We start from the raw sequence: 115,343 nt of genomic DNA on the forward strand, positions 1-115,343 counted from the left end.
GTTTTAATTAAATTTACTAATTTAAGGGCAAATATTTTCCCAGTTTGTGATAGATTATAATTTTCTCCATCTTTAAAGATAAAATCGCGTTTTTCAAGCTTATTTGTACCATGGATGATGGTAGATGATTCTAAGTTAAGTTCCTGTTTTAGATCACTCAAATTTTTAGGACTTTCGTTTAGACTCAACAGTATGCTGGTACGAACATTAGAACTTGTTAAAAACTTCAAAAGGTCTGCTGCATTATCGTACTGTTCATAAATACCTTTTGAACTCATATTTTCTACGCCCTTATTGATATAAGTTGTTAGTCCTACCATTACGTAATATTTGAACTTTTAATAGTAATATATTTGTTTTTGTAATTAATTTTATATTAATCAATATAATATGCACATTGATAGAATAAATACTATATTATTTTTATTTCTTGAGCATTATTTTATCTAATAAGTATACGTATCCTATTTAATAAATTAAATTTAAAAATAAATTAAATTTGAATGTTATTAGTGAATTTATATACAAATAACTTTAAAAAATTAAGATTTAAATTAAAAAAATCAATAAACTCCTTTAATCATTCTATTAGATAAATTTATATGCTCTGAACCGTTATCAACTGAGGGGCCGTGCCCTGGAAGTAAATATTCAACATCGAGTTTAGAAAGCTTCTCTAAGGATTCCCTCAGCATAGTTATATCTCCACCAATATCGTACCTTCCAAATCCTCCACCCGCAAAAACTGTATCTCCAGATATCAGTGTTTTACCATTGTAAAGGCAGATGCCTCCTATTGTATGTCCTGGAGTGTGAATTACCTCAAAATCACGTATCTTATCTCCTTCTGTTAATTTAAAATCGATTTTTTGAGGTTTTAAACTTCTTCCAAACATCTGGGCAACAGTTGCAATAGGATCTCCATTTTCAAGTGCGGGGGCATCTTTTTCATGTATTGCAAGTTTAGAATTAAAATATCTGTTTCCACCTACGTGATCGTAGTGGCAATGGGTATTTACAATCAGTGATATGTCTGAAATATTTAAATTTGCTTTTTTCAGCGATTCACGCAAATATTCAATATTTTCGCCGGTTCCAGTATCAACTATAACATCATCAAAGACGTAAATATTAGAATCAGAACCAAACCCTTCAATCATGAGAATATCATTTATTTTCTTCAAATTCAATCACCTTTTGATGATCTTTAAAAATAGTAAAATTAGTGGGGTCACCGGGATTTGAACCCAGATCCTAGGATTTCTCTTGTCTCAGTACTCCAATTGATCATCATTGGGTACTAAACCTCAGAGCGCGCATTTCTTCAAAGACAACTGGAGTCCCAGATGATAGCCTGGTTACACTATGACCCCTAAATAATCATTAATTTTAATTGTTTAAAATTGAAAGCCAAGGGAGAGATTTGAACTCCCGTGTAATGGATCTGCAGTCCACCGCTTCGCCTCTAAGCTACCTTGGCATATCATAGCTCATTAGTTAAATTATGCTGTATTAGTATTTAAACCTTACGGAATGTGGGCTTATAAATTTAACAGAATAACTCAGTCAAATAAGATAAATAAATCATACTTAACTTCTTTTGAAGTTTTTTAGAAACATAATTACAATTAATTATAGATGTATTATAAATTATCTATAATAATACTTTCGTGTTGGCCCTGAAAAATATGAAAGTTGCTACTGTTCTTTATGAAGTTGTAGATAAGGGAATTGTTTAAACTTTTGGCACATAGAAAAGCTGCAGTTTTTTTAAAAATCATTTATGGATGAATGAAGAATAATTTAGGAGTTTAGGCTTTCTTGGGGTTATATTATTTAAAAAAATAAGGATATGTTTATATTTAAATTCTATTCACCAGAAGAATCAATATGTGGAGACATTGGTTAATATCTCACAGGAGGCGGCTGTATTGATTCTCATTTTCAAAAAAGTATATCCCACCCTCTCCAAATAGAATCTAAATAATAAACATGCAGGTTTTTAGAGTTTATTCATAATTAAAGTCTAAATTTACCTGATAATTGCTCTCATTTGATTTCTACTTTGAAGCTTTCCGCCCTGTCTACTTTTGGGGCTTCAACGGTTAAAACATCGTCTTGGAAGGTAGCTTTAGCTTCGTTAGGTATCACTTTTTGAGGGAATTGCACTTCTCGTTTGAAAACACCAGTTGTATTATCGTTTATAGTAATGCTTCCATTTTCGATTTCCTGCGTTATATCAAAGCATGCTTCAACTTTAAGATTTGAATCTGTAATTTTAAGTTTAATATCCTCTTTTTTAACGCCAGGCATGTCTAAATGCACGATTATATTTTCATCTGTTTCTGTAATATCTTTTTCCGGCGCAGATTTGTAGTCTGTAACTGATTTTCCGAAATTGTATTTAATATTATCAGCTGTTCTTGTTGTGGTTTTCAATATTTGTTTAACTAAACTTCTTTTAGTTAGAATGGTATTTTCGCTGTGTCTGTGACTTTTATCTGCTGAAATTGAATTAACAACATTAAAGAATTCTGAAGCTGTTTTTTTCATACCTTTATGTGATTTTTTAGCCATATGTTCTGAAAATTCGGCCATATCTTTTGAAATTGACATTTTTATTATCTCCCAGTATACTTATTAATTTAATTTTAATTTTTAATACTCATTTTTTGATAAATTATGAAACATATTTTGAGTCCTAAGGTTCATGACGTCGCTAAAATAAAGAACCTGCAGAAATTAAAGTTTCATTTTTCATTTGATTTCCAGGGTAAAACTTTCTGTTTTCTCCAATTTTGGAACTTCAACTGTTAAAATGCCATTTTCAAAGGTAGCTTCAGCTTCTTCCGGAACTACTTTCTTAGGGAATCTAACAGATCGCCTCATAACACCTGATTTTCTATCATGAAATGTTATGTAACTTCCTTGTTCGATTTCCTGTGTTATATCAAAATTAGCTACAATTTTAAGGTTGGTTTCGGTAAGTTTTAGTTCAATATCTTCTTTTTTGATGCCGGGTAAGTCCACATGTACTATTACGTCTTCATCTGTTTCAATAATATCCTTTCCAGGTACAAATGTGTAGTCAACCACTGATTTTTCGATATCGTACTTAATACTGTCGATTGTTCGTGCTGTATCTTCCAGCATCCTTTCAACTAAACCTTTCCTATCTAAAATAGTTTTTTTATTTCTATATCTTTTGTTCATATTTTCAGCCTCATTATTTGAGTCGCTTTCATTATATTTCAAAAACAATATATAAACTTTTCCATAAATTATTAAATTTAAAAGCTTATTAGTTGACTGAATATTATAAATATAGATTAATAATTATCATCTGTTGAAAATAGGGTTATAAAATTAATATTAAAGGAACAGAACAACATATAATTGGGTGATGTTAAAATTGGAAGGAGTATAACTAATTAAACAACTAAATTTTTAAAATTTTCAGTTAATATTACATTTTAAAAGAATTATTAAGTTCTTCTTGATTTGTTCTGTTTTTAAATAAGAGTTTATACATAATTAATATTTAGAGATAATGAATGAGGTGATAAAACATGGTACTTGTTCTAGATCCAGTAATAATCGTAAACTTGATTTTTTGTATTATAATAGTGGCCCTTGGTATTGTAGGATATGAAAAAGTTAAAAGTACAGTCCCTCTTTACATAGCTGCAGCATTTGGCCTTTTTGGAATTTCACATTTTGCAACTATTTTGGGTTATGCGAGTTCATTAACAGTCTTAGTGATAATAAGGAGCCTTGCATATATTGTAATTATATACGCGCTGTATAAAATGGCTTTCAGCAGATAAAGCTGTAATTAAAAATTGAAGATTTCGTTAATGGGCTATTGATGTAATTTTAGATATAACTTAAAGTAAAGTCCAATTAATCTATGATTATATCTTCAATTTTAAGCTTTTTTTTTGGTGCAGGATCTTCATCAGGGTAACCTACAGGCAGTAAAGCTACAGGGTAAATATTTTCATCCTATCTGAAGATGTCTCTGATTTTATCTTCTTCTAATGCTCTAATCCAGCAAGTTCCAAGATTAAAATCAAGGGCTCGTAAGACAATGTGTTCAATAGCTATTGCCACGTTAGCTGCTATTTTTGGACTAATCTCAGATATGCTCATTTTTTTCATTTCATCTACATTTCTGCAAATTATATTCACGATATTGTCTTCAACAGCACCTATTTTACCTAAATCCTGAATTCCAGAGGCTGAACCTTCAATATAATCTGAAACATCGGCACAGCAAACTAGTACAATTGGGGCCGGACCAATAAAAGTTTGATTGTGGGCTGTTCGACAAGTTTCATCTTTGTTTCCTTATCTTTAACAATCTTAAAACGCCATGGATGTGCATTGCAGCCGGAAGGCGCAAGTCTTGCAGCTTTTATTAATTCTGTTATATGATCCTCTGGAAGGGATTTGTCCTTGAATTTCATTATACTTTTCCGGTTTTCGATTGCGTTTTTAGTGGTTAAAATTTCTTTTTCTCATATTTAGAGAATCTTTATAAAGTAATGTATCTGCGAAAATATAAACATTAGTAGAATATTTAATTCCAATCATATTAAATAACAAAAGAATAATTATTATTAAGTGAAGCATGTCTGTCATTTATACAAATATAAAGTTATATTTAATTAAATTAGATATGGAAGATTTAATGGGATTAATTAGATTAATAATGTGATTATCATTTGGGAAAAAGATTATACTCTCAAATTTAAGTTTAGGTGATCTAATGAATATAAAACATTTTATTTCATTTGTTTTGTTATTTATAATTGTTATTTCTTTATTATCTGGCATTGCTACTGCTTCAGATCAAAAGGGAAGAAGTTATTCTATTCCTTCTGCGAGTATTGATCTTTTTGTGGAAGAAAATGGTATCTTCATGTAAAAGAAAAAATTCATTATTCATTTATAGGGACATATAATGGTGTTTATCGTGATATACCCATCAAATCTGGAGAAAAGTTAGCGAATCTAAAGGTATATGCTGAAGGTGCATATTGCTCTTATAATGTTACCAATCGTATGGACGAGAAGTCTATAAAGATTTTTCTTTACTCTGATCCTCAAAAGAGTGCTCCCATAAATGATAGGGATGTAGATGTTTTTATAGAATATGATTTTGTTAATGTAATAAAAATTTACAACGATGTTGCTGAACTCCAGTATAAACTATGGGGGGAAGGATGGGAACAGGATGTAGGCCAGTTAACGGCTAATATTCATTTAAAATCAAATAATGGAGTACAATACTGGTTAAATCCTCCATATCTCGTCCAAAATACTACGTGGCATAATCAAACCCTGAGTATCACTACTAAACCTATTTATTCAGCTAATTGGTTTGAGTTATTGATGGCCATACATTCTAATCAGTTTTTAAATAGTACTCCCTATGCGCTGCGGTTTAAATCAGATATACGTGGATACCTTGAAATTACCCAGAAAAATTATGAAAATGAATTAAATTTTAAAACAAAAGTATACTCTTTACTTACAATTCTAATAATTTTATGTGCACTTTTTCCATTATTCATCTATTTTAAATTTGGCAGGGAGCCAAAAATTGATTATCTAAATGAATATGAGAGAGATTTGCCTTCTAATGATCCTCCTGCAGTTATAAATGCTTTATATGGCAGTGAATTAGTTGGAGATCCAGATATAAATGGATTTAGGGCGACAATAATGGATTTAATAGATAGGGATTATTTAAGATTTAATGAGGATCCTTCAAATGATGAAAATTCTCTTGCCCTCAAAATAACATATAAAGATCCATCGAAACTTAAAAATTTTGAAAGAGATGTCTTTGAATTCTTTAAAAAATTTGAGGAAGATCGTATTGTAAATTTAAATAAATTAAAAGACGAATTAAAAAAGAAAGAAAATGCAAAAATTTTCATGCATTTTTATCTTAATTGGAAATATCATTTAAAAGAAGAATTATTAGATGATGAAACAGTTAAAAAAGTATTCCATAAAAAGGGAAATAGATATCTGAAGATATATGGATTGATAGGATTAGAGGCAGCTTTCTTCCTGGTATTTTTAATGGGGGATAATATCCCTGCAGCTATATATGCTAAATATGCTGCAATTATTCTGGGAATCGTTGCAATAATCTCTTTGATTACTCCTGCAAAAATCCCTGGACAATGGACAGATTACGGCAGGTTAAATTATGAGAAATGGAAAAAATTTAAAAGATATTTAAAAGAATTCAGTATGATAAAAAAACACACTCCGGAGTCTATTGAAGTATGGAATAAATATCTTGTTTATGCCACTGCATTTGGAATAGCATCGGAGGTTATAATGGACATGGAAGAGATTTTTCCTCTAGATCAACTAGCTAGGAGTGCCATGTATAATTTCCATTATTGGGGTGGTTTTAATGCTATTTATATTGGAACAAATAGTGGTATGAGCGTTGGTTACGCTAATGTTGGAGGCGGTGCGGGAGGTGGCTCTGGAGGCGGTGGAGGAGGAGCTTTTTAAACTAAGCTTCTTTGAAATAATTTTAATTAATCATTTGATTGTTTAACGCCTCTTTAATTTTCTTGTTCTTAGTTAAAGTAGTCTTTAAAAGCTCATCGAAGGTATTTGGCAGTTCTTTTTCCAGTATTTTAACACCTTCTTCTGTAATGCCTCCTTTTGTGGCTACTCGTGAAATTACCTCTTCAAAACCCATATTTCCTTCATAAAGAAGTTTTGCAGTCCCATAAAGGGTCTTTATAACCATGTCTTCTGTTTCTTGAGGAGTAAAGTTACTATTTTCAGCACCAGCTTCGGCGAATTTCATGAAGATTTCTGCAATGAATGCAGGAGCGCAGCTTGTTAAATCAGATCCTGCTTCAAAATTTTCTTCATCAATGATTTTTACATTACTAATTGATCTGAAGAGATTATTTACAAAATTTGCTTCTTTTTCAGTTACTTTTTCGTTGTGACAGATAAGAGAAACACCTTCATTAACCTTGGAGGTTAGACTAGGTATGACTTTGGTAATTTTCCCTGGAAATGCACCTTTCACATTCTCAATGGTTAAAGCTGCTGCAATGTAGGTAATATGAGAATCTTCTGAAAGTTCATCTTTCATTTCTTCAATTACTTCTTTTACTGCAGATGTACCTACAAAAATGAATATTTTACGGCATTTCCCCGCTAAATATGCATTGTTATCTGTAATTTCAATTTCAGGATATTTTTTTTTAATATCCTCCAGTTTGCTCTTTGTTCTATTTGAAACAATGATTTCATAAGGTTTTATAACATTGGAAGATAGAAAACCTTCTATGATCATGCTCCCCATGCTTCCGTAACCTATAAATCCAATTTTAGACATATTTTGCTCTCCTTTTTATTTCTGGCCGCCGTAAACAGAAAAAATCCCATATTTATAGTAACAGTCGACGTTACTGAAACCGACGGATTTCAGCAGTTTTAACTGGTTTTCCAGTGTATCAGGATTATTATCTGGATTGTTTTTATACTGATCAGGTATGTTCTTGAAACTTTCTGAATGTTCCATTTTTGCCTCATTTTCTATTATCCATTCTTTCCAGAGCTTGAGATACCAGTTCTCTAGACTTTCTGTTGGAGCACGTATAACATCCATATTTAAAAAGAATCCGCTTGGATTCAGATGATTATAAACATATTCAAATAGAGTTTTCTTTTCATCTTCCTGCAGGTGGTGTATGGCTAAAGATGAAACAACAAAATCAAAAGTTTCAGATAATAAATTACTATTAACTAGTTCCTGGAATGTATTTTGAATAAATTTTAAACCCTGATATGATTTAAATCTATTTTTTGCGTTTTCAACCATTTCTGCAGAGCCATCAATTAAAGTTCCTTCAAGGTTTGCATCAATTTGTAGAAGCTCATGAGTTACTCTACCATCACCACATCCAAGTTCTAGGATTTTTATGGTTTTATTGTTATCTGCTAAAAAGTGTTTATACAGTGATTTCATTATTGCAAATAATTTCTGTCTTTCCAGGATATACATATCTGCGTTTTCAATAAATTCTAATGCTGCTTGCTTATTTTTCCATTTAGATTCTTCAAACTCACTCATAGGAACCATCAAGTGTTTTAATTATTTTTATAAATTTATTTTCTCTAAATATGCTAAATTTAAGTTTTCAGTTAATTTTTCGGTTTTAAATTCTTTGTAACCAAGTTTTTCGTATAGTTTTAGATTTTTCGTACTCTTATGCCCTGTAATAAGCTCAAATCTTTCACAGCCATTAAAAATATTCTCTATTTCCATCATTAAATTTGTTCCAATTCCTTGATTCTGGAAATCAGGATGGACTATGAGTTTTCCAATGTAGCATGTTTTAGGATCGATTAGTAATGCTCTTACTGAGCCAATTATCTTCTCATTTTCCACTACCTTAAGGAATACGTGGTTTTCAAATTCTTCTTCTACTTCTTTTAATGTTTGAACTAGAGGGGGAATATTAAAATCATTATAAAGCTCAGCTTCGCTTTTATATGCCAGTTTCTGTAATTGAAGTATTTCTTCCAGATCTGAAAATTCAGCTTTTTTAGTTATCATTTTTAACCAACTTTACTAACTAATTTCAGGTTAATAATGTATTAAATGCATTGAAAAATTGATAAAAATTGGGCAATAAATTGACTTAACATTATTATTTAAAATGGAATATATGGAATTTCTTAAAGATCATCTAGATCCTTTAAATGATTTAGTTGGGTTTAGATTCTGCACATAATTTATACTTATTGTATAATTTCAGATTCGCAATTGTAAAATAATTAAAGCATAATTAAAATAAGTAGTATATTTTTTATTTGATCCATCTTTAGAATCTATACTTTTTGATTGTTATCATGCATAAATTACTATGATTTGTAGAACCCAATTTTAAGTTCCTATTTAATAATAAAATTGTAAAGTTAATATGGAGTTATACTTTATATTAAGTTTTATTCAGTATAAATAGACATTTTATGTCAATTTAATATTGTATAAATATAATTAAACTGTTAATTTTGTTTTATTTATAATTTGAATCTGTGATATGCCTCTAAATTTTGACATTTGGTAAAAGAAAAAATAGGTTAATATTCATTTTTATGCAATTTAGTCAATTTTTAATGTATTTTCACGCAAAATACGTTTTTTTAAGCAAATTGGGGCTTATATTGTAAAAATTATAACGTTTATATGTAACGAATAATAATATATTATAGTGTAGTAATACAAAATTTGGAAAATTTATTAAATGGAGTTAGTGACATATGTCGGATACAACAATTTTGATTGTTGAAGATGAAGCCATGACTGCAATGAATCTCCAAAATTGGTTTGAGTTTTGGGGATATAATGCCCCTCTCATAGCATGCTCCGAAAAAACAGCTCTTAAAAAAGTTCAGGAGATAAAAGTAGACTTAGTACTCATAAACATAGAACTTGGAAATATGAATGGCCGAATAAATTTTGCTAAAAAAGTAGCTGATAATTTTGATACGGCCATTGTATATATAACCCCTTATTTCAATAATGAAATTATGCAGCATATGAGGGCTACAAAACCCTATGGATGTATATTTAAACCTCTTGAAGAAAATCAATTAAAATATACAGTTGAAAACGCTCTTTACAAAAGGAAAATATATAAAAGGTTTATTGCAAGTAAATAAAAAAAAATAATTATTTTTTTCTTCTTTTTTCAACATTTTTATTTAAATGAATTAATCTTTTCCATAATCCGATTACTTAAAAATTCAGAGGATATAAAATCAGGATACACTGGAAGCCTTTCATCTAAAGATGATCCCATTTCTTCTGTCATTTTTCTAAGATCTTCTAATTCTGGCCATGGAGCTTCTGGATTTACGAAGTCCTTTGTAATCGGTGAAACTCCTCCCCAGTCATCAGCTCCCGCAAGGAGAAATACCTGAGCATTATGATTATTTAAGTTTGGAGGGACTTGAACTCCAGTATTTGGGAATAAAAGCCGTGTTACAGCAACCATTTTTATCATTTCAATTACAGAGGGTTCTTTCCATGATTCCATGGGGATCCCTTGTTTTGGCGTGAAATTTTGAATGATAATCTCCTGAATATGGCAGTATTTATCATTAATACGTTTTATTTCAAGGAGTGATTCCGCCCTTTCTTCTATTGTTTCCCCTATTCCGATAAGCAGTCCTGTTGTAAATGGAATGTTTAACTTTCCTGCATTTTCAATTGTTTTAATTCTCAGCTTGGGATCTTTTCCAGGGCTTTTCTCATGCACAATTGTTTTCATAAGTCTTTTACTTGTATTTTCAAGCATTAAACCCATAGATGCATTTACTTCCTTTAATACTTCCAGTTCTTTCTTTTTTAGCACTCCTGGATTGCTGTGAGGTAAAAGTCCTGTATTTTTTAGGGTTTCATCACAGATAAAATAAAGATAGTCTACCATATTTGAATACCCTTTATCTTCAAGTGCTGCTTTTACTTGCGAAGTTTCTTCAGGACGTTCTCCAAAGGTAAAAAGAGCTTCTCTGCAATTATATTTATCTGCTTCCTTTAAAGTATCAAAAATTTCCTGATAATTCATTAAAATTCGCGCTTCTTTATCATCTGGAGTTTTTTTGAATGTGCAGTATCCGCATTCATTTCTGCAGATATCTGTAAGTGGTAAAAAAACATTTTTAGAATATGTAATTGTGTCATTATCCCTTTTGGACTCTGCGGTAGAAATTAAAGATAGAATATCTTTACCTTTTGCATTTAAAAGGGATATTATTTCTTCTTTTGAGTAGTGGGGCATGCTATCTTCCGTTTAATTTGTAAAAATAGTAATTTAAAGTTTATAAAAAAGGAGGAAAAAAATTATTATTCCATATTTGCAGCAACCACTTCAACGAACTGTGGGCCTATTCCGCTTTTATCTTTCCATGTAACGATAAAAGTCCCAACATTATCAATGACGCCTAATGTATATGCTACATTACAATTCATGGCTTCTAAAGATTCTTTAAGCAGGTAAACTCCTGTAATATCAGTTTCACCGGGAATATCGACGCTTTCTCTTATTCGTTCATCCATTATGCCGATGATGTTCCCGCCTTCTTCGGAAAACATATCTATCTGGCGTGCACCAAGACTTTTTAAAAGATTTGAAAGAACTGCGTCCAGTTCTTCATTAAATCGTTTTCTTGACATTCCTCTTACAATGAGAATATTATCGGCATCTATGGCAGGTTTTGATCCATGGAATGCCTCTAAATCACCCATTACCTGACCCGCAATTTTGTGTATTGGCTTCACTTAGTATCCTCTCCAAAATGATCTCAGTTACAAATTGTTTTAGTAGACTGATTATTTTCTTCTATACCTTCAATTTCGTACTTTAGTTCACCTAACATCGCGACTTTTTCTGCAAATGCGTTATGTCTGTGTATACTTTCCTCATTTATCTGTCTTACAGTTACTAATGTATCATCTGGAAGGTGAGAATATTCATTCACGATTTTCTGTACCATATTTCTTACGCAGTCTTCAACAAACATTGGATGTTCATGCGCGTGGACCACAACTGCATTTTCATCGGACCTCTTAAGAAGTTCGCATACTGAAGAGCTCATTGAGTCTTCTATAATCCTTATAAGGTCTTCGCCGCGGATCATATGTTGTTCTGGGACTTCTATCATGATCATCCCTCTTCCCCTCTGGTTGTGTGATGCAAGAGATACTGTATTTAAGACTTTTTCAGTTGTTTCTTCATCTAAAAACTCCAGAAGTTTCTGTCGTGAACTTTCTTTTATAGATTCCTGTGCGCAAGGACATGCTGTCATTCCAACAACTTCAGCACCGATCATCCTTCTTATCACGACTTTATCTCCATCTCTGTAACCGCTGGCGTCTGCCATGATTTTGGTCATTTCCTGAGTTTTCATTTTTGTAACAGGAGATTTTTTTATGAACATGAAATCGCTTTTCATGCTTACTTCTGCCCTTCTTGCGTATTTGTGTTTTTTAAGAAGAAGACTTACTATTTCGGCACATACGTTTTCTATTTCAACTGCTGTGCTTTCCATAGCTTCTTGAAGAACTTCGCTAATGGCTTCTGGGTTCCTGGACATGTGGATCCCTCTTTGCGTACTTGGAAGATCCACAAAGGCGTCGAAGGTAGGTAGAAGTACTATGGGTCTTTTCCCTTCTCTTTCAATTTTTAAAAGTTTTTTAACCCCGCTAACTCCGACCCTTGTAAGATGTACAGGGATAGTGGGTACTTTATCTTGTGTGTCTGGAAAACATGTGATAGACAAAATTTTTCACCCCGATTGATAATCATTTAGTATTTTAGAACTTAAATGTTTAAGTAGATCATAAATTAACCATTTTTTTAGTATTACTAAACTGTCAATATTGAATATGCAGATAGTTTAGTATATCTAATTTGATAATCAATTTTTTATATCTTTAGTTTTTTAATTATTTATAATTTTAAATACGGATTAATGATTTATAAAGGTAAGTAAATAATCATTAAATCTTTATTAAAATCATTTTCAAAGTAAAATAAAAATAAATTTGGTACTGAAATACTTTAAATGGAAGAATATTAGTTGTATCACTTCCACTTAAATAAAGCTTAAATTTTGGTTATTATATCCTTAAATTCTTCTGGAGTTAAGTCCTTTAAATTGTCTAAGGTAACTACATTTGCATTGTAAATTTCTTCTGCTCTTTTACCCAGAAGTTCGCTAGCTTTATCTGATTCAATAATTACTAAAATCTTTTCTAAGCTAAGGCTGTTCATTTTTCTACTAATATCATTTTTTATGTGTTCTATTTTCTTTGAAATTGCCCCTAATGCAGCTTCAGGAATTTTAGGATTGATAATCTTCATATCTTCTACTTCAAGAGGTACGCCTGCAACAAGTATCTGCTGAGCGTCAACTCCGAACTTGGATATCATTTTTCTAAAGTTTCCTTTACTTGTTAAAATTAAAAGACCCTCAGATAATTTTTTAATCTCTTCTTCAATGCTTTCTTTTTCAATGACTCCAAAATTCGCAAGCATGCTGTCTATTTTATTTCTCACGTTTAAAATTTTCCCGCAAAATAAGTTCGCATTATTTTCATTGAGTTTGTGAGAAGGCCTGCTTGAATAAATAAATTCTTCTGCCTCAATCAGTTCATCTAAAATTTCTCCGAAGAGCTTAACGTCTATATTCCCTTCTTTGGGGGCTTTAAATTTTTCACCTGTAGTTTTAGATTTCCCTGCTTCTTTAATTAGTAACTGAGCTTGATGAAGTCTAAGTTTTTCCATAAATATCACCGTTAATTAAATTTTGTGGAGAAAATAATTCTTTGATGTGTTAATATTTATTTAACTTATTTATATTTCCTCGTTGATTAGTATAAGACCTAAAATTCATAAAATGGCGAAAATACATCTTTTATTTCATTAAACGTATTCTTTGTACTTTCTGAAACTTTCAGTTCATGTTTATAATTATCATGGCTTATATTATTTAGTGCATTTATCATTTTAACATTACACCTTGAAAGAATGTTTAAGTTGTATCCCCCTTCTAAAATCAGAGCTAATGAACCTGCAATACCCATCATTTTTCCTGCTATATATTCATAGAACTCATCAGTAAGAGATAGACTTGAAAGTGGATCATCTGCATGTCCATCAAACCCAACATCCATAAAATAAAAGTCTGCATTAAATTTAGATGATGCAGGTTCAAGAATTTTATCCAGAATGTAAATATAATCGTCTGTAGTTGATCCAGGGGCCATTGGAATATTTAAATTATAGCCTTCACCATTACCCTTACCAATTTCTTCTACAAATCCATCTCCTGGAAACAATGTTCTTGGATTTTGATGAATAGAGATATAAAAGACATCAGGATCCTCATAGAATATCTCTGATGTTCCATTTCCAAAGTGAACATCAAAATCAAATATAAAAAATTTCTTAATTTTGTGTTCATGCCTTAAATATTCTAAAGCTATAGCTATGTTATTAAATATACAAAATCCCATAGATTTATTTCTTGTCGCATGGTGTCCTGGAGGTCTCACAAGTGCATATGCACTGTTATGCCCATTTAAAACTAAATCTGCTGCTTTAATTGCACCGCCAGCTGCAAGTTTTGCAATTTCGTAAGTTTGTGGAGATGCATACGTGTCATAGTCTATATATCCACCTCCATTCTGGCAGAAAGATTTAATGTGTTCAACGTGAGCTTTGGAATGAACTCTTAAAATATCCTCTTTTGTTGCAGATGGGGGACAAATGCAATGAATTTTACTTAGAATACCTTCATTTTTTAGAGAATTAATTATGGCATTTAAACGTTCTTTATTTTCAGGATGGTTTCCAGTATCATGCTTTTTATAGTCTTTGCAGTAGACAAGTGCATTCAACTTAAACACCTATTTTTTATTTATTATATCTTTATTGTATACAGTTCATCACGTCTTTCTATTTCTTTATCTCTTGAGCAGTAAAAGGACAACTTTAGGTCATATTTTTGGTGTACACTGCAATCTTGGGGACATAGACATACTCTTTCATCCACTGGACAATTACTTTCACCTAAAATGCAGAAAAGGAGCTCTTTGCTTTTTCGTGTACAGTTATTGTAAGTTGGGCATTCATGGCAGATGCAGTCCTTCCTTAACTCTGCAATGAATTTATCTTTATCTGAACTGCTCATTTTATTCAATTCGTTTTTTAAATCCTCAAATTTCATAATGCTCTTAATTTATATTTTTGAAATTTGAATGTATTAAATGATGCTGTAAGTTTAATAAAAAAATTCGTATATTATAATAAAATTAAAATGTGTTAAATTCAGTATATTTTAATATAAACGCTAGGAATGGAATGGGTATGGAATGTAAGTATTTTGAAAAATTAAAGGATTACAATTATGGGGATTTAATAACTGAAACAGACTACTGGATTATTTTACTTGCACCTGATCAGAGGAACCTTGGAACATGTGTTATAGCTTTAAAAAGATTTGAAGGAGATCTGGCAGAGTTAGATGATAAAGAATGGCTGGAGTTTAGTAAAATTGTTAAAAAATTAGAATACGCGCTTAAAACAGCATTTAATTCCACAATGTTTAATTGGGGCTGCTTGATGAATTCTTCTTACCGTAAAGATCCTCCAGATCCACATGTGCACTGGCATATGATACCTCGATATAAAGAAAAAACGGAATTTAAAGGCCTTATTTTTGAAGACCCCTGTTTTGGATCCAGTACAATGAAAGCAAAAGGCGGCATCCGTAAAGTTGCAGAAGGTGTCCGGATAAAAATCATTAAAGAAATAAAAGATAATTTTGAGATATAGATTTTAATGGGATAATCTTAGTTATTTTAATTATTACCCATTGAATTCTTATTTTTACCCATTAAAATCAATCCAAATATTGCTGCAAAGCAAACTGCTGTATAAACAAGGAATGCAATATTTAAGCTTTTTAAAAATGTCATATAATACTGGAACGTTATCTGGACATTTCCAAGATACATTGCAAAAATTAGAAGTACAACTCCCATACTCAGCAGCTGCCCAGTAAATACCATGGTTGAAACAGTTGCCGAAGCAGTTCCATAAGTTTTTTTGCTTACAGAACTCATGCTTGCATTTGTGGCGGGGGACGAAAAAAGTGCCAGGCCAGTTCCAACAAGGATTAATCCTGAAATTATTATGTATAAGGGAGTATTTTCGTTTAAGAAAACGAACAAAGAAAGGCCAATAGTTGTAATACCCATTCCTATTGATGTAATTGTGCGGGTTTCAACTTTATCTGATATTCTCCCTGCAAAGGGGGATAAAACAGCTACAGACAGAGGTTGTAAAACAAGAATGATTCCTGCAGCATTGGGACTCAGCAGTTTTAGATATTGAAGATAAAGGCTTAACAGATAAGTCATTGCAGAAGTTCCAAGATTAATTATTAAAATTGAAATTATTGAAATAGTAAAAAATGTGTTTCTAAAGATAGAAATCCTTAAAAGAGGGTGTTTCAATCTAGTTTCATATTTTATAAAGATCAGAGTTCCTAAAATACCAATTAGTATCAGATACTTACCTGTGTTTCCATCGGGAAGTGTAGAAAATCCCTGCATTAATGTTATCATTATAAAAATAAAGAGTATAGCACCTACAAAATCGAAGTTTTCTCCTTTACATCCGGCCCATTCTGATTTGAACTTCAATAAAATAATTGAAATTATTAAAATACCGAATGGGATGTCGAAAATAAAAATAGTTCTCCATCCAAACTGCTGAATTAAAAACCCGCCCAGTATCAGGCCACTGAAAATTCCTGTGTAAACTGATGTAACATAAATTCCATATGCTCTTCCCCTTTCTTTTTCTTCAAAAACTGAAGAGATAAGGGCCACTCCAGTTCCAAAAATCATTGAACAACCCATGCCCTGTAAAAATACAAATACAATGAGCAAAATTTCAGAAGGAGTGATTGCAGCGAGAAATGATGCCAATGTAAAAAGTGCAACACCATAGCTAAAAATTTTTTTTCTTCCATATATGTCAGCTAATCTTCCAAAAGGAAGTATAAATGCTGCATTAGCTAAAATAAATACTGTTGGGATCCAGCTTAATAAAATAGCATTTAACGAGAAGTCTGCACCAATGGATGGGATGGCAATATTTAGAGAAGTTCCCATAAATGGTACGAGGAAAGAGCCAAGTGCCACAGTGATTAAAACAATATTTTTAATCTCATTGTTTTTCATTTTTATAGTTCCAAATTAACTAATTATAATTTAAATTTGTTTTCAGTTGAGGTTTAAAACTTTAAATTAGACTCTAATTTCATTTATATGCTATTTATTATTTGTATAATAAATTAATTAATATATTCTATCTATTTAATGAGATATAAAAAATAGAAGTTTGTTAAAGTTAAAAATATGGTTAAAGATATTAGATTTTTATTTATGAGATGTATTGCACTTTTTCTATTTTCTGTTCTTCTTAAATAGCTTAATATGGCAAGACTAAGTGGAATTATTGAGATGAGTGCAATAACTTTAAAATTTAAAATTGGGGGATACAAACTGGTAATTGAGATACTAAAAAAGGATAATGTGGCCAGTATTCCTGAGACCACAATTATTTTAAAGCCAAATTTACGTCCCTTGGATACAATCCATGTAATTTTACCTCCAAGTTTATCTCCTTCCATGTCTGGAATTTGAACTGCACAGATAAATAACATCTGGTAAAGCAGTAAAGGTATTGAAAAAATGATAAAAGGCATGTCTATTGTTCCCATTAATGTTAAGTAACCTATAGCAGGCATCACGAAACCTGCAGAGATGGTTGCAAGTTCTCCAAGTTTATTGTAGGATAATCTAATTGGAGGAGCAGCGTAAAACCATCCTAAAAGGTTTGCAAATACCATAAACAAAAAGAACCATAGGGGATAAGAAAATAATAACACAAATACTACGGCAATGATTAAAGATAAGCTTAAAAGCACAACTGAAAACCACTTTGAAAATTTCTTAAGTTCTGGATTTTTAACTAGAATTCCACTTCCACCTGCAAACTGGCTTGGCTTGCCATATTTATCTGTTTCTAAGTCAAAATAATCGTTGCTGTAATGCATAGAAAGCTGTGCAGTAAATAAAATAGCATAACCAAGTAAAAATTTACTTAAAGAAAATTCGGCATTCAATAAAACTGCAAGAAATGCTCCAGTACAAAAATATAGGAAGCTTCCAAGTAAAAATTGAAAACGGCCAAGTTTAACAACTTTAATGACGTTATCATAATTTAAATTCATGGCATATTCCTCTAGTTGATATGAATTAATTTTATTGGATGTCATATTACTTTTTTACTATCTTTGTAATAATTGAAATTTTAAGCCCTTAATTTATTTGCATGTAAGGGTCTTTATTTCATAAGCAATGGTAGTTTGGATGTTTATGGTGCAAATATCTTAGATTAATTGAGTTTCGTGTGCATACTTAACATTAAAATAGAATTAACTATCATGGTTGAGTTAATGGTTGTGAATTTATTTCTTAACTTGGCTTTTTTTATTCATGGGTATTAATTAAAAGATATTTTATGTATGATAGTATTACTAAATTATAAATAGTTATGATCACATATTAGAAATAGACTAATTTTGGAGGTTGAGAAAAATCAAAGTCTACAAAAATTGGATGTTTTTGTGGCGTTAAATCTGTGATTTTAGCGCAATAAAAACAGAATTTTTGTATATTTTGCATTTGAGAGCCTCAAAAATGAAATTTTTGGAGGTAGATGTTTTATGGCAGAAATGGAAGGAGATATGAAGGGAATAAGTGATGTAATTAAAACAACTATAGATGAGCTTTTGAAAGTTTTAGCCACTGATAATGTGATAGGAGAAACAATGGAAGTGGATGACAAAGTAATAATCCCATTAACTAAAATTGGCCTGGTGTTTGGAACAGGAGCTGGAATGGGAGGCATGCGCGACAATAAGGGAAGTGGTGCAGGTGCAGGTGGAGGCGCAGGAATAACTCCTTTATCTGTAATAGTAGCATTTAAAGATGTAAAAGGTCCAGAAGGTGTCCAAATATTATCTGTACACGGTATGGGCCCTCTAGCTAAGATGATGACAGACGTAGGGCACGCTGCAAAACAAATGGTAGAAGAAAGCGGAGGACCTGAAGGAATAATGAAAAAAGGAATGAAAATGGCCAAAAAAGGAAAAGAAGAAATGGGTAGTGGAGAATCTGGAGGTAAATCTGAAGGAGTTACACCTCGCGGGCCTGGTTCAGAACCTAAAATGTAATATTTTAAAAGAGAGTGGATCATAATTGGTAAACATCATTGCAGCCATCATAGTCCTTATTATTGTATTGATTATAATAGGGATTTTGGTGGTTCCTTTTCATATTTCTTTGGAATTATTCAGGCGAAATAAAGTTAATCAGGGCTATTTGAGAGTTAAGTGGTGGAAAATTAAAATTATAGGCCGAGAACTTATACAGCCCAAAAAAGAAAAAGAAGAAAAAAAGCATAAGCGCAAATTTGATGTTAAAAAACTTCTCGATGTACTTCCAGATATGCTTCCAAAGGTAATTCCTGATTTTATAGAATCTTTACCTTATTTTATTGATATAATGGAGTCATCTTTAAGATCTATTTCTATAGAAAGAATTACACTTAATCTTATTTTTGGATTGGGAGATTCTGCAGATACTGCCATGGTTGGGGGTCTTTTCTGTTCTGTAGCTGCAATTGTAAATGCAATTCCAAATACATACTTTTCAGTAGAACCTGATCTTAAAAATGAGAGGTTAGAAGGTTCATTTAATATTAAAATGAAATTAAGGTTACTTGGGATCGTTGCAACATCTTTAAAGGTTTTAACTAAGAAACCTGTTAGATCCCTTCTTTGGGAACTTAGAAAGTTAAGGGGAGTGTTTATTTAAATGAATCTTTTAAACATGTCATGTTTTAAAATATTCAACCGTGAAAATGAGGATGAAAAAGATATATCTTCAATGTTTAAAGAGTTCTGTGGGAATTGCAATATAGAAATGCCCATATGGGATAAGGTAGTTGCAAAACCGATTAAAGCAGCGGATAGAACTATCTATCCGATAATTGATGTTGTGACTGTAGGAAATAATATGCCTGCTTTTATGGGAGTAGAAATTTTTCCAGTTGCACTGGTTATTGAAGAGTCTGGAGAAAAATATGCTGTTTCAATTACTGGAGAAGAAATTAATTCTGATGAACTTGTAGATATGGTCTTTAAAGAGAATAAAAAACAGTAATTATAATCTATTTTATAATTTAAAAAAATAAATGGTTAATTTACCTTAAAAATTAAATTTCGTTATCTTCTTCTTCGATAATTTCGGAAGAGCCAAGATCTTCCTTTACTATATTTAAAACGGTTTGGGTATATGTTCTCTGTACATCTGGCTCTTTTAGGAGTTCTTTTATGAACGCATCAAGTTCGGTCGTATCTCTGAATTTAGCTATTAATATGGCATCATATTCGCCAGTAACATCGTATATACCAAGTACATTTTTGTTATAGGCTGTTTTATCTTCCCAATTTCGTAAAACTCCGCCTTTGACTTTAACGCCAATTACAGTAGTTAATTTATATCCAACTTTAGAGTGATCTAGAAGTGGAACAAATTTTTTAATGATTCCTGTTTTTGTAAATTTATCAACTCTGTTGTGAACTGTACCTACGGATATGTCTAATTCACGTGAGATCTTCCTGTAAGACATTCTTCCGTCTTCATTTAATAAGTTAAGAATTTTCCTGTCAATTTCATCTAGTTTGGTTGGTCCCTCGTCATCTCTCATTTTTATCACTGTATTTTTAATTAATGAAAATTATGAACAATGTTTACATGTTATCAATTTATAATTTAAATACGTTGCACATTCTTATAAAATTAACTGGTTTGATGAGAATATATAATTATTTAAAACAAAAATTATCGTTTTTAGGAAATCTGAATTTTAGGTTAAAATAAGATTTAAAAAATAAAAAAAATAAAAAAATATTGTTTATTTTGAAGGTTCTTGCACTGATTCGTTAGAATTATATCTCATCTCTTGGGATAAGAATAGTAGTGATAGGGATCTTGCATAGAACAGTGATATGTATGCTAGTACTAAGATGAAAAGCACTGGAATTAATATAATGCCAATAATTGTAATTGCGAGTACAAATGTGATAGCTACTGCAATTAAACCGATAATTAAAGATACTAATACCACTACAATATACCAAATTATATAATCTACCCATCCGATTTGGGATATATAATCAAGTATTTCACTGAATCTAAACGCTGCACTAAATTCTCCATCGTTATATGCTAAATTGGCTACTGCAATAATCTCTATAAAACCTATAATTATGGCTAATATTACATAAACTATGTATCCTGCAATTAATGCATAAAAAGCAGCTCCAGAAAGCATGCCTGCATTCATGGCTACATTTTGTCCTGCTCCTAAACCTGCAGATATTATCCAAACGGGAATGCTGTAAATTATCCCTACTATGAATAGTTTAAGACCATCGATAAATAATTCACCAATGTCATCAAAATTAGGGAGTTCTGATATTCCTGCTAAATTTGATTTCAGGGCTCTTAAAAAGTAGCCTATACCTATAAAATTTATTATGGGAATAATCATCAGTATGCCTAATATCAAAAGTTTCCCTAAATCGGATGTAGGGTATCTAATACTATCAGATATATTTTCTCCAATATCCATGGTTTAACCTCCTTTAATTTTATGTGGCATGTGCCAATTATTTCATATAGTGTTTCACATATATAAATAAAATAATGTTTAACAAAAATAACAAAATTTAATAATTAAAAAGTAAATATTTAGTTTGTATTGCTTTTATTTTCAATAAATAAGTGTTTTTTTCGGTTTTTTATAAGTATCTCCTTTTAATTAAGATCATTAATAGGGCAAAAATTTAACTACTATGATGAAAAATGATATTTAAAGATTATTAAACTTTAATTTAAAACGGAAAGAACAAAAATAATTAGCTTTAAGCAAATATTTACAATTATTACAAATTAAATTAATATTTATTGCACATATGCAAAGTGCAGGTGAACAAATGAAATGGGGAATAGTCGTTATAGTAATCTTATTGCTTATTGGGGGTTATATCTATGCTTCAAGTGCAAATGGAGATATAGAACCATTAGGAAGGCTAGGATTTGTTAAACTTGCTAATCCAGACATGTACCCTGGACATCCGCACTCTGAACTACTTGCAAAATATGCGGAAGAGAGAGGGTCAAAATGTGCTCTAGTTGTGCACTTTGCTGGAAGTTCGAACTATCGTAGCTATAAAGAAGGGGATGTATATATAATAGAACTGGCGTTCCATGATACTCAGGGTAACGGTGCTGCAGGTAATGTAAACTATTTTGATTCACTTAAAGTTGCCTTATTCGGTGTTCCTGATGGCAGATATACCTACAAATCCGATGGAAAAGTCTACAACACCTATGAAGAGGCGATGGATCATGTATATGAACTTGCAAAGGAACATGGTCAGGTAGGCCCTATTCCAATGGTATGGCACGGAACGGCAAGAAGCGGAAACCCTATGATAACTCAGGGCTGTGGATATCCACTATTTTTTGATATAGTGAGAAGAGAATATGGAATAATCCCGGCATATTATTATACGCTTAAAGGGATGCTATTGCCGTACTTAGGTGATCCTTACAGGAATTTCGAGCTGTCGCACGCTTCATCGCTCCAGTATTATTACACACACGGGATGCTTGATTATGAATAAATTCATTTTTAAGCATTAAAATTATTTTTTTAGTTTTTACTCATTTTATTTTTAGATTTAAAATATGAAAAGTTATTTTTTCAATTACATAAACATACTTCTCAAGACTTAGAGATTTCAAAGTCATATTTGGGTTATATATTTCAAGAGTATTAAACCGGGTCGCATGTTTTTAAGCGCGAGATTATTTCTTTTAGTTTATCCACAGGGGCGTCTGTCTTAATCCCTGTAGGTTTAAAATGAGTTCTTGATACGAAATATCCCTCTTCTTTAATTAATTCTAAAACAGCATCAAGACGAGGAGAGCTTGTTTTCATTTTTTTACAGATCTGGTGGAGGTCATAAAAAGTTGCAGGACCGTTTGCTTCTTGGTATGTCACATTCAAAAGTTTAGACGCTTTTTTTTCCTGATTTATCTTTGTATTTTCCATATTTTTTAGCATTGTTTCTATAAACTGCTGATCTAAAATACTGCTGCACCACAGGGGACCTACAGTCTTAAAATTTTTACCACATACTGGGCAGATAGAACTGGTTTTAGGAGTTATACCTTGAACTACAGTTCTATTAAGGCAGTTTTCACAGTGCAATACGTATCCTATGTCCTTTTTTAGGGATTCGTCTGTTATCTTTGCTCCTTTTTTGACCCTTGCATATATTCGCATGTAGTGCTCAGTACTGTGTGAGAATAATATTTCAATGCACTTTTTATATTTGGAAAATGTCCTTGCAATAAATCCTGCAAGAATTCTAACCCCTAGCTCATGACAGTATTCAGTTTTAAGGGGCATGGCGCCGTATTTTCTAACACATGGATCTTTATACGTCCCACATAGCCCTGAAGTGTCAGTAGCTGTTGCGCAGATCATTCCTCCTGCTTTTAAACTAATTCCTGCAGATTCCATGTAATAAGATGGGGTACCGAATGGATCTATATCCACAATGTCGAATTTTCCTTTGCATTTCCTAAGTAAAATGTTTGCATCCTCTTTGCATGTTTTTACGTTGTTTAAATCGTTTATTTCAATATTTTCATTTGCAAATTGGATTGCTAAGGGGTTTATATCAGTTACAACTACCCTGGAGACATTTTCTATCTCCTTTGCATATCTCACGCCTCTGATTCCACTTCCTCCAAAAGCATCACATATGTTGATTTCATGCTCTAATTCTTCTTTATAAGTCTTTATTGCAATTACAGATATGTCTCTGTTAAGTTCCATTACTGGATTGTAAAAAACGGGAGCTTTAGACGATATTTTATCAAATTCGGGGGTTTTAATCGTTACAAGCCCTTCATGAATGATTTTAGTGTCCATAATTTAACCATGCCCTTTTTATGATTGTTTTTAAATAAATTGAATAGGTAAATTTAATCAAATACAAATTTTTTAGAATTATTAAAATATAGTAAATTCATTTATTAATTTAATCTTTTATAACTTTAAATTCATTTCCCTGAAATTAAATTACTTAAAGTGTTGCAAATTAATTAAAAATTAGATTTTTAATGGGAACAAACTGAACTGCATTATAATTTAATTATTTTTATCAGGTTAAAATCATTTTTCTAATGGAAGTAAATATGATTTTATACAACTTATTTATGTTACAGTGAATAACATACTTTTTAAACTTAATAAATTTAGGTAATTAAATTTAGGTTTAGTTTTAAAGCATGTAAATACATTTTGTATAGATCAACTAATCCAGAACATTTGGTTATTCACTATAAATCAAATGAATGAATATTATTAATAATTAAATACAAATAGTTATACTCTAGTACTAGAACTAATGGGGGAATAATTATATCAAAAATTCCATTTTTATATAATGCAGAAGTGGGTAAAAATAGCTGGTGGAGATACATTGTCACGATTGTAGCGACATGGGGAATACAGGGAATAGTAGGAATTCTTGTGGCTGTGCTTTTTGTAGTATTCTTAATTATGCAAAATGGTATTTCTGCAGTGGGTTTAAATATTCAATCTATTCAATCGAATTCGCTGTTTCTGGTAGCGCTGGCATTAGTTGGTTTTGCAGCTTCATACTTTGTTTTTTATCTTTGCACACGTTTTATACATCGAAGGCCATTCATATCGTTATTTACTACTAAATCGCGAATTAATTGGGTTAGGATGATAAAAGGAGCAGTATTATGGTTTTTAATATTGGGAATGTTAACTTTAATCTTCTATTTGATTAATCCTGCAAGTTATAAGGTAACATTTAATCCCAGTACCTTTGGTTTGCTTTTGATTTTAAGTTTGATAACATTTCCAATACAGGCATCATTTGAAGAAGTATTTTTCAGGGGATATTTAATGCAGGGAGTAGGTTTATTAAGTAAAAAACCAATTGTACCCATTTTAGCTACTTCCTTTTTGTTTGGCCTTGGACATATTATGAATGGAACGGGTATGACCTTAAGCATATTTCCATTAATTGAAACAGTTATAATCGGTATAGCGCTGGGTATTATAACTTTGGGGGAAGGCGGTATAGAAACTGCAGTTGGAATACATGTCATTAATAATCTTTATGCGGTGCTTGTAGTTAGTACTCCTGATGGTATATTTGGTAATTTACCTTCTATCATAATGGCGTCATCTAGTCCTTTGGGCGATATTCTTACAACAACCGCAGTCGCTGTAATTGCAGTGGTAATTATATTCTGGAATAAAAAAGATAAATTAAGGGATATATTTAGATGGGAAGACGCAGAACTTAGTTAAATTTATTTAAATTACTTTTTATCTATTTTTAAGGGTTATGTAAAAATCAATTTTAGGGAATATAACTAAAAAAATGGTTAATTTAAAACCAATTAATTTTTAATTCAGCCTAATTTAGATTGAAAAAGTGCAGTCAAATAATAAACTATCATTTTAAAATAAAAATTTAGATAACTCAAGCCACTTTAAATATTTGAAAGTTGAAATAAATATTATAAAAATAAACGATGGGTGAGATAATAATTGTTGTTTGATGTTTATCGTTTATTTTTACTTTAAACTAATCTTGATTAATTAAAGGTGATACTTGATGATACCAATTGCTAAACCATTTATTGGTGATGAAGAAATTAAGGAAGTAGAGGCTGTTTTAAGATCTGGATTCATTGCACAAGGGCCAAAAGTTGCTGAATTCGAAGAAAAGTTTGCAGAATATATTGGCACTAGACATGCTGCTGCTACAAGTTCTGGGACCACAGCATTACATGTTGCCCTTCTTTGTGCTGGAATTGGTAAAGGTGATGAAGTAATAACCACTCCGTTTTCCTTTGCTGCAACAGCAAATTCTGTCCTTTATGCTGGTGGAAAACCTGTATTTGTGGATATAGACCCTAAAACATATAATATAAACCCTGAAAAAATCGAGGAAGCTATAACAGATAAAACAAAGGCTATATTACCGGTTCATTTGTACGGACAGCCTGCAGATATGGATCAGATATGCAAAATAGCGGAAGATCATGACTTAAAAGTAATAGAAGACGCTGCACAGGCTCATGGAGCTATTTACCATGGTAAAAAAGTAGGGTCCATTGGAGATATGGCTTGTTTCAGTTTTTATCCTACAAAAAATATTACCACGGGTGAAGGCGGTATAATAACCACTGATGATGATGCATTTGACAAAGATGCACGTGCTATACGGGCTCATGGTGAAAGTGAAAGATATGAACATGTTACATTGGGATATAACTTCAGAATGACTGATATCGCAGCAGCAATAGGTGTAGTTCAAATTAAACGGCTTGAAGAGTTCAATGAGAAAAGAATAGAAAATGCAGAATATTTAACTGAACATATAAATTCAATTGAAGGGATTGAATCACCATATGTGGCTGAAAATGTTAGGCATGTGTTCCATCAGTACACAGTAAAGGTAGAAGATGGTAAAAGAGATGAATTAAAGGAATTTTTAAACAATGAAGGAATTGGAACTGGAGTTCATTATCCTAGGACCATATACAACCAAAAACTTTATGAAGATTTAGGATACGCGGCCGACTGTCCTGAAGCGGAAAAAGCAGCGGCTGAAGTTTTATCTCTTCCTGTAAATCCTACCTTAACTGCTGAAGATTTTGGAAAAATAGTATCTGTACTTCAAGATGCTTCGGATAAAATTTTTAAATAATTTAAAAATTTTATTTTTTTAATAAATCTGGTTAATTATTTTTTAGTAAAATATAACCTTATTTTTACTTGTTTTTTTGAAAAATAGTTATTCATGATATTTATTTTTAATATTATCACTTTTTATGGTTTACTTTTTAAATAGGAATATGTCATAAATAATTATTAATACTTTTTATTAATTTAGTATTAATTTTTATAGAACATATTATATAATAATTGTATGGCGTGGAGGTTCTCAAAAATTCATGTAGAATTTTTGGAACTGTCAAAATCTTTGATTTTGACGTTCCAAATGTGAAACATTTGATGACCCAACAAATATTTTCAATATTTTGGGGTCTCAAAATTCGAAGCTTTCAAAAAACCATAGGTTTTTGATGTTTGCGAAGCTTCGCTTCGCAACCGCAAAACGAAGTTTTGCATGCCCAAAAAATCTTCGATTTTTTGAGGAATTTTGGAACTGTCGAAATTTTAATTTTGACGTTCTGAAATTCATAGAATTTCGAGAACCCCAAAATCAGAGCTTGCAAATCTTTGATTTGCGCCCCAAAAATTCACAGAATTTTTGAGGGATTTTGGAGGTTGATAACGTGGTTTTTGAAAATGTGCAACAAGGCATTACGAATTCTGCAAATATGATAATTCAGTTCCTGCCAGCTTTAATTGGTGCTATTATAATCCTGATAATTGGATGGATTGTAGGGCGTGTAGGTGGTAGGCTTTTATCTAAACTACTCCAGAAAACCAATATTGATGAAACGGTGGGCAAAACTGACTTTGGTACAACACTGGAAAAGTCGGGAATGACTATATCTGGGCTATTTGGTTCATTATTTAAATGGTTCATATATCTGATATTCATAATGGCCGCTGTAAACGTCTTAAACATACCAATTTTCGCGGATTTCCTGAATGCAGTAGTGTTATATATACCTAATCTTATCGCAGGTGTACTGGTACTTGTTATAGGATTAATAGCAGTTAATTTCCTCATGAAATGGGTAGGAGGCATGCTAAAAGGAGAAGATGTTCCATTTACTAACTGGATAATCGTCGGATTACAGGCACTGCTTTCTATAGTGGTAATTGTAATTGCATTAGACCAATGGCGTATTCAAACTGCAATTATCTATACTTTCCTGGTTCCGCTGGCATGGGGAATTTCTGCAGGTCTGGCGATTGCAATAGGAATTGCAGTAGGAGTAGGAGCCAAAGATGTTGTAGCAGACTATTTACGGAAAATGGCAGAGACTGGAGAAGCTAAAGAAAAGATGGAAGGAGAAAGCGAAAAAGAAGAGTTTAAAGAACCTGGGGAAGGAATGCCTCGGTAATTTAAGTACAATTTGCTATTTGAAAATTAAAATTTAGAACCCAAACAAAAAATGTTTGGGGATTTCTTTTTATTTATTGAAATAACTCATGTAGTAATAGTTTAAATAGTGTTTGGGGATTTCTTTTTATTTTAGAAATAACTCATGTAGTAATAGTTTATAAAAATAAGCACTACTTTTGACAGAATTAAAATGATAAGCAAGCTCAACATCAATTCAACCAATAATCTGTTTTTAGTTCGTTCGCCCTTTTCATACAGGGTTAAAAACAGCAAGGGCAATACTGGAATTAAATATCTGCCTTGAATTCCATGTATTACTGGTGCTCCAGTATATGTCCATGTAAGATATTCAAGGACGAAAATGGTTCCTGTAATTAACAAAAATACTCCTAAAATAGTATATCTTTGCTTGAGATTTATTTTAAAAGAACCCTTATCAAAAGCAGCTACTAAAAGTATTATAAAGAAATACATGTAGTAAATCAGATTTGGAATAGGTGAATTTGCGTAAGCCCAGTTACCGACCACTATAAATGGAAGTTCTCCTGCATACTGGGATGAAGTGTTTAACATGGTTTGAATGAAGTCTATGGGATAATGCAAAATATAAAGTAATTGATCTTGGAGGGATATGCCTGGATCGAGGGGCATATACAGTCCATTAACCATAAAGTTCCAGAATGCAATTACTAGAACCCCGAGTAAAAACGTAAGTCCAAATATCTTGAACATTTTGGTTCTGCCTTCAAATTTCTTGGAAGGGATTAAGAAGAACAGAAGAATCAGCATGATATATGGCATTTTAGCTAAACTTAATAGTAAACTAATTAGTATTATTATTGCGATGTGTTTTGACGTTATTTGTTTAATGCCGTCATCCAGGGCTAATTTAAGGAAAATTGCAATGGTAAGAAATGATAATGAAATGGCTATACCGTCTGCCGAAAGGGAAGCTGCCTGAAATAGCGTCATTGGCATTAAAGCTATGACTAAGAAGCCCCATTTAAACACAGGAGTTATCTTAATTGCTAAAAATATGATGAGTAACCATAGTAATAGATTTCCGAATCTCCCTAAATACAGCAATATTAAGGGGGATAAATCAAACAATTTTCCAAGAGCTATACTTAATGCAGAGGCTAAATATGGGAGTGGAGAATAAGTTACCACAGCATACTTTGAAATATCTACAAAAGTATTAGTACTGCTTTTAAGTGGAAGATTTAATAGGTATTCCATGTCCATTGATTGATTGTTTAAAATGTAGTATTTCCATTTTTGATAGACGCTGTCTGTCATGATTTTTACAGACTCTGGAACTGAAACCCCTGCTTTATTTCCTATTTTTTCCGGAATTATATGTCCATTGCTTATGTCCCATGACTTATAATAATGTTCATATTCATCAGGAACCTGAAAAGGAGGAATTAATACTAAAAAAGCTATTCCATAAATCAATCCCAGAACAATAAATACATACTGCGGATTTAAACTCTTAATTCTATTCATCACAAGAGATATAGATTTAATTATATAAAAAGTAAACCGGCAAAAGATTCCGTGTGCATTTAATTTTACTTACAATTCATCCAGTATCTGGATAATGTATTATTGGCTTCAACTATTAAATATGGCCATTGTTAGGTACAATAGTTGTGGTATCAATAAGTATTCAAAAAGTTTTTGCTTTATTTGTTAGTGAATTTATTTTTGATATATGATCAAGTTAACAAATTTAAACTTTCTTTAATGATATAATGTTGAATTGCTCAATTTAACATCTAAAAGTGAAATGCAGTTAAAAATTTATAAAAAACATTGACAATTATTCAAGCACTTTAAAAGTGCCTGTAATTGCTACAACGGCCCGAGTATCTGTAACTCCAACGCCTTTGTACTCAAACAGTATATTGTACCTTTTCCCATTTTTATCAAATGATATGGATTCATATTTAACGTAGGGAACTGTATAATGTGCATAAATTATATCTAATGCATCTACATTATCTATTGTTATGTTCTGAACTTCTTCAACTGTATAATTGGCTGTAGTAAGATTAGTCGTGTTTTTCAGATCGTTTAGACTTGTTCCATCAACTTTTCCGGCACTATCAAGGTATTCTTTGGATATTTTAAACGTGCAGTTATAGTCCCAGCCACTTACACCTTCTACAAATACTCCATTTGCACTATTAACTTCTTTAATTGTATATTCATGAGGATATTCAAAGTAGATTCCGCTCTTATTATATATATTGTTTACGCCGGGGCCCCTGTCTTCATAAGTACAACCAGATGCGGCAATTATGAAAATTAAAACTGGAACTATGAGTACAATCTTATTCAAATGATAACCTCTATATTTTTTAATTGGGATAATATGATTGAGTATAATTAGGATTATTTCCATTGAATATAAATTTTTTTAGATAGATCTTTAATATGGAAAGTGATGTGGAGTAACTTTATTAAACGAGTAGAGCCGTAAATTAGAAAATTTGTTTTTGTATTATCTTAATTAGAAAAAGAGGGAGCTTTGATATCAATCAGCACTCAAATTAGATTAAAAAATTAAATACTGCTATTACCTAAACTGGAAATGACTATTTTCCCATTTTTTGTTCAACTGAACCCACTTTTTCTTCCATTGTTTTGTCTGTATCCCTTCTGTCGTCTATTTTTACGTGGGTTTCAACTCTTTGTGCGCCTTCTCTAAATATAGATTCGTGAGCGGCTTTTATTGCGGTGAAAAGTTTGTCAGGATTATCTGTTTCAATTAAAGTGCCCATTCCTGTTAGTTTATAGTTAATGCCATTATCTTCTAATGCAGATGTAGCAGCAGCTATATATTTACTTATGCTTGTATCACATGTCCCAACTGGGACTATGGTTAATTCTGCAGATATCATAATAAATTATATGTTTAATTTAGTATATCAACATTTTTAAGTGAAATAAATAACAAAAATTAAGGGTTTTTAAGGCTTAAAATTTTAAATTATAAAAAGAAAGCATTAGATGTCTTGAAAATACTTTTTTTCATGAGTTTCCAATGATTTTAAGAAAATTCTCCAGGGGTTTTTAATTTAACATAAACTATTTCTCAAATAACCTGCAAACCTATTTTGATCTGTTATGGTTACTCAGGAAGAATTCAACAAAAACATTGAAAACAATGTGAAAGAAACAATAGAAACATATGGGCTGATTGCACATGATGAAAAAATTGCAGTGGCCCTTTCAGGTGGAAAAGACAGTATTTTAACATTGCACATGCTGAACAAATTTAAAGAGGAATATAATCTTGATTTGGTGGCCATAACTATTGATGAAGGAATTTCTGGATACCGAAATGAAGGTGTGGAAGCAGCAAGGAAAAATGCTGAAGAAATAGGGGTCAAATTAATTGAAAAATCATTTTTAGATGAATTTAATTTTAAACTTGATGATATTTTTAGTTTTTATAAGAGCGCATGTATACCATGCGGAGTTTTCAGGAGATACTTACTGAACAAAACAGCCTATGAAGTTGGAGCCTGTAAAATTGCAACAGGTCACAACCTTGACGATGAAATTCAATCATTTCTTATGACGTTTGCAAGGGCAGATTTTAGAAGATTTTCAAAGTTTGGACCGAAGCTGAATACCATTCATGAAAAACTCATTCCACGAATTAAACCTCTCTGGAATGTACCTGAAAAAGATGTAGGAACATGGGCAGTTTTAAATGATATGGACGTTCATTTTGCAGAATGTCCTTATTCTCATATGTCTGCAAGGTCTAAAATAAAGGGATTTTTAAACAAGATGGAATCAGAAAGAAAGGGAACCAAAGCGAATATACTTAGATCATTTGACAAAACATTCCAGTTTGAAAAGAAGCCAGCGAGTTTGTATGAGTGTAAAAAATGCGGTGAACCGTCTTCAATGGATGTTTGTAAAGCGTGCGAAATGCTTGAAGAGATTAATGGTTATTTGAATGGTTAGTTTGTGTGATTATTTGTGAATTGGAATGTTATGGATGTTTGTAATGTATTCGGTGATTGAAGGATAAATAATTATTTAGAGTAGATTCTGGTCCAAAAATTAAAAAATAAAAGATGAAGGTTATTTAAAATAAGGTATTGTCCACTGCATTTACAAACCTTCTTGCATCCTGTAGCTTTTTAGAAGCTGAATCGAAATGATATGTTTCGTAAATTATAACAGGTGTTCCCTTATTTGCAATTGGTACTGTGACATACTGAGGGCTTGTTGGGTTTGGTGGGGTGTAAATTACCAGTGAAGGCAGTCTGTAAGTTATAGATCTAGCAATTCCAAGTGTGTAAGAACCTTTTGATATTGGATATAAGAACCTGTAATATTTATATCCGCTTGAAGCGCCGTGGTTTTCATGAACATCAAATACAAATGTTGGTTTAATTTTAATTACATCTGGGACAACGAATTTCTGTGCCAGCAGTTGTCCGTTCATTCTTCCTTGTGTATAATTTGACGCTGATTTAGTTACATGGACTTTATAGACTATATACCTATAATTTAAGCTGCTTGATGTGTTTTTAACAATATTTGCTACATCGTAACTAAATTCAGTTTCCAATGGATGAACGCCAGTTATGTACACAATCTTTGTAGGAGAATATGGATTTCCATAGGTGAACTTTTCTACATAACCGTATGAAGTGCTGCCTATAACGGCTGCAGAACTAGTACTAACTGCTGAGAACATCATTAACAGGCATAACAAAATTCCTATAATTTTATTTATTTAATCACCTCCAGTTACCTTTTTAAGATATTATAACAGCTCGAGGGTGTGGATTAGTTTAATAATCATTTAATGTTTAAATGAAGCTAGCTTGGAAAAGTAAATTGAAGATGTGGTATTTACTGATCAAAAGTTAATGGGTAATATCATATTAGTAATATTCCTATTTCCAGTATTAATAACTTTTCAATTAAGCATTAAAATACGTTTTAATCAGTTTAAAATGATTAGTATGATATAATAAGCCTTTAAAACAATTTAAAATTTTAACAATAAAAAAATATTACATTAAAAAATGCAATGTTTTTAGGAATAAAAATTAGGTAGATATTAACTCATTTATTATAAAAGAATGATTAGATCTTATTTTTTAACTTAACTTAATTCTCATCCTATGATCCGGGTGATGGTGCCTATTCCCTTACTCCTGCCTTCTCTAAATATGATTTTCTGCCCTTCTTTAACAGAAAAAGGCCTATATTTAAACTGCATTCTAACTTTACCTGTATCTCCGGCAGACATATACTCTTTGTCGAGAGGTTCAAAGATAACAGTTTCTGCAATTGTTTCTATATGAGTTATACATTCATAACCTTCTTTAATTGTTGTTGGATGTACTAATATGGCAACATCTGCCTCAAATTCCTTAACAGATCGTTTTTCATAGTTAGGGTCGCATAAAATCATGCCTCTTTTAATATCATCGATATTTGATCCTTTTATTGAGATTCCAACGACATCTCCAGCTTCAGCATAATCTTTTTTGTAGTAGTGCATTTCAATGGATTTTGCCCTAACATCCATAAATTTTCCAGTTCCATCGGGGCCTAAAAGCAGCTTATCTCCATTTTTAATTCTCCCCTGTCGCACTGTTCCGCTTACAACTGCTCCAACACCTACAACGGAATATATCTTATCTATATACATCATAAATGGTTTCAGTGAATCTTCTTCCTTTGCCTCAACTTCGAGATTTAAAAATAATTCATCGAGAAGTTCCAGGCCATCTCCAGTTAATGAAGAAACATTTATCACTGGGACAAGATGTTGATTGGCATGTTCTGCCACAAATTTAGCGTCTTCACATGTTTTTATCATGTACGGAATTCTTCCAACGAGTTTTAAAAGATTAAACACTTCATCTTTCGTCTCTTTTATTTTTTCTGCACTTACCATGTCAATTTTGGTAATTACAACAATTAAAGGCAGATCCATGGCCATTATAATTCCGATATGTTCTCTTGTAATGTGAGTTGGTCCCTGATCTGCAGCTATTGTAACAAGTCCATAGTCCAGTTTTTGGCCTACAATTCCTCTTATAGTTGTTCTAAGCCATGGTTCATGGCCTACAGTATCTACAAAGCATATGAGCTTGTCACAATCTTCAACAGCCTTCGCTTTTTCTTTTTTATTTAATGGATTTTTAACCCTTACAGGTTCTCTATTACAGAATCCATAGATTGCAAAGGAAAGATCTGCTGAAAGCCCTCTTTCTATTTCATGTTTCTGCAGATCTAAAAATATCCGTGTCCTGCCGGAGCCATCATCTAGGCTGCCGGTGGTTAACGTCCCAATGAGTGTGCTTTTTCCATGGTCTACATGTCCTGCAACACCTACAAGCATATGGTCTCGCTTAGAAAGGTCTTTTTTACCAATAAAAACTCGAGCTATATCGCCGTTGTTTCCAGGATACTTCTCAACTTTTAAAATAGTGAAATTTATCTCTTCTGCGATACTTTTTAAAACAAATAGTGATTCTTCCATTTTCTCATCTGAGAGTCCCAGAAGGTTTCCATCATCATCTACACCTATAAAATAAATAGCTTCTCCGCTACCCCGTTCCATCCGGTATTTCATCTGGGATGCAAGGCGCTGTTTTCTATCTTTTTGAAGATGATAATCTTTTTTAAGGCTTTCTTTAAATTCTATATTTCTTCTTTCACCTTTTTTTGTAATATTATAGATGCTGCTTGTCATGAGATTGAGCTATTTATAATTTATTAAATAAGGTAATATCAGATTTTATCGGCGGTTGTAAAAACCGCGCCGCCGTATTTCTCTTCCTGTAATTCTTTAACTTTCTGGATGGCTAACTGCACATCTTCAGTTTTTGCAAGGATACGTCGACTTTTAACCTTAAATACTTTACCGCAAACACATTTTTTTTGAATTACTCCTTCTTTGGAGTACATTGCGCGTCCACAGTTGCATCTAAATATGAGATACATGAAATCACGTGTTAACTTATTGAATATTATTTTTGTGTTAATTTTTAAATTTACTGAATTGTATTAATAATGTAACTTCACTTTATTTAAAATTTTTTAAAAAAAAGAATTTAAAAATATCTAATTTAGCCAGAAAGTTGGCTTTCGGTCTGCAATCATCCCCATCCAAAAATTTTACTTAATATTGGGTTGAATGTGTTAAAAATTGTAATAAGTATTGGATTAATGATTGCAGAAATTTTGAGAATTAATGGATAAAATACATTGGGTATCGTAAGGAAGGCCCCTATGGATGCGCCAATATTGGTCCCAACTACAACTATTAAAACTCTAAAGAGGTTGTTATCCCAGAAGTCCCTTAAACTTTCACAGTCTTTAAAACCTGCCAGGTCATCCATTCCTACTTTTCTTCCTTTGGCTTCTACAATTCCTGAAAACCATCCTGCAGCAAGAAGAGGATGTAAAACTGTTAATGGCGCCACGATAAATGCAGTTACTGCAGAATAAATTTTTGATCCAGATAAAATACAACCTGCAAAGGATAATCCGCTTGTTAGCAGCACGTATTGGAGAATACTGGTCTGTATATTAATTCCACTTAAAAATGCCATTGCAAATACTGCAATAAAAACAACGGGTATTAAAAATAGTAGAATCTGCATAAATGAAAATCTGGATTTTTTAATACCTAAAAGGTCGTAAAGTGGAGGGATATCTTCAGGATTATTAATGTATCTTGTAATTCCTTCTTTATGTCCGGCACCTACCACGGCAACTACACTTTCATCTGGAATATCTGTAAGCATTCTTGCCATGTACTGGTCCCTTTCATTTACCAGAACATCATATGCTTTGGGTGACATTTCCTTAAAATATCCCATAACCTCCTCGAGAGCATCCCCTTCAGTTATACTTTCAATATCTTCAATTTCTTCATCTTTGCTGAAGAAAGATGCTATTAAGCCGTATATGAACTTCATTTTTTCAATGATGCTCATTTTGTTTAATGCACGGTTCAGGGTTATTGAAATGTCACGATCTATTAATGCAATTTTTGCACCTATTTCGTTTGCCGCTTCTATTGCAGCCATCATCTCTGATCCAGGTTTAACACCTACATCATCACCTATTCTGCGCTGCATATATGATAAAAATCCGCTAACTAAGAACAAAGTCAGGTTGTCACCTTTAATCAGTTTTTTAATTTGAAATTCCTCTTTGGGAGTTTCAACCCCTTCTTTTTCATTTAATAGATTAGTATAACGATTAATATCCAGTTCAATAGCGACAACGTCTGGTTTTTTCTCTAAAATGGTATTTCGAACTTTTTCAACACTTTTTTCTGATACATGCGCTGTTCCGATTATTTCAAGTGATTCTGGTGCCATAGAAATCTCACGTTTTAATTTGTATAATTCTTAATGATCCCTTTTTCATATATGGGGATAATATCATATATATTTTTTTTAATACTAAACTTTATGTCTTCCAAAAATCCGAGTTTTTGGAGGGTCAAAGAAGACTTTGAATTCATGATTGCTTTTTTAACCATTTCTTCGTCTCTCGATGCCATGTATGCTGCCATGGCCATTTCATCAAGTTCGTAATTTTTAAGGTAAGATATTATTTCTCCAGCTCCAAGGAAATCTTCAATTGCAAATCTTCCTCTAACTCCTGCCATTACTATTTCTATATGATCTTCAGCAATTTCAGAAGCTTTTTGGGCTACAGATTTTGCATTTACAAATGATCCAACCAGTGCTGCTGCTTTTATTCCTTCAAGAATTCTGGTACCATTTGTAGTGGTAAGTACAAGGGTATCTCCGCTGAAATTTTGCATTTCAACCGGTGAATTTCCAGTATCAAATCCTGGAATGGGAGCTCCATCTCTTTCACCTGCAAGGACTGCATTGTACTTTTTGGCAAGTTCTACTGCGTTATCTTTATCTTTCACTGCTATAACTTTATTAAAATTATTTAGAGCAACATTTATAGTAGCGCTAGCTCTTAAAACATCTACCATAATTGCAACATCTCTAGAGATTGATTTATCTAAACTTAAAGAAACTAACATTAAAAACACCAAAAATAGGGAAATTTAACAAATAAAAAACGAAATTAGGGGGTATCTCATTAATTTTTTTTCAGTACCCAAATGTCTTTACAGAACAATTTTAACTAACTTTTTCAGCAAAACCAAAACGTCTTCTTACAGAAACAATTTTAACTTTAACTTCCTCTCCAGCTTTTGTACCTGGTACAAATACCACAAAACCATTTATACGGGTAATTCCATCGCCTTCTTTACCCACATCTTCTATCTTAACATCATATTCTTCCCCTTCTGAAATAGGGGCAGTTTTTGGACCTTGATCTGTTCCGAACAATTCATTCACTTCCTTCGACCAAAACTAAGTTGGTCTTATTTAAATATACGGTTAAGTTATTATATAAATGTTTTCATAACATTATTAACAACTGCTTATTTACAGAATTTAAGGAATTTCATTGATTTAAAATAGTATTTAAGTGTTTTGATCATGCATATAAAACTAATGATATATTAAACCAAACTAAAATTTGAATAAAAGGATGAAAATTTAAGAGGATGATGGGCTTGAATGACGATGATAAAACAATAGAATCAATGGTAGAAGAGTACAAAATGAGTATGGGCGGGTCATTTTTCAACAATTTCACTAAAGAACCTGAAAAAGATATTGAACTGGAAGAATTAATAATTAAAAAGGGGATAGATAATCATCTTTTTGATACCCATGAACTGTTATCAATTTATGATAATCTATCTGAGTATAATAAAAGGGAATTTTTCCAGAGAGTAGTCGTGGCATTTATTAAATTTAAATTTCAGGAAGATACTGTGGAATGATCTAAGTATGTCTAATATTGTTTTATTTAAATAATTATTTTATTTTCTATTATTTTTAGATTTAATTATTCTCCACCAGTTATAACGTCTAAATCTTCTTGTGTAAGTGGTTTTCCTTTTAGAAGTACTTTTTCTCCAATTGTATCGACCATATTGCATGGGATAACTTTGGTTTCTCCACGTCCTATTTTGCCAGTGATGCTTGCTTCTCGAAGTACAAGGCCTTCAATTCTGCGGTTTCTAAAATCTAAATCGATATCTTCTACTTCTCCAACTACATTTCCTTTTCCATCTATTACTTCTTTACCTTTGATATCATCTATTTTCATATTAATCACTCTTTTAATTAATCATAAATATTTTTAATTTAAATTACATTTTTTAAGCCAATTTGAACCTTTTTAAGATGTGCTGTTTAATAAATAGGATACACTTTTGTTTGTAATAATTATTATATTACTTTTATTATATTAAAAATTCGGTGAATTTCTAACGCCTAAAAAATTGAAAATTTTTTGATGATTTTAGCTGTGTTTGGTTTATTTTAACTGATAAAAACATCAAATTTAAATATTTTAAAACCAAGGGTAGACTATGAAATTTTCCTTAAAAGTTGTAACAACTCCTATGTGTGAAGAAATCGTAAAACTTGCAGGTATTTCAAACTATGTAGTAAATAAAACTCCAGATTCAGTTGGAGCAGATATAGCTGTTGTTTTATCTGAAACTAAATTAGCCACTAAATCTATTAAAATTAAACTGAATACGTTCTCACAGATTAAAGAAAGTATAGAAATGCTTTCTGAGAAGTTTGAAACTTCCCCTTTAGATTACGAAATTAAAGAAATTGTGGGATCCAAAAAAAATCGAAAGATAAAAGTAAAAGTTTATTCAAATTTTTTAAAGGAGATAGTAAAAGATATGGGTTTTAGCGTGGCTGATAAAGATTATAATTTTGTGGTTTATCCGGATTATATGAAAGATAACGTGGTAAATGAAGATGTAGAAACTGTTGAAATACCCTCCCACAAAAATGTGCCTTTATCTGCAATAGAAAGAGCTGAAATGAGGTATAACATTCTGGAGAAAAGATTATGTATGAAACCTTAACTTACACTGGAGGAGTTCACAAGCATGAAGAGATTACAGAGCTTATAGAAGATCTGGGAGGATTTGTACTTCAGGAAAACCTGAGTCAAATGGATCTCGTTATAACACTTGCTGTTCCAATAGAAGACGTGGATAAGGTCCAGGAAAAGGCAAAAGAGCTCCTTGGAACCGTAAAAATAGCCCCAATGGCAGGTACAGAGATTGCTATAGTTTCTCCAACTCTTGCAAGGCAGCACCTTCCTCATTCTGCGTGTGATATTTCTGAATATCTTAGGAGATATGGGGCAAAGGACAACATGATCGGGCTTTCCCGTGGAGCTGGAAAGGGCATATCTCGAATTTCACAGGATGAAAAAAAGCTAATCGAAGAACATGATCTGGCTGTTTTTGCACTTGGAAGCTTTAGGGAGTGTATATTAGACAAAACACATCTTTTTGAAGACCTTGAAATCCCTGTAGTCGTAACTGGAGCTCCGGATATAGATGTCGATGATATTCCAGGGGCAAGTGCATATGTTGGAGGATTGGGTAGAATTCCAAGCAGGCTTAAACGTGGAGAAAATATAAGGGCCCTAAGAAGTCTGGCTGAAACTGTTGAGGGAATCCTTGATGATAGAAGGAAAGAAATAACTGAAGATCCACCTATTGTGCCCTCAATACTTGTAAAAACGGAGATTGAAAACCAGATACCCGCAGTAAAAGATGTTTATTCACCAGCACCAGTTGTAAGTCAGCTGGATGGGGTAAGGGTTAAACTGAATTATGATGAATATAAAGATGAAATTGGAAAAGTTAAGGTGGATGAGTACATTTTAGAAGATGTTTCAGAAATAAGGAGATCTTTGATGTACGATTATATTCTGGTTAAGCTGTTACCTGAATCTTCTATTCTTTAGTTATAGCTCTAAATATTAAAAAAGCGCTTTGATTTTCACCTGATTTTTTATTTTATTATTAAAGGGGAGTTTATTATCTAATTATTTTTATAATTTAGAGATAATATAAAAAAATTAAAATATTATGTGATATAGAATTAACTATAAGAAGATTAAAAACTGGTTTTGTATTGGAGTCTAAAAATGAGGAGAATTATTCAGCTTGCTCTATTTTTATCTATATTTTTTTTAGGATTCTTAGCTATTGATTATTATATTTTTAATAGATTAGGCATGCTGTTAAGCGTATCTCAGACTATAATCACAATAATGGTAATTATATTTACCGCTGCTTATCCTGTTGCAGCGATACTTGAAGGTACCTTATCCAATGAATTTACGCGTATAGTTTACACGTTATCTGCTACGTGGATGGGTGTTGCACTTGTTTTAGGGTATACTCTTCTTGGTTATGAAATATTGAACTTTGTATTCAATATTCCGTCATTTACTGCAGGAATTGCAGTAATTATAGTCGCTTCAGTTATAAGTGCATATTCAATTGTTAACAGCTTGCATCTAAATATTAATGAAATTGAGATACCAATACTAAATTTAGAGCGAGAATTGAGAATTGCTCAAATAAGTGATACTCATATTGGACCTATCAGAAATTCTGGATTTATGAAAGAAATAGTTAAAAAAATTAGCCTTTTAAATCCAGATCTTGTATTAATAACAGGAGACCTTGTTGAAGGAACTGTAGGTTTACACCCTTCTATGTTTGATTCAATTAATAAACTTAAATCTCGGATTTTTTTTGTAACAGGCAATCATGATATGTATGAAGGGTTGGAAAACGTTTTTGAGGTTCTTAAAACTACGAAGATTAATATACTGCAAAATGAAGTGGTTGAATTTGAAGGTTTGCAGATAGTTGGTGTGGGGTATTCAACCCAGAGAAATTACCTTAAAACTGTACTTCCGGGGTTAAATATTGATAAATCAAAACCTTCACTTCTCATGTATCACGTACCTATAGAAGTTGAATTTGCAAGTGAAGCAGGTATTGACCTGCAACTTTCAGGACACACCCATAAAGGGCAGATCTTCCCATTGAATTTCCTTGGAAAACTTGTTTTTCCTTATTTCCAGGGATTATATAACCATAATGGAACACAAGTTTATGTATCTCCTGGAACTGGAACATGGGGCCCCCCAATGAGATCCGGTTCTAGAAGTGAAATAACCTTAATTAATCTCAAAAAGAAGTAATTTGGGATATATGTAAATATGGGCATTATGCTAATTTATTCACAAGTTAGTGCAGCTATATTTAAATTAGGATGGATAAATATCTTTAGATTTTTCATCAGTATATCTAGGTTAATTTTTAATTTTAATAGTTAAAAACTAATTTAAATGTTTTAATAAGCAATTTATTTATTCAAAAAAATTTAAAACGTATGCATGATAGTTATATATGATTTTAAAGAGTAATAAATTGATTTAAATAAATTAAAACTTTAATTTCTGCTTTTTTATTATGCTAAATATTGTTTACTTTTTAGTTATGAATAAATATTCAAAACCTTTATATAATAATTATGAATATATATTCATAACATGGTGAGGCCGAGAAGATTCAGAAGAATATTCCAGGAGCATCAAATCAGGTGCTTCAGACCAGATTTAAATGGAGATAATTGCCATGCTGATCCAGTAGAGGTTACAATGGATGAAATTGAAGCAATAAGGTTAAAAGATTATCAAGACCTTAAACAAGGAAAAGCAGCAGAGATCATGGATGTTTCGCAACCAACATTTCACAGGATTTTAAATCTGGCTCGAGGAAAAGTTGCAAAGGCCATTATTGAGGGTAAAATGATTAAAATTAAGGGAGGAGATTTTGTGGCAGATAATGAAAGGTATAAATGTAAAAGCTGTAGCTTTGAATGGTACAGCCCTGAAAAAGAATATGAAAAATGTCCGGATTGTGGATCCGAGTACATTTATAAAATCAGCACAGCTGAAGAGGCTCAAACACTCGCAGGACAACCTGGAATGGGAAGAAGGAGAGGATTCGGCGGTGGAATGGGAGCAGGTCAACCAAGAGTTTGTAAATGTCCAAATTGTGGATATGAATCCCCTAAAATACCAGGGGTTCCATGTAGAAATACCAAATGTCCGGAATGCGGCACTCAACTATGTGGGGCAGATTAAATAGTGGAAGATGGATGTGGTGAAAATAACTGTTATAAGCATACCTACCCTTGATAAAAGAGGTTTACTGGCAGACATTTCAACTCACTTTGGAAAAACACCCTATTTCACTTTAATTAGATATGAAGATGGAGAAATCAAAGATATTGAAGTAATTGAAATTTTTAGTAAGCATAGCGGCGGCTCTAAGACGCCCGCAGAGATCATAATGAATTCAAAAGCAGATATATTAATTTGTGGGAATTTAGGGTCAAAAGCTGTTTCCATGTTGGGTGATGGTGAAATGGAAATATTTTCAGGGGCATCTGGAAGAGTTAAAGACGTTTTAAAAGAATGGAAAAGGGGTAATCTAGAAGCTGCAGATGAAAATTCCTGTAATGGAAAGGACTGTTAAATTTCCTAAATTTATATTTAATTAAATCTTCAAATCAGCCATTTATATAAATTCAAACTACTTTTCGAGTTTGAATTTATATTTTTTATTTTTAGGATATAAAGAGGACAAATAACATGATTAAAGAACAGGAAAATCAGGAACAGAAATTAGCTTACATGCAACAGGATATTATTATTACAAAGAGAATGGACCAGATAAAGCATAAAATTGCAGTTATGAGTGGAAAAGGAGGAGTAGGCAAATCTACAATGGCAGTGAATATTGCAGCATCTTTTGCAAACAAAGGTTACAAAACGGGTATTATGGACGTGGATATACACGGTCCTAACGTTCCAAAAATGCTTAAAATTGGAAAAATAGGCCTTAAAGTTAATGAAGAGGGAATATTGCCTGTAGAAGCAGGAGAAAACCTTAAAGTAATGTCTTCACAGTTCCTTTTATCTGATGAAAATTCGCCAATAATATGGAGAGGTCCTAAAAAGACGGCGGCAATACGGCAATTTCTTTCAGATGTATCCTGGGGTAATCTTGATATCTTGATAATTGACTGCCCTCCAGGCACTGGTGATGAGCATTTAGCAATTTTACAGTCAATCCCATCCATTGATGGTATAATAATGGTCACCACGCCCCACACAGTATCTTTGGATGATGTGGAAAAATCCATAAACATGGTCAGGCATTTAAAAATCGAGGTACTGGGAATCGTAGAAAATATGTCGGGACTCATCTGTCCAGAATGCGAAACAGAGATACCTATATTTGGAAATGGCGGGGGCAGTGAAATAGCATCAAAAACAGGGATACAGTTATTAGGTGCTGTTCCTATTGAAGTTAGTCCTAAAGAACATAGTGGGTTATTAATTGAAAATGAGGAGTCTAAAACCTCGGAAAAAATACTGAAAATTGTAGCTAAAATTGAGAATATGGTACTAAATAATGGATCTACATGAAAACACCTGATCATTGGGGGCAGTTTGGGTCCTAAAATGAGTAGTGCAGTAATTTGCATTTTCAGGTATGAAAGATGGAATAATATCTGCATAATTGGTGAATAACATTGAAATTGTAAACAGGTGATGTATATGGTCAGAATAATAATTGATCACGATAAATGTGATGGGGAAAAATGTGAAGAATGCGCAGATGTATGTCCCATGGAAGTCCTTATACTTGATGGAGATAAAATTGTGATTCAAAATATGGATGAATGCAGTTTGTGCGAATCCTGTGTAGATGTATGTCCAAATGAAGCATTAAAAATTGAAGATAATTAATTAACGATTTGCAGTGGATTTAATTTAGACATGTCTTATGTGAGGTAATAATATGAAAACTGTATTTGGTCCTGTGTCATCATGGCGATTTGGTAAATCCGTAGGTGTAGACCCTTTATGTCAAAATGTTTGTTCTTTTGACTGTGTATACTGTCAGGTTGGCCCTACACTCAATAAAACAATTCAAAAAGAAATATTTATAAGCACAGATAGAATTGAAGAAGATTTAAAACGAGTTCTACCTGGAGCAAGTGCCGATGTAGTGACAATTTCGGGTTATGGTGAGCCAACCCTTGCAAAAAACCTTGATGAAATAATTGAAGTTATAAGGGGACTTACAGACTTGCCAGTTGCAATCATGACTAATTCTTCAACACTCCCTCTAGGAAAAATGCGAAGGACATTAAGGGACCTGGATATAGTTGTTGCAAAACTTGATGCATACAATTATTCTCTTTTTGAAGAAATAAACCGTCCTGTAAAAGGTTTACATTTTGGAGATATCCTAAAATGGATTAAAAAATTTAAAAGTTCTTTCGAAGGAAGATTAGAACTCCAAACTATGTTTATTGAAAAAAATAAGGATTATGCAGGTGAATTGGCAAAGATTGCAGCGGAAATTCAGCCGGATAAAGTTTATATAAATACTCCTTTAAGGCATTCGCCTGAAGGTCACCTATCAAAGGATCAGATGTATGAAATTGAGAAACACTTTGAAGGATTGAACGTATCTTCAGTCTATAACTCTAAAAAATACAGATCGTACAAAGAAGTGCTAAATGGAAGATCGATACAAGGATAACAAGTTGAACATGATGTGTTTGGATGAATAACGAAGCTAAAAATAACTTAAAGAAAGGAGGAAAAGCAGCTATAGATTCCAGCTTAATAAATCTTTTACTTGCATTATTTAAAGGTGTAATTGGGTTTTTATCTGGAAGTATAGCTTTAATAGCAGATTCTATTCACTCTTTTTCTGATATAGTTGCATCTCTGGCAGTATACATTGGATTAAAACTATCCATGCGAATGCCAGATGAAAAATTTCCTTATGGCTATTATAAGATTGAATCATTTGCATCTTTGATAATATCTGTAATAATAGTTATAACAGGTATAGAAATAGCTTTAGATTCTTATAACGCGTTTTTAAGTCCAAGTACAATCGAAATACCTCTTGTTGCCCTCTTTGCCGCTGCTCTTTCGGCATTAGTTTCGTTTTTACTTGCAAGATATAAACAGGAGATAGGTAGAACAATAGGTTCTCAGGCACTTATTAATGATGGAAAACACAGTTTTATCGATATATTTTCGTCAATAATCGTTTTTGTAGGTATACTATCCTCTTACATGGGTTATTTAAGAATACAGGGAATTTCAGGAATTCTGGTTGCACTTTTAATCATTTACATGGGCTTTAAATTGGCAAAAGATGATATACTTGTTCTTTTGGATGCCAACATGGATCCTGAAAAGATTGAAGAAATTAGAACTATTGCCGAAAATGTTGCTGGTGTTGAAGGGGTACATGCTATTAAAGTTAGAAGATCAGGTCCCTTTGTATTTGCAGAACTACATCTTGAAACCAAAAAAGGATTATCAGTGAAAAATGCATCTGAGATTACCGGAAATATAAAAAAGGCCGTAAAAGGTAGAATTAAAAATTTAGACAGTTTAACGGTTCAGATAGAACCTTTTAAAAAGGAAAGGTTAAGGGTTGCAGTTCTTGTGGAGAATAAAAAGGGTTTGCAGTCTGATATTTCTGAACATTTTGCCAGAGCGCATTATATTTTAATTGCAGATGTGGTCAAGGGCCAAATAATTAGTACTGTAGTTAAAGATAATCCCGGAACTACACTGGAGAAAAAGAAAGGAATTGAAACTGCTGAATTTTTAGAAAAAGAAAAGGTAGATGTTTTGGTAAGTACTGGAGTGGGTGAAGGCCCAAAATACGTTTTATCAGATAAATCGATAGATGTCATGGTCCCAAGAGGTAAGAATCTTGAAGAAATGATAATGGATGTATACAAATGATTGAGATAAACGAAGATTTACCTAAGTTAACAAAAAGCATTGAAGATTATATTGAAGTGATGTACAACTTGAGAAAGGTTAAAGGATCAATCAGGGTAACTGACATAGCTGAAAAACTTGATGTTAAGCCTTCAAGTGTGGTGGAAGCGGTTAATAAAATTTCCAAGCTGAAACTTGTATCCCGGGAAAAATATGGTGAAATAAAATTAAATGAAATGGGAATACAAATTGCAGAGGGTATTATACATAAGCACAACACCCTTAAAAAATTTTTAGATGTTTTAGGTGTTGATGATACTACTGCTGAGAAAGAAGCATGTGCAATGGAACACATATTAAGTAATTCAACAATTAACAAGATTGAAAAATTTACAGAATTTATTGAGAGCAGTCAAGATCAAGTTTTTTAAAATCATTCTATGAAATGTGTAGAGATTGGTTGATCAGTTCATAAATGGATTAAAAAAAGCAATATAAAAATTTTTGATTGAAGAGAAATATTTTATGAGCTAATTTTAATTTGTTAAAATTATCATTTCCCTATTACAGTATCATTTCTGTCACAGCCCTTATATGGTTTCCCTGCGATTTAGTTTCTTCTAACAATGTTTTAAATAAATTATCAGTCATAGCTACTGGAATGCTTCTAAATACGTAGGAATCCAACATTAAATTAAGGCAGCGTTCTTCTGCAATGCTCAATTCGTAATTCTTGTATTTATCACTTTTTATAAACAGCAGATTTTCATTTAAAGGAGTTTTAATTACATCATCTGCAAGGGGTGTTCCTGGAATTGGCTCTGCGATGCTTACAAAATAATCATCAAGCATTAATTCATCGGCAAGTTCGACTGTAGCTTCAAAGTCATCTTCACTTTCACCAGGATATCCGACTATAAAAGATCCAGCTATCTTGATGCTGTGTTTTCGTGCAGCTTCAATGGCGTCTTTAACATCATCAACTTTTATTCCCTTTTTCATCTTCCTCAGCATTCTGTCACTTCCAGACTCTATGCCAAAAAAGATCCATCCGTTGGTATAATTTTTAACAGCTTCCAGTATTTCATCGTTCATCATATCAATACGAATATCTGGAATTGTAAGATTTTGAGGGCCTGTTAAACTGCTTATTTCCTTTAAAAGTTCAGTAAATGCATATTCATCTGTAATTTTAAATTTTTTACTGCCGTATAAAGATCCGGTCCCACCACTTATAGCAATTCGCTTAGCTCCTTTTTTAAGAAATTCTTTGACTTCAATTATAATATCGTCAAGTGTCCGGCTCCTGACATCCCTTCCAAAGAAGCATGGCACCTGGCAGAATCCACAGTTACCTGGGCATCCTCTATGGGTTTCGATGTATACATTTGCTCCTCGTATGTTTTCAGATGAGATATCGTCAGGTATTAATGGTAATGGCCGTATCATAGGTGAAGATGCTGTTTTTTTAGTTTTGATTATTTCATTTCCCTTTTTAAAAGCAATGCCTTCAATTTCATTAAGTTGATCAGCTTCATGATCATCGGCCTCAATCTTTTCAAGAATTTTGAGGGTACTGCTTTCACCTTCTCCAATAATAACTGCATCAACAGATAGATATTTGAAAACAAGTTCTGGACTGTTACTTACTGGTCCGCCAACTATTTTAAAACTATTAATTTTTTCAATTTCTTCTCTGTATTTGAGTAGATGTATGGTAGAATGAAGACTTATTAAAACAACGTCGGCATCTATTATTCCTTCAAAACCTTTTTGAATATCTACATTGTATCCTGTATCTTTTAAAACACCTGCAATGAGCATTGCACCATAATTATAAAATTCAGGAGTTAAAACGGTAATCTTAATGCTTTTTGACATGATATCCCTGTATTCAATTTTTACTAATTTTACATAGTAATAATGAAGTTTAAGTAATTTAAATATTCATTTAAAAAAAACAGGTAGGGAGATTTTTAATCTATCTTCGAACTCCAAAGAAATTTATTGCGCCTATTAAATCTTCAAAAGCGATTAATTCTTGCTTTAGAGCATCTTGGGGGCTTAAAGTTCCGCTCATTTCCCCATCAGCAGTTAATTTATCAGGGCCTCTTGCAACCAGCCGATCTACCCCATCACTGCTTAAAACTTCTTCAGCAATTTTATCGTGTACATATGCACGGCCGGGTATTATCACAGTCTCTTTTAACTGGCTGAAATCTACCTCTTCAAGGTCTTTTTGAGTAATAAGGCATCCGATATCCTGATCTACTGCAACAACATTAACAAGATCAGACGCTTCAATATTTCCAATTATTTTTTCTATAAATGGAGCTGCAACTTTACTTGTTAAGATAGTGGCTTCGGAAGTGATTTTGGATAGTATATCTAAATAATCTTTATTTTTATCCTTTGAAATTGCAAAAGGAGTATCGTTGTCAGGATCGCAAAGTGGAGTTCCTGTAACTTTGAAATTGAATTCGTCGTTTATTTTTCTAACTAACGCTTCGAATTCGTCAAGTTCATGGGGAACTACTCCGTCTAATATTGGTTCATTACCTAATATTAAGCCTTGATTCCTGAAATTAGCGAATCGCATGAGTATAAATGCTTTGGCACCCCAGTCTTCTAAAGTGGAGCATGTTTTAAATAAATCTTCGCCGTCATTTACTCCAGGCACTATAACAGAAGCAGCATGTACCTCTGAGCTTTCACAGAATATTTGAAGGGCCTTAATGGATTCTTCGGCAGTTTTATCGTTTACCCATTCTCTTCTTATATTTGGATCTGTGGAGAAAACAGTAAATGTTACTTCACTAACTTCCTTTGAAACAAGATCTTCTGCCATTTTAGCATCAGTAATACCTTTACCGCTGGTATATCCAAGATGTATTGGGAGTCCAAAATCCGAGAATGCAGAAACGATGTCAAAGAGATAAGGGTAACAGCTTACATCTCCTCCACCACTTATATTTACTTTTAAATTAGCATCACGATAGTCTCCTAACATAAGGGAGTTTTGTACAGAGCTTATAACAAAAAAAGGTGATTGAAATTCGTTCCCTATCTCTCTAATACCAGTTGTACAGCTGTCACATCCAACTTTACCTAGCGAACAATTTTTGCATCCTAGAGCTTCTGTGCCTTTTACTTTTCTAAAGTAACAGTATTTACAAAAACCGTTACAGTCTTTTCCAGGTATTCCACCTACGTCAGCTACGATTTGCATAGTATCTACTTTGTTTTAACACATAAAATAAATAATTTCCTAAAAAAATTGAACTAATTGCATCAAAAAGTGATAAAATATACTAGATAAACATAAGACGATTATACTTTATAAGTCTTTCTACTTTAATCAGAAAGAAAGTTTAATAATATATAAGACTACAAATTCAGTCTCGTATATCAATATGTACTAAAAATGATTCTATTATAAATGAGTGCTGGCAAGGCTCATTTATATCGGAGGATTGGTACTTTAAATAGGAATTGATATGCGAAAATTTTCTCAGGAGGGAAAAAATGGCAAGATTTGAAGATAAGATCGACTTGTACGACGACAGAGGCAATCTTGTTGAAGAACAAGTTCCACTAGAAGCCCTAAGTCCTTTGAGAAACCCAGCGATCAGAAGTATCGTTCAGGGTATTAAGAGGACCATAGCAGTTAACCTAGAAGGTATAGAGAACGCTCTAAGATCCGGAAAGGTTGCCGGAGGAAAAATTTTAGGAAGAGAATTAGATCTCGACATAGTCGGAAATGCTGAAGCCATCGCACAAGAAGCAAAAGAAATGATTCTTGTGGAAGAAGGCGACGACACAAAAGTCGAACTTTTAGCAGGCGGAAAGAGAGCATTAGTACAAATACCATCACTAAGGCTTGAAGCAGCAGCTGAATACTCAGCAACATCATTAGTAACTGCGTCAGCGTTTATTCAGGCTATAGTTAACCAGTTTGACGTTGGAATGTATGATGCAAACGTGGTAAAAGCAGCAGTATTAGGTAGATATCCACAAACCGTAGAATACGCAGGTGGAAACATGGCTACCATGCTGGATGTACCTCAGAAATTAGAAGGTCCAGGTTACGCATTAAGAAACATTCCGGTTAACCACGTCGTTGCAACAACTCTCAAAAACACAATGCAAGCAGCAGCTTTGTCAACAATCCTCGAACAAACAGCTATGTTTGAAATGGGAGATGCAACAGGAAGATTCGAAAGAATGCACCTTCTTGGTTTAGCTTACCAAGGAATGAATGCTGATAACATTGTATATGATCTTGTAAAAGACAACGGTAAAGAAGGAACAGTAGGATCTGTTATACTGGACCTAGTTAACAGAGCATCTGAAGATGGTGTAATAGGCGTCGAAAAAGAAATGGGCGGCGACTTCAAATTATACGGAACAGATGACCTGGCCAAATGGAATGCATACAACGCAGCAGGACAAATGGCAGCTACTATGGTCAACCAGGGTGCTGCAAGAGCAGCTCAGGGTGTATCCTCAACATTGTTATACTACAACGATATTATTGAATTCGCAACAGGATTACCTGGTGTGGACTTCGGTAGAGCTGAAGGTGTAGCAGTAGGATTTTCATTCTTCAGTCACTCCATCTATGGTGGAGGTGGACCTGGTATCTTTAACGGTAACCACATCGTTACAAGACACAGTAAAGGATTCGCTATACCTTGCGTAGCGGCTGCAATGGCTCTTGATGCAGGTACACAGATGTTCTCCCCAGAAGCAACCTCAGGACTAATCAAAGACGTATACAGTCAAGTTGATGAATTCCGAGAACCACTCAAATATGTAGTGGAAGCAGCTGCCGACATAAAAGGCGATATTTAAGTAATCCGAACTTGGGGGCATTAAGTCAATGGATATCGAGATATTTCCACACAGATTGTTGAACGTAGATACCGCTGAAAGATTATTAAATGATCTTGATAGCATCGAAGGTATCAAAAGAATGATTATACACGGACCGAGACTTCCTCCAGTGAGAGAAGGACACCCAGACCGCAGAATTATGGTTGTAAGCGGAGAAGAAGTAGAAGTACAAGTGAAACCCGGTAGAATACTACTGGAAATCGAATCAGAAGACGTCATTGAAGATGTAAAAGAAGTTTGTGAAGATCATTTACCATTTGGATATAACATCCATATTGGACACTTCATAAGAAAACAGAAAACAGTTTCAGATCAGCTCAAATATGGCGAGGAATTAGATAATATTCCTGATGAAATGGTTGGATTAACTGACCAGAACGCACAACTCAGTGAAAGAGCACAAATACTAAAGAGGAAAGACGAAAAATGATTGGTAAAGGCACACACATCGTAGACTGCAGAGTAGCGATGGGTATGGGTGAAGGAGGAGGAATTGCTCAAAGGGGGACATTTGCCCAGAGTGGCAGTGATGTTTTAACAATAGCAATGTCTCCTGGAAGGAGACACATAACAAAACCAGTCTGTGAGATAACATTCGCGTTACGGGAAGCTAATATAATGACAAGTACTCTCGTGTTGAATGCCGGTGCCGGTGTTCCGCATGATGCTCCAGCAGCTGGAGGGGGCAGTCTTTTTGGACTTACTCCAACAGAAATAGAGCAAATAAACATGCATAAACTTATACTGGTACACCTCGGAGGTGTTAAACACCACATTGTGTACAAAGCCCGGTTAATACTTCGACATGTAGAGAAACCTTGCGTAATCATTTGTGAATATCCAGTTGACTTTGAAGATTTTGCAAAGATTGGTGTCAAAACTAAAGCTGTAATGCCCGAGGAGCCTAAAACAAAAGGTGAAATTGTGGATATAATAAGCGGCGTAATTAGAGGAGAAACCAGTCCCCAAGAAAAGTTGGATGAAATTATTAGAAAAGTTAGGTTAGCACTAGGAGGTGCATGATAATGGCAAAATATTATCCTGGAACAAGTAAGGTTGCCCAAAACAGAAGTAATTTCCAAGATCCAGAATATGAACTTGAAAAACTGAGGGAAGTCTCTGACGAAGATGTTGTAAGCATACTCGGACACAGAGCTCCTGGTGAGGAATATCCAAGCGCTCACCCACCACTTGAAGAAATGGATGAACCAGAAGACCCGATCAGGGAACTCGTTGAACCTGTCGACGGTGCTAAAGCCGGTGACAGAGTAAGATACATACAGTTTACTGACTCCATGTATTTTGCTCCAGCTCAACCATATCTCCGATCAAGAGCATATTTATGCAGATATAGAGGAGCAGATGCAGGTACTCTCTCTGGAAGACAAATTATCGAAGCCAGAGAAAGAGACCTTGAAAAAATCTCAAAAGAACTCCTTGAAACTGAATTCTTTGACCCTGCAAGATCAGGTATAAGAGGAAAATCTGTTCACGGTCACTCCTTAAGGCTTGATGAAGACGGTATGATGTTTGACATGCTCAGAAGGCAGATCCTGAACAAAGAAACTGGACAAGTAGAAGCCGTCAAAAACCAAATTGGTGACGAACTCGACGAACCAGTAGCTTTAGGAGCTCCATTAGACGAAGAAACCCTTAAAGATAAAACCACCATTTACAGAAAAGATGGTGAAGCATACAGAGACGACAAAGACGCAGTTGAAGTATGTCAAAGAATACACGTACTAAGATCCCAAGGTGGGTTCTATCCTGAATAATCAGGAGGGTGATTAATATGGCTGATAAAAAATTTATGGAAGCTTTAAAAAAGAAATTTGAAGAAGCCCCAGAAGAATCTAAAACTCATTTCTACGACCTTGGTGGTTGGAAACAATCTGAAAGGAAAACCGAGTTTGTAAAAGCTGGTAAAGAAATAGCCGAAAAACGTGGAATTCCGATGTACAACCCAGACGTTGGTACACCACTCGGCCAAAGGGTACTTATGCCTTACCAGATTTCAACTACCGACACATACGTGGAAGGTGATGACTTACACTTTGTAAACAACGCTGCAATGCAACAGTTCTGGGATGACATAAGAAGAACTGTTATTGTGGGTTTGAACACAGCACACAACGTTATTGAAAAAAGATTAGGTAAAGAAGTTACTCCTGAGACAATTACTACTTACCTAGAAACTGTAAACCACGCTATGCCTGGTGCAGCAGTTGTTCAAGAACACATGGTGGAAACAAACCCATCATTAGTATACGACAGTTACGTGAAAATCTTCACTGGTAACGACGAAATAGCAGACGAAATTGACCCTGCATTTGTTATAAACATCAACAAAATGTTCCCTGAAGAACAAGCTGAAGTTTTAAAAGCTGAAGTAGGGGACGCAATGTGGCAGGTTGTAAGAATACCAACTATAGTTTCAAGGACTTGTGATGGTGGTACAACTTCAAGATGGTCTGCTATGCAAATTGGTATGTCTATGATTTCTGCATACAAACAAGCAGCAGGGGAAGCCGCAACTGGTGACTTCGCATACGCTGCAAAACACGCAGAAGTTGTACACATGGGTTCATACCTCCCTGTAAGAAGAGCAAGAGGGGAAAACGAACCTGGTGGAATTGCATTCGGTTTCTTGGCTGACATATGTCAGTCTTCAAGAGTAAACATGGATGACCCAGTACGGGTAACCCTTGATGTTGTTGCATCTGGTGCAATGCTATACGACCAAATCTGGCTTGGTTCATACATGTCAGGTGGTGTAGGATTCACTCAGTACGCTACAGCAGCATACACAGATAATATTCTTGACGACTTCACATATTTCGGTAAAGAATATGTAGAAGACAAATACGGAATGACAGAAGCACCAAACACTATGGAAACAGTTCTAGATGTAGCTTCAGAAGTTACATTCTATGGATTAGAACAGTATGAAGAATATCCAGCACTTCTTGAAGATCAGTTCGGTGGATCACAAAGAGCAGCAGTTACTGCTGCAGCTGCAGGTTGTTCAACTGCATTTGCAACTGGAAATGCACAAACTGGTTTAAGTGGATGGTATTTATCCATGTACTTACACAAAGAACAGCACTCCAGACTTGGATTCTACGGATACGACCTTCAGGATCAGTGTGGTGCTGCAAATACATTTGCTATCCGTGGAGACGAAGGATTACCTCTTGAAGCAAGAGGAGCAAACTATCCTAACTACGCTATGAACGTAGGTCACCAGGGAGAATACGCAGGTATTTCTCAGGCAGCACACGCTGCAAGGAAAGATGCATTTGTATTTAACCCACTGGTAAAAATCGCATTTGCAGACGATAACTTAGCATTTGACTTCTCTAACGTACGTGCTGAGTTTGCAAAAGGTGCATTACGGGAATTCGAACCAGCAGGAGAAAGAGCTCTTATCTCTCCAGCTAAATAAATAGGTGTAACGCAAACACCTATTTTTTTTATTTCATTGAAAACGAGGAGGAAAAAAACATGGTAGACCCTATGATAACAGGATTAGGTGTTGTTGCCCTTATGGGAGCTGCTGCTACTATTGCAGGAGCTGCTGAGGACCTTGAATCAGATATCGGTTCTATGAGTAACCCAAACTCTCAGGTTCAACTGGCCCCACAGATGGGTAATGTTCACAGATTGTTTAACAAGGCTGTATCAGGCGAACCAGTACTTTGGGGTACAATGGTCGGTATCGCAGGTTCATTAGCATATGTTCTCATGGCAACAATACACCTACCAGTCATAATGGCGATAGCTGCAGGTGCAGCAACAACTGCTTTGGTTCATGCAGTATATTCTACAACATCGTACTTAGGAAGGATTGTTGGTCAATCCCAATTTAATCAGCCTGTGTACCTTGATGTAATAACATCACACTTAGGACCAATAGCAGGACATGGATTTATTGTAACATTTTTAATAGTAGGATTATCATACTTAATGACCTTACCAATTCAAGGATTAGGACACCCGTTCCCATTACCACTGCTTGCAGTGCTCTGGGGAATAACAATAGGTGCTATAGGTTCATCCACTGGGGATGTTCACTACGGTGCTGAAAGAGAATATCAGCAATACCCATTTGGTGGAGGTATTCCAGTTGCTATTCATGGTGACGTGACCAGAAAATCAGAATTAGGTCCTAGAAATAGTATAGATGTAGTTTATTTCTGTTCTAAATATGGTGGACCTGTAACCGGATTTGCTTTCGGTCTCATTGTATTCTTAAGCTTCTGGATTACCATAGTCTTTGGAGTACTAGGTGGGGTAATTGCAGGTATTGTGATAATCTTACTCTTGATAATCATTAACAACAGGGTAGAAGTATTTGCCAGAAGCAAGTACGGACCATACGAGAGAGATTAAGGAGGAATTATATGGATCCATTATTATTAATCGGCGCTGTAACCGCTGGTGGACTCCTAATTGGTGGAGGTGTACACTTCATACCTGTAGGTGGTGCTCCAGCAGCTATGGCAACAGCAACAGGTGTGGGAACCGGTACTGCTATGCTTGCAGCTGGTAGTGGTATGACAGGGCTCATAACAGCAGCTGCTATGACCGGCCAGTCACTTCCACTTATCCTGGCAGCAGGTGCTATTGGTTCAGGTTTAATGATAGGTATAACCATGCTTGCAGGTAACTTCATATACGTATGGGGTGTAGGATGTGTACCATCATCAGCAAAAGTAGATGTAGACCCAATAACCAAAATGGAACAAAGTAAATATGTAACACCAGGTACCGAAGGTCATGGAATACCTACCGTTTGTTTTGTAAGCGGAATTATAGGTGGACTTTTAGGTGGAATTGGTGGAGGATTAATTTATTACGCTCTTTACAATGCACTTACTGCAACCACAGCTTATGCAGTACCTGCAGGATCAACATTATCTTTAGCTGCCGCAACACTTGCAGGAATATTCGCTTTAGGAACATTCTTCATAAATGCGGTTGTAGCTTCCTATAACATAGGAGGTACTATAGAAGGATTCCACGATCCTAAGTTCAAAAGGCTCCCTAGAGGAGCATTAGCTTGTATAATTGTATCACTTGTGGTAGGAATTGTAGGGGCACTATTAGTTCAAGGCGGAGGTGTATTATAATGTCAGCAGCAGGCGGAGGACCCGCAGGTGCAGATGTATCAGCTTCAAAAACTATAGCTCTTGGAGTTATAGGTGGCCTTGTAGGTATATACTTAGCACCATTCCTTGGTCCAGTAGTTGGAGCACTTACAGCATCACTCGGTGCAGTCGCAGCCATAATATGGGGTGCTGACGCTATAAGGAGAGTTGCAAGTTACGGTTTAGGTACTGGTGTACCTTCAATCGGATACATGTCACTTGCTATAGGTGTCATAGGATCATTAGCTGGAATAGCAGGCGTAGCCCTATTCGGATCAAGCTTAGCTCTTGCAGGTCCTGTTTTAGGATTTGTTATAGCTATGATAGTAGGTGCAATAGTTGCTTTAGTAGCTAGAAAAATAGTTAAAATGAAAATACCAGTTTTAGTACCATGTACAACTGAAATTGCAGGCGCATCTGCTTTGTCTGTAATTGGATTTTCAGTAGCTATAGCCGGAAGTTTATCAATGGCAGCAATACAGACTTCAGTTGTTTCAACTGGATTTATAGCACTGCTCTTTATATTAAACACAATGGCTGTCCAGCATCCATTTAACGCATGTTTAGGACCAAATGAAAAACAGACAAGGACCCTTAAACTCGCTGCAGCAACTGGTTTTATTTCCATGGCAGTAGTGGGCTTGATAGCATTATTAGCATCAGGTAACGCATGGGTCGCTATAGTTCCTATAATCGGTACTTTAGCATGGTTGGTATCAGTCAAAGCATTTATAGGCGCATCAACCGAAGACGCAGCATCAGTTGCATGGTCTGGCATGCCTAAAGAAGAGGAGCTCTAAGGAGGAATAAAGATGGCAGAAATTTTACCTTTAGTAAAAGTTGTTCCTGAAATGAACCTGACCCTTGACCCTTCTACAGGTAAATTAGGGGCCGCAGTAGGCGGTGCAGTAATAGTTTCCTTAGACACAGTAAACGAACAATTAAATGAGTTAGAAATTGCAGTAGAAGATTTATATACATCCCTAGATCCAACAACTGTTTCCCCAGGATCATATCCTGGAAGGGAAGGAGCTTATCTGAGTGCAGGTAAACTAACCAACGTGGTCTACGGATTTATAGTAGGGCTAATACTGCTTGTAGCTCTATTTGGAATTTAGGAGGTGTTTTAGTTGGCTGATAAGAAATCACCCGCAGAAGGATGGCCTGTGGTTAACGGGGATTACATAGTTGGTGACCCTGAAAGCCCTGTAGCAGCAACAACACTCGGATCACACAACGAAGACGTAGTTGCAGCGGCTGGGACTGCTCTTGCAGGACCATGTAAAACCGAAAACCTCGGAGTCGAAAAGATGGTTGCAAACCTGATATCGAACCCTAACATAAGATTCCTCATATTATGTGGATCTGAAGTGCAGGGACATATTACAGGTCAAAGTATAGAAGCACTACATGCTAACGGTGTAGATGAAAAAAGGAAAATTGCCGGTGCAACCGGTGCTATACCATTCATCGAAAACATTCCGGATGAAGGAATAGAAAGGTTCCAGCAGCAGTTAGAAATCGTAAGTATGATTGATATAGAAGATGCTGGACAGATTCAAGCTAAAGTTAAAGAGTGTATTGAAAAAGACCCAGGTGCATTCGAAGAAGAAGCAATGGTCATTAAAGTGGAAGAAGGTGGCGCAGAAGAAGAAGAAGGCGAAGAAATAAGGCCTGTAGCTCCTGAAACTGCGTTAATCGAAGCTAGAATGCGTAACATTCAAACCCAGGTTAAAAGCGTGGGCGGATTACAGAGAATGTTTGCAGGTATGTACTCTGGAAAAGTTCAGGGAATCATGCTTGGTTTAGCCTTTACACTGGTCATTGGAACCATACTACTCTTGAAATAATGGGGGTTTTAGATGTTAATATCAAATAAACCTAATGTTAGAGGCATAAGAAAAGTAGCAGAAGATGTAAAATACCGAGCAGGATTAATCGGTAGAGATCAGAGGTTATTTGCCGGACTTATAGCCACCAGAATTGAGGGTATGGTTATGGGTTTTATACTGGCAATACTCTTAGTAGGACTCCCAATTTTATGGGTAATAAAATAAGAGGGGCATGATAAATATGGCAGAAGATAATATACCAACTGTAATTGTCCCGTCCGACGATTTCAATAAAGCTAATGAGAGATTAGACGACATGGAAGAAAAAGTAGAATTCACATGGGGTGAAATCTCTCAGAGAATGGGTCAACAGATCGGTAGGGATATAGGTATCCTATACGGAATAATAATAGGACTCATAATCCTGTTTATAACATTCAAAGTAGTAGCAATAGGCGCAATACTACAATCTTTAGGCGTGTAAATTAGGAGGTTTACATATGTTTAGATTTGATAAAGAACAAATTGTAATAGATGTTGCCGGAGTTAAAGTTGGAGGCCAGCCTGGTGAATATCCGACTGTTTTGGCAGGTACCATATTTTATGGTGGACACAAGATTATAAGTGATGAAAAAGCAGGTGTCTTTGATAAAGACGCAGCTGAAGAACGTATAAAAACAATGGAAGAAATGTCTGATGTTACTGGAAACCCATGTATTGTACAGACTTTTGGTGCAACACCAGAAGCAATAGTCAAATACCTGGAATTTGTAGGTGACATTTGTGACAAACCATTCATGATAGACTCAACTTCAGGTGAAGCTAGAGCTGCAGGTGCAAAATATGCTCAAGAAGCAGGATTAGCTGACAGAGCTATATACAACTCACTGAACATGGCTACAGAAGCATTTGAAGTAGAAGCACTTAAAGAAACAGATATCACATCATCCATCGTTCTCGGTTTCAACCCAATGGAAGCTGGTGTTGACGGTAAAATCAGCATCTGGGAAAACGGGGGATCCGCATTAGACAAAGGTTTATTAGAAACTGCTGAAGAATGTGGAATCGATAAACCATTCATGGATGTAGCTATTACTCCTTTAGGTCAAGGTGCAGGTCCTGCATGCAGAACTTCCTTTGCTGTTAAAAGCAAATGGGGATACCCAGTTGGAAGTGGTATCCACAACGTTCCATCAGCATGGGACTGGTTAAGAGGATACAAAAAAGAACACAAAGAAGCATGGCCTGTTTGTGACATAGGTTCCAACATCGTCCAGCAAATGGCCGGTGGTGACTTCGTATTATTCGGTCCTATTGAAAACGCTAGAATGGCGTTCCCTGCATGTGCTATGGCTGATATATTCATAGCAGAAGCAGCTAAAGACATAGGAACTGAAGCAGTCGAAGGACATCCAATGTTCAAACTGTTATAAGTTCTAAAAATTAAGAGGCGGTTCAAATCGCTCTCTTTCTCTATTTTTTAAGGTTTTCCTTATTTTAAAGTTAATTTTCGTTGATTTTTTAAAAAATACGTATTTTTACATTATTTAAAAATAAATTATTTTTCAAATTTAAAGAAAAATTTCACAAGATTTATATTATTTTCCATTAAATCTATTTACAGTTTTAATTTTAGGGGGTATTTCATTGTCATTATTGGGGAAAATATTCAGCAGAGGTCCAAAACCAGTTATAGCAAAAAGCAGGTATGTATCAATTGAAGATGTAAAGGCAACAGCATTTACCAAAAAAAGAGCAGGTGCCGGGCTTTCAACCAAGCCTGAGACTTATTATATTGTGGCTTCTGTAGAACTTGGAAACACAACCACAAAATGTATCCTTACAGCTACAAATCTTGAAACAAGTAGAACTTATCTTCTTGACAAGACAGTTAAAATGACCAGGGATATCCGGCCGCCAAAGCCTGGGGAAAATGTCTTTGGTGAAACTGTATGGGAAGTAGAACTTACAAAAGAGTCAGTTTCTGAAATGGTAAGAGACACTATTCTTGAGTCAATAAAACGTTCTAAAATTGACATAGAGAAAGATCTGGATTTTGTTGTGCGTTCAACAGGAGTTACTGCAGGATTTGCTTCTCCTAAAGAAGTTGGAGATCTTATAATTGCCCTTGCAGACGGATGTCTTGATGCAGGAATCCCTCCGAGTAAGATGGCACCTGCAATGTCTAAGGAAAGCTTCCCTGAAAGGTTAAGGGATTACACATTGATTGAAAAGGTTATGTTTGACGGTGCTGTTGTAAGTGTGCTTCCACCTACTGGAAAGGCTGTTGTTGCAAATGAAATGGAAGGGGAACTCGTTACTGCAGGTATCAAAGTCGGTGCTAAATGGACTAATATTGATTTCCGTAACCCATGTGTTTCAATGGATTTTGGAACAACTCTTGCAGGAAGGATAACAAACGGGCAGGAACCTTATGCACGGACAATTGGAAACTTCTGCGGGCTTGCAGGGGCAGTATCTGATGCAATAATACGTGGAACTGAAAAAGTAGATAAAAGGGGAGGAGCAGCTTTAGATCTTTATTCTAGAGACATATTAAAAAAAGCTGACTGGAAAGCAGCTGAAGAGTATGCAGCACGTGTACATGATCATATAGATATAAGAAAAGTCCCTGAAAACAGGGATAGATTTGGAACAGTACCTGTAGATCCGAAGGCAGCATATGATGCAGGAACAACCCTTATAGGGTGCGATGTAGGTAAAAATGGGGATAAAATCCCTAAATTAACTGATATAGGTCATGAGATTTACTCTGATAGTGGAATACACACACTTTTTGCAACACTTGACTATGTAAGTGCAAATATTGTAAAAAGATTAGGTGACGAAGCTTTTGAAGAAGGAGTTGTTGAACCCGGTTCCATGCTTGGGGTAACAGGCCGAGCAGGAATAACTGGAAGAAAACCTGAATTTATCCTTGATTATTCTAAAGATAAATTCAGCGGCACTATCTTTGTATCTGACGCACTTGCAATGGGCGCTGCTGTAATGGCAAGGTGTATGAATTCCATGGGAACACCACATATTCCTATCGGCGGAAAACAGGGCGGTGCATGTATACTGGGCCAGCGAAGAAAACTGCAGAAACAAAAGGGTATGATAGATTAATTAAACCCCTTCTTTTTCCTATCTTTTTTTGATTTTCTTTTTATTTACGTGAACTATTCTTTAATATTTATAACTGTACTGAAATCACTATTTTTACATAATATGGACTAAAGGATCCAGCAAGCCATGGAAAATAATGCTTTTGATGATGTTAAAAGTAGAAAATTTTGCAAAAAATTTAGAACAACTGTTGATATGGTCCTCTTTTTTGAGAACAAATCATAAAAACGTTGATTTAATTAAAATAAATTTTAAAATAAAATAAGTAAAAGTTGTAAAAATTAGAAATTTTTACGGTTGCAAATCCGAGCGTGCGAATCTTTCGTTTTTGCATGCCCCGAAATTCTTTTGGAATTTCGAGGGATTTGCAAACATTGAAAAAATCTTTAATTTTTACGGTTGCAAATCCGAGCGTGCGAATCTTTCGTTTTTGCATGCCCCGAAATTCTTTTGGAATTTCGAGGGATTTGCAAACATTGAAAAAATTAGAAATTTTTTCAAAAGGACTTTAACTCTTCTAACCTTTTTATTCTCTCATTTATTGGAGGGTGAGTTGAAAATAAATTCATTAAAGTTTTTGTTTTTCCTCCAAATGGATTTACTATGAACATGTGGGCTGTAGCTGGATTTGCGTCCCTCATTGGTCTTGAACTGGTTCCCATTTGAAGTTTTCTAAGTGCATCTGCAAGTGCCCATGGTTTTCCAGATATCTTTGCACCGCTTTCATCAGCTTTGTATTCTCTAGTTCTGCTTACTGCAAGTTGAACAATTGTGGCAGCTACTGGAGCAAGTATGGACATTGCAATTAGTCCTAATAAATCTTCTCCATCTTCTCCACCACCAAGAAATGCAAACATACCTGCATAATTTGCAATCAGGACTATAGCTCCTCCCACTGTGGCAGCTACTGCACTTATCAATATATCTCTGTTTTTAACGTGTCCAAGTTCGTGAGCTATAACTCCTTCAAGTTCGTCTCTACTTAGCAAATTCAGTATGCCGCTAGTTACGGCTACAACTGCTTTTTTAGGGCTTCTACCAGTAGCAAAAGCGTTTGGAGTTGCACTTTCAACTATTGCAACTTTTGGTTTTGGAATTCCTGCGTTCTGCGCAAGTTCTGATACAATTGAATGGAGTTCTGGAGCTTCATGTTCTGATACTTCCCTTGCACCGTACATCTTAAGCACAATTTTATCTGAAAAGAAATATGAACTGAAGTTCATGATCATTGCAAGTAAGAAGAAAGCTGACGCTCCAAAAAGTCCTACTCCAAATAATGATCCTATGAAATAACCTATGCCTATTAATAAGCCGGTTAATGCACCTAATAAAAGTAATGTTTTGATGTTTTCAAACATTTGATTATCACCAGATTTTTAAACGTTGATCTTTTTTCAATCTTTTTATTTATTCAGGTTACTAAAAGATCACAATACTATAAAATGTAAGTTTAGGTATATAAACTTTGTGTGACTAAATCTAAATTATAAATAATTAAATTTTCGGTGTTTTCAGATGGTAACTGCTTTAATAATGGCTGGGGGAAAAGGAACAAGGATGAAACTTGATGTGGAAAAACCACTTGTTGAGGTAAATGGAAAGCCATTGGTTCAGTATGTAGTTGATGCACTTAAAAATACAGATAAAATCAGTAATATATTAGTTGCGACAAGTAAAAACACTCCAAGAACTGAATCTTTCTTAAAGGAAAGGGGTATTGATACAATTGAAACTCCTGGAGACGGCTATGTGCAGGATCTTGGGTTTATTATTTCAAACTTTGAGTTAGATGATATTTTACTTACAATTACTGCAGACCTACCCCTTGTAAATAGTGATATAATTAGCCATGTTCTTGAGGAATATGAAAAATCTGATAAGCCAGCTATGAGTGTTTTAGTTCCTATTCATGTATTTGATGGATATGGTATCAAACCCACCATGATATTTGAGAATTTAATACCATCTGGATTAAATGTATTAAGAAGTATTAATAAGGCACAAGATGAGAAAGTTTTAATTATAGAAAGGATAGAACTAGCCTTAAACATTAATACATATGAAGACATAAAACTTCTTAAGAATCTATTGGGTGATCAGGATGAATGAAGAGAGGAAACTTATTAAGGGAGAAGAAAAGATCTGGAGCGAAATTAAAGGATATCAGGTTGCAACCAATAATGCACGTATATTGGGAGAACTGGACGAGCTTATAATAAATGGTAAGACTGGAAAAATAACTGATGTCGTCATAAAAGTTGAAAAAGGCCGAAACATAAACGTTAAAGGTGCAAAGAAAAAAGGAGATCACCTTTTAGTTCCATTTGGAAAAGTTGAAAAAGTAGGCGAATTTATAATAATTTCAGAAGCCTAAATTTTCTATTTTTTCTACATTACTATTTTTAAAATATTTGATTATTTTTAATTTAAGGTCCTTTATAAAGAGGATGAACGACAGAGTTTCTTTCGCTTAAAATTTCATCAATTGAAGGTTCCTTGGTAAATGCTCTTCTTATGGCTAATCTTGTGGCTTCATAGTTATTTCTGTATATTTTATCATTGTCTTCAGCACCGGGATGTATGAAGACGCTGCAAACTATGCAAATGTCTTCTACTGTATCTTCAGGAATAGTTTCTTCTTCCACACATTCTGCAACAGCCATTGCCACACCTTTTTGTGCAGGTCCAAATATCCTCAAAACATCGTCTTTTCTTCTAAGTGAAACCTTAGGTGATATCAGCGTAACTGGTTTTGCTGTAAGATTAGGTGCTATAATTGCAAAAAGAGGAGTATGTTTATCCATTTGATTTGCAAGGGCATTAGCAAATGCTTGCCCAACAGGGCCTTCTTTATCTCCTATTAAGAGATCTATATGTGCAACTTCTACTTTTTCTCCAAACCGTGCTTCTCCAATTAAATACATGGTACTACCTCTGATTTATTTTATGTATTTAATTGAATTTAATATTTTTTGAGATTATTTTCCTAACAAACCCTAAAAATAGTTTTGTCCTTGATGAAATTAAAAAAGAAAGAAAATTAAAAAGTAGTTTAAAAATAAAAAATTACATGCCCTGTAAACTCATATCAAGCATTCTTTTGGTTTCATCTGCAAGTTCTTGAGGCAGTCCTGTAATGTCCATACTTAAGAATCCTCTTACAATCATAGAAGCAGCTTCTTCTTCTGTAAGTCCTCTGGACATTAGGTATAAAACTTCTTCTTCCGCTATTTTACCTACTGCAGCTTCGTGAGATAGTTCTAAATCTCTGGCGCTACCTTCCAGTTCTGGAACTGCATATATCATAGAATCATCAGATAGAACAAGACCATGACATTCTAAGTGTCCCTTGGTATCATGCATTCTACCTGCTAGATGTCCTCTGGCATAAACTTGAGAGTTATCCTTGGAAACTGCCCTTGAAATCATTTCTGTGCTTGCTCCTTCCCCTTCTAGATAAACACGTGATCCCATATCTAATATGGAGTCCTTCTGGCCCCCTAGAATTGACTGGAATAAAACTTTAGAATTTTTACCGCTGCAGTAAGCTGTTGGATAAGACTGAATACTTCTAACAGGGCTTGTAAGGATATAATTGCTTATATAAGTTGAATCGTCTCCACACATGACTCCTGTTCTTGGGCGTACATCTACCTGTTCTGCCCAGTTATGTACCATTGTAAATGTAATTTTAGATCCTGGTTTAAGGTAAAATTCTGAAACTCCTACGTGAAGTGCAGAGCTTACGTCTTCTCCAGTGGCACAGCCAGTTATAATATGCAGTTCTGAATTTTCTTCTGCAATGATTATGTTGTGGGCAGTCTGCATTACCTTTTCATCACCGATGAACATACATGCCTGTAACGGGAATACTTCTTTAGAACCTGGTAAAGATCTTATGAAATAACCACTGCTCCCTTCTTCGGATTCTCTTATTGCGGTTTGTGCAGTATATTTATCTGCATCAGGAGCTACAGCTTTCCACATGTAATCTTTAAGCCATCCATATTTATCCAGCGCTACATTCATTCCCATTATTTCAACACTTTCAGAGGGAGATGCGTTATAGACTCCACTCTGGTCCATCTGTATAAATGTACCTGAACGTTCTTTTTCAGTGGTGTCTACCCCTACCTTTAACAATGTATCCTGAACCTTTTTAGGAATTTCAACAGCTCTTTCTACGCGTTCATGTTCCCCTGCTTCTTCTTTTATAAATTTTTCAAGATCTATGTCTTCTCCATAAAGAGCTTTCTTTTCATGGGCTTTTTTGGCACGTTCTAGTGGAGTTTGCAACATTCAACACATCCTTTAAATCCTTCTTTTCTAATGTCTTCTAAAACTTCAGTGGGATTCCCTGAACAGGCTATTTTACCATCCATAAGTACGTGGGCAGTATCGGCACTTACAAAATTGAGAATATAACCTAAATGAGTTATCAAAAGTCCTGATTTTTGCCTCATACCTGGCTTTTTGTCTTTATCCAGGAGAGTATTTATTTCTTCAGCCAGAAGCTCTACATTTTCAATGTCCACACCAGAGTCAGGTTCATCAAACATGATAAAGTCTGGCTGTTGAGCAAGGAGCTGTAAGATTTCGGACCGTTTTACTTCTCCTCCTGAAAATCCTAAATTAACATCTCTTTCTAAGAATCTCTGGTCAAGTTTAAGTTTGGTGGCAAGATCCTTCATTTCAGGACTTAATTCTTCACCACTTTCCCCGTGTTCAATTTTAAGGAGATCGTTAAGTTTAACTCCTCTTATGGCTGGTGGATTTTGAAAACTTACACCTATGCCTCTTCTTACACGTTCTGTAGTGGTTAAATTGGTTATATCTTCTCCTTTAAAGATAATTTCTCCTCGTGTTATGTCGTACTTAGGAAATCCAAGTAAGCTCATAAACAACGTACTTTTACCAGACCCATTTGGTCCTAAGAGCACATGGGTTTCTCCTTCCTTAATATAAAGATCGATATCGCTTAGTATTTCTTTTCCATTAACTTCAACAGCTAGATCAGTTATTTCAAGTAGCAGTTTTACCACCACCATTTTTAATATGGTATTCAATTTTTTTAATTAAATTAATCTTTTTGTAACTCATTTTGGATATATCTAATGTTATATATATAAATTAACTATCGTTAATAGTATTCTCTGAAAACTTGATATAATATCAACTGATCTTTTGATATTCATTAAATATGGGTTAAACTTTGAAAAATTAATGTAAAAAAGTCTAATATTATGTATATGTAGCTGTAAAAGTAATAAAGTACATACAAATAATTTTCTACAGTAGAAGGCCATCTTAATAAATTTTAGTTTTTTTGAAAAATAAAGATGAAATATCATGTTATATAAAATTAAGGGGTATTATTATGGGTAATATAATAAATTTAAGTCCATACTGGCCTTTTTTAGAAAACAAAGATTCATGTCATTATATATAAACTTTTCGAAATTGTCTTAGAAGTAACCTTTATAATTAGTGTCTTTATATCCATATAACGTACAGTAATAGTACACTAATTAGTACATTGAGAAACGCAAGGAGGAAACTCTATGGCTGAGGATGATATAAAAATCGTTATGTTTTGTTGTAACTGGTGTTCCTACGGTGGAGCAGACACAGCAGGTACCGCAAGGATGCAATATCCTCCGAACATACGTGTAATTAGAGTGATGTGTTCAGGACGTATAGAACCACAATTTGTTCTTAAAGCATTCAAAGAAGGTGCAGACGGTGTCATAATTGCAGGATGTCACCACGGTGACTGCCACTATGACGCAGGAAACTACAAATTAGATAGAAGAATGAGATTAATTTACAAATTAGTAGATGATCTAGGAATTGGAAGAGACAGAGTATACCACGACTGGATTTCCGCATCAGAAGGAGAAAAATTCGCAGAAACAGTTAAGATGATGGTAACTCGTATCAAGAATCTTGGACCATCACCGCTTAAAGCACAATTAGCAGAAGTTGAAGAAGCGGAGGCATAATCATGGCAGAAGAAGGTCAAAAAGTCAAAATATTAACAACATGGCTCTCAGGATGTTCCGGCTGTCACTTAGCGCTTGCAGATATAAACGAAGCACTTATAGACGTTATGGAACTCGCTGATTTTGAACACAGCCCTGTTTTAATGGATGTAAAATATGATGAAATTCCAGAAGTAAACGTTGCTCTCGTCGAAGGAGGAATCCGAAACGACGAAAACCATGAAATGGCTGAAAAAATCAGGGAAAAAGCCGATTTCGTTATAGCATATGGTACATGTGCAGTATACGGAGGAATTCCAGGACTAGGAAACTTATGTACCAACGAAGAGCTCTTAAACGAAGCTTACATAACCTGTCCAAGTAACGTAAACCCAGAAGGTATCTTACCATCTGAAGAGGTACCTACCTTTGAAAGCAGGGTAAGGCCACTTGGCGATGTTATAAAAGTAGATTTAAACTTACCAGGATGTCCACCAAGGTCTGACATTGTTGCACAAGCAGTAATGTCCTTACTTAAAGGAGAACCACTGGAATTACCAACAACAAACCTCTGTGAAGTTTGTCCAAGAGAAAAACCACCTGAAGGACTTGCAATGGCAGAAATTAAAAGGCAGTTCGAACTTGGAAAACCAGAAGAAGACGTATGTTTAGTAACTCAGGGATTAGTTTGTATGGGACCTGCAACAGTTTCACTCTGTGGAGCAGAATGCCCAAGTATAGCTGTACCTTGTAGAGGTTGCTACGGACCAACTGGAAATGTAGTTGACCAGGGTGCAAAAATGATCAGTGCGATTGGGTCTGACTTCGGTGTTGAATCTGATAAAACTATCGATCCAGAAACAGTTGCAGATCAGCTTGATGATGTAGTTGGAACTTTCTACACATTCACACTTCCAGCTTCATTAGTACCTATGAAAATGAGGAAACAGGAGGGTAAATAGATGGTTAAATTAACACTTGAACCTGTAACAAGAATTGAAGGTCACGCTAAAATTACCGTACAACTCGACGATGCAGGAAACGTTCAAGATACCAAACTCCACGTTATGGAATTCCGTGGATTTGAAAAATTCTTACAAGGAAGACAAATTGAAGACGTACCAAGGATAGTACCAAGGATCTGTGGTATATGTGATGTACAGCACCACCTTGCAGCTACCAAGGCTGTTGACAGTATCTTTGGCTTCACTCAGGATGATGTTCTCCCAGCAGCATACAAAATGAGGGAACTCATGAACTGGGGTTCCTACATGCACTCCCACGCACTTCACTTCTACTTCCTCGCAGCTCCTGATTTTATAGCAGGAAAAGACAGGAAAACAAGAAACGTCTTCCAGATCATTAAAGATGCACCTGAATTAGCTTTACAGGCAATAGAACTCAGGAAAAACGCTCTTTCAATAGTCAAAGCTACTGGTGGAAGACCAATTCACCCAACATCAAACTTACCTGGTGGAATATCCACAGAGCTTGATGATGAAACTCAAAAAGACTTACTGGCAAAAGCTCAAAGAAACGTAGAATTAGCAGACGCTACAATTCAGACTGCAATTCCAATCTTTGAAGAAAACTTAGACCTTGTTAAAGAACTCGGTTACGTTAAAACTTACCACACAGGTCTCGTAAACGACGGTGTATGGGATGTTTACAACGGTGATGTAAGAGTTAAAGATGCAGAAGGTAACCCTTACGCAGAATTTGCTCCTGAAAATTACCTTGACTACATCGCAGAAAAAACAAAACCATACTCCTACCTGAAATTCCCATACCTGAAAGATTTAGGTTACCCAGAAGGTATCTACAGAGTTGCACCTCTCTCAAGGTTAAACGTCGTAGACAAAATGCCTGATGCTGCACCTAAAGCTCAAGAATACCTTAACGAATTCAGAAAAACATTCGGCTACGCTCAGGAACCTCTTTTATTCCACTGGGCAAGACTCATAGAATTAGTCGCATGTGCTGAACTCGCTGCTGATACTTTAGACCAGGACTTATCCGGTCAGAAATGGCAGGATTCTCTTGAGAAAACAGCTGGTGAAGGTATAGGAATTGTTGAAGCACCAAGGGGAACTTTAACCCACCACTATGCTGCAGATGAAAATGGACTTGTCACTAAAGCAAACATTGTAGTTGCAACTATCCAGAACAACCCATCCATGGAAATGGGTATTCAGAAAGTTGCTAAAGACTACATTAAACCTGGTGTAGAAGTAGATGACAGTATTTTCAACCTAATGGAGATGGTAATAAGAGCATACGACCCATGTCTATCCTGTGCAACCCACGAAATTGACAGTCAAATGAAACTTTCAACCCTTGAAGTATACGACAGTGAAGGACACTTAATAAACAAACTTTAAAACCATTTAAGGGTGAAAAAAAATGATAGTAGTAAACAAAGAAGGATGTATCAAGTGCGGAGCTTGTCAAGGTGTATGTCCAACAGAAGCAATCTCAGTAACACCGGAAGATGTTATTTTCTGTGATCTCTGTTCTGGCGAACCAAAATGTGTAGCAGCCTGTTCAACAGGTGCCCTCAAAGCGGAAGAAATGCCAATTGGGGACACAGGCAAAACTCAAACTCGCATAGTATTTAGTCCTTCAGCATGTAACCAGTGTGGTGATTGCGTAGATGTCTGTCCTCCAAATGTACTGAAAATGGATGAAGGAAAAGTCCAGACAACAATGCCTTTACACGGATTCTGTGTAATGTGCCAGAAATGTGTGGATGTTTGTCCAGTAGAAGTCATTGGTATAGAAGGAGTCAAAGAACCTAAAGTAATTGAAAAAGACATCACAGGACCTATATATATTTCAGGCTGTGTAGGCTGTGGAATGTGTGTAGAAGAATGTCCAGTAGATGCTATTACCCTCTCTGAAACTGGGGAAGTAATCAACATTGATGAAGACGCATGTATAAAATGTGGAGTATGTTCCCAAACATGCCCATGGAATGCAGTTTACATTTCAGGTAAAGAACCAGTCAAAAGGACTAAAGACATAGTAGCATTCGATCTCAACAAAGATGCATGTATCGGATGTAATGTATGTGTCGAAGCATGCCCTGGTGACTTTATAGAAGCTAAGGCGGCAGATCTTTCAGTGGAACTCCCTGAAATCTGTGCAGCATGTGGACTTTGTGCAAAAATGTGCCCAGTTGAAGCAATTAACCTCGAAGTCGAACTTGGACCTGCAAAACCAGCTTCCGACGAAGGACTCGTTAGAAACGAAGAACTCTGTATATTTGACGGTAGCTGTGCCCCAGTATGTCCTACTGGAGCTATAAGAGTAGAACCAGGTGAATCTTACGAAATGTGTACCCGATGTGGAGCATGTGCATCAACATGTCCTACTGGGGCTCTTAGAGTAACACAGATCGACAAAGAAGTTAACGGCGAAATTGTTAAAAGGGATAGAATCGAATTCAGCCCATCCATTTGTGATGAATGTGGCGAATGTATCGAAGTATGTCCATACAACATGCTGGAACTCACAGGCGACAAGAAAATGCCAATCAAAGGGTACTGTGTACTCTGCGAAAAATGTGTTGAACACTGTCCAAACACAGCATTATCTATAAAATAAGAATGTTTTTTTAAGGTGGATTTTTCCACCCCATCTATTTATTTTTGAAACTATTTTTTAAGACTTAAAAATTAATTAAGGTTAATTTTCCTAAAAAATTGAATTATCGTTATTTACTAACATATTTATCATTTAGAAGTTTAATATATGGAAATGTCAGTGTTCACTCCCCTATTTTACAAATATAGTTTTAATTAACCAATACACTTGAAAAATAAGTCCAATAATAATTCTTTTTATGTTTAACTTACAATGGTGTACAGAAATATTATTAATTCATCTGAAAAAAAGGAATATTATTAAATTGTATTAAAAAAAATAAGAATTATTCACTTAATTTAACATAAATGGCATGTTTGTCAAGGTCAATTTCAACTATTGTCCCAGTAATGTCTTTTCTAGTACCTAATATGTCTGTAAGTCCTATGTTTTCACCATCAATTTTTATAAATAACGCATCTTCCATTATTTTATCGCCATCGGTTGAGTAAACTGTTGATTCGCACATTTTATCACCACTCGTAGTTATGTTTTTAATGTAATTTTTTATTTGCTATTATACAATTTTTCCACTATTTTCAAAAACTTCTCCGTCCTTCATAACAACATTCCCACGGACTACTGTCATAACGGGCATTCCTTTAACTTTAAATCCTTTAAATGGAGAATATTTGGCTTTTGTCTTGAATTTATCAGGGTTTATTATTCCCTCTTTTTTCATATCAACCACAACGAAGTCTGCATCCATTCCCTCTGCAATTTTACCCTTATTTTTGAGGTTGAATATTTCAGCTGGTTTTTCGCATAAAAGCCTTTTGATATCTTCAAGAACCATCTTATTTTCAGTTACTTTAGTTAAAAGCAGGGGTAAAGTTGTTTCAAGATTTGGAATACCTGATGGAGCTTCCCATACTACTTTTTCTTTTTCAGAGATCGTGTGAGGGGCATGATCGGTTCCGATTACATCTATTTTTTCCAGTTCATTAATTCCCAAGGTATATTTTTTATCTCGAAGTGGAGGGTTGGTCTTTGCAAAGTTTCCACATTTTTTAAAATAAGATGCATCTAAAAATAGGTGGTGGGGAGTTATTTCTGATGTAACCCTGCAATTTTCACCTTTAGCTTCTTGAATTATGTCGAGAGACTTTTTAGTGCTCACATGGCAAATATGAATACTTGAGTTAAGCTGTTTTGCCAGGGAAGTGGCTTTTAAAACTGCGATATCTTCTGCAAGTGGCGGACGTGCATCTGCATAAATTTCAGGATTTATACGGCTGTTTTGTTTCATTTTATCAGTGCATTCTTTAACTGTATCCATATCTTCAGCGTGCACAGATATCAGATGATCTTCAGGTACGCCTTTAATTTCTGTAAAAATGTTCAACAGATCTTCATCATTAATCAGGTCCATATATATTTTAAATGAAGCAGGTTTAAGCTCTGAAATCTTTTTAATTTCGTTTATATCATCTACGCCGGCATGCAGTCCAAAATCAACAACACTCTTTTTCTCTGCTATTTTAAGCTTTTCAAGAAATGCTTTTTTGGTGTTTGTAGGAGGATTAGTATTGGGCATATCCAGCACTGTTGTGAAACCTCCGCATGCCGCGGCGACGGATCCAGTTTTAAAGGTTTCCTTTTCTGGAAATCCAGGGTCTCTAAAATGTACATGGGAATCAATAAGTCCAGGTAAAACTATTTTTCCTTTGATATCTATTTTTTCTTCGCTTTTTGGAGCTATCTTTGTAATGGATACAATTTTACCATCTTCAATTCCTATAGAACATTCCCTATTTTCTGGGACAAGTTTACAATTTTTAAGACATAAGTCCATCAATTTAACACCTTTTTTTACTTGAATGGGCAAAAATATTTTGTTTGTATTTATACTTTGAAATTTCGATTTATTTCAAACCTTATTTTAATATATTTAAATTCTTCATAATACGTTTAATTTCCCACTGGGCTTTTGCACCATATGGTAAAATTCCGCTGTTAAATATCTGTTTTTCTTCTTTTAAAATTTTTAAATTATTTTCTGCAGTTTTATTCCATAAATTCAACCATTTATCGTTGGGACATGTTAAATCTGAATTGAATTTAATACCTAAATGTTCTTTCCACAGTGTTTTCCTGAATTTTTCTATGGTTCCTTTCTTCGGATTGTTCAAGTCAAAAAGTAAAGCATTCATTTCCATATTAAGGTAATTTGAGGAAACTTCACGGTTTCCGAATTCTTCTGCACAGCTGAGAGATGAACCATCAAGATTTGCTGTGCCTACTGTCGCCCAGATATCGTCTACAATCGCTACTTTGCTGTGTATATAACAATTTTTTATGTTATTTACTTTACCTGACCATTTGGTGAATATGCCAATTTGAGGGTGCTCTAATGTTTTTTGAATATCCAGACCAATATATTCAAAAGCATAGTGCTGCCAACTTTTGTATGTGGGTACATCAGGAACTTCATTAATGAGCATAATCAGCTGTAAATCTGGATTATTTTCAAGTGCTTTCTTTAAAGCACCCATGATATATTTATTTGTGAAATATTGATTTTCAAGGTAAATAAAGTCATTAGCATTAAAAATAGCTTTTCTATAAGCTTCCAATACTCCTTTTTCTCCTTTATTTACTGTGCCTGGAGTAATTGATCTTACAATTTGTAAGGGTGCATTTTCTATTTTTAAGGAGTTAGTATCTATCTCATTTTTATAATTGTTTAATTCATGAGATGTGTATTCCATTGAATTTTTGGGGCTTTCTAATCCTTTAAATTTATTTTCTGTAATTTTACATTCACCGTCAAGGTACTGGTCTGAAAGGTAATTCCAGAGTCCAATAAAAAATTCTTCTACGTGTTCTACTGCGCTGCCTTCTAAATAAATTGAAACATCATGTACTGGACCTTTATTTTTATCCAGTCGGAGAGGTTCGTCAATGAGATGCTTATCTGTATCCCAGTAGCCTTGATTAAAAGGAGAACCAATTATAAATGCTTTTCTGCCGTCCACCACAAGTACCTTTGCGTGCATTGTATAGGGCCCTTTTGCAGGGAAATTTCTAACTTCAACTTTACTTTCTTTAAAATAATCTCTTAATTCTTTATAATTATCGGGAACAACTGCATTTTCATTTATAATTATTTTAACATCAGTTCCTCTATTTTGGGATTCTAAAAGTTTATATGCTAGAGTATGTTCCTCTTTAAATTTCTCTTCATCTAAAAACTTTGGAATAAAATCAGGATCAAATTTAAACTGGGTTAAATAGATATAGGATTCTGCTTCTTCGATCACGCTGGTAATTTTCTCCAGCAGCATTTCGTTGTCTATTAATATTTCGACATTGTTATTTTCTGTAAACCTTGATTTAAATGGACTATATAGTGTAACAAACCATCCTTCAATTTCTGCTCTGTTAATGACAGTTTTTTCCACGTGCTTAATCGTATCTTTCACATTTTCATAGACATCTGTCCTTCTAAGCTCAAATATTCCTGATTTGTCTTTAACAATGATCTGAATATTGGGATCTTTATTTGCAATTTTCTTATATTTCCCTGGAGGGTAAATAATGCGATAATATCCATTTTTATCGGTAACATCATTTCCTAAAAACTTATCTCCAAACGGAAATAAAACTTTGTACTGATCCTTTATAAATCCAATATAATTATCTAAAATTCCTTCTTCTTTAATAAATGATTTAATTTTTGATTCAATAAGATTTAAAGCGTGTAATTCTACTTTTCCAAAATCAACATCTTCTGCTGCTACATGTAATCCAGAAACGGGGTTTCCATTTTCATCAATTACTCTACCTTCAACCCCAATGTTCACGTCAATAATTATATCTCTTAGATTAATGTCATCAACATCTTTTTCTGGAGATACTGTCATCACAGATTCATCTCCTATGCAGATTCTCAGTTTGATGTCGTGCTGTGGATTCTGGTGATCTTTGAGATAAATAATTTTAAATTCACCGTTACTGCCGGTCTTAGTACTACTAATTTCTTTATTATTTAAAAAAGAGCAATCAAAGCATTTAATTTGGATATTATCTAACGGTTCTTTATTTTTATCTGTTAAACGCCCTGAAATTTTATATGTATTTCCCATAATATCACGCTGAAATATTCAGATATTTTAATACTGTAGCTTAATTATAGCTTAAAACATGAATTATAAGCTAAGAAATGTTTAAAATATATCTTTACGGATTATTATTTCTTTTTTGTATTATGTTAAATCTTTTATTTATTTGCCTGAGGAATTTAATGTTTTGATTATCCATATATTTTTTGGGTATAAGCCCCAATCTAGTTTATCTAGGACAAATTAATTTATCTTGAAGTTAGATAGATAATGACATGCCTTCAAAACAGGAATTTGTCAGAGATTTTATAGAGCGGGATCGAAAACTCTTATTTGAGGATTGTAAAAAGGATCAGGAATACTTGGAGCATGAAAACGAATTTAAAATAATTGCAGACTTTACAGAATATTCTCCACTGCATATGGGTCACAGGCACTGCATGATGAGGGCAAAGGAAAAAGTTGAAGATGGAATCTTTGTTGCAGTAGTTCCCGGGCTATTTGAGCGAAGCGGCAGGGGGCTGCCATACATCATGTCACGCCATGCAAGGGCTGATTCTGCGGTGGCTGTTGGGGCAGATATAGTCATAGAAGGCCCTCCAATGGGTATAATGGGCTCTGGTCAATATTCGTTATGTCTTGCAAAGACTTTTAAAGCATTGGATGCAGATTATATTCCTAGGGGTTATAAACCGGTTCAAGGTTTTCAAGAGATACTCCATAGAATCTCGGATGGAAAAGGAGTAGCTCCAAAACCCTACAAAATAATTGATATGGATACAAAAGAGGTTTTAATTAAGGGTAAACTTCATGAAGATAATTATGTCATCGTATCTCTTTCAAGGTCCCTTAAAAAGATAAATTTTGATTTCAAAGATAAATTCATCTTTGTACCGCGTATTGAAGGAGTAAGTGGCACTAAAATTAGAGAAGCTGTTTTAAAAAGAAATTTAAGTTCTGTTGAAGATATGCTGCCCATTGAAACTATTGAAGTTTTAAACAGGGAAATGGCACGTGAAAGGGCTCCCCTTCATAACTGTCGAGATGAAGAAGGCATAATTGAACTTGTAAATGAAGGATCAAGAGAATATTTAAAATCGCTTGCACTTTTAGATGATAAAACTGTAGAAAACCTCATAAAAAACAGGCCGTTTAAAAATATGGCTGATATAGAAGAATGTATTTCATGGGGTTTCAGCAGGCACTATAAAAATAGAATTTTGTCATCTCTGGAGGCAAGAATAGATAAAAAAACAGTATCCTCATATATTGATAAGTATCCATCCGTTATCCGCGTGTTAAACTTTAAGGATAAGGACACACTTAAAAATTTTAAAAATAATATACCCACAAGGAGGATAGAAATATGGCAATAAAAGAAGGAGATTTTATAAGGCTTAAATACACTGGAAAAGTTCAGGAAACCGGTGATATATTTGATACAACAAGTGAGGAAGTAGCTGAAGAAGAAGGACTTGTCACTGAAAATAAAACTTTTGGTCCAATCCCAATAGCTGTAGGAGTAGGACATGTATTAAAAGGACTCGATAAAGGTTTAGTTGGTATGGAAGTAGGTGAAGCGAAATCAATCGAAGTACCTCCAGAAGAAGGATTTGGAGTAAGGGACCCAAAATTAACCCAGCTTATACCAATGAGTGAATTCAAAAAACAGAACATCAGGCCTCAAAAAGGTATGAACATCACATTAGAAGGGCACAATGGTAAAATAAGGAGCATAAGTGGTGGAAGAGTAACCGTGGACTTCAACCATGAATTTGCTGGAAAAACACTCGTATACGACGTGGAAGTTGAAAAAATAATTGAAGATGACACTGAAAAAGTATACGGAATCATAGAACTCCAGTACCCTAACCCAAATATAAAACCTGAAGACCATGAAGTAAAAATGGAAGACGGAAAAGTAATAATCTACCTCAATGAAATGGCTAAATTCGACAACCAGATTACCTATGCAAAATTCAGAATTGCAAGGGATATATGGGACAACATGGGTATAGACAGAGTCGAATTTGTGGATGTATTCGAGAAAAAAGTAAACACTGAAGAAGAAAAAGAAGAAGAAACTGAAGCAGAAGAATAATCTAACTGCTTTAAACTTCAATAACTTCTTTTATTTTTAAGTATAATCTTCATAAATCATTTTTTAAATCCATTACTCGATGGATTTTTTTAACACTCGAAAATCTCTCAAAATCCTCCAAAATCTTTGATTTTGGGGTTCGAAAACATTACATGTTTTCTCAACCTCAAAAATCGTAGATTTTTGGGAGTTAGAAAAATGTTGTCAAAATTGAAAATTTTGACACCGCGAAAATCCTTGATTTTCGCATGCTATACATTTTTCTAAAAATTCGAAGAATTTTTGGAGCCTGTGAATACGAAGTATTCTGGGCATCGAAATCAGAGATTTCGAATGCGCAAAAATCTTGAAAAGATTTTTGCAAGCCGTCGAAAAATCGTAGATTTTTCGGGCATTCGAAAATCAGAGATTTTCGATGCACCGAAAACGAAGTTTTCGAGGGCTGCAAAATTAAAAATTTTGCAAGCTGTCAAAAATCCCTGGATTTTTGACGCAGCGAATCAAAGATTCGCATGCTACGATTTTCGGTGTTTGAGGAACCAAGTTCCTCAACCGCAAAGACTTTCAGTCTTTGCATGTTTGCAAAACTTTCAGTTTTGTAACAGTAAAAAATTGAAAATTTTTTACATGCCCCAAACACTATCAAAATCCTCAAAAAAAAATCTTTGATTTTTTGGGAGTTAGAAAATGCGAAGCATTTTCTAAAATTCATAGAATTTTGATGCCCCAAACACCTCGTGTTTGAGGGCTTTGTGTTTGAGGCCGGCGAATCCCTCAAAAATCAGAGATTTTTGGGGCATCAAAAACTCTCAAAACCCGAAGGTTTTGAGGGTTTTTGATAGCTATCGATTCTCGGCCACAGAAATTCATTGAATTTCTGTAGGGTTTTATTTTTTAAATTGTAATTAGGGTTTTTATTTATAATTTGATCTTCAGGTTCTCTATTTTTGCTGTAAAAATCGATAAAGGTAAATATTAATTTTTATATAATACTAATTATAAAATTTTTAATAAAAGAGGATTTTTTATGGCCAAAAAACTTTTTATAGGTTTAATCGTCATCATAATTTCAATATTAGGTGTTTCAGGATACGCTATGTCACAAACCGGTGGAACTACTCCTTCATTAAAGATTAACAACAGTAATTTGATTCCAGCAGCAGCTATGGAAAATAACAACTATGTATCTTCTCCTAAAAGAGAAACATGCGATGCATGCGCAGGTACTGGATGGTGCCGGCAGGATATATGCCTGAAATGTAATGGAACGGGTGTTCTAGTTTGTAAAGCATGTAATGGGACTGGAGAATGTAAAAATGGAACTATCTGTCCATACTGCCATGGAACTGGGGAGATTATCTGCCCTGCATGCCATGGAACTGGTGGAATCCGATGTAAATTCTGCGGCGGTGATGGCTACTACGACCCAGAAAAAGGAGATAAAAAAGCTTAGAAACTGATTATTTGCAAAAAAATAGTAGAAAATCTAGTTGGTGTTAGGTACTTGTTTTTAGACTTTAATTAGAGATAATCAGCGATTTTTCTTTTTAAACCTTTGCTTACTATTTTCTTTCCTTTCTTTAGTTTCTTTTTTTCTATTTAATCTATCTCTAATTTTAATAGAAAGAAGTATAATTACAACCACAGCTGTAAAAAATCCTACAAGTAATGGTTTTAGGTTGATCATTGCTATTTTAAATTTAAATAATGGATGTGGATTTTTAAGTAAAAAAAAGAAGAAAAAAAGATAATGTTTAAGGCCAGGTAAGTATTTTTGGCACTTTAACTTTTTTAAACCTTCTTCTAACGTCTTCTGGCCAGTTTTCAGGGTCGAAACCTTTCTGTGCAAGGAACCCAAACACAATACGGGTTAAACCAATACCTGTACACCCTGTCCATACTCCATGGTTGTGGGTTTCTTTTATTGAAAATCCTTCCACAAAGTGGGTTCCGTGGATATTTGCAGATACGATTGCAACTCCTTTCTCTTGACCTGGCACATTAAGTCTCATTTCTTTTTTAGGAATATCTGGGAATTCAATTCCACGGTTTTCTACTTTCCTACCTTCCAGGTAGAACGGATCGTCTCCTACTTCTGTGTACCAGTCAAGTTCCAGATCATCAGCGATCTGGTGGGAAATTTCAACGGTTTGATCCCTTATTTCATTACACTGCTCAGGTGTTCCAAGCCATACAAGTTCTATACGTTGGAATTCGTGGACTCTATCCAGACCTTTAGCTCCCCCACCTTCCCAACGGTATGTCCAACCGCTCCTGTCAAAGAATTTAATTGGGAGGTCCTTTTCATCCACAACCTGGTGGCTTAAAAACTCATAGAACGGCTCACACTGTGCTGGGGCCAGTACATAAGAAGGATCCTTTAAACCTTCCTTCAGAAGGTCAATTGGGACTTCGCGTTTGATTTCAAGCTCACTGCGGAATTTATCAAATACTAATGGGTCTCTTCTTGGCGCGGAACAGTAGTACATCCCTTCAGGAAGACCTTCTAAGTATTTCATTTTCTCCATTACTGGAATTGGAATGAGTTTTGGAAACAGACATTCCTCAAAATCAAGCTTTTCAATAAGCTTTTCTACAAATATTTCTTCTAATGCATGCTGAAGCGCCACAAGCGGCGGTGCGTAGAACCACTGGCCTTTGCCAGGGAATTTTTTAACCCATCCCAGTCTAGCAGCTTCTTCAGTCGGGTCACCTTCAAAGAAATATTTCTGCATGCAGCTTTTTCCTAAAATTGTACCTGGTTCAACTTTGGTCACCTGCTTGGTGAGTATATCGGAAGGACCACATTCTGTTTCAGGAATGGAACTTGCAATGGCGCTTGTCACGTGTTTAATAACCCTATCAATGGTATGGTTTCTTAAGTCCCCTTCTTCCAGATCTTTAAATTCAAGAACTACTTCATCATCTTTTACTTCATAGTTGTCCACATAAGGGACATCTTTCAGATCTACTTTTTCTTCAGTTGGTATCTCAATTTTATAATAATTCACAATTATTTTTCGCACACCTAGACGGTACTGTTTACCTAAAAGTTGAGTGAGTGGTTTTTTAACACGTAATAATGCATCATGTGCTCTTCCCCGTCTTCCAGATACCATTTCAACCTTCAAAGTGTTTCCAATTAAATCCCAGCTTACTATCTGGGATGCATCCTGTTTCTGCTCTTCAGGTACTCCTTTTAAGAATATTTCATTATTAGCGTGGTTTATAAATTCTTCTATATCTTTACGTGCATCTTCTGCATCTTTACTGAATAATATTTCTCCTTTAAGAGTGAATTTCATGTAATTTCACCTTTTAAAAACTGTAATTATAAATAAAATATAAATTATGTTTTATTTTTAGATTATTTAGTTTCTTCTTTTGTAAAATCAATCACTTTTTCAGCCATCATCTCACAAAAAAGAATATCATCTACCGTTGCAAGAGTAGTTCGAAGTGATTCTGAATCTAATTTACATATAAGACTGTTATTTTCAACATGTGATTCAATAAAGCCTATATTGTCCGGTTTAAGTGATCCTAAAGCTATTTTAGCTTCTTCTTCTGTTTCATATGTGAAAATAACTGTAGATTCAATTTGCATATTTTACCTTCTAATTTAACTTAAAATAATTTCTGCAATTTTTGCTATTGATTTAAAAGCTGCCGAGTCAGGATACTTGGCAAGAGGATGTCCTTCCATATCTGCTCTTATAACTTCTTCGTCCCGTGGAATAGTGCCAATAACTTCAAGCCCGATTTCTTTAATTTTTTGAGTCGCAAAGTTTTCTTCTGTTTCATTGGACACTTTATTTATAACACAGGCAAGTTTGGGGATACCAATATCACTTGCAAGTTTTTTAATTCTTGCTGCAGTTTCAATGGATTTAAGTCCGGGTTCAACAACGATGATCATTAAATCAACGGCTTCAGCAGTTTTTCTACCCAGGTGTTCTATCCCTGCTTCCATGTCAAGTATAATAAATTCATCTTTTTTAAGAATTAAATTTCTCATGAGTGCTTTAAGAAGCACAGATGCAGGGCAGATACATCCTTCGCCTCCCTTGTCAATGGTACCCATTACAAGGAGTTTTAAATTGCCTTCATTGTCATAATTTATAGATAAAGATTCTGGAAGGTCGCTTATCTTTGGATTCATCTTAAAAACTTCTCCAAATGATGTTCCTGATTCTGCACCGGTTCTTTCTTTTATAAGATCTTTCATCTTGGATATTGGAGTAATTGGCTCCGTGATCCCAAGACTTGATGCAAGGTTCATGTCTGGATCTGCATCTATAGCGAATACTTTATAACGTTGTGACAATATACATGCTAATGTACCAGAAAGGGTTGTTTTACCGACCCCTCCTTTTCCAGTTATTGCAATTTTCATATAATTTCACCTATATACATGGCTGTATATCAAGAGGTAATTACTATTTCTTTATGTGATCATTGTATATATAGGATGGAAGATTTATTAAGTTATAGACCTAAGAAAGTTATAGAGGAGGATTATTAATGACTAGAGCATACACAAGAAAAGACTATATAAGAAAAATTCCTGGCTCCAGGATAGTTCAATATGATATGGGGAACCTTTCAGCAGAATTCCCTTTGACTGTAAGTCTGGCGGTTAAAAAACCGACACAATTATCTCACAATGCATTAGAAGCAGCAAGGATCGCTTCAAACAAGTATATGCAGCGAAGGGCAGGTAGAATGGGTTACCATCTTAAAATAAGGGTGTACCCACACCACATAGTGCGTGAAAACCCAATGGCGACCGGTGCAGGTGCTGACAGGGTTCAGGACGGTATGAGAAAAGCATTCGGAAAACCAGTAAGCTCCGTTGCAATTGTAGATGCAGGCCAAAAGATTATAACAATACACACAAACAAAAGATACTTCAAAGATGCAAAAATGGCATTAAAAAGAGCTGCAATGAAATTCCCTGTTCCATGTAGAATTGTTGTTGATAAGGGCGAAGAACTAATTAAATAGAAGAGTGTTTAGCATGAAGCTTGTCGAATTTTTTGAAGAGCTAGGTAAAGAGGATGTGGATGTTGCAGGTGGAAAAGGTGCAAACCTGGGAGAATTAACAAATGCTGGAATTAATGTACCTCCAGGATTTGTTATAACCTCTGAAACCTACGATAAATTTATAAAAGAAACAGGTATCTTTGATGAAATAATGAGCATTCTTGATGCTATAGATGTAAATGATACAAAAGAACTTCAAGGAGCTTCAGCAAGGATAAAAGAAATAATAATGAAAGCGTATGTGCCTGATGACATACGAACAACTGTAATTGAAGCTTACAATGCATTATGCCAGAGAATTGGTAAAGAAAATGCGTTTGTTGCAATAAGGTCTTCTGCAACAGCAGAAGATCTTCCTGAAGCTTCATTTGCTGGACAGCAAGATACATTCTTAAATATTAGGGGCCCAGAAGATGTCTTGATTTATGTACAGAAATGTTGGGCATCTTTATTCGAATCCCGAGCTATTTTTTACAGGGAAGAAAATAATTTTGATCATTCCAAAGTTTATATTGCTGTAGTTGTTCAAGAAATGGTTAATGCCGAAAAAGCAGGAGTAATGTTTACAGTTCACCCATCAACTGGTGAAGAACAGATATTACTTGAAGCTGCATGGGGATTAGGCGAAGCTGTAGTATCTGGTACCGTTACACCGGATACTTACTGGGTAGATAAGAAAACCGGCAAGGTCTTTAACTGTAATATAAGTGAAAAGAACACCATGTTTACAAAAGATCCTGATGCTGGAAAGACAGTACAACTGGACGTTCCAGAAGATCTTAAAAACAAAAGGGTTCTAAGTGATGAAGAAATTGCAGCACTTACCAAGCTTGGTGCAAGGATTCAGGAACATTATGATTTCCCACAGGACACTGAATGGGCAATGGAAAATGGAAAAGTTTTCATGCTCCAGTCCCGGCCTATAACTACACTCGGAATGAACAATGGAACCGAAGCAAAAGAAGGTACTGGAGAAGAAAGGACAATAATCACCAAAGGATTAGGTGCAAGTCCTGGAATGGCTTCAGGTACCGTTAAAATAGTAAAAGACACAGATGAACTAGATAAAGTAGGAAACGGTGACATACTGGTTACAGTCATGACAACACCTGATATGGTCCCTGCCATGAAAAGGGCAAATGGAATCATAACTGATGAAGGTGGAGTTACATGCCACGCAGCAATTGTTTCAAGGGAACTTGGAATATCATGTGTCGTTGGAACAGGAGATGCATCAAAAATCCTTAAAGAAAACGAGATGGTAACACTCGATGGAAATAAAGGAATAGTTTACAAGGGCAAATTGGAGGAATCCGATAAAAAAGAAGCTGCCGAAGAACAACCTGCAGCCGTTGCACAGGCACCTATTTTAACTGTTACAGAAGTTAAAGTCAATGTCAGCATGCCTGAAGCAGCTAAAAAAGCAGCTGCAACCGGTGCAGATGGAGTAGGGCTTCTTAGAACTGAACACATGATGTTAACCTCGGGAGTACACCCTAAAAAGTTCATAAATGATGGAAAAGAGGATGAACTCATAAAAATCCTTGTAGAAAATGTTTTAAAAGTTGCAGATGAATTCTATCCAAAACCAGTTTGGTACAGAACTCTCGACGCACCTACAGATGAATTCATTTCTCTGGAAGGTGGAGAAGGTGAACCATACGAACATAACCCTATGCTCGGATGGAGAGGTATAAGAAGAGAACTGGACGAGCCTGAAATATTAAGGGCCGAGTTTAAAGCAATTAAGAAACTTCATGAACAGGGCTACACCAACATTGGAATAATGATACCTTTAGTCCAGCATCCTGATGAACTCAGGAGAGCTAAACAAATAGCTGAAGAAGTTGGACTGAAACCTCAAAAGAACATTGAGTTTGGTATTATGGTTGAAACACCTGGAGCAGCTCTTATAATTGAAGATTTCATTGCTGAAGGGCTTGACTTTGTAAGCTTTGGAACAAACGATCTTACTCAGTACACACTTGCTATTGACAGGAACAACGAAAACGTTGCAAAACTTTACTCTGAAGGGCATCCTGCAGTTTTAAAACTCTTAGTTCGAGTTATAAAAATCTGTAATGAAGCAGGAGTTAAAACAAGTATCTGCGGACAGGCTGGAAGTATGCCTAAAATAGTTGAAAAACTTGTAGAGGCCGGTATTGAAAGCGTATCTGCAAATACAGATGCAGTTGCAACTGTAAGGGAAACAGTAGCGAGAGTAGAAAAGAAACTTGTCTTAAAAGCTGCAAGAAAAATGATGAGTGAATAAACACTCATTTCCTATTATTTTTTTTAATTTAATTTGAATTTTCAAAATTTATTTTGCTCAAAAACTTTAAGCATGAAAAAACCAAAGGTTTTTTTTGCCCCAAAATTCAATAGAATTTTAGAAAATACAAAGTATTTTCTAACTTCCAAAAAATTCATAGAATTTTTTGAGAATTTTGAGGGTTTTTTGAAGTTAGAGTATATTTATATTTTATAAATTATATCAAAAATTTTCATAGATTTTTGAGAATTTCCGAACTTTCGAAAATTTGTCAAATCAAAGATTTTGACAGACTTTGAAGTTTATATAACAATTATTTTTCAGGGAGTTAAAATGGATAAAAAAGGAATCACAAAACAGGAAATATCTGAAAAACTCAAAGAATTCAAAGAGGAGGACATGACCTACAGATCGGGAAGAATTCTAGGTTCAATGTGCACATGTCCTCATGAAGTCGGCCTTGAAGCATATAAAATGTTTCTAGAGTCTAATCTAGGTGATTCCGGTTTATTTAAAGGTACCCGGAAGATGGAGAAAGAAGTAATCCAGATGCTTGGAAACCTTCTTGGTAAAGAAGATGTTTGCGGACATATCATAACTGGAGGCACTGAAGCAAACATAATGGCAATGAGGGCGGCAAGAAATTCAAGCAACATCAAAGATCCAGAGATCATTGTTCCTAAATCTGCTCATTTTTCCTTTAAAAAAGCAGCAGATATGCTGTGCCTGAAACTCAGGGAAGCGGAACTTGACGAAAACTATAGGGTAGATGTAAATTCTGTAAAAGAGCTTATATCTGACAAGACTGTGGCGGTGGTTGGTATTGCTGGAACAACTGAACTTGGGTTAATAGATCCTATAGAAGAACTTTCCAAACTGTGCCGGGAAGAAAATATTTACCTGCATGTTGATGCAGCATTTGGAGGATTCACAATCCCATTTTTAGGTCTTAGTGGTCGTAATCTTCCTAAATTCGACTTCTCTCTTGAAGGGGTTTCTTCTATTACTATAGACCCTCATAAAATGGGCCTTGCCCCAATTCCAACTGGTGGAATTATCTTTAGAGATAGAAGTTATCTTGAAAGCATAAGCACTGAAACACCTTACCTTACAGATAAGGAACAGTTTACAATTGTAGGCACTAGAACAGGTGCATCTACCGCTGCAACATGGGCACTACTCAAATACTTTGGAAAAGAGGGGTACTGTTCCATTGCTAAAAAATGTATGGAAGTCACAGAATACCTGGCGGAAGGAATCAAAAAATCAGGCTTTAACTTAATGGTTGAGCCTCAATTGAACCTTGTTGCATTTGATTCAAATGAAATAGAGATCGATACTATTGTAGATGAGCTTAAAGAAAAGGGATGGGCAGTTTCAGTATCATCTTACCCGCGGGCTATAAGAATTGTTGTAATGCCCCATGTTAAGATGGAACATGTCAAAGAATTTACAGATGACCTATCTAAGATTCATGCGAAGTATACTTTAGAGAACATACCTCAAAATAATGAAAGGAAAACATCTTTAAAATTAACTGATAAAACACCGCAGGGTAAATAAATGACCACAAAAATAATTAGAACACCAGTAACTTGTAACGTAATTGAAGATCTGAAGGTGGGAGACCGGATCGAAATACACGGCAAAATTTATACAGGTAGGGATGCCGCACTCCCCAAACTGATTAAATCAATTAAAAACGGCGAAAAACTAATTGATATCGAGGGTTCTGCTATAATGCACACTGCAGTAAGTGATGCGGGCATATCTCCCACTACAAGCAACAAAGAAGAAATTGAAGAGAGCATTCCATTTCTTTCAGAGGTAGGGGTGAAGATCCATATTGGAAAAGGCGGTTTGGGCGAAGAAACAATTAATGCACTTGATAAATGGGGGTCTATTTTTGTTGTAACCCCTCCTGCTGCTGCCCTTCTTACAAGTAAAGTGGTTTCAAAACAAGTGGCTGCATTTGAAGAAGAAGGAATGGAGGCAATCCATGAGCTTGTGGTGGATGGGCTTCCGGGTATTGTCGCGATTGCGCATGGGGAGTCTATTTATTGAATATTTTGCCTGTTATAAATTACAAATCTCTTTTTTAAATTAAGACTATGGGTAATAATAAAAATTAAACAGTACAATTAATATTTTTTAATATTTATGTTATAATTTGGTAATTTTAGTAATAATAAAAGTATTACTTTTTGATTAATATTATAAGAATTAAGGAGTAGTATTATGACTTAATTTCATTTAATTTTACTTTAATAAAATTATTTTTGTATTATATGAGTTTTAACTATTATTTATTTTAAATAAACATATAATAAGTTATATAATTAATTAATCATGTAAAATTAGTCTTTATATAAAATAATACTTCTTAATATGTTTTGGAATTACATTACTAATATTTTAACAGTATTGGATAAAAATTATTAAAAAATAAGTATTTTTTAACTAAAAATTATTAATTTATGTGTTTTTTTATTACAAACAGGATAAATTTGACTCTAAATGTAATAATAAATATGTAATAAATAGTATTATATAATGCTTCATACTAACACACTTTTGGTGTCATTATGAAGAAAAAATATGTATTTATTATACTCATAAGTATGTTTTTAATGTTAATTTCGATAACTGGAACTGTTTCAGCTGCTAATCATACTGTTAACCCTGGAAACAGTATTCAATCTGTTATAAACAATGCTTCTTCTAATGACACTATCATTGTTAATGATAACAATGGTTCTGCTTATACTTACACTGAAAACCTGGTTATAAATAAAACGCTGGCATTACAGGCTAAAAATGGGGCTAATATTACTATTCGGGCATTGAATGCTTCTAAACCTGTTTTAACTGTTAATTCTGGAGGTAGTGGTTCTGTTATCAGTGGTTTTAATATCAAAGGTGTTACTAATAGCACTGGAATTTTTTTAAATTCAGTTATGAACTGTACAATCCACAACAACACTATTTATGACAATAATTATGGTGTAAATGTTTTTGATTCATCTTTCAACAACATAACTCAAAATATGATTAAAAGAAATAGTTATGGTCTTTATCTCACCACACAATGCATATCCCTGGAAGATTTTTGTGGTGATGAAATTGAGTGGTACGAAGAAGAAGATTACTACTGTTATTATGAGTATTCTGGTATCCATTCTGATTCCCAGGGAAATATAATCAAAGGCAACTCTTTTACCAATAACTATTATGGTTTATACCTTAAAAGTGACGAATGCTGGAGTGATTTAAGCATATACGACAACCACGTTATTGAAAATAATATAGCAGGAAATAGTTATGGGATATTTGCAGAAGGTGTGTATATCTGGGCGAGTGAGGTTGCTCATGTCCATTTCAACCGCATAGAAAATAACACTCTTTTTGGTATCTATCTAAATGAAATAGGTGTAAATGCAACAAATAACTGGTGAAATGGATCACAGGATGGGTATGGATGTTATTGGTGATCTGGATAATGTGAGGGCGTTCCGTTATGCGTGTTCGTCTTCATTTTCGCTTGTGGAGTACTGGGTTGGAAGTGCTTTATTCCCTTCATCTAACTCTACTGATGGTCTTATGGGTAGTGTAACTCTGGGTTTGGGTTATATGATGCTTAGTGGTGAACCGTTGGAAATATTTGAGAGTAATGGTTATACTATCATAAGGGCAGTTGGTGATAACCAGAGACTATTGATAATTGACCCTAAAACGGGTCTTGTAATGGATTTTGGAGATATAAAACTAAATGATACTATCAGCGGCACCAGATGCTACGGCGACCAGCAAACAGAATGGGCCAATGGTTATGGTAATGCAATACTTGATAATGAAGATGTTATTAATGGAGTTATGGAAACTGGTGAAGCAGCGACAGATTTTGGTCAAGGCAGCGATGAATGGAAAGATGAAGTATTAGGATTTGCAGGCAGCACAGCAATATCTATTGCAGTTTCGGCACTTCCGTTTTTGATAGCTGTTGGTCCTCCAGGATGGATTGCTGCAGCCGCATTAGTAGGGGTAGGATTAGCCTGTTCTTGGTACGCTGCTGACATGAATGAAGATTGGAGATCTCCATCGAATCAAATTAATTTTCTTTTGAATGTTGGGCCCTCTTTTATACCTTATTTCGGATGGGAAAGTAGTTTTGGCAAGACGGGTTTAAGGGCTTTAAAGTATGGTACTAGGGGCGATATTGCTGGTGGTAAGTTAATTGTTAAAACTGCAACGTCTAAAGGAACTTCAAAAGATCTAATTAGTATTCCTAAAAATTATGAGGGGTATGTCCTTCAAACTATTGAAAATAATGGAGATAATTTAGGAGGAGGATCTATTACCAGTGTACAATACATTAGCTATGGTTCTCCAAAAGGAGTAACTAGATTAACATATGGATGGGCAGGAAAAGAAAATGCTATGACGTTAATTGGGGAGTATGGAGGGAATCGTGCAGGATATGTTATAGATAGAAATAGTGAATGGATTGACGAAACTTCTTATAAATCATATAACCATATTTCGGATTATCTTGCAACAGCTTAATTGGGTGATTTAATATGAAGTACAAATATAAACGTATGCTGAAGACTTTGTTTATGATGCCATATGATATAATTGAATCTGAACGAAAAACCCAGGTTCTTCTTTTTATTCCCGTTGGTTTAGTTATGTGTTTAATTACTGGTTGTATTATTGGATTTTTAGCTGGAGATAATTTTATTTTATTTTCCTTAGCTTTTTGTCTTATGATTCCTGGAGTTGTATTGGTTTTTTATTTTTGGGATAGATTAGATAAAAAATATAGAATAACGCCAGGCAGATCAGCACCGCTAGCGCTAGTTTATCAGGTCATTGTCATTTGGTTGTTATGTGCGTCACCTACTTTTTTCTTTTTGATGTTAATAATAGGTTCAACGTCTGGAAATATCTTTTTTGGTTTGGGCGGTGCTGTTGCGGTTGTTTATCCTATTGTGGGAATGTTTTTGAGGATTAAGACTTTCAGTGATGATAGTAGAATAATTGGTAAGAAGAAGGTAGTTTTACCTGATCGTAAAAGGCCTTTGAGGGTACCTAAGGCGGCTTTGCCAAATATTTCTGAAGTTATAGAAACAGTTGAAGGGCCGGGGTTTATTCCTATTTCTTACTGGATTATGGCTGAAGCTTTGGGAGTTTACACCATTGGTTGGGGATTTTCAAATATAAATTTGTATTTTAGTACAGGCAGTCCTTCTCTGGAAGCTGCAGTTTTCGCCATTGTTCTAGGTTTATTACTGCAAACGTTGTATTTGTTTCCAGACAAAATAAACAAAGTAGTTCCAATTGAACTAAAAACCAAAAACGGTTTCTTATTCATGTTTGTAATGGCTTTTGTGTTGTTTGGAATTTCACAGTTTTTGATTGGTTTTGTGGTGGCTTTAACTTCGTAAGGGCATAAATCAATTTTTTAGTGTAATGTTATGATTCTGAAAGATGGAATGTTTGGGGGTGTATTATAATGGGATTATTTGGTGGTTTAAAGAAGAAATCTTTGCTTGATAAGGGAAAAAATGCTGGAAATAATGGAGATCATGAAGAAGCTTTGAAGTATTTTAACCAGGTTTTGGAGATGGATCCTGAAAATGTGGATGCTCTTTTTAATAAAGGTTGCGCGTTTATAAATTTCAACAGGCAGGAAGAGGCCTTGGAATGTTTTGAGGAGGTTTTATCATTAAGTCCTGCTATTGCTAATGTATGGCTTTTTAAAGGATTTGTTTTAGGGGCGCTTAAACGGCATGGTGAAGCTTTAGAATCGTTTAATAGGGCTTTAGAATTGGATCCAGATAATTTTGATGCCTTAAATAATGCAGGATACGCACTTAAAGAAAGGGGAGAATATGAAAAAGCTGTAGAACACTATGATAAGGCTTTGAAGGTGTTTCCAGATTCTACTGTGGCATGGACCAATAAAGGGGCAGTTTTAATAGATCTTGAAGAGTATGATAACGCTTTAGAATGTTTTGACACTGCTTTGGAACTTGAGGCGCCGAATTTTAAGGCTTGGTATTATAAAGGAATAATCGCCAGGAAGTTAAATAACCTTCAAGAAGCTATCAATTGTTTTGATAAATCCTTAGAGTTGAACCCTGATTTTGAACTTGCTAAAGATGAGAAAGAAGAAGTTTTATCTTCTAAATCCTAATTTCGCTGCTGATCTCGATGAAGGATGGACCACGTCCAGATGGATTAACTTTGGTTTGAATGTAGGACCTTCTTTGATACCTTTTATTGGATGGGAAGGTGGTGTTGCTGGTAGGCTTGGTATCAATTATTTAACATCAAGCGGAACTAAGAATATGCTTATGATTGCAGGGGGTTCTAGACTTGGTATTAAATATTCAACGTCAAGTGGAGCTAAAACGATGGCAACAACAGTTACAGGAAATTCTGAGAGTTATGTGATTACAAACATGCCAAAATGGGGTGGTGGTACTTTCACTGGGGGTTATATGAGTACTGTAGAATATATTAAATATGGAACTAATAAAAGAGTAATAAGAACAGCATTTGGAGACACAGGAGATGAAGCAGCTAAAAATGCCTTAAAATATACTTATCTGCCTGATCGTGTTGCATATGTCATAGATAGAAATGGTGAAAATATTGACGAAACTTCTTATAATGTATATAACAACATTTCGGAGTATTTAAAACATTGATTATTGGAGTTTTAAAATGGAATTAAAGTATTTTTTAGGAAAATCATTTAGGTTAATTTTTTCTAGAAAAGGTATTGATATGTTGTTTTTATCCAGCCCGGCTAAACTTAGTAAAGAAGAAAGAAAATGGGCTATTATTCCTTTATTGGTTTATTTTTTACCTATTTTTTTTGTATTAACTTATTTTTGGTTTGGTATTCTTATGGGATTGAATTTTTTGCCGTTTTTCATGGCTCTAATTTCATTAATTGCTGCGGGATGCATCTATCTTGGTTATTGGGATGATTTAGGTAAAAAGTATGGTTTTGGATATGGATTCGGGAGATATCAGCTTGCAGTTATACTTTTAACTCTATTTTCACCAGCATTCTTTTTTATGGGGATCGCTTATGGATTTGCAACTGCTAATATATTTGGTGGTCTTGGTTTAGGATTGATCATGGTCTACCCAATTTTAGGCATGTTTTTTAGAATTAAAACGTTTAGTGATGATAGTACACTAATTTTAAGGGGGAAATCAATTTTACATGATAATGTAGTTTTGCCTGACGGTAAAGAGTTTTCTTCTGGAAAGAAAGAAGTTGTAGAAACAGTTAGGGGATTTGGATTTATGCCTCTTTCTTACTGGATTTTGGCAGTGGGTTTAGGGATTTTTACAATAGGTTATGGATTTTCAAACATAAGCACGTATTTCAGTAAGGGTGTTCCTTCTCTAGAATTTATTATTGTTACTATCGTTTTGGGTTTTCTATTACAAACGGTTTATCTGTTTCCGGATAAGCTTAATAGAATTGTACCTATTGAGTTGAGAACCAAGAAAGGGTTTTTGTTCATGTTTGTATTAGCTTTTGTGTTATTTGGTATTTCGCAGTTTTTGATTGGTGTTGTGACGGTTTTAACATCATAACTCTTAAAACGATGATCTTAGGTTGTGTAATCGTGTTAGGATGGTTTTCCTGCCAAATGAATTTATTTTTTGATATTTAATCATTTTTAACAGTAAAAATAGTTAATTTTAAAGTTTTCGTGTTATGTTATTAATAATTAACTTAAATATGGCCCAAAATTATTATTAAAATTATAATAGAAATTATTAAATATTAGTTATTACTAACACACATGTGGTGTTAGTATGAAGAATGAATTATTATTTATTATACTGTTAAGTTTTTTTTTAATCTTAATTTCGATAACTGGAACTGTGTCTGCGGCTAATTTAACGGTTAATCCTGGAGATAGTATCCAATCAGTTATAAATAATGCATCTTCTAATGATACAATTATTGTTAATGATAACTGTGGTTTGGGTTATACTTACACTGAAAATGTGGTTGTTAATAAAACAGTGCAGCTAAAAGTTAATGATGGTGGAAATGTCACCATTCAGGCTTTGAATTCTTCACAACCTATTTTTACTGTAAATGCGTTTGGAAATAGTACTAAAATTCAAAATTTCAAGATAACTGGAGCTACAGACTCAAGTGGAATATATTTGGATGGAACTTCAAACTGTATCATTAATGGGAATAGTTTAACAGGTAATCAATATGGAATACGTAGTTCTAATAACAAGAATAATATTCTATACCAAAGCACTATAACAAGCAATCAGCATGGAATAGATCTTTATAATAGCACAGATAACCTCTTATATCAAAATAGTATCACAAGTAACCAGTATGGAATCTATCTTTCTAATTCTTCTGCTGATATTAATTTCAACAGAATATTTGGAAACAGCGAATATGGACTTTATAATGCAGGTAATGGAACAGTAAATGCCACAAACAATTGGTGGGGCTCAAATAATCCAATAGTCTCATCAAATATTGGAAGTGATATTTGCATAGCAGGGGGGACTGTAATTTATGATCCATGGCTTGTGCTTAATTTGATTGGTTCTGTTATTCATGTAACTCCTGATAGTAGTTCTAGTTCTGAGATAACGGCAGATTTAACTCATGATAATCATGGAGCAGATACATCATCCTCTGGAACATTGCCCGAGGGAATACTTATAAACTTTATAACAACATTGGGAACCATTGATAACTCTGCAACTACAAGAAGGGGTAAAGCAGTAGTCACGCTTACATCATGCATTAATTCGAGCGCAACTACGGTTTCAGCAATATTAAATAACCAAACAGCTTCAAAAGCTTTTCATAATTCTTTTAATAGCATAGGAGCAGCTGTAAATGATCCGTTAACTTCAAATGGAGATATTATCATTGTTGGAAATGGGACGTATAATGAAAACGTTGTTATAAATAAAAATCTTACTATAATTTCGGAAGGTAATGTAACTGTGCATGCAATAAATTCTTCGATTTCTGTTTTCACCATTAATTCTGGGGGCAGTGGTTCTTTAATTCAAGGATTTACTATTATGGGAGCTAACCTTGCTAATTCATTTCAATATTTATCTCCTGCAGGTATATTACTTGCATCGGCTAATAACTGCACTGTATTGGATAATACCATAAAAAATAATGTTTATGGTATTTATCTTTTGGATTCTAGTTATAATGAGATTATTGGGAACATAATTGAAAATAATGAACAAGGGATTATTATTCCTAATGCCTGCGAAAGTTTGGAGGGTTGGTTAGTTTCAAATAGTAATCCTGAAGGTGAAGAATTACAATATTGGGTCCATCAATATTATCAATACTTTTTTGGAATCGGTTCAAATTCTATATTCAATAACATAACTGATAATAAAATAAGAAACAATACATATCACGGTATATATTCCACTGGTGAGCTCTCTTCATTAGGTTATAATCAATTAATTTCAAATGATATAACTGGAAATGCAATAGGTATATTTTGTGGGGAATCAGCAGTAATTAAGGCTCATTTCAATCGTATAGCTGGAAATAATCTAACTGGATTTTGTATGGCTGTGGGAAATACGAATACGGATGTTTCAAATAATTGGTGGGGTTCAAATAATCCTAAAATGATCCTTAATTCAACAGGAGATTATATTAATGCAGATTTCTGTTATATAGGGCGTTATCCCGGAACTGAATATTATCAATGGCTCCCCTCAAATTGGATTTTAGAAAAATTCGCTCCAATTATTGTTTTGAACATTAGGCCAACTTCTTACAAAGTTTCCAATGGAAAATGTGACGAATCTATTATCACTGCTGACCTAAATTACAATAGTAATGGGGAATGTATTTCTTCGAAAGGCCATATTCCTGATGGAATATCAATCTATTTTAGAACAAATAGTGGCATAATTACTAATATTGGATATACCTTGAAAGGAACAGTAACATCTAACCTTACATTAGATCAAAACCTCCAATCAGGCATAACTAGCATAACAGCAAATTTGGACAACCAAAATGTTTCTACGCAAGTGGATAGAATCGCTAAGGTGAATATAACTATTTTTAGCACTGCTATAGATTTATCTACTAATCAGCCTTTATTGTTTACTTATGAAATCCCTTTAAATGAGTCTGTAAGTTGGGTTAGTGTGCTCTGGAAGACGAAAGAGGCTGAGTTTGGTAATTTTTCTCAAATAGGAATATTTGAAGTTGAAGTAGATTTAATTGTTAATGGGAAAATAGTAGTAACTAAAAATGTTGCTAATGAAAAGTATCTACACTATAAAAATTACTCTTACAATCCTCACCTTTTTAATGATATAAATATTATAAACAAAATTTTTTCAAAGACATCAACAAGTGGACTTTCTCTTGAATCTATGTTTTATTTAAGTTGTTTCTTGAATGAGTCCTCTCTTAATCATCTTAAAAATTTAACAGGAACACAATTGGAAGAAGCATTAATTAACGAATTCCGGATTATAAATTCGTTTACTGATGAAGAGTTTGCATTGTTAAAAAACCATACATTATTCACAGATTTTATTGGGGTAGATATGTCTTATACAGGAAATGCAGGTCCCATAATAGAATTACCCTCATCTAATGAAAATCAGATCAAAGAATTACCTTTCAGTGGTAATTATATTTCCCGATTAAGCAAAATTACCTATTGGAACGGAGCATATCTTGATACTGATACAAATGGAATGTATTTCTTTAAACCTGGAGGTTATGAAGGTGTAAGAAGTTTTGCTATAGTCACTACTAAAGTTACTGATGAAATATTACAATACTGGTTGGAACAAAAAGATAAAAAAAATATAAATGGGACTTATATTTACCAGGCAGGACCTATGAAAGCTGCTTATGGTACTTTTCTCACGTCTCTTATAATGATTAAGTGTCATGATATGGTTGCAGATCAGGCCGCAGCTAAATTAAATGTTACTTGGAGTCGTACCAGTCCAATTGCAGTTTCAGTGTGTGATGATGCTTACGAATGTTATATGACTTTGGAATGTGATCATAGTTTTGGAATGACTGTAACTGGAGATCCAGGTAATGTTTGGGCATTCCGATTTGCTTGTTCATCTGCAATTAACCCTATTGAATATTTGGTTATGAAAACGTTATTCCCTGTTGCTAATTCTTCTGGAAATAATTCTTCTTTTGAAGATAGTGTGTATTTAGAACATCTATATTCTTCTATTACGCTTGGTTTGGGTCAAATGATTCTAAATGGTGAAATGCCAGATATTTTAATGAGTGACAGTTATCTGATAATGTGCAGGGACGGTAAATTTTTAGTATTAGATCATGAGACAGGTATTCTAAGAGATGCTATGATCATTGATCTTGAATTTATGAATAGTGCTTATTGTTTCTCTGATCTTCAAACAGAATGGGCTTTTGATCTAGGTGAAGAATTGGATAGCATTAACCCTGATACTTGGCCTGAGCAGTTACAATCAATTAATAATGTAACAATTGCTTTGAGCAGTATTGCAGCGGTTCTGGGAAATGTTGTTTATGAAGGAAGCGCTATTGCAAGTGCCGAATTTTTAGGACCGATAATATTAATAATAGCGCCGCTTGCATTCCTAGATGCTATCCAACCGTATGCAATACAGGAGGCAGAGCAAAACGGAGACTTTAACCTGGCAGATTATCTAAAAAATAATAATTTAATGGATCAAGTATGGGATATATTAACCAGCCATGGACCACCACAAGGAGTTTGGGATGAATCATATGGTTACAGTAATCCCAACGTGCAGAGGAATTTAGAAGATATAAAGAATTTGAAGGAAGGTGCACTATCAATATGGAATGAAATATCTGGATTTGCAATAAGTCATCCAGATCAGCTCTTTGATAAAAGGCACAATCCCATGAGTGAGAGTTATTGGGAAAATTACTTCCGAGAACAAAATATTAAATCAATGCGAAATGCAGAACAACAGATCACAGAATCCATACTGAATGTTGTAGGCGGTGACAAGTATGATGAGGTAGGTCAAGTTATAGATGCACTTGCGAGAGATGCTGGTAAAAGAATTGCAAGCGGAGTATCCAAGTATCAAGTTGGCAATATTGCAAGTGGTACATTGGATGTTGCAGTAGCACTGGTGGAGATTCATTGGGCGCTTCTGCTTAAGATAGCTTACCCCTGAAGATAGAGAGGAGGATCATGACCAGATAGATGTATTAACCTATTGACAATACATTAATTTATATCTCAATATTGGGGAGGGAGGGTATATCATAGTAATATGCCATTTTTTTAGGAGGTGTTATAATAGGCCTATTCAACAAATCTAAGAAGAATGTACAGATTAAAAAAGCTTATGAACTATTTAATCAGGGTAAATATCAAGAAGCGTTAGATTGTTATGATAATATTTTAGAAAAAGACCCAGAGTATCCTGAAGCATGGTTTCAAAAAAGTTTCGTTTTGGGAGAACTTGGAAAACATAAAGAATCTTTAGAAGCTAATGATAAGCTTTTAGAACTGGTTCCCAACTTTTTTGGTGCAGAAGTTCAGAAGTGCCACATTTTACTTAATCTTGGTAGGTATCATGATGCGTTGGAATGTTCAAAGAAGACTATGAAAAGTTTTGATAGGCTTTTAAAAGAAGATTCAGAATTTACTGGTGCATTTGATAAAGTTCGAGAAAAAGATCCAAAACGCGCTGGTGTATTGGATAATATTCTTAAAAAAGATTCAAAAATTAATGATATGGTGAGTAACAGAGGAAAAATCCCTGGAAGACTTGAAATATATCATGAAATGATAGAATTATATGATATGATTTTAGAACATGAACCAAAAGATGTAGATGCATGGTATATTAAAGGTTTAATTCTTGAAAAACTTGGAAAATATGAAGAAGCTTTAAAAGCTTATGATAATGCTTTAGAAATGGATCCAAAACATGTAAAAACATGGCAGGGCAAAGGTTATGTATTGATAGAACTTGGTAAATATCAGGATGCATTAGATTGTTATAATATGGTTTTAGAATCAGATTTCCAAAATGTTAATGCATGGTATCGTAAGGGCTTTATTTTAGGAGAACTTGGTAAATATCAAGAAGCAATTGAATGCTATGATAATGCGTTAGGAATAGATCCAAATTATGTTATTGCATGGTTTAATAAGGGATACACACTAAAAAAACTTGGGAAACATCAAGACGCTATAAAATCTTATGATAAAACTTTAGAACTGGATCCAAAAGACGATGCGGCATGGTTTTTCAAGGGTGATGCGTTGAAAAATCTTGGGAGATATCAGGAAGCTTTGGAATGTTTTGATAAGGTTCTGAAAATAGATCCGAAGCATGTTGATGCATGGTATAACAAAGGGAATACTCTTGAAGCACTTGCAAGATATTATGATGCTATAAAATCTTATAATATGGCCTTAAAATTAGATCCAACATATTCTAATGTATGGGTTAATAAAGGTATTGTCTTTAAAGATCTTGGAAAATATCATGAGGAAATAAAGTGTTATGATAATGCTTTAGAGGTTGATTCAGGGAATATTTATGCATGGTATAACAAAGGAAATGCATTTGGAAAGCTTCATAAGTATTCTGAAGCAATAGAAAGTTTTGATAAAGTTTTAGAAATAAATTCAAATAATGATGAAGCATGGTATCTTAAAGGTTTTAGTCTTGAAGAGCTTGGAAGACATGAAGAAGCAGTGGAATGTTATGATAAAGCTTTGCAGATAGATCCAAATAAAGCTGAAGCATGGTATCTTAAAGGTTTTAGTCTTGAAGAGATTGGAAGACATGAAGAAGCGTTAGAGAGCTATAATAAAGCTTTAGAAATCGATCCGGATCACGAAAATGCCAAAATAGCGAAAGAAAAGATTTTGTCTTCTGAATCTTAAAGGTGTAATAGCATGACAGAAATGACTGACAATATATTTCTGTAGATCAAAATGAGATTTATTTGTTGATGGACCTATAAAAACAGCATATGAACCGTTTGGAGGTTTGGTGATTAAATATCATAATGTCCTGCAGATGCCGCAGCTTCCAAATTTAATGTTACCTGGACTCGTACCACTCCTATTGCAGTTTCTACATTGGATGATGCTTATAACACGCTTCTTACTGGAGAAATGAGTCACAGGATGGGTATGGATGTAGTTGGGGATCCTGATAATGTGAGGGCGTTCCGTTATGCTTGTTCGTCGTCCTTTTCACCGATTGAGTACTGGGTTATGGCGTCATTATTCCCAAATCCTGACCAGAATGGGACAATAGTCGGTTCAAATCCGTTGGGTAGTGTAACGCTTGGGTTGGGTGACCTGATGCTAAATAGTGGACAGCTGGAGATATTTGAAAGTAATGGTTATATTGTCATTAAGGCTGTTGGTAGCAATGGAAAAATATTGTTAATTGACCCGGAAACTGGTCTTGTTATGGACATTTTAACTGGGAATGAAACCAGCTGCGGAAGTTACTGTTACAAAAACCAGCAGGCAGAATGGGGTAATGATTTAGGTAATATAATACTTAATAATGGACCAGCTATAAATAGGGCCATAGAAACCGGGGAAGCAGTAGCCGCGGACTGGGGTCAAAATGACATGGAAGATACAGTACTTGGACTTGCAAGCAGTGCAGCAATATCTGTTGGAGTGGCAGCGATGATTCTAGGAGGCCCGCCAGGTTGGTTTATTGGTGGTGCGTTAATATTGGCGGGAGTAGCAGGTTCTTATTATGCCTCTGATCTGGATGAAGGATGGAATCCATCTAGATGGATTAACTTTGGTCTGAATGTTGGACCTTCTTTGATACCATTCATTGGAGCTGAAGGTGGTGTTGCTGGTAGGCTTGGTATCAGTTATGTCACAAAAGCTGGGGCTAAAAAGAGTGTTACAACAGTTGCAGGAAATTATGAAGGCTATGTGGTTACAAACATGCCCAACTGGGGCGGCGGTACTTTCACCGGGGGCTATATGAGTACTGTAGAATATATTAAATATGGAACTAACAAAAGAGTAATAAGAACAGCATTTGGAGACACAAGAGAAGAAGCTGCTAAAAATGCTCTAAAATACACTGTACTGCCTAGCCGTGCTTCAGTGATTGTGAACAGTTATAGTCCTGAAATTGATGATTATGGTTCCGTAGCATATAATAACATTGCAGATTACTTTGCAACAACATAAATTATTTTATTTTATTGGAGAGATTAGATGGCAGTTAAAAATTATTTTTCGATATTTTTTACAAATGAACCTTGGAAGTTAGATGGGGAAGAAAGGAAAATTCATATTCTACTTAATGTGGTTTTAGGTATACCTATTTTATATTTACTTTCTTATATTTTCGCTAATCTTATGAAATTACATTATTTGCCCTTCTTTTTTGCCCTCTGTTTTTTTTTAATTGCATGGATTTTTTATGTATATTATTGGGATCAACTGGACAGTAAATATGGATTGAAACCTTTTCAATCACCATTTCCGTATTCTTATCAGGGTTATATAATTCTTTTTACTCTTTCGGCGCCTGCATTTTTCTTTTTAATGTTGGCATTAGGTTTAACATCGGGCAATTTCTGGTTTGGGTTAGGCGGTGCTGTTGCAGTGGTTTATCCTATTTTGGGAATGTTTTTTAGAATTAAAACGTTCAGCGATGATAGTATATTAATTCCTAAAGGTAAAGCAGTTTTACCTGATAATGTGGTTTTACCAGACGGTAAGGAATTTTCTTCTAGTAAAAAGGAAGTTATTGAAACTGTTAAAGGTTTTGGTTTTATGCCTCTCTCTTACTGGATTCTTGCATCGGCTGTGGGTTTATATACTGTTGGTCGCGGGTTTTCAGGAATACAATTGCACTTCATCAGTGGAACGCCGTCTTTAGGGGCTGCTGTTTTCACTATTATTCTGGGTTTATTACTGCAGACCGTGTATTTGTTTCCGGATAAGCTTAATAGGATTGTTCCTATTGAGTTGAGAACTAAGAACGGGTTTTTATTCATGTTTGTGTTTGTTTTGTTTGGTGTTTCACAGTTTTTAATCGATCTTGTCACAGTTCTAACTTCCTAAAAACAAACTTAATAGACAGAAATGAACATGATTGCAAACCACAGGTACTTCACTGATGATATAGCAACTTATATTAAGTATCCGGGGGATGCTGCTAAAAAGATCACAGTTGAAGACCCAGATAGTAATGAGTTAATAGACCTTGATTTCACTGGCAATCCTATTTCTAGAGTTAGTACTATGATTTATGCAAATGGTGGATACTTCCATGTAGATGATCCTGTCAATCCTACTTCTCTTGTTTATAAATATGCGGGTTATGAAGTAGTGATTCCAAACTAAAATACATTATAAACACGGCTTCCCAAAACACAGATCTCCAACGTCTCCAAGACCAGGAACAATATAACCATCTTTGTTGAGTTTTTCATCAACGGAACAGGTGTAAATTTCAACTTCAGGATGGTTTTTAAATATTTTTTCTATTCCATGCTCTGCAGAAATGACATTAAAAATTACAATCTTTTTAGGTGTGCCCTTCTTTTTAATTTCACTTAAAATAGCGTTTAAGGTGTGGCCTGTTGCAAGCATAGGGTCTGCAACTATAATGATCTTATTTTTTAAATCTGGCAGTTTAATATATTCTATTTTTGCATTAAATGGAGGTTCTTCACTTCTCCAGGCGCCGATAACCCCATATTCTGCCTCTTTGAAAACGTGTGATATTCCTTCAACCAGAGGAATTGCAGCCCTTAAAATGCTTACCACCACGATATTTTTCATGGCATCGATTTCAATCCCTTCTGCAGTTCCAAGAGGCGTATCTACAGTTACAGGTTTCTTTTCCAGGGTATTTGCATACTTATATCCCATCAACCTTCCAATTTCAATAATTCCCTCCCTGAAATGGACTCGGTCTATATTTTTGTCCCTTATTCTGGTGAGATTTTTCTGTACAACTGCATGGTCAACTACTTTTAACATGGGATACGCCTGCTTTGAAATTATTCTATTTTTTCTTCTTCATTATCATTTATTATAACCCTTTTACCCTCTGCAGTAGGTATGACCTTCATTTTCCCGCCTTCAAATTCTTTATCCAGCTCTTTTCCTTCAAATAACATGTGTAAAAAGACTGCAAGGGATGATACTTCTGAATGGGGCTGCGAAGTTACAGAAACATTCCAGTCAGCTTCTTTATAGACTTTAGTAGGGACTCTTGAACCCCCAACCACTACAAGCTTGTCCTTTGGCGATTTTCTAATATCACTTACAACTTCATGGACCTGAGACCCGTACATTGTGAGGTGAACTACTTCACCACCGTTGTTTTTCCATTCATCTATGAGGTTTTCATAATTTTTTTTATAATCCACTTTAAATTGACCGCCCCAACGTTTAGAAACATCTCTGACGTTTTCCATGAGCTTTGTATCTTCATCTCCATTTAAGATTACTCCATCTGCTCCAAAAGCTCTTGCTGTTAGGCAAACGTGGGTTGTTATTCGCGCATCTCTTTTTTGTCTGTGGTCAAGTCTTAAAACATTGATTTTCACTCTATCAGCTCTTATATGTATATTAAAACAGTAGTCATTACAAGAAGGGATACTAAACGCCCTATTTCATTGGAAGCTCCTAAAATATCTCCTGTTGCATATTTAAACTGTTTTGAAGCCACAGCAGCAACTGCAGAACCTGCAATTATCCCTCCAATTATTCCAAGGATTCCTGTGATATTTATGGCTAAAAATCCAATTATTGACGTTAAAATAAATGACAGTACTAATAATTTTATGTTCATTGATTCTATAAATAACCTTCCAGTTCCATCTGGAAACGGTTTTGAAAATGTTGCACAGGTTATAAGGCTTGTTTTTGCAGCTACCTCCGAAATTAAAAGTACTAAAAATATTAAACTTGCAGGGATAGCATTAATTGCTGAAAATGTAATTAGGGCAACTATAAAAAATAGGGAGATACCTCCAGTCCCAACCATCATATCCCGCATAACTTGAATCTTTTTGTTATGGTCTCCATGTACCATAAGTCCATCGCCCATATCCATAAGTCCATCTAGATGATGGAATCCAGTAAACCAGATTGCAAAACTGTAAACTATTGCTGCTGTTATGAGTTGAGATAGGTGAAGTACATTTAAAGATATGAATCCAACTGCACCAACAAATATTCCAATTAAGCCGCCAATTACCGGCCAGAACCATGTGAAAGCTGCCATTTCCTCAATGGTAGTGTGAATATTTAGGGGGATAACTGTTGAAAATGAAATAAGTCCGGCTATCCCTTTAAGTTTAGATGAATTTGATGCAGGGTGTGATTTTTCGTATTCTACATTCAGTACTCTTTTGTCGCTCATGATCATTCCCCGATCATTCCTCAAATATCTTGGACATGCACCCTGCAATAAGTCCTGCAAATACATCATCAAGTACAGGGCCAAGTTTACCAATTATGCCTGGTTTTTCCTCATCATATCGTTTAAAATTAAATATTGCTTTGGTCCCTGCAATTTGATTCGCTACAGACATTCCAAAGACTTCATCGGAATATAAGTATGCAGGATCATCATCTACATTTATTCCTGTTACTCTATGTTTTGCGTAATCTTCTTCAAGCCTTATTCCTGCAATTATGAACGACACAACGTTCAAATCTTCTAGAGACTTTAGGATCTGTTTGTGTAATTTTTCGTATAGCTCTTCGCTTTTTTCTACGCCTACACACAGTTCCATCCCGGCATCAACAAGATCCTCTATTTTGATACCCACACATTCTATATAATCTAAAACTTCTTTTTTATATCCTGAATTTAAAATGGCTTTTCTTGTGGCTTCTCTGACGCATTTCATAACTAAATCTTGAATTTCTGCGCTGTCAATTTCTTTGTCATTTTTTCCAGTACAGGCTACAATTAGTGAATCATTAGGATTTCCTGTAGATATATCTCCTGAAGAGCTTCGGACATCTAAATCCCATAATGCTGCTACTTTAGCCCTTTCTGCACATGAATGTGCGTTTAAAAGTGATTTATAACTTAGATCATTGTTTATAATTAATATGGTGCTTATGGATCTTTTATTATTATAATCCTCATTAATTACTTCTCCTGCACCCAATATGTTAAATGCATGGACTGAAACTATGGCTGTTACATACTCTGATGTTTCAACGATTGACTCGCTAATGCTGGCACCTGTTAAGATTACTGACGCTGGACTCAGCACATTTTTATTTTCAAGGAATTTATGGATATATCCTTCTTTATTTGGAATATCCGTATAATACGAATGGTTTATTATAGTTTTGATAGTTGAAAAATTATTGTTAACATTACTTAAAGATAAAAACCCCTTTTCTCTTTGGATTATAAGGGCGTCGCTTTCTATATTAATTTGGGCATCTTTGATACATATTTTATCCATTAAATCACCCTAAGGTTATTGCTGAAGCTGGTCAATTTAATTCTGATTTCTAAAATTTTGTGGTTTCCAGCTTGAATCTTGAAGTTGATATTATATTCACAGTCACCAATATTTAATAGGTGGGCAGAACATATGAATATATAGAGAAGGTGATGGCATGAAAGTTCATCTGAGGGTCTTTGTTGAGATAAGAAATTTAGGTAAAGCTATGAATGCTCTAACTGATGCAGGAATAACTGGATTTTATATTTTAGAATATAAGGGTATGTCTCCCCAGGATTGGAAGGGATTTTCTATAAAGGAAGATCCAGAGTCTGCAATTAAGATGATCAAAGATCATGCAAAGAATGCGCTGCTTATCTGCAGTGTTGTGGATGAAGAAAAAGTGGATGAAATAGTAAAAATGGTCCGCGATGCTCTTATGGGCGAAAAATACACTATTTTAGAAGTTCCAATACGCAGGATAATTATAAGTGACGGTAAAAATGAATAACTTGTTGTAAATATCAGTTATTAATTTATTTTATGTTTTTCTCTTTTCTAAAATAAGTTTTAATAATGTCATCATGCTTAATTTTACCTTATTTTTCTTAAAATAAATTTATAATAAAATATTATATGTCTGATCTATTTATATATTTAAATTGGCATTAATTGACTTTATTTTAAAATAGCAGCCTTTTAGAGCATTTTAAATCATTAATTAATGTTAAAATATATTAATTTTAAAATTTTGAACAATACAACATTTTTTTAATTTTTAGTTAAAATATTAGATATTTTATTGGATTAAAAACTATTTTTATTTTATAAATTTCAAAAAAAGGGTAAAATTTATATATTAAAACGTATTAAAAATTCAATTCCCCTATTTCTATTTCAAAAAATCATATTAAGTAAATAATCACATCTATTTTGAGATGAATTTCATAAAATATTTATATGCAGTAATACAAATTATTACTAAGTTTATACGGAGGTGTTAATTATGCTCCAACTGGTTCAGGGGTACCTAACCCTAGTGGCACCAAACAATCAACTGAACCAAAAAAACATATGGAGTGTGATTATATTAAGCGACAAATTAAAGCTAGTACGCTATTTGCGCTGTGCTCGATTGCAGCGCTCCTTATTATAAGTCCTGCAGCTGTTTCAGCTCATGGGATAGGTGCTTATAACGTTAAAATAACATCTAAGTATGTTATGGCAACAGGTAAATGTAGTTGTAGTTTGGCATCAAATTACAATTATCATACTAGAGTTTTCTACAATTATGACCCTTCATCACATACACGGGGAACTCTCTCATTTGAAGAAGGCCCTTCTTCGTGGACTTCACCTGAAGGTATGTGGTACAGTACAGTAACAGATATGGATTTCTGTTTAGTTCATGGAAAATCCCATGACTATCGTGGATTTTATTTAATCCCATATGATGGGGTAATCAATGGAAAAGAAGTTAAAAATGGATATTTCACAGGAAAAAAGATTGTTCCAAAAAATACAACACAAGTGGCTCAAAATACAGATCCCAATATTCCCAAGGTAAAAGCGCAGGATTATGAAGATGAGACAGTTGAACTGCTCATTGGAAATAAGTTGTATAGAATCGATAAAGATAAATTTGATTCATTTAAAATTGAGGGCCTATGGATAGCTGGGATGTAAATAATTCCAGCTCCAATTTTCTATTTTTCCAGCCAAAACTTTTGGTTTTAAACATGTAAACATGAATTTTTTTAAAATTAGCTAATTTATAACTTTGGACTTAGCTTGGTAACTTTACCATGGTAAGCCAGAAACTTTCTATTGATTGTATAACTTTTATAAACTGGTCAAAGTCCACTGGTTTTATGATGTAACAGTTGGCATGGTTGCAATAAGTTTTTAAAACATCGTCTTCAGCACTTGAAGTGGTTAGAATGACAACGGGAATACATTTGAGTTCTTCATTTTCTTTTATTTCTTTTAAAACTTCACGCCCATCTTTTCGAGGTAAATTCAAATCAAGCAATATTAAGTCTGGTTTTGAAGTATCTGTATATTCACCACTATGCTGCAGATATTCCATAGCTTCTACACCGTCTTTTACATGATATAATTTGTTATTTATTTTAAAATCCTTAAAAACCTCCATTACAAGACGGGCATCTGCAGGATTATCTTCTACAAGTAAAATTTCAACTGTTTTACCTATCAATTTACCACCATAAATTAAATTCACGTGTTAAATATTGTACTATTCTATATGTTAGCTGCTGGTTTCCAGATATCAGCTTGATACTATGTTTAAATAGGATGAAAAGCACTTATTTATTTTTTTTAATTAAACTCCATGTAGTTTGCAATTCTTTAATTAATGATTTATTAACATTTTTATGTTTATATTTGTCTATTAGAAAGAATTCTTTTCTTTAATGAATGTTTAACAGGTATGTTTGAATAGGGGACTATAATTATTTTTTTAAGAATTAATGCATCTTTTTTAAACATTTTATTTAGTTTCTCTTTATAATGGGATGTATTAATAATGTACCACTATAGATTAATATGTATGATTGAAATATTAATACTTTTCTAAAACTTTCATAATTGGGGGGATAAAAAAGGTTTAATGGAATATAAAATGAATATGGCGGAAATGAAAAATAAATAGGGGTATAATAAATATGAAACTTGATTTAAAAATTAAAATTAAATCTTTATAATATTTAAAAAGGGATAATATATTAAAATTTAGATGTATTCCATTTATTGAAAACTATGGTTAAAATGGGGATAATTTAACAGTTTTAATCCAGAAAGTCTTTGATTATTTTGACTATATTTAAAAACCTGTTAAAATTCACAGTTTTTGTAACATAATGCAGGTATGATTGTAATATGTCCTGTAGTTTATATGTAGAATGGAATGTCCTTTTCAGTAATGGGCGGTCATGATTCTTAATTAGATAGTTTAAACATAATTTCATAGATGTATATAAGTTTAAATCATTTTAACATCTTTAAAGGCTCTTATGCGTCTCATGCATGATTCACAAGTACCGCAGGGTTTTTCTTCACCTATATAACATGAATAACTTAAATCCATAGGTGCATCTATTTCCATGCCGAGCTTAACTATTTCAGTTTTACTCATGTTTATAACTGGAGCTTCAATTTTTACACCTTCAAGTGTACCAATTTCCAGGACATTATTAAATGCGTCTAAGAATTTTTTTGAGTTATCTGGGAATGTAACTGCTTCTTCTAAGTCCCATCCTACAATGATCTTTTCTGCATTTAGAGCTTCTGCAAAAGATGTTGCTATGGCTGTAAAAACTACATTTCGCCCAGGAACCCATACTTTTCGAGCTGTTTCATCGCAAATTTCCTTGCTGTCGAGTTCATCCATTTTAAGTTCAGGGACCTCCGCGTCAGAAGTTAAAGCTGACTTTCCAAGCTTTTTAAGCCATGGAAGATCCAGAACGTTGTGTTCAATTCCCAATTTTTCACATACGGCTCCTGCAGACTTAATTTCCATTTCTGCACTTCTTTGACCGTAGTTAAACGTTATCGCATGGATTTCATATTTATCACTGTAATATGCTGTTGCAACGGTTGAATCGAGCCCTCCTGAAAGGACAGATATTGCTTTTGGTTTGTTTTTCATTATATCACACCGAATTTTATAATTAATAATTATCCAACAATTCCTTAAATGCATTGTTAGCTCTTTTCATAACATCTTTTAGAGGTACGCCCGTTTCATATGCTATTTTTTTAGCATCCTCATATTCGGGGCTGTAGTTTATTACTTCTTCTCCAATCATTCCAATCTTGATCTGTATATCGTGTTCCAGTCCACTAATATCTAGCTTTATAGGTACAATTTCTCTTTTTACAATATTTCTGTGGACATAAGGTAGTACTCTAACTCCAAGTGTTCCAGTTTCCCTTATAATTGCTTCAGATACTGCACTGCTATCTTTTGGTTTTGTTATCACTCTTAAAAGATGCCCTGGCCTATTTTTTTTCATTAATACTGGAATCACACTAATATCTAAAGCCCCTTTATCCATAAGCTTATCAAATGTGTGACCAATAACTTCTCCGGTTACAGTATCAAGGTTAGTCTCAAGAATAGACACCTTATCAGTTGGAACAATAGATTCTCCCTTCACAACCCTTAAAACATTTGGTATTTCAAGGTTTCTTTTTCCTGCCCCGTACCCGATCCTGCTGTTTGTAACCAGGGGGTAAAAATCACAGATCTCATCCACCATGTTTACATAAAGAGCTGCTCCTGTGGGAGTTGTAAGCTCATAATTAACAGGCCCTCCAAATGATGGAACATTTTTGAGTATTTCAAGAGTTGCAGGTGCAGGAACACTTAATTTTCCGTGCATGCTGTTAATTCTGCCCCCACCAAGTGCAACTGGCATTCCATAAATTTTTTTTGAATCAAGCCCTAGTTTATAGAAACAATAAGCAGAACCGATGATGTCAGCTACAGCGTCTGCAGCTCCAACTTCATGGAAGTGTATTTTATCTAAACTTGTACCATGAACTGTAGATTCCGCTTCTGCAACTGTTTTGAATACTTTTTTTGCAAATTCCAAAACTTCAGGACTAATTTTGTATTTAACTTTATCTAGAATCTCAATGAGCTCTGCATAACCAATTGAATTTTTGTCTTCACATTCAATATCTGCATATGTGGCAGAAATGCCTGATTTTTTGGTCTTATCTATTTTGATCTTGATATCCCCAAAATGAGACGCATAGTTTTCCATAACTTCTGCTACCTCTTCTGCATCCACTCCTAGATCTATAAGTGCGCCTAGCACCATGTTTCCAGATATTCCTGAATTTTGAGGATCTAAAATAACTACCATTATACCAATTTCCTTTGAAGCTGTTATTTTTTTAAGACTGTAATTTGTATCTTAATTATATTCAATAATTTTAATAGATTAATTGATGTTTCTATTAAACTCAAACATGATATTTGACGAATTTAATAATTACTGTTTGAATCCACAATAAACTGCAAGATGGTAATATTTCCAGATTATATCGACATCTTTAAAACCAATTTCACGAAGCCAGTCAAGATGATCAGTTATTTTTACAGGATGATCTTCTGTTTCTGCAGCAGGTACCCATTTTTCTTCTATTTCTCCCATGCCGATGCTTAAGTTCATGAATTCTTTCCATTTGGCAGTATATACTTCTTGTAACTGTTTATTTGATGCTAAAACGGCATCTGCATTTAAGAATACTCCTCCATGGGCCAGAGCTTCGTATATTTTTTTGTAAAATCTTTTCTTATCCTCATCCGTTGCAAGGTGATGCAGTGCCAGTGAAGAAACGATTACATCATATTTTTCGGTGAAATTATATTCATAAAAATCACCTACAGTATATTCTATGTCAGTGTAATCCTGTAATTTTAATTTAGCCATTTCTATCATATTTTCAGCTAAATCGAGACATGTTACTTCGGTATTTTTAAATTGTTCCTTCAATGTTTGGGTTACAGTTCCAGTACCACAGCCAAGGTCAAGGACTTTTACAGGAGCATCCTGTTCAAATGGAATGGAACTGATTAATGCATTTATCATGTCTTTATAATGTGGAATTAATTTAAGGATAACTTCATCAAATTCGGAGGATTCTTCTTCAAAATGAGCCTTTACTTTATCGCTTTTTTTCAAAATAATTCACCTTTAAAAATTAAATGATACAGTTAACTGTTAAATATTATACTTTTTTTAGTATAATATTAGAATTTTAGTGGATTTAAAATGAGCTATTGAATTACAAAAAAAGAATTATAAAAAAAAGAATAGGGATTTATTTTATTACCATTAAGGTATCTCCTGCGTTTACAGTATCCCCTTCTTTAATGAAGATTTCTTCTACAGTTCCAGAGCTTGTAGCATGGATATCATTTTCCATTTTCATAGCTTCTAAGACAGCGACTACATCTCCTTCATTCACATTATCTCCTTTATCAACTTTGAGTTTAAGTATCATTCCCTGCATTGTAGAAGTTATTCCTCCTTCAACAGGGCCTGTAGATCCTTGAGAGCCTTCTGCTTCTATTTCCATGTAACCTACTGGTTTCACTTTAACATTAAAGATTTCACCATCCACATCTACAGCATATTCTGTAGGGATTCCAGTTGGTGCTTCACATGAATCAGCTTCTACAGGTGGTGCAAGTGGTTCTTCTTCACAATCACCACGTAAGAATTTTGGAGCAACAGCAGGATAAAGAGCATATGTTAAAATATCCTCTTCTTTTTTAATAATTCCTAATTCTTCTCCTTTTTCTTTGCATTTTTCAAGCTGAGGTTTAAGTAAGTCCGCAGGTCTTACAGTTATTGGTTTTTCATCACCAATAATTTTCTTCATGATATCTTCATCAACAGGTGCCGGAGGTTTTCCATATAATCCTTTCAGATAATCTTTAACCTCTTTAGTGACAGATTTATACCTTTCTCCACCTAATACATTCATAACTGCTTGAATTCCAACTATCTGACTTGTTGGGGTTACAAGGGGAGGATATCCAAGGTCTTTCCTAACTCGCGGTACCTCTTCAAGCACATCCTCGTATCTATCAAGTGCATTTTGAACCTTAAGCTGTGATACAAAATTTGACAGCATTCCACCAGGTATCTGATAAATTAAAACTTCGGTATCTACTTTTTCAGCAATAGGGTCTAAAATACTGCTGTACTTTTTACGTATTTCTTCAAAATACTTTTTGATATTTGTAAGAAGTTTTAGGTCAAGTCCAGTATCATAAGGAGTACCTTGAAGGGCTGCTACCATACTTTCAGTTGGCGGCTGGGATGTACCCCATGAAAGAGGTGAAATAGCAGTATCTAAAATATCTACCCCTGCTTGACAGGCAGCATAGTAACTCATAGGTGTCATACCGCTTGTGCAGTGACAGTGTAAGTTTATTTTTAGATTTGTTTCTTCTTTAAGGGCAGTTATTAATTCATAAGTATCATGTGGTGTTATTAAACCAGCCATATCTTTTATGGCTACTGAATCACATTCTAATGCTTCTAATTCTTTTGCAAATTCTACATATTTTTCTACAGTATGAAAAGGACTTACTGTATATGAGATTACTCCCTGTACGTGTGCATCCTGCTCTTTTGCAACTTTAATGGAGTATTCCATGTTTCTTATATCATTTAATGCATCGAATATTCTGAAAACATCTACTCCATTTTCATAGGATTTCTCAACAAATTTTCGTACTACATCGTCAGGGTAATGTTTGTACCCTACTAAATTTTGACCACGAAGTAACATTTGAATAGGAGTTTTTTTAAGGTGTTCTTTAAGCTCTATAAGCCTTTCCCATGGGTCTTCATTTAAATAGCGTATGCATGTATCAAATGTTGCTCCACCCCATGCTTCCATTGAAAAAAATCCTACTTTGTCCATTTCTTCAGCAATTGGCAACATATCTCTAGTTCTCATTCTTGTCGCCAAGAGAGATTGATGTGCATCTCTGAATGCTGTTTCTATGATTTCTATCTTTTTCATAGTGACCCTCACGGTAAGTTTGAATATATCATTATAATCAGTCTTTATATAGTTAGTCTAAACTGTCATATATACCCTATTTCTTTAAGTTATGATGGGTATGTAAAATTTTTTAAAAAGTAGATCATTAATTAAGCTAATTTAGGTAGTAGATAATACTGCATCCTGCTATACATTTAAAATGATTCGGTTATCTAATATTTAAACTTATTCAATTTTACTACTTTACCTAATCTAAAATTTATATGTCAATATTCAACTTTACAAATTATGAAATCACTATTTTCGTATACCACTTTGGCATAATTTGGAATTATTTCGTTAATATGTGCAGATATGTTCCCGCTGTAATAATAAAGATAACCGAATTGAGAATTAACTGGTTTTGCATATATAGTTTTATTTTTGGATGTGAAAGTCAATCTTTTGTCGTATACAATGTAACCTATATTTTCTTTTTCAAAAACAGATTTAGAAGTGCTTTTATTGAATTTTCCAAACCCATAATGGATAGGCATCGATGATTCGGTAGCTATGAAATATCCTGAATAGATATTGGATATAAGAATAGATCTACTTTTATTTCCGTTCTCATTGAACCATTTTGTTATATCTACCTCTGAATCAGTTGGAGGTGCAATTTGAAGATATCCAAATTCATTTGTAGTTCCAAATTTTGCTATTTTTGGATTATCTACAGTTAGAATTCCTAAAAACGTAGATAATGCGAAAATACTTATTAAAAATACTGTTCCAAATGATCTGGATGAAAATAATTTATGCTCCTTAAATTTATAATAAACCTGACTTAATCCGAATCCGCCCAGTATTGAGAGGGGTATGAGTAAATAGATTAAAACTCTGTATGATATAACATTTATGCCAAACCAATAAGCGTTACTTAATAAAAACATAGTTAAAATCCATATAAAAATAAATAAATGTTTCTTTTCCATTTTTTTCAGCGCGAAAAGTGTTCCTATGGCTGCAAATATTAAAATTAATGAACCAATATTTCCAAGGTAAGATACTATGCTCATAGGTTGATTATAACTTAAGGTAGCTGTATACCCAATTATGGAAAGCCCGTGGTGTATGATGTTGTAAAAGATGTCTGGTTTAAATAAAAAGAGAATAATTATACCGCAAATTATTAATGCAACTAAAAATACGAGAAAAGCTCCATAATTTTTTAAAGTAGATATATCTCTCTTTAAAATTAAATCTAGTATTGTAAAGGAAGTAATAACTAAAAACAAGCATAAAGATGCAGCAGAATGTGTTGATATAACTAAAAGAAATAAGAATCCTGATATTAGGCTGTATTTTATTATCTTTTTGTCAATTGATTTATAATATAGATAGACTGCAAGCGGTATAAATATTAATGCAAGATTTTCTGGAAGGGGCAGGATAATTCTAGTAATTAGATAGCTGGATAATATCAAAAAACCTGTTGAAATACCTGCAATTTTACCGTAAAACTTTGTTGCAACATATGACACTGATAAAACAATGAACATGGCTAAGATAGGCTGCATGAATTTTGCAATCTGAAAGTAATCTAATTTTAAAAGTGTTCCTAAACCTGCAATTAAAAAGTGAAATAATGGAGGATAACCTATATTTAGTCCTGAAGGTGCATTTAAAAGAGGATCTTTCAATACAAAACCGTACTGGGTGTAAATTTGTGCATATTGTACATGATATATTATATCAAAGCTTAAAGGCCACCCGTATTTCAACGTTGGAATTAAAGCTATAAAAAATACTGCTATTGCGGGAATAATAAATGATATATTGTATATTCTCTTTAAATTCATTGTACCACGTTGAATAAATAACTTAATAATGGAACTATAGGTCTGAAGCAAAAGCGCTTGCACTATGATAGTGTTAATTAACTAATGTATGTTTTGCAAAAACTGTATATTATATCTATAGTAAATGTGCTAAATAGTCAAGGTTTTAAAAATTACTCAATTCCAGATAATTTCAGGACATAAAAATAACATGAATTTGATGAATTTTATTTTTTAAGATTTTAATTGAATTGCAATAAAATACGCTTCGATAGGCCTCTAATTGGTACAAAAACGGATCCTTCGAAACATTTATATGGGATAAAAACATAAGTGTTGTTGTCGGAAGTATGTTTCCTTATTCCGGCATGAGGAAAAAAATCAAAAAATTAAAAAAATAAAATTCATTTAAAAACAAAAAATTGAGGTCTATTATGGTAAGAAAAATCGCAATTTATGGAAAAGGTGGAATTGGAAAATCCACAACTACTCAAAATACAGCATCAGCTATGGCTCATTTCCACAACCAGAGGGTTATGATTCATGGTTGCGACCCTAAAGCAGATAGTACAAGAATGATTCTTAGGGGAAAAATGCAGACCACCATGATGGACACCCTTAGGGAAGAAGGGGAAGAAGCGTGTATGGATCTCGACAATGTTATGTCAACAGGTTTTAAAGACATAAAATGTGTCGAATCTGGAGGTCCTGAACCTGGTGTTGGTTGTGCTGGTCGTGGTGTAATCACTGCAATTACAATCATGGAACATCTGAAAGTCTACGATGACAACGACTTCGTTTTCTTTGATGTTCTTGGTGACGTTGTTTGTGGTGGATTTGCAATGCCTATACGAGACGGTAAAGCTGAAGAAATTTATGTTGTAGCATCTGGAGAGATGATGGCGCTTTACGCAGCAAACAACCTTTGTAAAGGTATGGTAAAATACGCTGAACAGAGCGGTGTAAGACTTGGCGGAATAATCTGTAACAGTAGGAACGTGGATGGAGAAAAAGAACTCCTGGAAGAGTTTTGTAAACGTATAGGAACTCAGATGATCCATTTTGTTCCAAGGGATAACATCGTGCAAAAAGCAGAATTTAACAAAAAAACAGTAGTGGACTTTAATGCAGAATGTAATCAAGCTCATGAATACTCGGAATTAGCCCGTAAAATTATAGAAAACGATAATTTCGTAATTCCAGATCCAATGACCATGGACGAACTGGAAGAAATGGTTGTAAGTTATGGTTTAATGGATTAATCAGTGCAATGGAGAGAATAAAATGAAAATGATAAGGGCTATACTGAGGCCAGATAAGGTGGAAGAAGTCGTAGATACATTATCTGATGCAGGGCATGTTGCTTTAACTAAAATGGATGTTATTGGGAGGGGTAAACAGAAAGGAATTCGCCTGGATAATATCTACTATGACGAACTTCCAAAGGTAATGCTTCTACTGGTAACTCCAACTGAAAAAATTGATGAAGTAGTTGAAATCATCAATGAAACTGCATTTACTGGAAACTTTGGGGATGGAAAAATATTCATAAGCCCTGTAGAAGAAGCTTATACTGTAAGAACTCGAAGTAAAGGATTATGAGGGTCTCTATGAAAGAAATAGTAGCAATTATTCGACCTAACAAAATTAACCGGACAAAAGAGGTGCTCGATGCTTTAGGGTTCCCTGCCATGACTGCAAATGCAGTTTTTGGGAGAGGAAGGCAAAAAGCAATACTCGGGGAAGTGACCTTTGATATCCAGGATAAAAATCTTTGTAAAGAAGAAGGAAGCATGCGTTACGTTCCTAAAAGAATGATATCTCTGGTTGTCCCTGATGAAGATGCTTCTTTGGTGGTTGAATCTATAATGAAAGTAAACAACACGGGTCAGATTGGAGACGGTAAAATATTTGTTTGCCCCATAGAAGAGGCAGTTAGAGTTAGAACAAAAGAAACAGGAGAAGACGCAATTTTATAAATTAATAAAATTGCACTCTTCTATTTATAATTAAATTTATAAGGAGATTAAAAATGCCTTTCAAACTTTTTGAGGTGTCTAAACCTATCCCTGAGAGGAAAGAACACACCTATGTAAAACACTGTGGGGATCCTGAAGAGTGCCTTCCTAAATGTAATTCAAAAACAATCCCTGGATCTATGACTGAAAGGGGATGTGCATTTGCCGGAGCTAAAGGGGTTATAACTGGAGCTATAAAGGATGTAGCTCATATTGTACACTCTCCTGTGGGATGTACAGCTTACGGTTATGGGACAAAAAGGTATCCAACCACCACAGATATGCCAGACGGCAGTCAATTCCCGATAAAAGATTTTAATATTAAATACATTATTGGAACAGATTTGCAGGAATCAGATGTAGTATTTGGAGGAATGAAAAAGCTACGTCAAGCCATACTTGACACTAATAAAGAGTTCCCATTTGTAAGTGCAATTTACCTGTATGCAACATGTACTACTGGGCTTATAGGGGATGATTTAGACGCTGTAGCTAAAGAAATGGAAGAAGAATTAGGTAAGCCGATCATAGCATTTAATGCACCGGGATTCGCCGGACCAACCCAATCTAAAGGGCATACCATTGGAAACAATGTATTATTTAGTAAATTGGTAGGTACAACAGAGCCGCCAGCAACTACTCCCTATGATATAAACCTTATTGGG

The 115,343-nt window shown here is 34.3% G+C and carries 120 protein-coding genes and 2 tRNA genes (2 of these 122 running past the window's edge); 69 read left to right on the forward strand and 53 right to left on the reverse strand.

Annotated elements, in window-relative coordinates; translation table 11 throughout:
• The 6 genes from AAGU07_RS11355 to AAGU07_RS11380 all read right to left on the reverse strand — a co-directional run.
• Positions 1-278, reverse strand: partial view of a transcriptional regulator FilR1 domain-containing protein gene (locus AAGU07_RS11355; RefSeq protein ID WP_342459187.1) — the 5' end (the start) only. The gene continues 529 nt to the left of window position 1, outside the view; 278 of the gene's 807 nt are visible here — the first part of the coding sequence; its start codon is at positions 276-278; the stop codon falls past the left edge of the window.
• 285 nt (positions 279-563) lie between these two features.
• Positions 564-1,160: an MBL fold metallo-hydrolase gene (locus AAGU07_RS11360; RefSeq protein WP_342459372.1), complete on the reverse strand. Its 597-nt coding sequence runs from the start codon at positions 1,158-1,160 to the stop codon at positions 564-566.
• 66 nt (positions 1,161-1,226) lie between these two features.
• Positions 1,227-1,373: transfer RNA gene (locus AAGU07_RS11365), tRNA-Trp, on the reverse strand.
• A 35-nt stretch (positions 1,374-1,408) separates the two neighbouring features.
• Positions 1,409-1,480 (reverse strand) — tRNA-Cys (locus AAGU07_RS11370).
• A 569-nt stretch (positions 1,481-2,049) separates the two neighbouring features.
• Positions 2,050-2,616 carry an Hsp20/alpha crystallin family protein gene (locus tag AAGU07_RS11375; RefSeq protein WP_342459188.1) on the reverse strand — a complete coding sequence of 189 codons (567 nt, stop codon included), beginning with the start codon at positions 2,614-2,616 and terminating at the stop codon, positions 2,050-2,052.
• A gap of 141 nt (positions 2,617-2,757) precedes the next feature.
• Positions 2,758-3,213, reverse strand: coding sequence for an Hsp20/alpha crystallin family protein (locus AAGU07_RS11380; RefSeq protein WP_342459189.1), 456 nt, complete (start codon positions 3,211-3,213; stop codon positions 2,758-2,760).
• A 356-nt stretch (positions 3,214-3,569) separates the two neighbouring features.
• Between AAGU07_RS11380 and AAGU07_RS11385 the strand changes: the two genes are divergently transcribed.
• On the forward strand, positions 3,570-3,827 hold the full coding sequence (locus AAGU07_RS11385; protein ID WP_069585058.1) for a hypothetical protein: 258 nt from the start codon (positions 3,570-3,572) through the stop codon (positions 3,825-3,827).
• A gap of 178 nt (positions 3,828-4,005) precedes the next feature.
• On the opposite strand, the gene AAGU07_RS11390 is transcribed toward AAGU07_RS11385, so the two are convergent.
• Complete coding sequence (locus AAGU07_RS11390; RefSeq protein WP_342459190.1) at positions 4,006-4,191, reverse strand: hypothetical protein; 186 nt, start codon at positions 4,189-4,191, stop codon at positions 4,006-4,008.
• A gap of 580 nt (positions 4,192-4,771) precedes the next feature.
• Between AAGU07_RS11390 and AAGU07_RS11395 the strand changes: the two genes are divergently transcribed.
• A complete protein-coding gene (locus AAGU07_RS11395; protein ID WP_342459191.1) occupies positions 4,772-4,930 on the forward strand; it encodes a hypothetical protein in 159 nt (52 codons plus the stop codon).
• A 23-nt stretch (positions 4,931-4,953) separates the two neighbouring features.
• On the forward strand, positions 4,954-6,543 hold the full coding sequence (locus AAGU07_RS11400; RefSeq protein WP_342459373.1) for a DUF2207 domain-containing protein: 1,590 nt from the start codon (positions 4,954-4,956) through the stop codon (positions 6,541-6,543).
• A 22-nt stretch (positions 6,544-6,565) separates the two neighbouring features.
• Here AAGU07_RS11400 and AAGU07_RS11405 read toward each other — a convergent pair whose 3' ends face one another.
• The 3 genes from AAGU07_RS11405 to AAGU07_RS11415 are packed head-to-tail and all read right to left on the reverse strand — an operon-like array spanning position 6,566 to position 8,614.
• Complete coding sequence (locus tag AAGU07_RS11405) at positions 6,566-7,390, reverse strand: pyrroline-5-carboxylate reductase dimerization domain-containing protein (RefSeq protein ID WP_342459192.1); 825 nt, start codon at positions 7,388-7,390, stop codon at positions 6,566-6,568.
• A gap of 15 nt (positions 7,391-7,405) precedes the next feature.
• A complete protein-coding gene (locus AAGU07_RS11410) occupies positions 7,406-8,128 on the reverse strand; it encodes a methyltransferase (protein ID WP_342459193.1) in 723 nt (240 codons plus the stop codon).
• Between the two features lie 27 nt (positions 8,129-8,155).
• A complete protein-coding gene (locus AAGU07_RS11415; protein WP_342459194.1) occupies positions 8,156-8,614 on the reverse strand; it encodes a GNAT family N-acetyltransferase in 459 nt (152 codons plus the stop codon).
• Positions 8,615-9,321: 707 nt separating this feature from the next.
• Between AAGU07_RS11415 and AAGU07_RS11420 the strand changes: the two genes are divergently transcribed.
• A complete protein-coding gene (locus AAGU07_RS11420; protein ID WP_342459195.1) occupies positions 9,322-9,723 on the forward strand; it encodes a response regulator in 402 nt (133 codons plus the stop codon).
• 38 nt (positions 9,724-9,761) lie between these two features.
• Here the strand turns inward: AAGU07_RS11420 and cofG are convergent, their stop codons facing one another.
• From cofG to AAGU07_RS11450, 6 genes are all read right to left on the reverse strand, one after another.
• Positions 9,762-10,844, reverse strand: a complete 1,083-nt coding sequence (gene cofG, locus AAGU07_RS11425; protein ID WP_342459196.1) for a 7,8-didemethyl-8-hydroxy-5-deazariboflavin synthase subunit CofG — start codon at positions 10,842-10,844, stop codon at positions 9,762-9,764.
• Between the two features lie 65 nt (positions 10,845-10,909).
• Positions 10,910-11,344 (reverse strand): DUF2120 domain-containing protein, encoded by a 435-nt coding sequence (locus AAGU07_RS11430; protein ID WP_342459197.1) that lies wholly within the window; start codon positions 11,342-11,344, stop codon positions 10,910-10,912.
• 23 nt (positions 11,345-11,367) lie between these two features.
• A complete protein-coding gene (gene mptA, locus AAGU07_RS11435) occupies positions 11,368-12,345 on the reverse strand; it encodes a GTP cyclohydrolase MptA (protein WP_342459198.1) in 978 nt (325 codons plus the stop codon).
• Positions 12,346-12,671: 326 nt separating this feature from the next.
• A complete protein-coding gene (locus AAGU07_RS11440) occupies positions 12,672-13,352 on the reverse strand; it encodes a DUF2100 domain-containing protein (RefSeq protein ID WP_342459199.1) in 681 nt (226 codons plus the stop codon).
• Between the two features lie 98 nt (positions 13,353-13,450).
• Positions 13,451-14,467 carry a histone deacetylase gene (locus AAGU07_RS11445; protein WP_342459200.1) on the reverse strand — a complete coding sequence of 339 codons (1,017 nt, stop codon included), beginning with the start codon at positions 14,465-14,467 and terminating at the stop codon, positions 13,451-13,453.
• 23 nt (positions 14,468-14,490) lie between these two features.
• Positions 14,491-14,796 (reverse strand): DUF2769 domain-containing protein, encoded by a 306-nt coding sequence (locus AAGU07_RS11450; RefSeq protein WP_342459201.1) that lies wholly within the window; start codon positions 14,794-14,796, stop codon positions 14,491-14,493.
• Positions 14,797-14,936: 140 nt separating this feature from the next.
• Here AAGU07_RS11450 and AAGU07_RS11455 point away from each other — a divergent pair, with 140 nt between their 5' ends.
• Complete coding sequence (locus tag AAGU07_RS11455) at positions 14,937-15,404, forward strand: HIT family protein (protein WP_342459202.1); 468 nt, start codon at positions 14,937-14,939, stop codon at positions 15,402-15,404.
• Positions 15,405-15,430: 26 nt separating this feature from the next.
• Here the strand turns inward: AAGU07_RS11455 and AAGU07_RS11460 are convergent, their stop codons facing one another.
• Positions 15,431-16,819, reverse strand: a complete 1,389-nt coding sequence (locus tag AAGU07_RS11460; RefSeq protein WP_342459203.1) for an MFS transporter — start codon at positions 16,817-16,819, stop codon at positions 15,431-15,433.
• Between the two features lie 131 nt (positions 16,820-16,950).
• Positions 16,951-17,874 (reverse strand): prenyltransferase, encoded by a 924-nt coding sequence (locus AAGU07_RS11465; protein ID WP_342459204.1) that lies wholly within the window; start codon positions 17,872-17,874, stop codon positions 16,951-16,953.
• 495 nt (positions 17,875-18,369) lie between these two features.
• Here AAGU07_RS11465 and AAGU07_RS11470 point away from each other — a divergent pair, with 495 nt between their 5' ends.
• Genes AAGU07_RS11470 through AAGU07_RS11480 form a run of 3 tightly spaced genes read left to right on the forward strand, consistent with a single transcriptional unit; the run spans position 18,370 to position 19,870 of the window.
• On the forward strand, positions 18,370-18,879 hold the full coding sequence (locus AAGU07_RS11470) for a spore germination protein GerW family protein (RefSeq protein WP_342459205.1): 510 nt from the start codon (positions 18,370-18,372) through the stop codon (positions 18,877-18,879).
• A gap of 25 nt (positions 18,880-18,904) precedes the next feature.
• The gene (locus AAGU07_RS11475; RefSeq protein WP_342459206.1) at positions 18,905-19,522 is read left to right on the forward strand and encodes a DUF2953 domain-containing protein; all 618 of its coding nucleotides are present in this window, start codon (positions 18,905-18,907) and stop codon (positions 19,520-19,522) included.
• Positions 19,523-19,870, forward strand: a complete 348-nt coding sequence (locus AAGU07_RS11480; protein ID WP_342459207.1) for a hypothetical protein — start codon at positions 19,523-19,525, stop codon at positions 19,868-19,870.
• A gap of 52 nt (positions 19,871-19,922) precedes the next feature.
• On the opposite strand, the gene AAGU07_RS11485 is transcribed toward AAGU07_RS11480, so the two are convergent.
• Together AAGU07_RS11485 and AAGU07_RS11490 are read right to left on the reverse strand one after the other, a co-directional pair.
• Complete coding sequence (locus AAGU07_RS11485) at positions 19,923-20,417, reverse strand: Lrp/AsnC family transcriptional regulator (RefSeq protein WP_342459208.1); 495 nt, start codon at positions 20,415-20,417, stop codon at positions 19,923-19,925.
• A 207-nt stretch (positions 20,418-20,624) separates the two neighbouring features.
• A complete protein-coding gene (locus AAGU07_RS11490; RefSeq protein WP_342459209.1) occupies positions 20,625-21,344 on the reverse strand; it encodes a DUF4013 domain-containing protein in 720 nt (239 codons plus the stop codon).
• A 364-nt stretch (positions 21,345-21,708) separates the two neighbouring features.
• On the opposite strand from AAGU07_RS11490, the gene AAGU07_RS11495 reads away from it, so the two are divergent.
• A complete protein-coding gene (locus AAGU07_RS11495) occupies positions 21,709-22,401 on the forward strand; it encodes a hypothetical protein (RefSeq protein WP_342459210.1) in 693 nt (230 codons plus the stop codon).
• A gap of 152 nt (positions 22,402-22,553) precedes the next feature.
• Here the strand turns inward: AAGU07_RS11495 and AAGU07_RS11500 are convergent, their stop codons facing one another.
• Positions 22,554-23,720 carry a tRNA (guanine(10)-N(2))-dimethyltransferase gene (locus tag AAGU07_RS11500; RefSeq protein WP_342459211.1) on the reverse strand — a complete coding sequence of 389 codons (1,167 nt, stop codon included), beginning with the start codon at positions 23,718-23,720 and terminating at the stop codon, positions 22,554-22,556.
• 525 nt (positions 23,721-24,245) lie between these two features.
• Here AAGU07_RS11500 and AAGU07_RS11505 point away from each other — a divergent pair.
• From AAGU07_RS11505 to AAGU07_RS11515, 3 genes are all read left to right on the forward strand, one after another.
• Positions 24,246-25,139 (forward strand): type II CAAX endopeptidase family protein, encoded by an 894-nt coding sequence (locus AAGU07_RS11505; protein ID WP_342459212.1) that lies wholly within the window; start codon positions 24,246-24,248, stop codon positions 25,137-25,139.
• Between the two features lie 310 nt (positions 25,140-25,449).
• On the forward strand, positions 25,450-26,547 hold the full coding sequence (locus AAGU07_RS11510) for a DegT/DnrJ/EryC1/StrS family aminotransferase (protein ID WP_342459213.1): 1,098 nt from the start codon (positions 25,450-25,452) through the stop codon (positions 26,545-26,547).
• 592 nt (positions 26,548-27,139) lie between these two features.
• Complete coding sequence (locus AAGU07_RS11515; protein WP_342459214.1) at positions 27,140-27,880, forward strand: hypothetical protein; 741 nt, start codon at positions 27,140-27,142, stop codon at positions 27,878-27,880.
• Positions 27,881-28,011: 131 nt separating this feature from the next.
• Here the strand turns inward: AAGU07_RS11515 and AAGU07_RS11520 are convergent, their stop codons facing one another.
• From AAGU07_RS11520 to AAGU07_RS11530, 3 genes are all read right to left on the reverse strand, one after another.
• On the reverse strand, positions 28,012-29,391 hold the full coding sequence (locus tag AAGU07_RS11520) for a DUF2142 domain-containing protein (protein ID WP_342459215.1): 1,380 nt from the start codon (positions 29,389-29,391) through the stop codon (positions 28,012-28,014).
• Positions 29,392-29,707: 316 nt separating this feature from the next.
• The gene (locus tag AAGU07_RS11525) at positions 29,708-30,229 is read right to left on the reverse strand and encodes a hypothetical protein (protein ID WP_342459216.1); all 522 of its coding nucleotides are present in this window, start codon (positions 30,227-30,229) and stop codon (positions 29,708-29,710) included.
• Between the two features lie 256 nt (positions 30,230-30,485).
• Entirely contained in the window at positions 30,486-30,791 is a 306-nt protein-coding gene (locus AAGU07_RS11530; RefSeq protein ID WP_342459217.1) for an MTH1187 family thiamine-binding protein, read from the reverse strand.
• Positions 30,792-31,017: 226 nt separating this feature from the next.
• Between AAGU07_RS11530 and AAGU07_RS11535 the strand changes: the two genes are divergently transcribed.
• Positions 31,018-31,869, forward strand: a complete 852-nt coding sequence (locus tag AAGU07_RS11535; RefSeq protein WP_342459218.1) for a TIGR00269 family protein — start codon at positions 31,018-31,020, stop codon at positions 31,867-31,869.
• A 124-nt stretch (positions 31,870-31,993) separates the two neighbouring features.
• Here AAGU07_RS11535 and AAGU07_RS11540 read toward each other — a convergent pair whose 3' ends face one another.
• From AAGU07_RS11540 to AAGU07_RS11565, 6 genes are all read right to left on the reverse strand, one after another.
• Positions 31,994-32,611, reverse strand: a complete 618-nt coding sequence (locus AAGU07_RS11540) for a hypothetical protein (protein ID WP_342459219.1) — start codon at positions 32,609-32,611, stop codon at positions 31,994-31,996.
• A 426-nt stretch (positions 32,612-33,037) separates the two neighbouring features.
• The gene (locus AAGU07_RS11545; protein ID WP_342459220.1) at positions 33,038-34,627 is read right to left on the reverse strand and encodes a GTP-binding protein; all 1,590 of its coding nucleotides are present in this window, start codon (positions 34,625-34,627) and stop codon (positions 33,038-33,040) included.
• Positions 34,628-34,665: 38 nt separating this feature from the next.
• Positions 34,666-34,878 (reverse strand): DUF1922 domain-containing protein, encoded by a 213-nt coding sequence (locus AAGU07_RS11550; protein ID WP_048081829.1) that lies wholly within the window; start codon positions 34,876-34,878, stop codon positions 34,666-34,668.
• A 155-nt stretch (positions 34,879-35,033) separates the two neighbouring features.
• Positions 35,034-36,266 carry a TraB/GumN family protein gene (locus tag AAGU07_RS11555; protein WP_342459221.1) on the reverse strand — a complete coding sequence of 411 codons (1,233 nt, stop codon included), beginning with the start codon at positions 36,264-36,266 and terminating at the stop codon, positions 35,034-35,036.
• 14 nt (positions 36,267-36,280) lie between these two features.
• Positions 36,281-36,952 carry a 2-phosphosulfolactate phosphatase gene (comB, locus tag AAGU07_RS11560; RefSeq protein WP_342459222.1) on the reverse strand — a complete coding sequence of 224 codons (672 nt, stop codon included), beginning with the start codon at positions 36,950-36,952 and terminating at the stop codon, positions 36,281-36,283.
• A gap of 100 nt (positions 36,953-37,052) precedes the next feature.
• Entirely contained in the window at positions 37,053-37,265 is a 213-nt protein-coding gene (locus AAGU07_RS11565) for a TRAM domain-containing protein (RefSeq protein WP_342459374.1), read from the reverse strand.
• A 230-nt stretch (positions 37,266-37,495) separates the two neighbouring features.
• Between AAGU07_RS11565 and AAGU07_RS11570 the strand changes: the two genes are divergently transcribed.
• Positions 37,496-37,768, forward strand: coding sequence for a hypothetical protein (locus AAGU07_RS11570; RefSeq protein WP_342459223.1), 273 nt, complete (start codon positions 37,496-37,498; stop codon positions 37,766-37,768).
• Positions 37,769-37,833: 65 nt separating this feature from the next.
• Here the strand turns inward: AAGU07_RS11570 and AAGU07_RS11575 are convergent, their stop codons facing one another.
• Positions 37,834-38,097, reverse strand: coding sequence for a PRC-barrel domain-containing protein (locus AAGU07_RS11575; RefSeq protein WP_342459224.1), 264 nt, complete (start codon positions 38,095-38,097; stop codon positions 37,834-37,836).
• A gap of 265 nt (positions 38,098-38,362) precedes the next feature.
• On the opposite strand from AAGU07_RS11575, the gene AAGU07_RS11580 reads away from it, so the two are divergent.
• From AAGU07_RS11580 to AAGU07_RS11625, 10 genes are all read left to right on the forward strand, one after another.
• The gene (locus AAGU07_RS11580) at positions 38,363-38,878 is read left to right on the forward strand and encodes a hypothetical protein (RefSeq protein ID WP_342459225.1); all 516 of its coding nucleotides are present in this window, start codon (positions 38,363-38,365) and stop codon (positions 38,876-38,878) included.
• Positions 38,863-39,774, forward strand: a complete 912-nt coding sequence (locus tag AAGU07_RS11585) for a methanogenesis marker 7 protein (protein ID WP_342459226.1) — start codon at positions 38,863-38,865, stop codon at positions 39,772-39,774. Before AAGU07_RS11580 ends, AAGU07_RS11585 begins: the two co-directional genes overlap by 16 nt.
• A 183-nt stretch (positions 39,775-39,957) precedes the next feature.
• A complete protein-coding gene (locus AAGU07_RS11590) occupies positions 39,958-41,028 on the forward strand; it encodes a metallophosphoesterase (protein ID WP_342459227.1) in 1,071 nt (356 codons plus the stop codon).
• A gap of 351 nt (positions 41,029-41,379) precedes the next feature.
• A complete protein-coding gene (locus AAGU07_RS11595; RefSeq protein WP_342459228.1) occupies positions 41,380-41,976 on the forward strand; it encodes a DUF134 domain-containing protein in 597 nt (198 codons plus the stop codon).
• 19 nt (positions 41,977-41,995) lie between these two features.
• Complete coding sequence (locus AAGU07_RS11600) at positions 41,996-42,370, forward strand: NifB/NifX family molybdenum-iron cluster-binding protein (protein WP_342459229.1); 375 nt, start codon at positions 41,996-41,998, stop codon at positions 42,368-42,370.
• A 116-nt stretch (positions 42,371-42,486) separates the two neighbouring features.
• Positions 42,487-43,326 (forward strand): Mrp/NBP35 family ATP-binding protein, encoded by an 840-nt coding sequence (locus AAGU07_RS11605; protein ID WP_342459230.1) that lies wholly within the window; start codon positions 42,487-42,489, stop codon positions 43,324-43,326.
• A gap of 132 nt (positions 43,327-43,458) precedes the next feature.
• A complete protein-coding gene (locus AAGU07_RS11610; RefSeq protein ID WP_342459231.1) occupies positions 43,459-43,650 on the forward strand; it encodes a 4Fe-4S binding protein in 192 nt (63 codons plus the stop codon).
• 52 nt (positions 43,651-43,702) lie between these two features.
• Positions 43,703-44,452, forward strand: a complete 750-nt coding sequence (locus AAGU07_RS11615) for a radical SAM protein (RefSeq protein WP_342459232.1) — start codon at positions 43,703-43,705, stop codon at positions 44,450-44,452.
• A 23-nt stretch (positions 44,453-44,475) separates the two neighbouring features.
• On the forward strand, positions 44,476-45,684 hold the full coding sequence (locus AAGU07_RS11620) for a cation diffusion facilitator family transporter (RefSeq protein ID WP_342459233.1): 1,209 nt from the start codon (positions 44,476-44,478) through the stop codon (positions 45,682-45,684).
• A complete protein-coding gene (locus AAGU07_RS11625) occupies positions 45,681-46,094 on the forward strand; it encodes a metal-dependent transcriptional regulator (RefSeq protein WP_342459234.1) in 414 nt (137 codons plus the stop codon). The genes AAGU07_RS11620 and AAGU07_RS11625 overlap by 4 nt, the downstream gene beginning before the upstream one ends.
• 133 nt (positions 46,095-46,227) lie before the next feature.
• Here the strand turns inward: AAGU07_RS11625 and AAGU07_RS11630 are convergent, their stop codons facing one another.
• Both AAGU07_RS11630 and mmp10 read right to left on the reverse strand, forming a co-directional pair.
• Positions 46,228-47,544, reverse strand: coding sequence for a methyl-coenzyme M reductase glutamine C-methyltransferase (locus AAGU07_RS11630; protein WP_342459235.1), 1,317 nt, complete (start codon positions 47,542-47,544; stop codon positions 46,228-46,230).
• Positions 47,545-47,644: 100 nt separating this feature from the next.
• Entirely contained in the window at positions 47,645-48,892 is a 1,248-nt protein-coding gene (gene mmp10, locus AAGU07_RS11635) for a methyl coenzyme M reductase-arginine methyltransferase Mmp10 (RefSeq protein ID WP_342459236.1), read from the reverse strand.
• A gap of 296 nt (positions 48,893-49,188) precedes the next feature.
• Between mmp10 and mcrB the strand changes: the two genes are divergently transcribed.
• From mcrB to AAGU07_RS11705, 14 genes are all read left to right on the forward strand, one after another.
• On the forward strand, positions 49,189-50,517 hold the full coding sequence (gene mcrB / locus AAGU07_RS11640) for a coenzyme-B sulfoethylthiotransferase subunit beta (RefSeq protein WP_048081843.1): 1,329 nt from the start codon (positions 49,189-49,191) through the stop codon (positions 50,515-50,517).
• A 28-nt stretch (positions 50,518-50,545) separates the two neighbouring features.
• A complete protein-coding gene (mcrD, locus tag AAGU07_RS11645; protein ID WP_342459237.1) occupies positions 50,546-50,989 on the forward strand; it encodes a methyl-coenzyme M reductase operon protein D in 444 nt (147 codons plus the stop codon).
• Positions 50,986-51,582: a methyl-coenzyme M reductase I operon protein C gene (gene mcrC / locus AAGU07_RS11650; protein ID WP_069583232.1), complete on the forward strand. Its 597-nt coding sequence runs from the start codon at positions 50,986-50,988 to the stop codon at positions 51,580-51,582. Before mcrD ends, mcrC begins: the two co-directional genes overlap by 4 nt.
• A gap of 2 nt (positions 51,583-51,584) precedes the next feature.
• Positions 51,585-52,334 carry a coenzyme-B sulfoethylthiotransferase subunit gamma gene (gene mcrG, locus AAGU07_RS11655; RefSeq protein WP_069583246.1) on the forward strand — a complete coding sequence of 250 codons (750 nt, stop codon included), beginning with the start codon at positions 51,585-51,587 and terminating at the stop codon, positions 52,332-52,334.
• A 17-nt stretch (positions 52,335-52,351) separates the two neighbouring features.
• The gene (mcrA, locus tag AAGU07_RS11660) at positions 52,352-54,004 is read left to right on the forward strand and encodes a coenzyme-B sulfoethylthiotransferase subunit alpha (RefSeq protein WP_342459238.1); all 1,653 of its coding nucleotides are present in this window, start codon (positions 52,352-52,354) and stop codon (positions 54,002-54,004) included.
• A gap of 59 nt (positions 54,005-54,063) precedes the next feature.
• The gene (gene mtrE, locus AAGU07_RS11665; protein WP_342459239.1) at positions 54,064-54,951 is read left to right on the forward strand and encodes a tetrahydromethanopterin S-methyltransferase subunit E; all 888 of its coding nucleotides are present in this window, start codon (positions 54,064-54,066) and stop codon (positions 54,949-54,951) included.
• 11 nt (positions 54,952-54,962) lie between these two features.
• Complete coding sequence (mtrD, locus tag AAGU07_RS11670) at positions 54,963-55,691, forward strand: tetrahydromethanopterin S-methyltransferase subunit D (RefSeq protein ID WP_342459240.1); 729 nt, start codon at positions 54,963-54,965, stop codon at positions 55,689-55,691.
• Positions 55,691-56,509, forward strand: a complete 819-nt coding sequence (mtrC, locus tag AAGU07_RS11675) for a tetrahydromethanopterin S-methyltransferase subunit C (protein WP_342459241.1) — start codon at positions 55,691-55,693, stop codon at positions 56,507-56,509. The genes mtrD and mtrC overlap by 1 nt, the downstream gene beginning before the upstream one ends.
• A gap of 12 nt (positions 56,510-56,521) precedes the next feature.
• Positions 56,522-56,827 carry a tetrahydromethanopterin S-methyltransferase subunit B gene (mtrB, locus tag AAGU07_RS11680; RefSeq protein WP_342459242.1) on the forward strand — a complete coding sequence of 102 codons (306 nt, stop codon included), beginning with the start codon at positions 56,522-56,524 and terminating at the stop codon, positions 56,825-56,827.
• Positions 56,828-56,839: 12 nt separating this feature from the next.
• Complete coding sequence (gene mtrA, locus AAGU07_RS11685; RefSeq protein WP_048081851.1) at positions 56,840-57,559, forward strand: tetrahydromethanopterin S-methyltransferase subunit A; 720 nt, start codon at positions 56,840-56,842, stop codon at positions 57,557-57,559.
• 12 nt (positions 57,560-57,571) lie between these two features.
• Entirely contained in the window at positions 57,572-57,766 is a 195-nt protein-coding gene (mtrF, locus tag AAGU07_RS11690; RefSeq protein ID WP_342459243.1) for a tetrahydromethanopterin S-methyltransferase subunit F, read from the forward strand.
• A gap of 16 nt (positions 57,767-57,782) precedes the next feature.
• Positions 57,783-58,025, forward strand: a complete 243-nt coding sequence (gene mtrG / locus AAGU07_RS11695) for a tetrahydromethanopterin S-methyltransferase subunit G (RefSeq protein ID WP_083240907.1) — start codon at positions 57,783-57,785, stop codon at positions 58,023-58,025.
• A gap of 16 nt (positions 58,026-58,041) precedes the next feature.
• Entirely contained in the window at positions 58,042-58,974 is a 933-nt protein-coding gene (gene mtrH / locus AAGU07_RS11700) for a tetrahydromethanopterin S-methyltransferase subunit H (protein WP_342459244.1), read from the forward strand.
• Between the two features lie 214 nt (positions 58,975-59,188).
• Positions 59,189-60,670 (forward strand): methanogenesis marker 14 protein, encoded by a 1,482-nt coding sequence (locus AAGU07_RS11705; RefSeq protein ID WP_342459245.1) that lies wholly within the window; start codon positions 59,189-59,191, stop codon positions 60,668-60,670.
• Between the two features lie 497 nt (positions 60,671-61,167).
• On the opposite strand, the gene AAGU07_RS11710 is transcribed toward AAGU07_RS11705, so the two are convergent.
• A complete protein-coding gene (locus tag AAGU07_RS11710; protein WP_342459246.1) occupies positions 61,168-62,028 on the reverse strand; it encodes a zinc metalloprotease HtpX in 861 nt (286 codons plus the stop codon).
• Positions 62,029-62,185: 157 nt separating this feature from the next.
• On the opposite strand from AAGU07_RS11710, the gene AAGU07_RS11715 reads away from it, so the two are divergent.
• Both AAGU07_RS11715 and AAGU07_RS11720 read left to right on the forward strand, forming a co-directional pair.
• On the forward strand, positions 62,186-62,779 hold the full coding sequence (locus AAGU07_RS11715) for an NTP transferase domain-containing protein (RefSeq protein ID WP_342459247.1): 594 nt from the start codon (positions 62,186-62,188) through the stop codon (positions 62,777-62,779).
• Positions 62,772-63,044, forward strand: a complete 273-nt coding sequence (locus AAGU07_RS11720) for a PRC-barrel domain-containing protein (RefSeq protein ID WP_048081859.1) — start codon at positions 62,772-62,774, stop codon at positions 63,042-63,044. Before AAGU07_RS11715 ends, AAGU07_RS11720 begins: the two co-directional genes overlap by 8 nt.
• A 52-nt stretch (positions 63,045-63,096) precedes the next feature.
• On the opposite strand, the gene fae is transcribed toward AAGU07_RS11720, so the two are convergent.
• The 3 genes from fae to sufC form a co-directional block, all read right to left on the reverse strand.
• The gene (fae, locus tag AAGU07_RS11725; protein ID WP_342459248.1) at positions 63,097-63,594 is read right to left on the reverse strand and encodes a formaldehyde-activating enzyme; all 498 of its coding nucleotides are present in this window, start codon (positions 63,592-63,594) and stop codon (positions 63,097-63,099) included.
• Positions 63,595-63,736: 142 nt separating this feature from the next.
• Positions 63,737-64,969 (reverse strand): SufD family Fe-S cluster assembly protein, encoded by a 1,233-nt coding sequence (locus AAGU07_RS11730; protein WP_342459249.1) that lies wholly within the window; start codon positions 64,967-64,969, stop codon positions 63,737-63,739.
• Entirely contained in the window at positions 64,951-65,703 is a 753-nt protein-coding gene (gene sufC, locus AAGU07_RS11735) for a Fe-S cluster assembly ATPase SufC (RefSeq protein ID WP_342459375.1), read from the reverse strand. The genes AAGU07_RS11730 and sufC overlap by 19 nt, the downstream gene beginning before the upstream one ends.
• Positions 65,704-66,231: 528 nt before the next feature.
• Here sufC and AAGU07_RS11740 point away from each other — a divergent pair.
• The 4 genes from AAGU07_RS11740 to AAGU07_RS11755 are packed head-to-tail and all read left to right on the forward strand — an operon-like array spanning position 66,232 to position 70,257.
• Positions 66,232-66,672 (forward strand): hydrogenase iron-sulfur subunit, encoded by a 441-nt coding sequence (locus AAGU07_RS11740; protein ID WP_342459250.1) that lies wholly within the window; start codon positions 66,232-66,234, stop codon positions 66,670-66,672.
• A gap of 2 nt (positions 66,673-66,674) precedes the next feature.
• Positions 66,675-67,613: a F420-nonreducing hydrogenase gene (locus AAGU07_RS11745; protein ID WP_342459251.1), complete on the forward strand. Its 939-nt coding sequence runs from the start codon at positions 66,675-66,677 to the stop codon at positions 67,611-67,613.
• Positions 67,614-69,032, forward strand: a complete 1,419-nt coding sequence (gene mvhA, locus AAGU07_RS11750; RefSeq protein ID WP_342459252.1) for a F420-non-reducing hydrogenase subunit MvhA — start codon at positions 67,614-67,616, stop codon at positions 69,030-69,032.
• A gap of 22 nt (positions 69,033-69,054) precedes the next feature.
• Positions 69,055-70,257: a 4Fe-4S binding protein gene (locus tag AAGU07_RS11755; RefSeq protein ID WP_342459253.1), complete on the forward strand. Its 1,203-nt coding sequence runs from the start codon at positions 69,055-69,057 to the stop codon at positions 70,255-70,257.
• Positions 70,258-70,582: 325 nt separating this feature from the next.
• Here the strand turns inward: AAGU07_RS11755 and AAGU07_RS11760 are convergent, their stop codons facing one another.
• The 3 genes from AAGU07_RS11760 to AAGU07_RS11770 form a co-directional block, all read right to left on the reverse strand.
• Positions 70,583-70,765 carry a CooT family nickel-binding protein gene (locus tag AAGU07_RS11760; RefSeq protein ID WP_342459254.1) on the reverse strand — a complete coding sequence of 61 codons (183 nt, stop codon included), beginning with the start codon at positions 70,763-70,765 and terminating at the stop codon, positions 70,583-70,585.
• Between the two features lie 48 nt (positions 70,766-70,813).
• Positions 70,814-72,091, reverse strand: coding sequence for a dihydroorotase family protein (locus tag AAGU07_RS11765; protein WP_342459255.1), 1,278 nt, complete (start codon positions 72,089-72,091; stop codon positions 70,814-70,816).
• Positions 72,092-72,173: 82 nt separating this feature from the next.
• Positions 72,174-74,384, reverse strand: a complete 2,211-nt coding sequence (locus tag AAGU07_RS11770; protein WP_342459256.1) for a phospholipase D-like domain-containing protein — start codon at positions 74,382-74,384, stop codon at positions 72,174-72,176.
• 251 nt (positions 74,385-74,635) lie between these two features.
• Here AAGU07_RS11770 and AAGU07_RS11775 point away from each other — a divergent pair, with 251 nt between their 5' ends.
• The 3 genes from AAGU07_RS11775 (at position 74,636) to AAGU07_RS11785 (ending at position 77,914) form a co-directional block, all read left to right on the forward strand.
• The gene (locus AAGU07_RS11775) at positions 74,636-75,736 is read left to right on the forward strand and encodes a nucleotidyltransferase family protein (RefSeq protein WP_342459257.1); all 1,101 of its coding nucleotides are present in this window, start codon (positions 74,636-74,638) and stop codon (positions 75,734-75,736) included.
• On the forward strand, positions 75,727-76,461 hold the full coding sequence (locus AAGU07_RS11780; protein WP_342459258.1) for a peptidylprolyl isomerase: 735 nt from the start codon (positions 75,727-75,729) through the stop codon (positions 76,459-76,461). The genes AAGU07_RS11775 and AAGU07_RS11780 overlap by 10 nt, the downstream gene beginning before the upstream one ends.
• A 1,027-nt stretch (positions 76,462-77,488) precedes the next feature.
• Complete coding sequence (locus AAGU07_RS11785; RefSeq protein ID WP_342459259.1) at positions 77,489-77,914, forward strand: hypothetical protein; 426 nt, start codon at positions 77,489-77,491, stop codon at positions 77,912-77,914.
• Positions 77,915-78,215: 301 nt separating this feature from the next.
• On the opposite strand, the gene serS is transcribed toward AAGU07_RS11785, so the two are convergent.
• The 3 genes from serS to AAGU07_RS11800 form a co-directional block, all read right to left on the reverse strand.
• Positions 78,216-79,766, reverse strand: coding sequence for a serine--tRNA ligase (gene serS, locus AAGU07_RS11790; protein WP_342459260.1), 1,551 nt, complete (start codon positions 79,764-79,766; stop codon positions 78,216-78,218).
• Positions 79,767-79,828: 62 nt separating this feature from the next.
• Complete coding sequence (locus AAGU07_RS11795) at positions 79,829-80,068, reverse strand: KEOPS complex subunit Pcc1 (RefSeq protein ID WP_342459261.1); 240 nt, start codon at positions 80,066-80,068, stop codon at positions 79,829-79,831.
• A 15-nt stretch (positions 80,069-80,083) separates the two neighbouring features.
• A complete protein-coding gene (locus tag AAGU07_RS11800; protein ID WP_342459262.1) occupies positions 80,084-80,857 on the reverse strand; it encodes an AAA family ATPase in 774 nt (257 codons plus the stop codon).
• Positions 80,858-80,985: 128 nt separating this feature from the next.
• Between AAGU07_RS11800 and rplJ the strand changes: the two genes are divergently transcribed.
• The 16 genes from rplJ (at position 80,986) to AAGU07_RS11880 (ending at position 100,203) form a co-directional block, all read left to right on the forward strand.
• Positions 80,986-81,468, forward strand: coding sequence for a 50S ribosomal protein L16 (rplJ, locus tag AAGU07_RS11805; protein ID WP_048081877.1), 483 nt, complete (start codon positions 80,986-80,988; stop codon positions 81,466-81,468).
• A gap of 13 nt (positions 81,469-81,481) precedes the next feature.
• On the forward strand, positions 81,482-83,779 hold the full coding sequence (ppsA, locus tag AAGU07_RS11810) for a phosphoenolpyruvate synthase (protein WP_342459263.1): 2,298 nt from the start codon (positions 81,482-81,484) through the stop codon (positions 83,777-83,779).
• Positions 83,780-84,112: 333 nt separating this feature from the next.
• Positions 84,113-85,342 (forward strand): tyrosine decarboxylase MfnA, encoded by a 1,230-nt coding sequence (gene mfnA, locus AAGU07_RS11815; protein WP_342459264.1) that lies wholly within the window; start codon positions 84,113-84,115, stop codon positions 85,340-85,342.
• Positions 85,343-85,843 (forward strand): fumarate hydratase C-terminal domain-containing protein, encoded by a 501-nt coding sequence (locus AAGU07_RS11820; protein WP_342459265.1) that lies wholly within the window; start codon positions 85,343-85,345, stop codon positions 85,841-85,843. It abuts the gene before it with no gap.
• Between the two features lie 521 nt (positions 85,844-86,364).
• Positions 86,365-87,234, forward strand: a complete 870-nt coding sequence (locus AAGU07_RS11825) for a right-handed parallel beta-helix repeat-containing protein (RefSeq protein WP_342459266.1) — start codon at positions 86,365-86,367, stop codon at positions 87,232-87,234.
• Positions 87,215-88,342 carry a hypothetical protein gene (locus tag AAGU07_RS11830; protein WP_342459267.1) on the forward strand — a complete coding sequence of 376 codons (1,128 nt, stop codon included), beginning with the start codon at positions 87,215-87,217 and terminating at the stop codon, positions 88,340-88,342. Before AAGU07_RS11825 ends, AAGU07_RS11830 begins: the two co-directional genes overlap by 20 nt.
• 14 nt (positions 88,343-88,356) lie before the next feature.
• Entirely contained in the window at positions 88,357-89,226 is an 870-nt protein-coding gene (locus AAGU07_RS11835; protein ID WP_342459268.1) for a hypothetical protein, read from the forward strand.
• A gap of 68 nt (positions 89,227-89,294) precedes the next feature.
• Entirely contained in the window at positions 89,295-89,978 is a 684-nt protein-coding gene (locus tag AAGU07_RS11840; protein WP_342459269.1) for a tetratricopeptide repeat protein, read from the forward strand.
• Positions 89,944-90,495: a hypothetical protein gene (locus AAGU07_RS11845; RefSeq protein WP_342459270.1), complete on the forward strand. Its 552-nt coding sequence runs from the start codon at positions 89,944-89,946 to the stop codon at positions 90,493-90,495. Before AAGU07_RS11840 ends, AAGU07_RS11845 begins: the two co-directional genes overlap by 35 nt.
• Before the next feature lie 16 nt (positions 90,496-90,511).
• A complete protein-coding gene (locus tag AAGU07_RS11850; protein WP_342459271.1) occupies positions 90,512-91,402 on the forward strand; it encodes a hypothetical protein in 891 nt (296 codons plus the stop codon).
• Between the two features lie 225 nt (positions 91,403-91,627).
• The gene (locus tag AAGU07_RS11855; RefSeq protein WP_342459272.1) at positions 91,628-96,019 is read left to right on the forward strand and encodes a NosD domain-containing protein; all 4,392 of its coding nucleotides are present in this window, start codon (positions 91,628-91,630) and stop codon (positions 96,017-96,019) included.
• Positions 96,020-96,180: 161 nt separating this feature from the next.
• The gene (locus tag AAGU07_RS11860) at positions 96,181-97,749 is read left to right on the forward strand and encodes a tetratricopeptide repeat protein (RefSeq protein ID WP_342459376.1); all 1,569 of its coding nucleotides are present in this window, start codon (positions 96,181-96,183) and stop codon (positions 97,747-97,749) included.
• A gap of 109 nt (positions 97,750-97,858) precedes the next feature.
• Positions 97,859-97,987: a hypothetical protein gene (locus AAGU07_RS11865; RefSeq protein WP_342459273.1), complete on the forward strand. Its 129-nt coding sequence runs from the start codon at positions 97,859-97,861 to the stop codon at positions 97,985-97,987.
• Positions 97,948-99,039, forward strand: coding sequence for a hypothetical protein (locus tag AAGU07_RS11870; RefSeq protein ID WP_342459274.1), 1,092 nt, complete (start codon positions 97,948-97,950; stop codon positions 99,037-99,039). The genes AAGU07_RS11865 and AAGU07_RS11870 overlap by 40 nt, the downstream gene beginning before the upstream one ends.
• Before the next feature lie 27 nt (positions 99,040-99,066).
• Positions 99,067-99,921: a hypothetical protein gene (locus tag AAGU07_RS11875; RefSeq protein WP_342459275.1), complete on the forward strand. Its 855-nt coding sequence runs from the start codon at positions 99,067-99,069 to the stop codon at positions 99,919-99,921.
• Between the two features lie 21 nt (positions 99,922-99,942).
• Complete coding sequence (locus tag AAGU07_RS11880) at positions 99,943-100,203, forward strand: hypothetical protein (protein WP_342459276.1); 261 nt, start codon at positions 99,943-99,945, stop codon at positions 100,201-100,203.
• A gap of 6 nt (positions 100,204-100,209) precedes the next feature.
• On the opposite strand, the gene upp is transcribed toward AAGU07_RS11880, so the two are convergent.
• From upp to AAGU07_RS11900, 4 genes are read right to left on the reverse strand one after another with little or no spacing between them, the layout of a single operon-like run.
• A complete protein-coding gene (gene upp / locus AAGU07_RS11885) occupies positions 100,210-100,845 on the reverse strand; it encodes a uracil phosphoribosyltransferase (RefSeq protein ID WP_342459277.1) in 636 nt (211 codons plus the stop codon).
• A gap of 20 nt (positions 100,846-100,865) precedes the next feature.
• Complete coding sequence (locus AAGU07_RS11890) at positions 100,866-101,417, reverse strand: tRNA (cytidine(56)-2'-O)-methyltransferase (protein ID WP_342459278.1); 552 nt, start codon at positions 101,415-101,417, stop codon at positions 100,866-100,868.
• Positions 101,418-101,428: 11 nt separating this feature from the next.
• Positions 101,429-102,235 carry an adenosylcobinamide-GDP ribazoletransferase gene (gene cobS, locus AAGU07_RS11895; RefSeq protein WP_342459279.1) on the reverse strand — a complete coding sequence of 269 codons (807 nt, stop codon included), beginning with the start codon at positions 102,233-102,235 and terminating at the stop codon, positions 101,429-101,431.
• A 13-nt stretch (positions 102,236-102,248) separates the two neighbouring features.
• Positions 102,249-103,301 (reverse strand): phosphatidylglycerophosphatase A, encoded by a 1,053-nt coding sequence (locus AAGU07_RS11900; RefSeq protein ID WP_342459280.1) that lies wholly within the window; start codon positions 103,299-103,301, stop codon positions 102,249-102,251.
• A 157-nt stretch (positions 103,302-103,458) separates the two neighbouring features.
• Between AAGU07_RS11900 and AAGU07_RS11905 the strand changes: the two genes are divergently transcribed.
• Together AAGU07_RS11905 and AAGU07_RS11910 are read left to right on the forward strand one after the other, a co-directional pair.
• A complete protein-coding gene (locus tag AAGU07_RS11905) occupies positions 103,459-103,794 on the forward strand; it encodes an MJ1244 family protein (protein WP_342459281.1) in 336 nt (111 codons plus the stop codon).
• A gap of 563 nt (positions 103,795-104,357) precedes the next feature.
• Positions 104,358-104,969 (forward strand): hypothetical protein, encoded by a 612-nt coding sequence (locus tag AAGU07_RS11910; protein ID WP_342459282.1) that lies wholly within the window; start codon positions 104,358-104,360, stop codon positions 104,967-104,969.
• Positions 104,970-105,069: 100 nt separating this feature from the next.
• Here the strand turns inward: AAGU07_RS11910 and AAGU07_RS11915 are convergent, their stop codons facing one another.
• The 6 genes from AAGU07_RS11915 to AAGU07_RS11940 all read right to left on the reverse strand — a co-directional run bounded on the left by AAGU07_RS11915 (position 105,070) and on the right by AAGU07_RS11940 (position 112,681).
• Positions 105,070-105,501, reverse strand: coding sequence for a response regulator (locus tag AAGU07_RS11915; protein WP_342459283.1), 432 nt, complete (start codon positions 105,499-105,501; stop codon positions 105,070-105,072).
• A 786-nt stretch (positions 105,502-106,287) separates the two neighbouring features.
• Positions 106,288-106,953: a 7-cyano-7-deazaguanine synthase QueC gene (gene queC / locus AAGU07_RS11920; protein ID WP_342459284.1), complete on the reverse strand. Its 666-nt coding sequence runs from the start codon at positions 106,951-106,953 to the stop codon at positions 106,288-106,290.
• A gap of 22 nt (positions 106,954-106,975) precedes the next feature.
• Positions 106,976-108,178 carry a nickel pincer cofactor biosynthesis protein LarC gene (gene larC / locus AAGU07_RS11925; RefSeq protein ID WP_342459285.1) on the reverse strand — a complete coding sequence of 401 codons (1,203 nt, stop codon included), beginning with the start codon at positions 108,176-108,178 and terminating at the stop codon, positions 106,976-106,978.
• 129 nt (positions 108,179-108,307) lie between these two features.
• Entirely contained in the window at positions 108,308-109,000 is a 693-nt protein-coding gene (locus AAGU07_RS11930; protein ID WP_342459286.1) for a class I SAM-dependent methyltransferase, read from the reverse strand.
• Between the two features lie 139 nt (positions 109,001-109,139).
• A complete protein-coding gene (gene oadA / locus AAGU07_RS11935) occupies positions 109,140-110,858 on the reverse strand; it encodes a sodium-extruding oxaloacetate decarboxylase subunit alpha (RefSeq protein WP_342459287.1) in 1,719 nt (572 codons plus the stop codon).
• Positions 110,859-111,106: 248 nt separating this feature from the next.
• Positions 111,107-112,681, reverse strand: a complete 1,575-nt coding sequence (locus AAGU07_RS11940) for a hypothetical protein (protein ID WP_342459288.1) — start codon at positions 112,679-112,681, stop codon at positions 111,107-111,109.
• Between the two features lie 413 nt (positions 112,682-113,094).
• Between AAGU07_RS11940 and nifH the strand changes: the two genes are divergently transcribed.
• The 4 genes in view from nifH to AAGU07_RS11960 are tightly spaced (at most 53 nt apart) and all read left to right on the forward strand, a layout consistent with a single transcriptional unit that may run on beyond the window.
• The gene (gene nifH / locus AAGU07_RS11945) at positions 113,095-113,922 is read left to right on the forward strand and encodes a nitrogenase iron protein (protein WP_069582437.1); all 828 of its coding nucleotides are present in this window, start codon (positions 113,095-113,097) and stop codon (positions 113,920-113,922) included.
• A 22-nt stretch (positions 113,923-113,944) separates the two neighbouring features.
• On the forward strand, positions 113,945-114,262 hold the full coding sequence (locus AAGU07_RS11950) for a P-II family nitrogen regulator (RefSeq protein WP_342459289.1): 318 nt from the start codon (positions 113,945-113,947) through the stop codon (positions 114,260-114,262).
• Positions 114,263-114,270: 8 nt separating this feature from the next.
• Positions 114,271-114,639, forward strand: a complete 369-nt coding sequence (locus AAGU07_RS11955; protein ID WP_342459290.1) for a P-II family nitrogen regulator — start codon at positions 114,271-114,273, stop codon at positions 114,637-114,639.
• Between the two features lie 53 nt (positions 114,640-114,692).
• Positions 114,693-115,343 carry the 5' end (the start) of a nitrogenase subunit alpha gene (locus AAGU07_RS11960; protein WP_342459291.1) on the forward strand. The gene runs 795 nt beyond the window's last position, so 651 of the gene's 1,446 nt are visible here — the first part of the coding sequence; the start codon lies at positions 114,693-114,695; the stop codon falls past the right edge of the window.

The organism is Methanobacterium sp., from assembly GCF_038562635.1.
Taxonomy (GTDB): domain Archaea; phylum Methanobacteriota; class Methanobacteria; order Methanobacteriales; family Methanobacteriaceae; genus Methanobacterium_D.

What these genes read in the sequence shown, in the direction of transcription:
- AAGU07_RS11730 (WP_342459249.1), bottom strand. Translation starts at nt 64,969, where the DNA reads ATGTTGCAAACTCCACTAGAACGTGCCAAAAAAGCCCATGAAAAGAAA.
- AAGU07_RS11760 (WP_342459254.1), bottom strand. Translation starts at nt 70,765, where the DNA reads ATGTGCGAATCAACAGTTTACTCAACCGATGGCGATAAAATAATGGAA.
- upp (WP_342459277.1), bottom strand. Translation starts at nt 100,845, where the DNA reads ATGTTAAAAGTAGTTGACCATGCAGTTGTACAGAAAAATCTCACCAGA.
- AAGU07_RS11420 (WP_342459195.1), top strand. Translation starts at nt 9,322, where the DNA reads ATGTCGGATACAACAATTTTGATTGTTGAAGATGAAGCCATGACTGCA.
- AAGU07_RS11905 (WP_342459281.1), top strand. Translation starts at nt 103,459, where the DNA reads ATGAAAGTTCATCTGAGGGTCTTTGTTGAGATAAGAAATTTAGGTAAA.
- AAGU07_RS11410 (WP_342459193.1), bottom strand. Translation starts at nt 8,128, where the DNA reads ATGAGTGAGTTTGAAGAATCTAAATGGAAAAATAAGCAAGCAGCATTA.
- AAGU07_RS11795 (WP_342459261.1), bottom strand. Translation starts at nt 80,068, where the DNA reads ATGCAAATTGAATCTACAGTTATTTTCACATATGAAACAGAAGAAGAA.
- mcrA (WP_342459238.1), top strand. Translation starts at nt 52,352, where the DNA reads ATGGCTGATAAAAAATTTATGGAAGCTTTAAAAAAGAAATTTGAAGAA.
- AAGU07_RS11630 (WP_342459235.1), bottom strand. Translation starts at nt 47,544, where the DNA reads ATGTCAAAAAGCATTAAGATTACCGTTTTAACTCCTGAATTTTATAAT.
- AAGU07_RS11880 (WP_342459276.1), top strand. Translation starts at nt 99,943, where the DNA reads ATGAACATGATTGCAAACCACAGGTACTTCACTGATGATATAGCAACT.
- AAGU07_RS11530 (WP_342459217.1), bottom strand. Translation starts at nt 30,791, where the DNA reads ATGATATCTGCAGAATTAACCATAGTCCCAGTTGGGACATGTGATACA.
- AAGU07_RS11740 (WP_342459250.1), top strand. Translation starts at nt 66,232, where the DNA reads ATGGCTGAGGATGATATAAAAATCGTTATGTTTTGTTGTAACTGGTGT.
- AAGU07_RS11540 (WP_342459219.1), bottom strand. Translation starts at nt 32,611, where the DNA reads ATGTTCTCAGCAGTTAGTACTAGTTCTGCAGCCGTTATAGGCAGCACT.
- AAGU07_RS11545 (WP_342459220.1), bottom strand. Translation starts at nt 34,627, where the DNA reads ATGACAAGCAGCATCTATAATATTACAAAAAAAGGTGAAAGAAGAAAT.
- AAGU07_RS11380 (WP_342459189.1), bottom strand. Translation starts at nt 3,213, where the DNA reads ATGAACAAAAGATATAGAAATAAAAAAACTATTTTAGATAGGAAAGGT.
- AAGU07_RS11490 (WP_342459209.1), bottom strand. Translation starts at nt 21,344, where the DNA reads ATGGATATTGGAGAAAATATATCTGATAGTATTAGATACCCTACATCC.
- AAGU07_RS11625 (WP_342459234.1), top strand. Translation starts at nt 45,681, where the DNA reads ATGATTGAGATAAACGAAGATTTACCTAAGTTAACAAAAAGCATTGAA.
- mvhA (WP_342459252.1), top strand. Translation starts at nt 67,614, where the DNA reads ATGGTTAAATTAACACTTGAACCTGTAACAAGAATTGAAGGTCACGCT.
- AAGU07_RS11495 (WP_342459210.1), top strand. Translation starts at nt 21,709, where the DNA reads ATGAAATGGGGAATAGTCGTTATAGTAATCTTATTGCTTATTGGGGGT.
- mtrE (WP_342459239.1), top strand. Translation starts at nt 54,064, where the DNA reads ATGGTAGACCCTATGATAACAGGATTAGGTGTTGTTGCCCTTATGGGA.
- AAGU07_RS11575 (WP_342459224.1), bottom strand. Translation starts at nt 38,097, where the DNA reads ATGAAAATAGATGATATCAAAGGTAAAGAAGTAATAGATGGAAAAGGA.
- AAGU07_RS11395 (WP_342459191.1), top strand. Translation starts at nt 4,772, where the DNA reads ATGAATATAAAACATTTTATTTCATTTGTTTTGTTATTTATAATTGTT.
- cofG (WP_342459196.1), bottom strand. Translation starts at nt 10,844, where the DNA reads ATGCCCCACTACTCAAAAGAAGAAATAATATCCCTTTTAAATGCAAAA.
- AAGU07_RS11385 (WP_069585058.1), top strand. Translation starts at nt 3,570, where the DNA reads ATGGTACTTGTTCTAGATCCAGTAATAATCGTAAACTTGATTTTTTGT.
- AAGU07_RS11910 (WP_342459282.1), top strand. Translation starts at nt 104,358, where the DNA reads ATGGAGTGTGATTATATTAAGCGACAAATTAAAGCTAGTACGCTATTT.
- AAGU07_RS11460 (WP_342459203.1), bottom strand. Translation starts at nt 16,819, where the DNA reads ATGAAAAACAATGAGATTAAAAATATTGTTTTAATCACTGTGGCACTT.
- queC (WP_342459284.1), bottom strand. Translation starts at nt 106,953, where the DNA reads ATGAAAAACAAACCAAAAGCAATATCTGTCCTTTCAGGAGGGCTCGAT.
- AAGU07_RS11755 (WP_342459253.1), top strand. Translation starts at nt 69,055, where the DNA reads ATGATAGTAGTAAACAAAGAAGGATGTATCAAGTGCGGAGCTTGTCAA.
- AAGU07_RS11780 (WP_342459258.1), top strand. Translation starts at nt 75,727, where the DNA reads ATGGCAATAAAAGAAGGAGATTTTATAAGGCTTAAATACACTGGAAAA.
- AAGU07_RS11715 (WP_342459247.1), top strand. Translation starts at nt 62,186, where the DNA reads ATGGTAACTGCTTTAATAATGGCTGGGGGAAAAGGAACAAGGATGAAA.
- AAGU07_RS11590 (WP_342459227.1), top strand. Translation starts at nt 39,958, where the DNA reads ATGAGGAGAATTATTCAGCTTGCTCTATTTTTATCTATATTTTTTTTA.
- mtrD (WP_342459240.1), top strand. Translation starts at nt 54,963, where the DNA reads ATGGATCCATTATTATTAATCGGCGCTGTAACCGCTGGTGGACTCCTA.
- AAGU07_RS11585 (WP_342459226.1), top strand. Translation starts at nt 38,863, where the DNA reads ATGTATGAAACCTTAACTTACACTGGAGGAGTTCACAAGCATGAAGAG.
- AAGU07_RS11785 (WP_342459259.1), top strand. Translation starts at nt 77,489, where the DNA reads ATGGCCAAAAAACTTTTTATAGGTTTAATCGTCATCATAATTTCAATA.
- comB (WP_342459222.1), bottom strand. Translation starts at nt 36,952, where the DNA reads ATGTTAGTTTCTTTAAGTTTAGATAAATCAATCTCTAGAGATGTTGCA.
- mtrC (WP_342459241.1), top strand. Translation starts at nt 55,691, where the DNA reads ATGTCAGCAGCAGGCGGAGGACCCGCAGGTGCAGATGTATCAGCTTCA.
- mcrB (WP_048081843.1), top strand. Translation starts at nt 49,189, where the DNA reads ATGGCAAGATTTGAAGATAAGATCGACTTGTACGACGACAGAGGCAAT.
- AAGU07_RS11470 (WP_342459205.1), top strand. Translation starts at nt 18,370, where the DNA reads ATGGCAGAAATGGAAGGAGATATGAAGGGAATAAGTGATGTAATTAAA.
- AAGU07_RS11620 (WP_342459233.1), top strand. Translation starts at nt 44,476, where the DNA reads ATGAATAACGAAGCTAAAAATAACTTAAAGAAAGGAGGAAAAGCAGCT.
- AAGU07_RS11830 (WP_342459267.1), top strand. Translation starts at nt 87,215, where the DNA reads ATGCAACAAATAACTGGTGAAATGGATCACAGGATGGGTATGGATGTT.
- AAGU07_RS11595 (WP_342459228.1), top strand. Translation starts at nt 41,380, where the DNA reads ATGGTGAGGCCGAGAAGATTCAGAAGAATATTCCAGGAGCATCAAATC.
- AAGU07_RS11480 (WP_342459207.1), top strand. Translation starts at nt 19,523, where the DNA reads ATGAATCTTTTAAACATGTCATGTTTTAAAATATTCAACCGTGAAAAT.
- mmp10 (WP_342459236.1), bottom strand. Translation starts at nt 48,892, where the DNA reads ATGCAAATCGTAGCTGACGTAGGTGGAATACCTGGAAAAGACTGTAAC.
- AAGU07_RS11765 (WP_342459255.1), bottom strand. Translation starts at nt 72,091, where the DNA reads ATGGACTTATGTCTTAAAAATTGTAAACTTGTCCCAGAAAATAGGGAA.
- AAGU07_RS11770 (WP_342459256.1), bottom strand. Translation starts at nt 74,384, where the DNA reads ATGGGAAATACATATAAAATTTCAGGGCGTTTAACAGATAAAAATAAA.
- AAGU07_RS11900 (WP_342459280.1), bottom strand. Translation starts at nt 103,301, where the DNA reads ATGGATAAAATATGTATCAAAGATGCCCAAATTAATATAGAAAGCGAC.
- AAGU07_RS11450 (WP_342459201.1), bottom strand. Translation starts at nt 14,796, where the DNA reads ATGAAATTTGAGGATTTAAAAAACGAATTGAATAAAATGAGCAGTTCA.
- AAGU07_RS11610 (WP_342459231.1), top strand. Translation starts at nt 43,459, where the DNA reads ATGGTCAGAATAATAATTGATCACGATAAATGTGATGGGGAAAAATGT.
- mcrG (WP_069583246.1), top strand. Translation starts at nt 51,585, where the DNA reads ATGGCAAAATATTATCCTGGAACAAGTAAGGTTGCCCAAAACAGAAGT.
- AAGU07_RS11500 (WP_342459211.1), bottom strand. Translation starts at nt 23,720, where the DNA reads ATGGACACTAAAATCATTCATGAAGGGCTTGTAACGATTAAAACCCCC.
- AAGU07_RS11720 (WP_048081859.1), top strand. Translation starts at nt 62,772, where the DNA reads ATGAATGAAGAGAGGAAACTTATTAAGGGAGAAGAAAAGATCTGGAGC.
- mtrF (WP_342459243.1), top strand. Translation starts at nt 57,572, where the DNA reads ATGTTAATATCAAATAAACCTAATGTTAGAGGCATAAGAAAAGTAGCA.
- AAGU07_RS11465 (WP_342459204.1), bottom strand. Translation starts at nt 17,874, where the DNA reads ATGAATTTAAATTATGATAACGTCATTAAAGTTGTTAAACTTGGCCGT.
- mcrC (WP_069583232.1), top strand. Translation starts at nt 50,986, where the DNA reads ATGATTGGTAAAGGCACACACATCGTAGACTGCAGAGTAGCGATGGGT.
- mcrD (WP_342459237.1), top strand. Translation starts at nt 50,546, where the DNA reads ATGGATATCGAGATATTTCCACACAGATTGTTGAACGTAGATACCGCT.
- AAGU07_RS11360 (WP_342459372.1), bottom strand. Translation starts at nt 1,160, where the DNA reads ATGATTGAAGGGTTTGGTTCTGATTCTAATATTTACGTCTTTGATGAT.
- AAGU07_RS11950 (WP_342459289.1), top strand. Translation starts at nt 113,945, where the DNA reads ATGAAAATGATAAGGGCTATACTGAGGCCAGATAAGGTGGAAGAAGTC.
- AAGU07_RS11605 (WP_342459230.1), top strand. Translation starts at nt 42,487, where the DNA reads ATGATTAAAGAACAGGAAAATCAGGAACAGAAATTAGCTTACATGCAA.
- AAGU07_RS11455 (WP_342459202.1), top strand. Translation starts at nt 14,937, where the DNA reads ATGGAATGTAAGTATTTTGAAAAATTAAAGGATTACAATTATGGGGAT.
- AAGU07_RS11415 (WP_342459194.1), bottom strand. Translation starts at nt 8,614, where the DNA reads ATGATAACTAAAAAAGCTGAATTTTCAGATCTGGAAGAAATACTTCAA.
- AAGU07_RS11615 (WP_342459232.1), top strand. Translation starts at nt 43,703, where the DNA reads ATGAAAACTGTATTTGGTCCTGTGTCATCATGGCGATTTGGTAAATCC.
- AAGU07_RS11710 (WP_342459246.1), bottom strand. Translation starts at nt 62,028, where the DNA reads ATGTTTGAAAACATCAAAACATTACTTTTATTAGGTGCATTAACCGGC.
- AAGU07_RS11440 (WP_342459199.1), bottom strand. Translation starts at nt 13,352, where the DNA reads ATGGAAAAACTTAGACTTCATCAAGCTCAGTTACTAATTAAAGAAGCA.
- mtrB (WP_342459242.1), top strand. Translation starts at nt 56,522, where the DNA reads ATGGCAGAAATTTTACCTTTAGTAAAAGTTGTTCCTGAAATGAACCTG.
- AAGU07_RS11875 (WP_342459275.1), top strand. Translation starts at nt 99,067, where the DNA reads ATGGCAGTTAAAAATTATTTTTCGATATTTTTTACAAATGAACCTTGG.
- AAGU07_RS11850 (WP_342459271.1), top strand. Translation starts at nt 90,512, where the DNA reads ATGGAATTAAAGTATTTTTTAGGAAAATCATTTAGGTTAATTTTTTCT.
- AAGU07_RS11845 (WP_342459270.1), top strand. Translation starts at nt 89,944, where the DNA reads ATGAGAAAGAAGAAGTTTTATCTTCTAAATCCTAATTTCGCTGCTGAT.
- AAGU07_RS11820 (WP_342459265.1), top strand. Translation starts at nt 85,343, where the DNA reads ATGACCACAAAAATAATTAGAACACCAGTAACTTGTAACGTAATTGAA.
- serS (WP_342459260.1), bottom strand. Translation starts at nt 79,766, where the DNA reads ATGAAATTCACTCTTAAAGGAGAAATATTATTCAGTAAAGATGCAGAA.
- AAGU07_RS11775 (WP_342459257.1), top strand. Translation starts at nt 74,636, where the DNA reads ATGCCTTCAAAACAGGAATTTGTCAGAGATTTTATAGAGCGGGATCGA.
- rplJ (WP_048081877.1), top strand. Translation starts at nt 80,986, where the DNA reads ATGACTAGAGCATACACAAGAAAAGACTATATAAGAAAAATTCCTGGC.
- AAGU07_RS11375 (WP_342459188.1), bottom strand. Translation starts at nt 2,616, where the DNA reads ATGTCAATTTCAAAAGATATGGCCGAATTTTCAGAACATATGGCTAAA.
- fae (WP_342459248.1), bottom strand. Translation starts at nt 63,594, where the DNA reads ATGTATTTAATTGGAGAAGCACGGTTTGGAGAAAAAGTAGAAGTTGCA.
- mfnA (WP_342459264.1), top strand. Translation starts at nt 84,113, where the DNA reads ATGGATAAAAAAGGAATCACAAAACAGGAAATATCTGAAAAACTCAAA.
- larC (WP_342459285.1), bottom strand. Translation starts at nt 108,178, where the DNA reads ATGGTAGTTATTTTAGATCCTCAAAATTCAGGAATATCTGGAAACATG.
- AAGU07_RS11535 (WP_342459218.1), top strand. Translation starts at nt 31,018, where the DNA reads ATGGTTACTCAGGAAGAATTCAACAAAAACATTGAAAACAATGTGAAA.
- AAGU07_RS11550 (WP_048081829.1), bottom strand. Translation starts at nt 34,878, where the DNA reads ATGTATCTCATATTTAGATGCAACTGTGGACGCGCAATGTACTCCAAA.
- cobS (WP_342459279.1), bottom strand. Translation starts at nt 102,235, where the DNA reads ATGAGCGACAAAAGAGTACTGAATGTAGAATACGAAAAATCACACCCT.
- mtrH (WP_342459244.1), top strand. Translation starts at nt 58,042, where the DNA reads ATGTTTAGATTTGATAAAGAACAAATTGTAATAGATGTTGCCGGAGTT.
- AAGU07_RS11510 (WP_342459213.1), top strand. Translation starts at nt 25,450, where the DNA reads ATGATACCAATTGCTAAACCATTTATTGGTGATGAAGAAATTAAGGAA.
- AAGU07_RS11485 (WP_342459208.1), bottom strand. Translation starts at nt 20,417, where the DNA reads ATGAGAGATGACGAGGGACCAACCAAACTAGATGAAATTGACAGGAAA.
- AAGU07_RS11840 (WP_342459269.1), top strand. Translation starts at nt 89,295, where the DNA reads ATGGGATTATTTGGTGGTTTAAAGAAGAAATCTTTGCTTGATAAGGGA.
- AAGU07_RS11520 (WP_342459215.1), bottom strand. Translation starts at nt 29,391, where the DNA reads ATGAATAGAATTAAGAGTTTAAATCCGCAGTATGTATTTATTGTTCTG.
- oadA (WP_342459287.1), bottom strand. Translation starts at nt 110,858, where the DNA reads ATGAAAAAGATAGAAATCATAGAAACAGCATTCAGAGATGCACATCAA.
- AAGU07_RS11825 (WP_342459266.1), top strand. Translation starts at nt 86,365, where the DNA reads ATGAAGAAAAAATATGTATTTATTATACTCATAAGTATGTTTTTAATG.
- AAGU07_RS11955 (WP_342459290.1), top strand. Translation starts at nt 114,271, where the DNA reads ATGAAAGAAATAGTAGCAATTATTCGACCTAACAAAATTAACCGGACA.
- mtrG (WP_083240907.1), top strand. Translation starts at nt 57,783, where the DNA reads ATGGCAGAAGATAATATACCAACTGTAATTGTCCCGTCCGACGATTTC.
- nifH (WP_069582437.1), top strand. Translation starts at nt 113,095, where the DNA reads ATGGTAAGAAAAATCGCAATTTATGGAAAAGGTGGAATTGGAAAATCC.
- ppsA (WP_342459263.1), top strand. Translation starts at nt 81,482, where the DNA reads ATGAAGCTTGTCGAATTTTTTGAAGAGCTAGGTAAAGAGGATGTGGAT.
- AAGU07_RS11800 (WP_342459262.1), bottom strand. Translation starts at nt 80,857, where the DNA reads ATGAAAATTGCAATAACTGGAAAAGGAGGGGTCGGTAAAACAACCCTT.
- AAGU07_RS11745 (WP_342459251.1), top strand. Translation starts at nt 66,675, where the DNA reads ATGGCAGAAGAAGGTCAAAAAGTCAAAATATTAACAACATGGCTCTCA.
- AAGU07_RS11405 (WP_342459192.1), bottom strand. Translation starts at nt 7,390, where the DNA reads ATGTCTAAAATTGGATTTATAGGTTACGGAAGCATGGGGAGCATGATC.
- AAGU07_RS11555 (WP_342459221.1), bottom strand. Translation starts at nt 36,266, where the DNA reads ATGGCACCAGAATCACTTGAAATAATCGGAACAGCGCATGTATCAGAA.
- AAGU07_RS11855 (WP_342459272.1), top strand. Translation starts at nt 91,628, where the DNA reads ATGAAGAATGAATTATTATTTATTATACTGTTAAGTTTTTTTTTAATC.
- AAGU07_RS11835 (WP_342459268.1), top strand. Translation starts at nt 88,357, where the DNA reads ATGAAGTACAAATATAAACGTATGCTGAAGACTTTGTTTATGATGCCA.
- AAGU07_RS11580 (WP_342459225.1), top strand. Translation starts at nt 38,363, where the DNA reads ATGAAATTTTCCTTAAAAGTTGTAACAACTCCTATGTGTGAAGAAATC.
- AAGU07_RS11940 (WP_342459288.1), bottom strand. Translation starts at nt 112,681, where the DNA reads ATGAATTTAAAGAGAATATACAATATATCATTTATTATTCCCGCAATA.